We start from the raw sequence: 115343 nt of genomic DNA on the forward strand, positions 1-115343 counted from the left end.
CAATAATATTACAACGGATCTCGGAGGAACAAACGGTTCAGCCCGTACCGTGAATAAACCTTCAGGGTTTTAAAAATAATTATTTTGATGAAAATACAAAAGAAGCCGTCTCCCATAGTGGAAACGGCTTCTTTTGTATCAGTCCTTGATGATTTTTTTAGAGAGTGGATTTCCCGAATCATCATCAGCCTTTACAATATAAATTCCTTTCAGGAGTTCAGGAAGGTCAATATGGTTTCCTTTTGAACTTCTTTTTAAAAGCTTTCCGTCTATAGAATAAATTTCAATATTTTTTAATTCCTGTGAAAAGAACAGGGTGTTTTTTACAGGATTTGGGTAAATATTCAGTCCTGAATTTTTATTGGTTTCCGAAGTCGCCAGTACATTACATTCCGGATCGTAGGTATCATTCGTAATGGTCCAGTTTTTAAAATTGATCAAAGAATTTCTGGCCGTTACTGCCTGCGGACTAGAGTAGGCCAGTCCGGATGCGCCTAAGGATAGAGCATTGGGGGTAGAAATACTGTTGGCCCAGCCTTGTAATGTAGAATTATATTTAGTACATGATAAACCGGAAGAGTCCAGCATAGCATTTATTTGTGTAACGGCGTATAAATTCAAGCTTCCGAGGTCCTGATTGAAAACGGCAGCATTTTTAAACATAAACCGCATATCTGTTACGGCTGAAGTATCCCAGGTGCCAATAGGTTGGTTGAAGATAGGGTTGTCCGTAAACATACCCTGCATATTGGTTACATTTGAAGTGTCCCAGCTTCCTATCGGCTGATTAAAAAGGAATGAGTGGTAAAACATATTTTGCATACTGGCTACCATTGAAGTATTCCAGTTTCCGATGGGCTGATTAAATTTTTCAGCAAAACCAAACATAAACGACATAGAAGTAACCTGAGAAGTATCCCAGCTGGCAATGGGTTGGTCAAAAACTTTGGTTTCACTGAAGGTTCCGGACATATTCTTCACCATTGAAGTATTCCAGTTTCCGATGGGTTGATTAAATTTTTCAGCACCACCAAACATATAGCTGATATTGGTTGCGCTGGAAGTGTCCCAGGTAGCCAGAGGCTGGTTAAACATAAGCGTTGAAGAAAACATGCCGGACATATCCTTTACCCTGGAGGTATTCCAGTTTCCAATGGGTTGATTAAATAATTCGGTGTCAGCAAACATCTGGCTCATATCGGTAACCTTTGAAGTATCCCAGTTGGCAAGAGGCTGATTAAATACCTTGCTGAAAAGAAAGGTCCAGGCCATGCTGGTAACATTGGAAGTATTCCAGACTCCTATGGGCTGGTTAAACTGTTCAGTGTAAACAAACATCGATGATATGTCAGTAACATTGGAAATATCCCAGTTGCTGATAGGCTGGTTGAAAACTTTAGCAAAGTAGAAACTTTGACGCATATTGGTCACGTGAGAGACGTCCCAATCATTAATGGTTGGATTTCCTACCAATTTATAGCATCCTCCAAAAATACCAGACATATTGGTGACATTATCTAAAAAAGGAATATCTGTGGCAGTGACATCCATTTCTTCACAGTAGAAAAAAGCATTTTCCATACTGGACCATTTGGTATCTCCCCATTGGGTTACATCAATAATTTTATAATGATCACCCTTTACCATCGGGCTGGGACCATAAAAGCAGATCCTGTGAAAATTACCAATTTCCGGATTTATTTTTAAAGTATAGGTTGCATTACCGGCTGTAGGATTAAGAGGGGTTCCAAATTCAATCAAAAGGGGAGTCCCCAAAACGGTGGTTACATGAGTCAGTGTTCCGTTATGGGCAGGATAGCCAACTTCTTCCCAGTAAATGTTATAATCTGTTCCTATCCCGGGAAACAGAATTTGGGTTGCCGTACTTTGAGTAGGTAAAGAACCTGTATTGCTGGGCTTCCATACCGTGATAAACTCATTCTGCGCTTTGATATGACAACAAAGCATTAAAAAAATACTAAAAAGTAAATATTTCACTTTCATGGATTTTCGTTTTTTGTAAATGTAGAAAAAAAATAATTATTTGTAATTCTTTCTAAAAATCAACACATTCCATTTGCTATTTCAAAAATATTTCATAATTTTGCAGTCCGAAAAGTAGATTTACTGTATGTGAGTCGGTAATCTGCTGAATAATAAATGCTTCCAAACTCATTAATTATTCAAACTAAAAAAATTAAAAATGGCTAAGAAAGTCTTTAAAATGGTAAAGCTTCAGGTGAAAGGTGGCGCAGCTAACCCTTCTCCACCAGTAGGTCCAGCATTGGGTTCTGCAGGTGTGAACATCATGGAGTTTTGTAAGCAATTTAACGGGAGAACCCAAGATAAGCCAGGGCAAGTTTTACCTGTAGTAATTACAGTATACGAAGACAAATCTTTTGAATTCGTTATTAAAACTCCACCTGCAGCGATCCAGCTAATGGATGCAGCTAAAATCAAGGGAGGTTCCGGAGAACCAAACAGAAACAAAGTAGGTTCTGTATCTTGGGATCAGGTGAAGAAAATCGCTGAGGATAAAATGACTGACCTTAACTGCTTTACAATCGATTCTGCAGTTTCTATGGTTGCAGGTACTGCTAGATCTATGGGATTAAGAGTAACAGGAACTAAACCAACTTTTAACGCTTAAAACTATTAGAAATGGCAAAATTGACTAAAAAGCAAAAGGAAGCTTTAAGCAAAGTAGAAAAAGGAAGAATCTATAACCTTGAAGAAGGTTCTGCTCTTGTAAAAGAAGTAAACACTACAAAGTTTGATGCTTCTGTAGATATCGCTGTAAGATTGGGTGTAGATCCAAGAAAAGCAAACCAAATGGTAAGAGGTGTAGTATCTCTTCCTCACGGTACTGGTAAAGATGTTAAAGTTTTGGCTTTAGTAACACCGGATAAAGAAGCTGAAGCGAAAGAAGCTGGTGCTGACTATGTAGGTCTTGACGAATATTTACAAAAAATCAAAGAAGGTTGGACAGATGTTGACGTTATCGTTACTATGCCGGCTGTTATGGGTAAATTAGGTCCATTAGGTAGAGTATTAGGTCCAAGAGGTCTTATGCCAAACCCTAAATCAGGAACTGTAACTATGGAAATTGGTAAAGCAGTAACTGAAGTAAAAGCAGGTAAAATTGATTTCAAAGTTGACAAATACGGTATTATCCACGCTGGTATTGGTAAAGTATCTTTCGATGCTGCTAAAATCAAGGAAAATGCTCAGGAATTGATCCAGACTTTGATCAAAATGAAGCCTACTGCTGCTAAAGGAACTTATGTAAAGAGCATCTATTTGTCTTCTACAATGAGCCCTGGTATTGCAATTGATACTAAATCTGTTAACTAATATAAATCCTTAAGACAATGACAAAAGACCAAAAAGTTGTAGCAATACAAGAGATCAAAGATTTGCTTCAGGATGCTAAAGTAGTTTATGTAGCAGATCTAGAAGGTTTGAACGCTGCAAAGTCATCTGACTTCAGAAGACAGGCTTTCAAACAAAATATTAAAGTAAAAGTTGTAAAAAATACACTTTTACAAAAAGCAATGGAGCAGATTGACGGAGTAGATTTCTCTGAAATGTTCCCAACTTTCAAAGGAAACTCTGCATTGATGGTTGCTGAAACTGCTAATGCTCCTGCGAAACTAATCCAAGGATTCAGAAAGAAAGAAGACAAGCCGGCTTTAAAATCTGCTTACCTTCAGGAAACTTTCTACGTTGGTGACAACAATCTAGATGCATTGGCTAACATCAAGTCTAGAGAAGAAATGATCGGTGAAATCATCGGATTACTTCAGTCTCCAATTCAAAGAGTTGTTTCTGCTCTTCAAAACAAACCTGAAACAGTAGAAGCTAAAGCTGAAGAAGCTGCTGCACCTGCTGTAGAAGAAACTCCTGCTGAGGCGGCTCCAGAAGCTCCTGCTGCAGAAAGCACTGACGAAACGCCAGCTGCTGAATAATTACTCTCAAAAAATTAAATAAATAATCAACAAAAACATTACAACAATGTCAGATTTAAAAAATTTAGCTGAAACGCTAGTAAACCTAACTGTAAAAGACGTAAACGAATTAGCTACTATCCTTAAGGATGAGTACGGAATTGAGCCAGCTGCTGCTGCTGTAGTTGTTGCTGCAGGTGGTGGTGAAGCTGCTGAAGAAAAGACTGAATTCGATGTAATTCTTAAGTCTGCTGGTGCTTCTAAATTGGCTATCGTTAAATTGGTAAAAGATTTAACTGGTGCTGGTCTTAAAGAAGCTAAAGATATCGTAGATGGTGCTCCTGCTCCAATCAAACAAGGTATCTCTAAAGACGAAGCTGAAGCTCTTAAGAAGCAATTAGAAGAAGCTGGTGCTGAAGTAGAATTGAAATAATTTCAATTTACTATAAAATAAGAAGCCCGGACAGTAATGTCCGGGCTTTTTTTGTTTTCATACAGAGCTGAAAATCAAGCATATTCGATATTGGTATTCGAATATCTTTAATATAAATCATTTCATATTTAAATATAATTGTTGATTTCGTAAAATTTAACATAATAAAATATTTATTATTCATAGAATTGTTTATTTAATATTAAAATTTAATATTAGAATATTGTTTTGATTAAAAAATTACTATATTTGTACCGAAAAAAAACACACACATAATTTGAAAAGAAGTTACTTTATCTTCTATGGCTCTGCCGTAGCATATTGTATCAGTATGCTGGCTGCATTGCAGATTGGAAACATCAGTATGACCTATTCAGCAGTAAAGAAAACTACTGTGTCAGCCTGCTGTTCCGATGAAACACACTGTTTTCAAAACAGGACTGATTATTACGGTTATTCCAATGAGAGCACAATCGTAAATAATACTACGGAATCATCCGTTCCGGCCGCCAGTACACTTTCCCAGGAAACTTATATCTATAGAGAACAAAACGCAGAGAAGGCTTTTTTCTCAGTATATACCCAGGAAGCTAAACAGGTTAAATATATCAATAACGCACAAGTAGGTAATGGTTCGGATTATTTGTATGCTTTAACGTCTTCTAAATTATATCTCAGTCAGGAATACATGAAGTCATTGTATAAAGATCTTGAAATTGAGATACATCATAAGACGGGTATGCATTCTTTGGATAATACTCAAATTCTGGAAGGCTTTAATTTTATTATAGATTTTCCGGATAAATTATCTTAAACTACGGTAAGCAAGCTTACAATCTATTTATTTCAACGAAAAAAACACATTTTTTCCACTCATTGCCAGAGTGAAAAAGAACCTTCATATTTCTTTTAAAAAAACACACACAAAAAAAGACAAATATCACTAGAAATGAAAAACAGATTATTGACACTCGCAGCTTTTTCCTTGTATTTTGGAGCAAGCGCACAAGTAGGAATTAATACGAATCAGGGACAGGCAACCCTTGATGTTGTAGGATCTCCTTCAATTACAACTAGAATGGATGGGATTATCGCTCCCAGACTTACAGAAACAGAGCTGAATAAAAAAACATATGGTACAGGCCAGACTGGTGCCCTGGTATATGTAACACTGGCAGACATCGCGCCGTCAGCACAGACTGTGAACGTTACAACTCCCGGATATTACTATTTTGACGGAGCGTTGTGGCAGAAGCAGACCGGCACGGAATGGCAGGTGAAAGGAAATGCAGCAGGTGAAATAGCGACCAGCACAGAAGTTTTGGCAGCTGCACCGGTTTCCGGGAATTATCTGGGAACAAAAGGAGCTGCTGATCTTGTGGTGATCACAGCCAATAAAGTTCATGCCGTCCTTGATCAGGCAGGAGCTCTTACTGGAGGGGGAGAAGCTGCTTCCACTCTTTCATGGGGAAATACAAATACCATTAACGCTACTTCAAACAACATCGCATTGGGTAGAGGAAATACAGCAACTGCTTCAGCGGCTAATTTTCCTGCTGTTGCAATTGGATCAGCCAACATAGTAGCTGGAGGTGGAAAAGCGTTTGGGGTAGGAAACTCAACGTTGTCTACCAATAATTTTGCGATTGGAGGATTAAATAAAACAGGTAATTCCGTTGCGGTTGCATTAGGATATTCCAATGATTCTTCAAACGGAGGTTTTGCTTTCGGGGCTAATAATGTTACCAACGTGAACGGATTCGCAATGGGAAGCAATAATGAAGTAACCCAGGACCGTTCTGTAGCTATAGGAATTGGAGCAAAAGCGGCAGGTGATCAATCGGTATATGCCAATAAAGTGCATGCTTTTTTCAGTCCTGCCAATGCAACAGATACTGTGTTAGGGATTAATATGGTTCCGGCTGCTACAGCAGGAGCAGCAGGAGCAGCAATCCAGATGAAAGGTTTTGCTTCAGCAGCTAATGCTTCATGTACTGCAGCAATGGAAGGATCTATCCGTTACAATTCTACAACCAAAGTTCACGAAGGCTGTAACGGGACCAACTGGAAAGCTCTTTACTAATTAAAAAAACAACCTTAATAAAAAAACAAATAGAAAAAATGACAAGAAAATTATTCGAGAAATTAGCGTCAGTATTTCTGGTGTTAATGATGTCAGTGTCAGTATTCGCGCAGCAGGGCTACGAACCTATCCGAGGGATGGGGGTTGAAGCAAGACCTGTAAATAATTCGGGAATCTGCCTGGCATGTTACAACGGAAGTATGAATCCGGTAGTGGATGCTAATCTGGACAACAGCGTAAGCATGGGGAATTTTGCTTCCCTTTTGAGTGGAAACGGAATTTCCGTAAAGAACAAAAACACAACATATCCTGCAGGATATATCACAGGTTTTAACGTAGACCTTGGAACGAGCTTCATTACAGTAGATTTATTGAGCTCATTGAGAATCAGTACATACAAAAACGGAGTTCTTCAGGAATCAACGACCAGCAGTACTTTACTGTCTGTTCCGGCATTCGGGGGAAGTAAAAACAGAATTTTCCTGCATTTAAGAACAACAAGAGAATTTGACGAGGTAAGATTGTACCAAACCAATGTACTGTCTATATTCAGTGCAATGAATGTATATTATGCATTCGCTTTCGATCCTGCTAAAGTTCCTGTGGATACTAACGGGATCTGTGATGACATTATTGCGGGAAGCGGTGTAGACGGTAACGTATCCGGAAGCAGCAGTTTCCTTGCTCCGCTTTCATATGTTCAGAACAGAGAAAGAATAGGAGATGGAGATAAAAACTCTTACGGATCTATCGTATTGCCTGCAGGTCTTCTTGGGTCTTACTCAGTAGGAGTTTTGGATAAAAACCAGGTATATCCGGCTGGAAACAAAACTGGTTTTGTAATTTCTCCGGATGATGAAGGAAAGCTTTTAAGCGCAGAATTCCTTAAAAATATTACGGTAGAAACATATTTATATGGTAAGCTTCAGGATTCAAGAACATTATCAGATGGTGGTGGCTTGATCAACATTAAAGTTTTAGGTTTTGGTACAGGAAAACAGAAAGTAACCCTTACTTCTACTAAACCTTTTAACGAGGTTCGTTTGAAAGTAACCCAAACTTTAGGGGTGAACTTAGGATCTTTAAAAGTATATTATGCATTTGAAGAGCCAACATCTTGCGACTGTAATGATAAAATTCAGACAAGCGGTTCTGCCATTCCCGGTAACCTGGTAACAGGAACTAACTGGACATCCGGTCCCGGATTTTTAGGCCTTATCCTTGCTAAAATGGTAAACCCAGGGAATATTGTGGATAGCAATACTTCCAATTATGCAACTGCAACTATTCCTGCAGCTTCATTCTTGAGTATTTTCTCTGCATACGCTACAGTAAGCAGCAATACTTTACTTCCTGCCAATACTTATGCAGGATTTACATTAGAAAAAGCAGCGAACCTTATTGGGGTGAGTGTTCTTGAAAACATTACAGTTACCCTTTATAACAACAATACTCAGACGGATAGCTTCACAAGTACAGGAAGCTTGATCAGTGGAAACTTCTTCACTACAGATTCTAATAAGTTTTATGTAGGAGGAAAAGCGACGAAACCATTTAACCGTATGAAAATTACATTCTACAGCGGTACAGGGGTTCGTTTCCCTCAGAATTATAACATCTATAATGCATTTGCAAGCAAGGATGATGATAATGACGGTGTTCCTAACTGCTTTGATCAGTGTCCGAACGGTAACGACAGTATTGACTTAAACGGAAACGGTATTCCTGACTGTGCGGAAGGATGTACTGCGGTAAATGATAAATCGCCTACACTGGATACAGACGGAGACGGTATCATGGATGCTTGTGACCTTGATTCTGATAATGATGGAATTCCTGATGCTTTGGAAGATCTTAACCAAAACGGGAAATTTGAAGATGATGATACAGAAGGAGTATTAGGTCTTGTAGAGGTATTAGGAGACGGAATTGCAAGTTATCTTGATCTTGATTCTGATAACGACGGTATTTTAGATTTATTCGAATCAGGTATCCCGAATTCAGTAATCAGCCAGATTGATGCAGACCGTAACGGAATTATTGACAGCAACGTTGCAGTAGGAACAAACGGTATTGCTGATATATTGGAAACTTCTCCGGATTCAGGAGTATTGAAATATCCATTGAGAAATCTTGACGGAGATGACAGACCAGACTTTATCGATCTTGATTCTGACGGATCTCAGTTTGATCTTTATGCAATCGGTAAAGACAACCTTGATGATTTCGGAGCAGGATTCATCTCAAGAATTGATGATAAAGAGAAAGACGGTATTCAGGCAGTTGTAGATACAGACCTTGTAAGAAGAGGAGCACCTGGTTCTCCACTTTCACCTTACGCTGCTCTGTTGAAAAACGGACAAATGAATGCTGCTAAAGGTCTTACCGGTTCAGAAGTTGCTACGGTAGCTAACGATATCAAAGTATATCCGAACCCGGTAAAATCAGGTGAAAACCTTAATGTGAAGTCTGAAGAGAGCGGAACATATTCATTGTTCTCTGCTCAGGGTCAGATGATCAGAACAGATAAATTCTCAGGTAATGCCCAAATCAATACGGCTTCTTTACCAACGGGTATTTATATTGTGAAGATAGAAACAAAATCAACAGTGAAATCTTACAAAATCATTGTAAAATAATTTTCATATTTTCTATAAGGAAAGGCTGTCCGCAAGGGCAGCCTTTTTTATTTGAATGCAGAGTTTGGATTAAGAAGTTAGAATTTAATGATTTAAAGACGGAAGTTACTATTAGATGCTGTATAAAATGATGGCCTTTAAATTTGTTGAAGCTGTTTAAAGAAAATAATAGAATCTGGTTGTATTGATATCTTTATACTTTTATAGCTTTCCTCTCCGGGCTTCAGGCTTTCTGACGCTATTATAGTTTAATGATCTCAAAATGAAGAGGTTTTATTTGCCTGTGTGAATAGAATTTTGTACCTTTGTCCCTCTTTTGGCGCGAATAATTGTTTGTAAATCTATAAAATATTGAAAATCAGCTCTTTCATGGAAATTAATGAAAGAGGTTTCTTGTATATAGATACTGCGGCTAATCTGCCTCAAAAGTAATAAAAATATTTTGCATTACGCTGTGAAAAGATATACCAGTGTTGCAGTTAGAAGTTAGATCAAAGACTTTTTAGAATAAAGAACAAAGAATAAAGACCGATAATTGCGCCAAAATTTTCTCACTTATTCTTTTCTCTTTCTCTTTTTTCTTTTTGTCTTCTTCTGATATTTTTTAATAAATCAAAATATTTTTTAACCCTTTCTTAAAAGTTTTATGAGTAAAACAACAGCAACAACAAGGGGGAATCAGAGAATTAACTTCTCATCAGCTAAAGGAAAAATTATCACTCCTGACTTCCTGGACATCCAGTTAGAGTCTTTCAGAGATTTTTTCCAGCTTGATACCCTTCCAGAAGACAGAACAGACGAAGGTTTATACAGAACCTTCCAGGAAAACTTCCCAATTACTGATTCTAGAAATCAATTTGTATTGGAGTTTCTTGATTATCTGGTAGATTCTCCACGTTATTCAATTGACGAGTGTGTGGAAAGAGGATTGACGTATTCAGTGCCTCTTAAAGCAAGACTTAAATTGTATTGTACAGACCCTGAGCACGAGGATTTCCAGACTGTGGTTCAGGATGTATATTTAGGCCCGGTTCCTTACATGACGCCTAGTGGATCTTTCATCATCAATGGTGCAGAGAGAGTTATTGTTACGCAGCTTCACCGTTCACCTGGTGTATTCTTCGGACAGACGTACCACGCTAACGGAACCAAGCTTTACTATTCAAGAATTATCCCTTTCAAAGGATCTTGGATGGAATTTACAACTGATATCAACAGCGTAATGTACGCGTATATCGACCGTAAGAAAAAGTTACCATTAACTACCCTTTTAAGAGCCATCGGGTACGAATCTGATAAGGATATCCTTCAGATCTTCGACCTTGCTGAAGAAGTGAAAGTTTCTAAAGCTGCCCTTAAAAAAGTGGAAGGAAGAACATTGGCTGCGAGAGTATTGAACACTTGGTTCGAGGATTTCGTAGACGAAGATACAGGTGAAGTAGTTTCTATCGAAAGAAACGAAATCATCCTGGACAGAGAAACTATTCTTGAAAAAGAACATTTAGATCTTATTCTTGATGCTGGAGTGAAATCTATCCTGATTCACAAAGAAAACAGCAATGAATTCTCTATCATCCAGAATACATTACAGAAAGACCCTACCAACTCTGAAAAAGAGGCAGTAGAGTACATCTACCGTCAGTTAAGAAATGCAGATCCGCCAGATGAGGAAACAGCAAGAGGAATCATTGAAAAATTATTCTTCTCTGAGCAGAGATACTCTTTAGGTGAAGTAGGACGTTACAGACTAAACAAAAAGTTAGGTCTTAATATCCCGACTACCACTGAGGTTCTTACCAAAGAAGATATCATTGCCATCGTAAGACACTTGATTGAGCTTGTAAACTCTAAGGCTGAGGTGGATGATATTGACCACTTATCAAACAGAAGAATTAAAACTGTTGGTGAGCAATTGGCAGGACAGTTCGGGGTAGGTCTTTCAAGAATTGCAAGAACAATCAAGGAAAGAATGAACGTTAGAGATAACGAAATCTTTACTCCGCTTGACCTTGTAAATGCTAAGACATTAACATCAGTAATCAACTCGTTCTTCGGTACCAACCAGCTTTCTCAGTTCATGGACCAGACCAACCCGCTTTCAGAGATCACGCACAAGCGTAGACTTTCTGCACTAGGGCCTGGTGGTTTATCAAGAGAAAGAGCAGGTTTCGAGGTTCGTGACGTTCACCATACCCACTACGGAAGAATTTGCCCGATTGAAACTCCGGAAGGACCAAACATCGGTTTGATTTCATCTCTAGGGATTTATGCTAAGATCAACAGCTTAGGATTCATCGAAACTCCATACAGAAAAGTAGAAGACAGTAAGATCGATCTTACTGCAGACCCTATCTATCTGAATGCAGAAGACGAAGAAGATAAAGTAATTGCTCAGGCGAACGTAGAATTGAACGATAACGGTGAATTCTTAACAGACAGAATTATTGCAAGACTGGATGGTGACTACCCGGTAGTAGAGCCGTCTCAGGTTAATCTTATCGACGTTGCACCAAACCAGATCTCCGGTATCTCCGCTTCATTAATTCCATTCCTGGAGCATGATGATGCAAACCGTGCATTGATGGGATCCAACATGATGCGTCAGGCCGTTCCATTGTTGAAGCCACAGGCTCCAATCGTAGGTACAGGTCTGGAACAGCAGGTTGCCAAAGATTCAAGAATTTTGATCAATGCTGAAGGTACAGGTCTTGTAGAATATGTAGATGCTGATAAGATCACGATTAAATATGAAAGAAGCGACGACGAAGATTTAGTACAATTCGAGTCCGCTACTAAAACATACAACCTTACTAAGTTCAGAAAAACCAACCAGAGTACAACCATTACCCTAAGACCAAACGTAAGAGTAGGTGAAACGGTACAGAAAGGACAGGTACTTTGCGACGGGTATGCTACAGAAAACGGAGAATTGGCTCTTGGTAGAAACTTAGTAGTAGCGTTCATGCCTTGGAAAGGATACAACTTCGAGGATGCGATCGTAATCAACGAAAAAGTTGTACGTGAAGACTGGTTTACTTCAATCCACGTAGATGAATATTCTCTTGAAGTTCGTGATACCAAATTAGGTATGGAAGAGCTTACAGCAGATATTCCAAACGTTTCTGAAGAAGCTACCAAAGATCTTGACGAGAACGGTATGATCAGAATTGGTGCTGAAGTGAAGCCTGGAGATATTATGATCGGTAAGATCACTCCAAAAGGTGAATCTGACCCAACTCCTGAAGAAAAACTTCTTAGAGCAATCTTTGGTGACAAAGCCGGTGATGTAAAAGATGCTTCATTGAAAGCAGATTCATCACTAAGAGGTGTTGTGATCAACAAAAAATTGTTCTCAAGAAACATTAAAGATAAAAAGAAAAGAACTGAAGAAAAACTTAAACTTGAAGAAATTGAAAACACTTACAAGGCTAAGTTTGATGAGTTGAGAAATACTTTAATTGAAAAATTAAATACACTGGTAGGCGGTAAAACTTCTCAGGGAGTTACCAATGACCTTGATGAGGAAATCATCGGAAAAGGTGTGAAATTCACTCATAAATTACTGACTTCAGTTGAAGATTACGTAAACGTAAGCGGAGCAGACTGGACTGTAGATAATGATAAGAATGAATTGGTTAAACAATTAATTCACAATTACAAAATCAAGTTCAACGATATCCAGGGAGTTAAAAACCGTGAGAAATTCGCTATTTCTATCGGAGACGAACTACCGGCAGGTATCATGAAGCTGGCTAAAGTTTATATCGCTAAGAAACGTAAACTGAACGTAGGAGATAAAATGGCAGGACGTCACGGTAACAAAGGTATCGTTTCAAGAATCGTTCGTGAAGAAGATATGCCATTCCTTGAAGACGGAACACCGGTAGATATCGTATTGAATCCACTTGGGGTACCTTCCCGTATGAACATCGGTCAGATCTATGAAACAGTTCTTGGATGGGCTGGTCAGAAACTGGGAATGACGTTCGCTACGCCGATCTTCGATGGGGCAAGTCTTGATCAGATCACTGAGTACACAGAAAAAGCAGGTCTTCCTAAATTCGGTAACACTCACCTTTATGATGGAGGAACCGGGGAAAGATTTACTCAGCCGGCTACCGTAGGGGTAATCTACATGCTGAAACTGGGACACATGGTTGATGATAAGATGCACGCACGTTCTATCGGACCTTACTCACTGATTACTCAGCAGCCGTTAGGAGGTAAAGCTCAGTTCGGTGGTCAGAGATTCGGAGAGATGGAGGTTTGGGCTCTTGAGGCATTCGGAGCTTCCAACATCCTGAGAGAGATCCTTACAGTGAAGTCGGATGACGTGATTGGTAGAGCGAAAACTTATGAAGCAATTGCAAAAGGTGAATCTATGCCTGAACCAGGTATCCCGGAATCATTCAATGTATTACTTCACGAGCTACAAGGTCTTGGATTAGACGTAAGATTGGAGGAGTAGAACATTAAATTGAGAATGACATTCGGAAGTATGAACAGCGTAAAGGATTTTTTTAACAGTAGAATATTTATATTTCTTTTTATGAATATTATTCTGTTGTTTCCTTCCTTTAGGTCAATACTTAAGTTTTCCAATATCTATGTTTTAATAGCCTATTTAACTGTTTCAAATATTATTCTGTTCCTTTTTTTTAATTATAAAAAGAATATTAAAATTTTTGAATTCGCTATTTGGAAGTATTTTTTGATTTTTATTACCGTAGCTAATTATTTTATTTATCCTATGGTAGACGCAAGAAAAAAATCAGGAAAATATGGTTCAACAGCAGATGACGCAGTAATAACGGCAGTTGAAACTTTAAAAGGATCAGGAAAGCTTTATGATACAGAACTGATTACAAAAGAACCTATAAGTCCTGGTCCAGGCTGGTTATTAATGAATTCAGGATTTGTATTGTCTGATTGTTATTTTTTATTAAATCCGTTCTATTTATGCATAGTGTTATTTCTCATATCCAAATACTATAAAACCTATATAGCCAACAGCTTTATGTTCATACTGATGATGGCGTTGATATATTGGGAATTGTTTTTTAACGGACATGATATAACTGCATTTTCTTTAGGATTTTTAGCTTGTATGATTCTCATATATGAGAATTTTAGAAAAGAACAAGGAGTTTTTAAAAGTATTTTAATGGGGATTTTAATTGGGCTGATATCTACTTCCAGAGTGATATTCTTCTTTATTCCCTTCATTTATTTCTTTATGTTAAGAAAAGATAATAAAAAGAATAGTTGGATCATACTTACAGCCAGTTTAATAACTTTTATTGGTTTGAATGGGTATTTCTATTCTATTAATGATTATTTTCAGCCGGCGCATCTCATGCATCGTGCTCAGGTCATAATGGGAACTCCTTTAATGCTTATCTGTGCTTTAATCCTGATATGTACGTTATATTTTGTAATGAATAAATTACAGCAGAATAATCTGGTGGATTGGTTGAGAAATATAACGATTGCTTTTAGTGTTTTCTTTATACCCATTGGTTTAGCAGACCTGTTTAGAATAGGCTTCAAATTTACAGTATGGGAGGGGGCAAATTATTTTGTTCCGGTGTTGCCATTCGCAATACTCTACTTTATATATAGAGCTCATCATAGCAGAACAGGTTTGGAAACTGTCGGTATGAAAACTACAAATCTTTAAATCAAAATTAAAATGTCAAATAAAAATAAATCAAGTAGATTTAATAAAATAACCATCGGTTTAGCTTCACCGGAATCCATTCTTCAGGAATCCAGAGGGGAAGTTTTAAAGCCGGAAACTATTAACTACAGAACGCACAAACCTGAAAGAGACGGGTTGTTCTGTGAAAAGATCTTCGGTCCTGTAAAGGATTACGAATGTGCTTGTGGTAAATACAAGAGAATTCGTTACAAGGGGATCGTTTGTGACCGTTGTGGAGTAGAGGTTACGGAGAAAAAAGTACGTAGAGAAAGAATCGGGCATATTGGTCTTGTGGTTCCTATCGCGCACATCTGGTATTTCCGTTCTTTACCAAACAAAATCGGTTACCTTTTAGGAATTCCTTCTAAGAAATTAGACATGATCATCTACTACGAAAGATATGTGGTGATTCAGCAGGGTATTGCTAAAAAATTAGACGGTTCCGATTTCGATGCTATGGAATTCCTTACAGAAGAAGAGTACCTTGATATCATGGAAACCCTTCCTGTGGAAAACCAGTATCTTGATGATTCCGATCCAAACAAATTCATCGCCAGAATGGGTGCTGAAGCTGTGGAAGATCTTTTAAAAAGAATCGATCTTGATGCATTGTCTTTCGATTTGAGACACAAAGCTCACAACGAAGGTTCCAAGCAGAGAAGAACTGAAGCTCTTAAAAGATTGAACGTTGTAGAAGCACTAAGAGGGGCCAATACAAGAATGATCAACAGACCGGAGTGGATGATTATGCGTGTGCTTCCTGTAATACCACCAGAACTGAGACCATTGGTTCCGTTGGATGGAGGACGTTTCGCAACTTCTGACTTAAATGACCTTTACAGAAGAGTGATCATCAGAAACAACCGTCTGAAAAGACTATTGGAGATCAAAGCTCCGGAAGTAATCTTGAGAAACGAGAAGCGTATGCTTCAGGAATCAGTAGATTCATTATTTGATAATACAAGAAAATCTTCTGCGGTAAAATCTGAATCAAACAGACCATTGAAATCACTTTCAGATTCATTGAAAGGTAAGCAGGGTCGTTTCCGTCAGAACTTACTAGGGAAAAGGGTAGATTACTCTGCGCGTTCCGTAATTGTTGTAGGTCCAAACTTACAGCTTCACGAATGTGGTATTCCTAAAGATATGGCAGCAGAACTTTACAAACCGTTCATCATCAGAAAACTGATCGAGAGAGGAATTGTAAAAACTGTGAAATCTGCAAAGAGAATCATCGACAGAAAAGAGCCTGTAGTATATGATATCCTTGAAAACGTGATGAAAGGTCACCCGGTTCTATTGAACAGAGCACCTACCCTTCACAGACTGGGTATCCAGGCATTCCAGCCGAAGATGATCGAAGGTAAAGCGATTCAGCTTCACCCGTTGGTAACAACAGCATTCAACGCCGATTTCGATGGTGACCAGATGGCGGTACACTTACCGTTAGGACCAGAAGCGATCCTTGAAGCTCAGTTACTAATGCTGGGGTCTCAGAACATCCTGAACCCGGCAAACGGTTCTCCTATTACTGTACCTTCTCAGGACATGGTTCTTGGTCTTTATTTCATGACCAAAGAATTGAGCTCTACAGAAGATATGAAAGTAAAAGGTGAAGGCCTTGCATTCTATTCTCCTGAAGAAGCGGAAATTGCTTATGCTGAAGGTAGAGTATCTTTAAATGCTAAAGTAAGATGTAGACTACCGGTTAAAGAAGACGGAGAATTGGTAACAAGACTGATCGAAACTTCTGTAGGTAGAATCTTATTCAACCAGATTGTACCTAAACAGTCAGGATATATTAATGAACTTCTTACTAAGAAATCATTAAGAAACGTTATCGGTAGAATTCTTGCTGATACAGACTTCCCTACAACGGTGAAGTTCCTGGATGCAATGAAAGACTTAGGATATTCAAACGCATTCAAAGGAGGTCTTTCCTTCTCACTTGGGGATATTGTAGTTCCTGTTGAGAAGAAAAAGATGATTGCTCAGTCAATTGAAACTGTAGACGAGATTAGAGCCAACTATAACATGGGTCTTATCACCGATACAGAACGTTATAACCAGGTAATCGACGTTTGGACAAACACCAACGCTGGATTAACTGAAATGATCATGAGCAGAATGAAATCTGACCAAGGTGGATTCAACTCTGTATACATGATGCTTGATTCCGGGGCGAGGGGTTCTAAAGAACAGATCCGTCAGTTATCAGGGATGAGAGGTTTGATGGCGAAACCGCAAAAAGCTGGTTCTACCGGTGCGGAGATCATCGAAAACCCGATCCTTGCGAACTTTAAGGAAGGTCTTTCGATTCTGGAGTACTTTATCTCTACCCACGGTGCCCGTAAGGGTCTTGCGGATACCGCACTTAAGACTGCCGATGCCGGTTACCTTACAAGAAGACTGGTAGACGTTGCTCAGGACGTTATTGTTACTGAGGACGACTGTGGAACGCTTAGAGGTACTGAAGTTACTGCACTGAAGAAAAATGACGAGATCGTTGAAAAGATCTCCGAAAGAATCTTAGGTAGAGTTTCTCTTCATAACATTTACGATCCGGAATCAGACGAGCTAATCGCTGAAGCAGATCAGGTAATTAATGAAGTATTGGCGAAGAGAATTGAAGCAGCAGGATTAGAAGCTGTTGAAGTTCGTTCTCCGCTTACTTGTGAAACCAAGAAAGGAATCTGTGCGAAGTGTTACGGTAGAAACCTTGCCACTGGTAAGATGATCCACATGGGTGAAGCTGTAGGGGTTATCGGTGCACAGTCAATTGGGGAACCAGGTACTCAGCTTACGTTGAGAACCTTCCACCAGGGGGGTACTGCAGGTAACGTTTCAGAAAACCCATCTATCGTTGCAAGAAGAGACGGTATCGTTGAAATGGACGAAGTAAGAACCATTACTTCTGAAGATGAAAACGGTAAAACTGCTGAGGTAGTTGTTTCACGTTCAACGGAATTCAGATTGGTAGCGGATAACGAAACCAGAACACCATTGATGATTGCTAACGTACCTTACGGTTCCGAATTAGCAGTGAAGCCAGGTGATAAAGTGAAGAAAGGAGATATAATCTGTAAGTGGGATCCGTATAACGCGGTAATCATTGCAGAAACTGCAGGTAAGGTTGAATACGAAGACATTATCCAGGGTATCTCATTCCAGCTTGAAATTGACGAACAAACAGGATTCGAAGAGAAAGTAATCTCTGAATCCAGAAATAAGAAAGCCGTACCTACCCTGAAGGTGGTAGATTCCAAAGGAGTTGAGCAGAAAGCATACAACTTACCGGTAGGAGCCCACTTAATGGTAAACGATGGTGAAAAAATTAAGGCTGGTAAAGTCTTGATCAAGATCCCAAGAAAATCTGCAAAAGCAGGGGATATCACCGGAGGTCTTCCGAGAGTTACCGAATTATTCGAAGCAAGAAACCCTTCAAACCCAGCGGTTGTTACTGAAATCGACGGGGTAGTTTCTTACGGAAAAATCAAGAGAGGTAACCGTGAACTTATTGTGGAAGCTAAAACGGGTGAAAGAAAAATTTACCTGGTAAAACTTTCCAACCAGATCCTTGTTCAGGAGAATGACTTCGTAAGAGCTGGTTCGCCACTTTCTGACGGTTCAATCACTCCGGACGATATCTTAAGAATCAAAGGTCCAACTGCGGTTCAGGAATATCTGGTAAATGAGATTCAGGAAGTTTACCGTCTGCAAGGGGTAAAAATCGACGATAAGCACTTCGAAATCATCGTAAGACAGATGATGACGAAAGTATCTATCGTAGATGGAGGTGATACTCAGTTCCTTGAAGGTGCATTAGAGCATAAATTTGATTTCCTTGAGGAAAACAACAGAGTATTCGGTCTTAAAGTAGTAATGGAAGCTGGTGATTCTAAAGAATTCAAGCCAGGTCAGATGATTACTGCAAGAGAATTAAGAGACGAAAACTCTAAGCTGAAACGTGAAGATCAGGCTTTAGTTGAAGTAAGAGAAGCACTTCCTGCTACAGCAACGCCTGTATTGCAGGGGATTACAAGAGCAGCTCTTCAGACCAAGTCATTCATGTCTGCAGCATCATTCCAGGAAACCACTAAGGTTCTAAACGAAGCAGCGGTAGCTGGTAAGATAGACTTCCTGAGTGGTCTTAAAGAAAATGTAATTGTAGGACACAGAATCCCTGCAGGTACAGGTCTTAAAGAATACCAGAATGTAATTGTAGGTTCTAAGAAAGAATTCGAAGACCTTAACTAAAATTAATGATTTGAAATTTGAGATTTGGATTTATTTTTATATTTTCACAATCTCAAATTTTGAATTTTAAAAACATAATTTATAACAATGGACAACAATCAAAATCCACAAGACGGAAACATCAACATCGAATTGAATGAAATGGTAGCTGCTGGAGTTTATGCAAACCTAGCTCTAGTAAACCATTCTCCATCTGAATTCGTAGTAGATTTCATCCAGTTAATGCCGGGGGTACAGCAGGCTAAAGTAAGATCAAGAATCATTCTTGCTCCACTTCATGCTAAAAGAGTATTATCTGCTCTTCAACAGAACATTGCTAACTATGAGCAGCAGTTCGGAGAAATCAAGGAAGTTGAGCCTTTCGTATTAGGAGGAAACAACGTACAAGCATAAGATTTTTCTTATTATAAATAAGGATGCCTCAGTTTTTACTGAGGCATTTTTTATGGTGATTTTGCAGATAATCATGAATTCTAAACACTGTTATTGTTGATAAAATTAAGTTTAAGCATTAATTTTAGTTTAAAATATTCCTATTAATGAATCGATTGTTAAGTTTTTAATAGAGATTATTAAAGAATATTATTTTTGTGGCAGACCAATACCGCAATTTTATATATTTGCTTTAGAAAATGATATAGCAGATATGGTAAATAATCAATTCATTCTTAATAAATTTGGATTCCTGGGCGATGATTTTTTAAATGAAATGTACGCGAATGCAATTATTACTGATATAAAAGCAAAAACAGAGATTGTAAGGGAAGGACAAAAAAACAAATATGTACCCTTCCTGATTAAAGGGTCTATCAAAGTTTTTACCCTTAACGACGGCAGGGAACTCATCTATTACTACATAAAACCCAATGACAGCTGTCTGATGACCTTCGCGTCCATATTTACAGACTATACCAGCAGAGTATACGCCGTAGCGGAAGAAGAATCCGAAGTGGTCCTCATTCCGGTTTCCGTTATACAGGAATGGCTCATGAAGTTTCCGGAAATAAACAGGATATTTTACCATGAATATGACAGACGGTTCTCAGACGTCATGAATATGGTGAATGATGCTGTCTTTCACAGACTCGACAAAAGAGTTCTGAGCTATATAAGGCAGCAGATTGCTATCACCGGAAATAATCCTGTAAAGATTACACACCGTGAAATTGCCAGTAATTTAGGGACTTCCAGAGAAGTAATAAGCCGGGTGTTGAAAAAAGTTGAAAACGAAGGCGAAATCGTGCAGACCAAAGAGGGCATCAAAATCCCTGTAAATGAAAATGTTAGACCTTTCTAATATATGATGTTTTAAAGCTTTTATATTTATTATTGATAAAAACAATTTGTTCGGTGACTTTTATCACACGTTTTTGAGTTCATAACTCGATAAGTTTGTCATAACATAATTTAATTGATATTGCATATGACAAAAACTCTCTTATTTTTGTCGGTATTCGCTTCAGGTCTCGCTTCTGCACAGGAAGATCTGCTGAAGGATATTGACACACTAAAAACAACTACAGAAGTTTCTCAACCTGCATTTAAAGCCTTGCAGATTGTCACCGGACAATCCACCAAGCTTACGGCTAAAAACGAGTGGTATATCGTGGTTGCCCACCGTTTCGGAGATATAAGTACCGGATTCAAAAACTTTTTTGGCCTTGATGATGCCTCTACAAAACTGGGCGTAATCTATGGCGTAACCGATAAAGTTTCGGTAAGTCTTTCGAGAGAAACCAACCTCAAAACATTCGAAGGCGGAGTAAAGTATAAGCTGTTGTCACAAAATGAGAACGTTCCGGTGGATATTGTGGGCTACAATGTTTTGGCTTTAAATACAGATCTGGACAAAGACAATTATCCCCATCTCAGATTCAGCGACAGGCTTTCCTATCTTACCCAGGCTTTAATCTCAAGAAGATTCAATGATAAGTTTTCTTTACAGCTGACCCCTTCGTACGTTCATAAAAACCTTTACGATCCGGCAATAGAAGACAAAAATCAGTTTCTGGCAGGATTGGGCGGAAGATATAAAGTCTCCAAAAGAATCTCTGTCAACGCAGAGTATTTTGTGAATTTTGATGACCATAGTTTTTATAAAAATCCATTGTCATTAGGTGTTGATATAGAAACCGGAGGACACGTTTTCCAGCTTTTATTCACCAATTCACAGCTCAATTCGGATATCGGTTACCTGTCCAATGCAACAGGAAAGTGGGGAAAAGGTCAGATTTTCTTTGGGTTTAATCTTTATAGAGTTTTTTAAAATGAAAAAGATCGTATATATATTGTCATCAGCTGCTTTGTTAACCGCTTGTGACAGCAGGACCTATGAGGAAATTTCAGACAACACGCCCATTACAGTCCTTGTGAAATATAATTCCGAGGTGAAAACCATCGTAGACAACAACTGTATTGGCTGTCATTCTGCAACGAGTTTTAAGCCTCTCACAACCTATAATGATGTTAAAAATAATATTGACGGGATTCTGGACAGAATTCAGAGACCCAACGGAGATCTCGGAAAAATGCCTCAGGGCGGATCATTATCCCAGACACAGATCAATACCTTCATAAAATGGAAAGCCGACGGGCTAGTAGAAAATTAAAAATATTTGATATGAAAAGATTAGTATTAATAAGTGCCACACTGTTTTTCGCAGGCTTTGCTTCAGCCCAGAAATACAGTTCCAAAACAGGCAGCGTAACCTTTGAAGCATCCGTACCGCTGTTCGAAGATGTGTATGCAAAAGATGACAGCAATATTGTTGTTTTCAATGCTGACAACGGAGAAATAGCTTCCGTTTCTGCCGTGAAAAACTTTCATTTTAAAACTAAATTAATGGAAGAACATTTCAATGAAAGCTATGCAGAAACGGCAAAATATCCAAAGACTACTTTTAAAGGAAAAGTTACAAATTTCGATAAATCCAAACTTACAGGTTCACCGCAGAAGTATACCGTTCAGGGAACGTTGAACTTCCACGGAGTTGAAAAAGCAGTGAATTCTACGGCAACCCTATACGCCAAAGATGGAAAGATATTTATACAGGGAGGTTTCGTCGCCAGACCTGCAGACTATAAAGTGACCATTCCTAAAATGGTGATGAAAAAGGTCGCTGAAAATGTGAATGTTGAATATAATTATATACTCGTAAAACAATGAAAAATATAATTTTAATATTCCATCTTTTTCTGAGCTTTTTTCTCGCATCGGCACAGGAAAAAACCAGATCTGTTTTTGACATCGCCAGAAACGGAACGGTGACCGAGGTAAAAGAACTCATGAAGCAGGACCCGGATATTATCAACAAAACCAATGAGAGTGGGTTTTCTCCTCTTATCCTGGCATGCTACAGAGGCAACGTGGAAGTGGCTAAGTTTTTGATAGATAACGTAAAAGATATCAATTACAAAAGCCAGGAAGGAACTGCTTTATCAGGACTTTCTGTGAAATACAACAAAGATCTGGCAGCCTATTTATTAAGTAAGAATGCCGATCCGAATATTGCCGATGTCTCCGGATATACACCCCTCTTCTGGGCGGTAAAGTTCGGGAATAAAGAGCTTATCGAGATGCTGCTGAAACACAAAGCAGATAAATCCAAAAAAGATTCTATGGGAATGACCCCATTTGAATACGCCTTACAGACTAACAACAAAGAAATCATCAACCTCTTAAAAAATTAAAATGAAAAAAGTTTTACTAGCACTTACTTTAGCCCTGACCAATCTGGCATGGGCGCAGTTTACAACCGGAACGGTAAGTTTATCGACCGGGATGACCATCAAGCTTACCACTACTGCCAGCACAGTTACTATGACCCTTACGGGGCCGGATACGTCCTATTTAGGTGTTGGTTTTGGAGGAACTGGAACCACCGGAGGAATGGGAAGTGGAGTGGACGGATTTATTTACAACGTCAATTCTACAGCAAACACGAATCTTGATTACTCTTTTGCCGGAATTGGAGTATTTCCTAGCGTTGATACTGTACAAGACTGGACTATTACTTCAAATACTACTTCAGGAGGAACCAGAACAATTGTGGCTACCAGATCGCTTGCAGGAGGGGCAGGAGATACCGTATTTACCAATAATACGAGCTCCATCAATATTTTCTATGCGAAAGGATCTACCACCACCATTGCAAACCATGGATTCGGAACCTCTAACAGAGGCTATGCAGTTTTAAGCAGAGCGGTATTAGGAACTACTGAAGCGGCTGCAGAAAGCAAAACAATTCTTCTATACCCGAATCCGGCTAAGGAAACCGTGAGCTTTAAAAATGCAGATAAAATAAATTCTGTGGATATCTATGAATCAACAGGAAGAAAAGTGAAATCTGTAAAGCCTGATGGAGAGAATATCAATGTAAGAGACCTGAAACCGGGGATTTACTATTTTGAGATCACTTTACAGGACGGAAGTTTATCTTTTGAAAAACTGATCAAAGAATAAGTTACAGTTAATTTTTATAAATCTTCATACAATGCCTCTGATTTTCGGAGGCATTTTTTGTTTAATAAGCTGAAAAATCTCATCATGACGGTTGGTGAAGGGGCTGAACGGTTTTTATATCTTTGTTATCAACTGAACGGTTTAAAATAAATATATGGAAATCAGAAGCTTAAAAAATACCGGCGTAGAAGAACTTTTATCGGTTTTCAATGAATCTTTTTCGGACTATGTTGTTCCTTTTCATCTCACCCTGGAGCAGCTTACCTCGAAAATCGCAACAGAGAAAATAGATATGGATCTGTCTGTTGGTGCATTCCATTCCGATAAGTTGGTGAGTTTTATTCTGCGTGCGGAAAAAGAGGAAAATCATCAGCGGATTATTTATAATGCAGGAACGGGAGTTATTAAGGAATACCGGGGACAGGGATTGGTAAGAAAAATGTACGATCATATTGTTCTGTCTTTGAACGGAGAGGATGATAATGTACTTACCCTGGAAGTGATTGTAGGAAATGATGCTGCCATCAGGGCTTATGAAAATTTAGGCTTCAAAATCATTCGTAAACTTTTATGTTTTAATGGAATCATTGATCTTAAAGAAAAAGATTCGGAAATACAGGTGAAGGAAATGGAAACATTTCAATGGGAAGCGTTTCAGTCTTTCCGGGATATAGAACCGTCGTGGCAGAGCTCGATTGAAGTGCTGGAGGGAATCAGAAAAGATTGCAGAATCCTTGGTGCTTATAAAAACGGAATGCTTGTAGGATATGCCATTTATAATCCTGCCGCTAAAAAAGTGTACCAGATTGCCGTTGATAAGAATTACAGAAAGCAGGGGATCGGGACACAGCTTTTCTGCAGAATAGGGAAGGATTGTGAAGGGCAGGCTCTGTCTTTTAATAATGTAGATGAACGTTCGCAGAATACTTCAGCGTTCCTCGAAAGAACGTTAGGCCTTAAAAATTGGGTGTCACAGTTTGAGATGAAGAAAAATCTTAAATAATCCGAGGGCTGGAAGATGGATGAGGGAGGCTGGAAGTTAATGTTGGTCATTTGTTTTTACCGTAACCGTGAAATTTAATGATATGTGCTTTAGTTATGCTTTCGGGTTCAGAAACTTCCATCTTCAGGCTTCCTGACACCACTAAATTTTTAATCTGTTTTTAATATACTTTTAATCTGATAAACTTTTCAGGGAACTGTAGAGACCGTAACTTTGTCGAAAATTTTGATAATGAAGCGAGGAATACAAATTGTGCTGCTGTTTTTTTCTTTGGCAATGTATGCCCAGCAGGCAAATATAGATACGGCTCAGGTAGTTGTGGCTGGCCGTACCAATAGTGCTGAGGTACAGGCTAAACCTTATGTGATCATGATTTCTACAGATGGTTTCCGTTATGATTATGCAAAAAAATATAAGGCGGAGAATCTTCTTAAATTAGCATCGGGCGGGGTCCAGGCTGAAGGAATGATCCCAAGCTATCCCAGTATTACCTTTCCCAACCACTGGAGCTTAATTACCGGACTTTATCCGTCACATCATGGTCTTGTGGATAATTTTTTCTATGATTATAAGAGAAAAGAATCCTATTCCATGAAGGATAAAAAAAATGCTGAAGATGGAAGCTGGTATGGAGGAACACCACTTTGGGCGTTGGCTGAAAAGCAGGGAATGGTTGCTGCTTCCCTGATGTGGGTAGGTTCTGCAAGCGATGCCGGAGGAATGAGACCTTCTTATTACTATCCGTATCACGAGAAATTTAAACCTTCTGAAAAAGTAGATAAAGTAGTCAACTGGTTAAAGCTGCCTGCAGAAAAAAGGCCGCACTTTATTTCCCTGTATTTTCCGGAAGTGGATGGGAGCGGGCATCATTTCGGGCCGGATAGCCAGGAAACAGAGAATGCAGTTCACCTGATTGATAATGCCATTGGTGAGCTTGTTCAGAAAGTCAATGCTCTTGGGTTAAAAAATGTAAACTTTGTCTTCGTTTCTGATCATGGGATGATTAAAGTAGATGGCGGAAGTCCTCTGGAAGTTCCTGCCATGCTTCTGGATAAAAGCAGATTCGATATCTATAATTCCCAAACGCTTGTGAGGGTATATCTGAAAAATCCGGCTGAAGTTAAAGCTGTTTACAAAGCACTGAAAGCCACGAAAACAGATGATTATGAGGTTTATCTCGATAAAAAACTTCCCGGATATTTACATTTTGCCACTAGAGATGACCAATATCAGAGAATCGGACAGATCCTTCTGATTCCGAAAGCTCCAAAAATATTTTTAGAAAAAGGCTGGAAACCCAGTATTGGAAAGCATGGTTACAATCCAAGAATTGTCCCTGAAATGAAAGCTACATTCTATGCCTGGGGTCCTGAATTCAAGAATAATCTGGTTATCAATGAATTTTCCAATGTCAATGTGTATCCCCTGGTCGCTAAAATATTAGACTTAAAAATAGATCAGCCTATTGATGGGAAGATTAAAGTTCTGAAGAAAACGTTGAAAGAGAAATAAGGCTTGATTTTAAATATGATATAAAATTAATTCTGAAAATTGTTTAAAATAAAAGTTTCGGCGGACCAAAGGTCCGCCGAAACTTTTTATAGCCATCCACTGAATCAGAAAGCAAAAAATAGTAAGGACAGGTATTTCTCAAAGCCATTGTATTTCTTTGATAAGCGTTAGCGCCTTTGTCTGCCTTAAAATTTTATCATTTAAAAAAATCTTTGTTTTGCTTTGCGTGAAATGATAAGCAAGACAGGTTAAGCTTCAAATTTAGCAGCGAATTCCTTAGCAAAATCCTCCAGTTTAGTCGCTCTTTCAACCACAGAACCATGCTCTATAAAATCCTTCTGAACGACACCGGTTCTCATCCCTCTTCCCATTTCAACATAAAGCTCTGCCATTTCTTTCGGAAGCCCTGCCTGTACCATTCCATCCAGAGACTGTTCATCGGTAAATTCTACCCACGGTAACTCTGAATTTCCAATAGCAGAACCTAACACTTTTGCAAAATCTGCAGACGGACGTGAATCACTCACAATATAACGGATATTTTTTCCTGATGTATTTTTTACCAGTTCTTCAGCTGCCGCTTTAGCGATATCAGTTGGGTGTACCACTGGAATATTTGCATTGTCAGGGTAGTTCCCACCGAGGATTCCTGCGTTTTTAATTAATGGAACATCATTGAAGAAATTAGTGAAAAAATAACCAGCTCTCAGAAAAGTAACTGAAGTATTTTCCAACTCATTGTATAATTTTTCAATATGATGAAGTCCCTTGATCGGCCCGTTTTCAACAGGAGAATCAGCACCTACACTGCTTAGCATGACCACTCTTTTTACAGATGCTTTTTCAAGAGCTTCGGCGTAGTTTTTCCCTGCGTTAACTGTATTTTCAACAATATTACTTTCTCCCATAATAGGTGGAGTCATGGCAAATACCGCATCTGCACCTTCAAATGTTTTTACCAAAAAATGAACATCGGTAATAGAACCGATTGCCGCTTTTGCTCCCAAAGATTCAATTTCACCTTTCTTTGCTTCACTGCTGCTGATCACCGTAATATCATGACCTTCTGCAATTAACTGCTGTGCTAATGGTTTTCCTGTGTTCCCTAAAGAACCTGTTACAATAATTTTCATATTAAATGTTGTTTATTTTCTTTTACAAAGGTATATTTGTACTTACTTTTATACAAGTACTTACCCTAAAGTATGTATTATGACAGCCATTAAAGAAAGCTCTACCATTCAGCAGAACAGAAGAAACATACTGGAACAATGTCCCGTAATGTATGTGATGGAAAAAATAGGTGGTTTTTGGAAACCCATTATCCTGTTTAATCTTTCCACAGGGGAGAAGAGATACAGTGAATTGAAAAGAGCCATCCCGGAAGTCACAGAAAAAATGCTGATCCAGCACCTGAAGCAACTGGAGGCTGACGGGCTCATTATCAGAACAGCCAAACCGGTGGTTCCCCCGCATGTTACCTACGAACTGAGTGAGGCAGGCCTCAAATTAGCCCCGGTAATTGATGCAATGGCCGAATGGGCTTTCCTTGATATGAAAGGGAAGAAATGATTTTTTTATATGTTTAATGTTTAATGTTTAATGTTTAATGTTTAATGTTTAATGTTTAATGTTTAATGTTTAATGTTTAATGTTTAATGTTTTTATAATAAACACCATGATTTACATTACACAAATATTTCTTCTGCACCCTGATCTATTCAATAGAAATGGGCTTTAGCCCATTCGTTCGTATTCAAATGAACCTTATTCATTAAAAAAAGATTCAATAATTCCCTATTACAAAAATTTCATTATCCGGCCAATATATTCAATAGGAATGGGCTTTAGCCCATTCACCCAGATTAAAAATGCATTCCATTATCCAAATTTTAAATTCCCCCATTGGCTTTAGCCAAAACATAAAAAACAAGAAACAAAAAAGACTGCCCGAAGACAGCCTTTAAGTTAAAATATACGAAGTATTACAAAGATTGCATATCAATCACAAAACGGTATTTCACATCACTTTTAAGCATTCTTTCATACGCATGGTTGATGTCCTGCATTTTGATCAGTTCAATATCCGAAACAATATTATGTTTTCCGCAGAAATCCAGCAGCTCCTGTGTTTCAGCAATTCCGCCGATTAACGATCCTGCTACAGAACGGCGTTGGAAAATCATAGGGCGGGTGCTTACTTCAGCATTCTGGAATTCCCCTACGAACCCTACAAGAACCAGAGTTCCGTTCAGACTGATGGTCTGCATATAAGGATTGATATCATGTTCATAAGGAACCGTATCAATAATCAGGTCGAATTTCCCCTTCACCGTATCCATTTGTGAATCATCGGTAGAAATAATAACGTGATCTGCGCCCAGTTGTTTGGCATCTTCCGTTTTTCCCGGAGTTCTTGAAAATAAAGTCACTTCAGCTCCCAAACCTTTTGCCAGTTTGATGGCCATATGTCCTAATCCTCCTAGTCCTACAACTGCAACTTTAGAGTTCGGTCCTACGTTCCAGTGTCTCAATGGTGACCATGTGGTAATACCGGCGCAAAGAAGCGGTGCTACAGCAGCAAGATCAAGATTTTCCGGTACGCTTAAAACAAAGTGTTCATCCACAACTACTTTCTGGGAATATCCTCCGAAAGTATGACCTCCTAAATGCTTGTCTTTCCCATTGTAAGTTCCTGTAAATCCGTTCAGGCAGTATTGTTCAAGATCTTCTTTACAGCTGTCGCAGTGTCCGCATGAATCTACCATGCATCCTACGGCTGCAAGATCGCCGACTTTAAATTTCGAAACTTCACTTCCTACATGGGTAATTCTCCCCACAATCTCATGGCCCGGAACTACAGGATACAAAGATCCGCCCCAGTCGTTTCTTGCCGTATGAAGGTCAGAGTGGCATACCCCGCAATATAGAATTTCAATCTCTACGTCTTTGGGAGTAGTTGCTCTTCTTTCGATGTTCATTTCCTTCAGATCTGCCGTGGTAGACTCGGCTCCGTAGGCTTTTACTGTTAATGTGCTCATTGGTTTGGTTTATTTGATTTAAGTTAATTAAGTTTCATTTACTTATAAATTATTGTATTCCTCATCACTTACAGGCTCCAGCCATTCTATAATTCCGTTTTGAGTATTGGGATTCATAGCGATATGAGTGAATTCACGATCCGGACCTGCGCCATGCCAGTGGATGACATCAGGAAGGATATTCACCACATCTCCGGCATGTAAAACCTGTGCAGGCTTTCCTTTTTCCTGATAAAATCCTGTTCCTGAAGTTACGATTAAAATCTGGCCGCCGCCGTGAGAATGCCAGTTATTTCTGCAGCCCGGCTCAAAAATAACATTCGCGATCTGACAGTTCAGATCATCTTCGTTGGGTTTTAAAATCCGGACCCAGGCTGTTCCTCCTGAGAAATAAGCTTCCGGAGCCTTTTCTCCTTTTGGAAAAATGTTTGTATTGAATGTTTCCATAACAGTACAAAAGTCGATACTTTTAGATAAACACAACTTATACAGATTACCGAAATACTTACCAATTTTACAGACCCTGCACAAGGTCCGCCGGAAAGTGGTAATTTTGAATAAGATTAAAAAGACAGTCAATGGAAAATCAGGAAGTTGAAATTTATAATAGCGTCTCGGAATACAATAAAATGGCCAATCATGAAACCCTGCATCCTTTGGTGAGTGTAATTGATTTTTCAAAATCTGATCCTATTTGTCAGCATAAAAGAACGTTTGGTTTTTATACTGTTTTTTTGAAAGATGTGATGTGTGGAGATATGTTTTACGGAAAAAACAGTTATGATTATCAGGAAGGAACATTGGTTTTTATTGCACCTGGTCAAACGTATGGCATTTACAATAAAGGAAAGTGGATTCAGCCGGCGGGCCATGCCTTAATCTTTCACCCTGATCTGATCAAAGGAACCAATCTCGGTAAAAATATAAAAGACTACAGCTTCTTTTCCTATGATGTTCATGAAGCGCTGCATCTTTCAGAAAAAGAAAGAGAAATTGTTCTCGAATGCTTTAAAAATATCAAACTTGAGCTTGAACAGTCTATTGATAAGCACAGCAAATCATTAATTGTAAATAATATTGAGTTGTTTTTAAATTACTGTATGCGTTTCTACGACCGTCAGTTTATTACCAGAGATCATGTCAATCAGGGTGTGATCGGGAAATTTGAAAACCTGGTGGATGATTATTTTAAATCTGACAATCCCAAAAATATTGGTTTTCCTATGGTTAATTATTTTGCAGAAAAACTAAACCTCTCTGCCAATTATTTCGGAGATCTGATTAAAAAAGAACTGGGAGTTTCCGCACAGGAATTTATTCATAACAAACTGATCGATGCTGCAAAAGAACAGATCCTGAATCCGGCAAAATCCATCAGTGAAATTTCCTACAATCTTGGATTTAAGTATCCGCAGCATTTCACAAGATTATTCAAAGCTAAAGTAGGTGTTTCTCCAAGCGAATACAAAACCTTAAACTAATTATTTTAAACACAAACAACACAAATATTTTCACAAATACCACAATTTTATCTATGATGATTTGTGAAATTAGTGCAGGAAATTAGTGTCATTTGTGTTCAATAAACTTTCCATTTAAAAACACAAACAGCATAAATATTTTCACAAATACTACAATTTTTTATCCATGATGATTTGTGACATTAGTGCAGGAAATTAGTGTCATTTGTGTTCTATAAGCTTTCCATTTAAAAACACAGATAGCACAAATATTTTCACAAATACCACAATTTTATCCAAATCCATTTGTGAATATTAGTGTTAAAAATTAGTGATATTCGTGTTTAAATTTTCTCATTTCAAAAAACTGAATTAATTTTATTATACAAAATTTTCAAAGTTTTTAAAATGACAGTTTCGCAGACTGCAACCTATGTTTTTCAGACTTCCTTTGGGAAAATCATTGCATTGAAAGAGAATGGCGTCATCAAAGCCAAAAGCATCCGGTATGCCCGCTCCGAAAGATTCCGGAAACCTGTTCCAGAACCGCCTTCTCCCACAGAGTTGATTTTACCGGATAAAACACCCGTCTGTCCGCAGGTCATTAGTCCTTTGGTGGAAAAAATGATCGGGCCCACTCATATAGAAAGTTTTGATCCGGAAGAATCCACACAATATCTTTCCGTTATCCGTCCCGAAAATTTTACAGAAAATGAAAAGCTTCCCGTTGTCGTCTGGATTCATGGAGGGTCTCATGAAATAGGATGTGGAGATCTTCCCACTTCCGATCCCGGCGATTGGGTGAAAGAACAGCGGATTATAGTCGTTACCGTTTCCTACAGGCTCGGACTTTTCGGGTTTCTGGGAGGTGACAGAAACAGACCGCCCAACTTAGGCCTTTTGGATATTATAGAAGCTTTAAAGTGGATCAAAACCTACATCCGGGAATTCGGAGGTGATGCTGAAAATATTACTCTTTTCGGACAGTCTTCCGGTGGCGATGCTATTGCCCATCTGATGATTTCCGAAGGAGTGGAAGGTCTGTTTCAAAGACTAATTATTCAAAGTGCTCCTTTGGGATTACGCCATAAAAGACAGAAAATGGCTCAGGAATTTTTGTGGAAAACAGAAAGGCTGAAAGATGAGTCTGATGTTTTAAAAATGATGGATGATTACAGGAAGTTGGTACCGTCTATTTTTAAATATGGATTGAAAGCCGCAATGCCGTTTGGAATTCAGTACGGATTTCCACCTTTGTGCAGAGAAGAGGAGTCGGTAGAAAAATGGAAAGCTAATGCCGGAAAATATGATGTCCTGATTGGCTTGAATAATGATGAAACAGCGTTCTATCTCAAAACTTCAGAAGCTTTGAATACATATTTCGGAACAGGCTTAGGATTAAGAATTATGGATAAAACTGTTGAAAAAACGACTGAATTTATCTATGGAGCTCCTGCAAAGGTCTTCGCGGAAAATTACGCTCAAGCTGGAGGAAATGTTTACCTGTTCAGAATTCACTCCGGAACAAATAACAGCACGATCGGTGCGCCGCACTGCATAGATCTTCCCTTGATTTTCGGAAATGAATCTGCCTGGAAATCCTCTGAAATGTTGAAAAATATTCCCTGGACTTATATTGAAGAAAACGGAAAAAAATTAAGGGCATTGTGGGCAGAATTTGCCAGAAACGGAAGTATTTCCGATGATTCTGAAAGACCGGAAATCCTGAAACTTCAGAAAATTGTTTTGTAAATCAATCTGATTGACAAATACTTCAATAGATATTTAAATGGTGCAATAAATAGATTTGAATGCGTATTTCGTGTTTTTAATTCACCGGTTGTTGTAATAATTTATGTATATTTAATAGCTAAACTATAAAAAATACCATTATGAAAACAACATCTTCAACGCCGCTGAGAAAAATCGACAGAAAGGAGCTTAAAAGTGTAAAAGGAGCAGGACCTATCCGCGACAGGGTATGCTGTACTTCCAACGAAGACGGCTTCTGCTGCGAATGGGCAAGCGATATCTGGAACTGCAGATACATTCACTGCTAAACGATCAATATTGGTCTAAAGAACAGAAAGCATACTTGATCCATGAACATGTATGCTTTTTTATTATAATTTTCAGTATTCTATAGCCTCTTATTCAGGAATCCAAACACTTACATTTCCTGCCGGAACCGGGAAATCTCCCCATCCGTTTTCATCGATCAATATTTTTTCCTTAGATCTTTTAAGCAGGTCTGTAAAATTTTGACCTGCATAGCGTTTCCCTATTTCCATAGGTTTACTGTAAGCTTCTTTATTGCTTAAAACTACAGCACATCCGGAATGTTCTTCATCCCCTTCGCGTGTCCAGCCCAAACAGTTGGCATCCTCGAAATAATCCCTCTGCATTCCATAGGCATGATCTTTTCTTGCTTTGAGAAGTTCTTCTATACCATCTACTTTTTCAAGGAAAATTTCCTGGTCATTACCTTCCCGGTCTTTATCCACATAATGGGCACCATAAAGGTCAGGATAAAACACACATGGATAGCCGTTTTCACGAAGAAGGATCAGGGCATAAGCCATAGGTTTGAACCATGCTTCTACCGGAGCTTCAAGATCCTGCAAGGGCTGGGTATCATGGTTTTCCACAAGACTTACAGAATGCATGGGATCTGCCTGGGTAAGTGTTTCGTCAAAAATTCTTCTGAGGTCATAAGAATCGCCTTCCCTGGAAGCAGTATGAAAATTATTCTGCAGCGAACTGTCGAAAAGGCTCATACAGCCTTCTGTTACCTCAATGTATTTCTGGAGAAGATTCAGCTGTCCCGGCGCCCAATATTCTCCCACTGCGAAAATATTTTTTCCGGAATTGGAACGGAGCATCGTAAGCCATTCCTTATAAAAATCAAATGAAATATGTTTTAAGGCGTCCAGTCTTACGCCATCAAAATCTGTCAGGTTGAAGTACCATTCTGCCCAGTTGTTCAGTTCTTCACGTACAAAAGGATTACGGTGCTCGATATCGTTGTACATGAGATAATCGTAATTTCCTTTCTCATCATCGATCATCTCTTCCCAGTCATTACCGTACTCAGACTGTATTTTGAAAATGTGGGAATCCATCCCTTCCGCATAATCCACTCCGCTGAAACAGTTGAAGTTCCATTCAAAATCCGAATACTTTTTTCCTCTTCCGGGAAAGGTAAATTTCGTGTAGGATTCTATTTCAATCACATCAGAGATGATCTTTTCCCTATTATTTTCGTCTACTTTTACGGCGTTAAATTTTTCCAGCTCATCACCGCCGGCTTTATGACCCAGAACAATATCAACGATGATTTCCATCTGTTGTTTTTTTAAAGCTTTAATAGCGTTCAGATAATCATTTTTTGTCCCATATTTTGTAGGTAAGATTCCTTTCTGGTCAAACTCTCCAAGATCATACAGGTCATAGGCATCATACCCTACTGAGTAGCCTCCATTGGTCCCTTTGTAAGCCGGTGGAAACCAAACAGAGGTGATTCCTAATTCCGCAAGATGGGGCGCCTGCTTTTCTGCTTCTTTCCATAACTTTCCATCTCCTTCAGAATACCAGTGGAAAAATTGAATCATCGTTACATTCATAGGGTGTGATTTGGTAGGTTTCCTACAAGATAGTGAATTTTTTTCACCTATTGATTTTCAAACTCTTCGAACGGAATCTTTAGTTGAATTGAAACCTGCTTTTTTTCCTCTGTGTTGAGGTGGGATAGGGACAGTCCCAACAGCCGTACAGGTTTGTCGAACGGTCTGAGCTCCCAGAGTTTTTTCCCGGTATTGAAATATTGTTCGGCAGAAGTGAAATATTCTTCTTTTGTAAAGCTTCTGGTAAAAAGAGAGAAATCTTTATATTTAATTTTTAAAGTTAAAGCTCTTCCTGAAATATTATTCTTTTGCAGCCGCTGATGGAGCTCCTGACTCAGATGCTCCAGTTTTTCATTGATTGCCTGGTCATCAAAAAGATCCTCAAAAAAAGTTCTTTCCACGGCCACACTTTTCTGGATACGATGAGGTTTCACTTCAGAATTATGAATGCCCCTGACAACATTGTAATAATAGGCGCCGGATTTCCCAAAAAGCCGGACCAATTCTTCCAGGGATTTTTTCTTTAAATCTTTTCCTTTATAAATTCCTAAACTAAACATTTTGTTAGCTGTAACTTTCCCTACACCGTAAAATTTTTCGACAGGAAGTTCTTCTAAAAATCCTTCAATTCTATCCGGATGGATCGTTTTCTGGCCATTCGGTTTATTGATGTCCGAAGCTACCTTGGCCAGAAATTTATTCACGGAAATTCCAGCTGAAGCGGTCAATCCGGTCTGTTCAAATATTTTCTGACGGATTTCTTTCGCAATCTGATTGGCAGATTCTATATCTTTTTTATTTTCGGTAACATCCAGATACGCTTCATCCAGGGAAAGAGGCTCCACAAGATCTGTATATTCATGGAAAATTTCACGGATCTGTTTTGATATTTCTTTATAACGTGCAAAACGGGGCGGCACAAAAATAAGATGCGGACATTTTTCCTTTGCCGTTTTACTGGGCATCGCAGAGCGGACACCATATTTTCGGGCTTCATAACTTGCCGCAGAAACCACACCACGGTGTTCTCCGCCTACAGCAATAGGTTTCCCCTTAAGTGAAGGATCATCATGCTGTTCCACGGAAGCATAAAATGCATCCATATCAACATGAATAATTTTGCGGGTGGGAAAAGAAGAATCCATACCGCAAAGATATGGATTCCTTTATTTTGAAATAAATTATTAGCCCAGGTTTTATAGGATGGGAGATGGAGGCTGGAAGTTACTGTTGGCCAATAAATTTTAAGCAGTCACCTTGACATTTATCTGATCTGGTTTAAAAAGATAATAAAAATATACTATAGCTAAACTTTCGGGCTATAATAACTTCCCTCTTCTAACTTCCGGCTTCCTGACTACTTTATATTTTCATTCTCATCGTAACGAGCAGAGACTCAAAACCGGCTTTTTCATAAGCTTTAACTGCAGATTCATTTTCGGAATACACATCAAGCCTGATTTCTGAGATATCTTTGGATGCTGCCCAGCTGATCAGTTCATCAAGAACCGCTTTATTGATTCCTTTACCTCTGTGCTCCGGCTTTACAAACATAAAACCCAGATAGGCATAACGGTCAAAATTCGAGTAGTTATTGTCCGGTGTTTTAATCTTTGCATAACCGGAGGCTACGATTTCATTATTTTCTTCTGCAACCAGTACGAAGGCATCTTCTGATTTGATCAGTTGAAGCAGATCATAATAATGGATCTCTCCATCAATGAGCGTGCTGTTAAATGGCCTTTCCGCAGTCACAATTCCCTGTTCAAATTCTAAAAGGATCTCAATATCCTGTTCAGTAGCTTCTCTGGTGATCATTATTGTAAAAGATGATTGATGGTTTCCTGAATTTCCGGATCCTCCGGTGAAATGGCGTAGTATTTTGCAATAGAAGATTTCTGATCCACCACCATATATCTCGGAATCCAGTTCAGATCAATATAATTGTTGAAATCATTTTTCCAGCCTGATGCAAACCAGTAATTATCCTTGTCCTTCATATGGAACCGGTCCAGGCTTTTATCAAAACCTTCTTTTGATCTTTCAAGGGAAAGGAAGACAAAATCTACATTGGGATTGTTTCTTTCAAGCTCTTCAGCTTTTGGAAGGGCTTTCAAACAGTCTCTGCACCATCCGGCCCAGAAATCAATCACTAGAACTTTTCCTTTATGCTCATCAAGAATCTGCTGAATAGTAACGCTTTTTCCTTCTTCATTCTCCAGCTTCTGTACCAGGGCTTCTTTGGAAAAACCGGTTTTAAGCACTTTGGGCTGCTGCTGTGAATAGCCCAGTCCAAAAATACTTATCGTAAGAATTAATGCTAACTTTTTCATTCTTTCAATTTCATTTATACAAATCTAAACAATGAAATGCAATTGGAAACCGATTTTTTATGAATTAGGAAAAATTTATGAATTGAAAAATTCTATAAAGATCTATGAATAGTTTTTAACCAAACCTTTTACCACAGCAATCACATTCGGCATGGCTTTATTGGCGGCATTAAGAACTTCTTCATGGGAAACGGCGAGGGCAATATCCGGCCCGCCCAGATCTGTAATCACGGAGATACAGAAAACATCCATACTCATATGTCTGGCAACAATGACTTCAGGAACGGTACTCATTCCTACCATATCACCACCAATAGCTTTGATCATTCCATATTCTGCCGGAGTTTCGAAAGTAGGTCCCTGCAGGGCAACATAAACGCCCTGATGAATTTTAATATGGTTTTCAGCCGCTGCTTTTTCCGCGGTTTCAATCATTTTTTTGTTGTAAGGTTCGCTCATATCCACAAAACGCGGCCCGAACGACTCAATATTTTTACCACGAAGCGGGTGCTCAGGCATCATATTGATATGGTCTTTTAAAATAACGATATCGGCAACGCTGTACGCAGGGTTCACACCGCCGCATGCATTGGAAAGAATAAGGTTTTTAATACCCAGCAGATGGAAAACCCTGATCGGAAAAGTCACGGTTTCCATAGAGTGGCCTTCGTAGTAATGGAAACGTCCGCTCATCATCAGAACCTTTTTTCCTTCCAGGATTCCGTAAATTAATTTTCCTCCGTGTCCTGCAACGGTCGTTTGTGGAAAATTGGGAATTTCAGGATATTCTAAAACGTGAATGGCTTCTACCTCATCCTGCAGTTTTCCCAGCCCGGATCCCAGAACAATGGCAAAATCAGGAACTTCTTTGATGATATTTTTAATAAAATCGGCGGTCTGCTTAATTTTTTCTAACATAATCCAGGATGATTTCATTGAATTCTTCTTTCTTATCAATAATGACATTGATAGGCCAGTAGTAAACAATTTCTCTAAGATAGTCAAAAGTTTTCAGACGCACATAATCTTTCTCCGTGGTCAGGATCAGTTTGTATTCCCCTAATTTTTTATATTCCGCCGTGATTTTTTTGATATCATCATCGGTGAAATTATGATGGTCCCTGAATTTTAAATGCTTCACACGCTGCGAAAATTTAGCCAGATGCTCAAGAAGAGGCTTCGGATTGGCAATTCCCGTGATCAGAAGGATGTCGTAGTAGTTCAGGTTGTTGTCCGGAAGCATTTTATCTTTTCCGTACACATTTTCGTCATAACCGATGGATGAAAAGAATACTTTCTGGTTATGGGAAGGTCTTATCCTTGAAATGTAGTATCGTTTGGTTTCTTCGGTAAGCTCATCAGGACATTTGCTGACCATGATGATATCTGCTCTTTTGGAACCGTTTCTGGATTCCCGCAGATCTCCGGCCGGAAGAAGGTGGTCTTTAAAATAAGGATCATTAAAATCGGTCATCAGAATATTGAATCCCGCTTTAATGGCTCTGTGCTGTAAAGCATCGTCCAGAACCAGAACATCCAGATCCATATCTTCTATTACTTTTTTGGCTCCGGGAACTCTTTCCTCCGAAACGGCAATGACGAAACGGTTTTTGAAGCGTTCAAAAAGCTGCATGGCCTCATCGCCCACAATTTTATAATTGCTGTCGTAATTCGTTACTTCATAACCTTTTGTAAGTCTGCCGTAACCGCGTGAGAGAACCCCCGTCCTGTAATGTTTGGACAGATATTGGGCAAGATACATCACCATAGGCGATTTTCCGCTTCCGCCTACAGAAAGATTTCCGACATTGATTATCGGAGTTTTAAACTTGGTTGTCTTAAATACTCCCAGATCATACATTGTGTTTCGGATACCCGTTGCCAAATGATAACCGAGGGAAAAAGGATATAGGTACCATCTTTTCATACGTTTGCAAAAATAGGGATTTTCATAAGGATTTTATATAATATTCTCAAAGACTTTTCATTAAATTAAAGTATTTTTGTGGAGTTACTTTATTACATTGAGATACTTTATTGAATTTTCTTACAACGGAAAAAATTATTTCGGTTATCAGATACAGCCGGACGCTATTTCCGTGCAGGAAGAACTTGAAAAAGCGCTTTCCACCATTTTAAGGGAAGACATCAAAACTACGGGTGCCGGACGGACGGACACGGGTGTTCACGCCAAAAAAATATTTGCCCACTTCGATACGGAAAAAGCAGTAGATGAGGTGAATCTTCCTCATAAACTGAACAGTTTTCTGCCGCCTGATATTGCGGTCAAAAGAATATTCCAGGTGAGAGCTGATTTTCATGCCCGCTTCGATGCGACGTACAGAACCTACGAATATTATATTTCCCTCGCGAAAAATCCGTTCACCCAGGAATCTGCATGGCAGCACTGGAAAAGAAAACTGGATATTGCTCCTATGAATGAAGCCTGTAAGATTCTGTTTGAATATGAGGATTTTACAAGTTTTGCCAAATTGAAGACCGATAATAAAACCAACATCTGCAAAATGTACAAAGCAGAATGGGAGCAGAACGGAACAGAACTTAAATTTACGGTTTCAGCGAACCGTTTTCTGAGAAATATGGTCCGCGCAATTGTGGGAACGATGGTAGAAATAGGAAGCGGTAAAATAAAGCCTGAAGAGCTGAGAAAGATCATTGAGGATAAAAACCGTAATGCTGCCGGAACTTCAGCGCCGGGACATGGGTTGTATCTTGTGGATGTAGGTTATGAATTTGAATCAAAAGAAAATGGGTCTTAATCCTTAGTAAAATTTTAAATCAATAAAAACACAAATTATGCTATCAATTTTTATTCTTATCGGAGCGTACCGTTATTACGCACAACTGGCCGAAAGATTCGGGAAAACAAAATGGCACTACGGGCTTTTGGCTATTGTCGTGTATCTGGGAGCTCAGCTCGTATTCGGCTTTTCTTACGGAATTTATAAAGGAATTACAGATCCCGCTTCTGTGGATGGAGTGGATTATGCAGGTGTTTCTTTTGTGAATCTGATCAGCTGGGTTATTTCCATTGCGGTGGTTTATGGCGTTTATCAGCTTCTGGAAAAGAAATTCGTGAAAGAGCATGTCAATAAACCTTCTATTGAAATTGAAAAAATAGGGGAGAAGGATTTGTAAGATTTTATAATATAAAATTTATAACCTGAAAGTAGGTGGAGGTGCTCGAAGCCACCGGATAAGTTAGCTTCGAGAGCCTCAGCTAACTTACATCAGCTAACCTAAGAAAGCCTCAGAATAGCCATAGAAATTAAAAACTACTGCCATGACTGAAATAGAAAAACTGGGATTGGCCCTCAATCAGTTTGCCGGCCTTTCGGAAGAAGAGTTTAAACTGTCAGAAGATTTCTGGCTGCCCAGGACTTATAAAAAGGGAGAATTCTACAACCTCCGCGGGACGGTTTGTACGTATTTCGGCTTTATCATTGACGGTGTTTTCCGTTCCTATACCATTGAAGAAAAAACAGGAGAGGAGAAAAATGTTTTTCTCTATTCTGCGAACGGTTTCGTGGTTTCCTTTAAAAGTTTCATCAACCAGATGCCCTGCGATTATCATACCCAGGCTTTAACGGATGCTTCCATTATCTACATCCGCTACACCGATCTGCTTTCGCTGTATCATCAGTCGCACCGGTGGGAAAAGTTTGGACGGCTTTTGGCTCAGGAAGCATTCAATATTACGATGAGCAGGATTGAAGGATTTCTGCTGAAGTCGCCGGAAGAACGTTATCTGGACCTGATCCGGCAGCATCCCGATATTTTCAATAATGTTCCCCTGTATCATATTTCCTCTTATTTAGGGGTTCAGGGACCGTCTCTGAGCAGGATAAGAAAAAGAATTTCAGGGAAATAGTACGATTTTAACCAAGGTTAAAATTATCCTCATTTTATCTGCGGAACTTTGTCTCATAATTTAAAACAATAAATATTATGAAAACAAAAACGATCGTATTGATTCATGGATTATTTGTGAACAATACAAGCTGGAAAGAATGGAAAACTTATTTCGAAGCACAGGGGTACACGGTTCATACGCCTTCTAATCCGGGACATGAGGGAGATCCTGAACAACTGAAACTCAATATCCGTCCGGAGCTGAAAAATGTAGGCTTTGATGACACGGTAGACCACTTGGTGAAATTTATTGATACCTTACCGGAAAAACCTATTGTTATCGGGCATTCATTCGGAGGTCTGATGGTTCAGAAACTGATTGATATGGGAAAAGCCACAGCCGGAGTGAGTATTGACGGTGCGCCGCCCAAAAATGTGATAGCTCCTTTTTCTACCGTAAAAATAGTATGGCCTGTGGTGAATTTCTTTAAAGGAAACAGTCCGTATTTAGGGACAAAAGAATGGTATCACAAAGCTTTTTTCAACAATTATTCAAAAGCGGAAAGTGATCAGTTATACAAAACGGTTGCCGTTCCTGAAAGCCGTAAACTGGCAAGAGATCCGCTTTTAAAATCCTCTGCAGCGCTTGATTTAAAGAAACCTCACGAGCCTCTGCTTTTCATTGCGGGTTCCAATGATCATATTTTCCCGGCAGCTTTCTCAAGAAAAATAGCTTCAGCCTATAAGGATCAAAACAGTATCGTTGATTTTAAAGAATTTGAGGGCAGAAGTCACTTTATCTGTGGCGAAAAAGGCTGGGAAGAAGTGTCAGGATATATTCTGAACTGGCTGAAAAATCTGCCTTAAGCTATTCATATTGTAAATAATGGTTATCTGAAATTTTCTATGACGATTTGATGAACTTGTAAAGGCTGTCAAATTATAAAGTCTTATTTTTGCATAGAATTTTAATATTCTTTCTTCAATTCGTACAATGAAAAAACAAGATACCTGGGGGATTGTTAAACGGCTGTTCTTTATCGGAATGAAATTCCGTTCCTGGTTCATCCTTACCTTAATAATTTCCGTCATACTGTCCATAGTTTCTACCTACAGGCCTTATCTTACCATGGAAGTGGTGGATAATGATATCACAAAGCTGCAGGATAAAGCCTTGATGATGAAGCATATCTACATTTTGGTGGGTTTGGTTTTTGCTGAAACTATTTTAAACTTTTTTCTGGTTTATTTTTCCAACTATATTTCGCAGAACGTTATCCGTGATATCCGCGAGAGACTGTATGCAAAACTGATCTATTTCAGAACTTCATTCTTTGACAAAACACCGATCGGGCAGCTGGTAACGCGTGCGGTAGGTGATGTGGAAACTATTGCTACAGTGTATACGGACGGATTCCTGATGGTTTTCGGGGATATTCTGAGAATTATATTTGTACTGATCATGATGTTCAGTACGAACGTTCACCTGAGTTATATTACCCTTGCAATTCTGCCTTTAATGGTAATGATTACAAGGTTTTTCCAGAAAAGACTGAAAAAAGCGTTCGGGGACGAAAGAAGCTGGACGGCCAATCAGAATTCATTTGTTCAGGAAAGACTGGCGGGAATGTCTATCATCCAGGTCTTCAACAGGCAGGAATCTGAGTTTAAAAGATTCGATGATATCAACATTACGCTGAAAGAAGCTTTATTGAGAACGGTTTTCATCTTCTCCCTGTTCTTTCCGGTGGTAGAACTTATATCTTCATTATTTATAGGATTTATCCTGTTTTATGGAGGGTATATCACCATCAGTGCGGGTGTTGTGATTGCATTTATCCAGTATATATCAATGCTGATCCGTCCGTTGAGACAGATAGCCGACCGTTTCAATAATATCCAGCGAGGGATTGTAGGTGCTGAAAGGGTATTGGGTGTGATGGATGAAGACTATGCCATGCCGAATACCGGAACCGTGAAAAAAGATCACTTTGATGGTAAGATAGAATTTAAAAATGTCCATTTTGCCTACGATGAAAAGCAGGACGTACTGAAAGGAATAGACTTTAAAGTAAATCCCGGGGAAACTGTAGCGATCGTGGGAGCAACCGGTGCCGGGAAATCTACCATTATCAGCCTGATCACAAGACTTTACGACATCAATTCCGGAAAGATCGTGATTGATGATGTTGATTTAAAAGATTACGAGCTTTACAATCTGAGAAGCCACATCGGAGTAGTACTGCAGGATGTATTCCTGTTCCACGGAAGTATTTTTGAAAACCTTGCTTTTGGAGATGAAAGCATTACGCTGGAAAAAATAAAAGCGGGAGCAAGAGAAATTGAAGTAGACCAGTTTATCGAGCAGCTTCCCGGAGGTTATGATTTTGTGGTCAGCGAAAGAGGTTCTTCTATTTCCTTAGGCCAGAGACAGTTATTGTCTTTCCTGAGAGCCTATTTATCCGATCCTAAAATCCTGATTCTGGATGAAGCGACTTCCTCCATCGATCATGAGAGTGAAAAGCTGATCCAGAGAGCAACGGAAAAAATTACCAAAAACAGAACTTCTATCATTATTGCCCACAGACTTTCAACGATTGAAAAAGCTGATAAAATTATTGTCATGGAACATGGTAAAATCGTAGAAGAAGGAAAACATCTGGAGCTTCTTGATCAGAACGGTTATTACGCTACTTTGTATAAAGCTCAGCTGAGACATGAAGTAGAGCTGGAAGAAGAGCAGAAATCTTAAGCAGATCATACATATAAAAAACGGGAGCCTCATAAAATGAAGCTCCCGTTTTGTTAAGATGAATGTTTAGAATTTTAATTTCTTGTTGAGTACTTTTCCGTTTTCCAGCACAGCCGTTACCGTTAAAATGGTGTTTTTTTCATTCACCGGAAATCTGAATTCAGATGATTTGATATCTGTTCTGCTGGTAAGAAGTCTTCCCGATGCATCATAAATGTGAAGCGATGAAATTTTAACATCACTTTTTACATACACTGAATTTTCATTCTTAGTAATCACCGTAGCAATCGGCTGCACTTCATTTTTCGCAGACAATAAAGCCCTGTTTTCAATGATGACGGAATAATCTTCTACCTGGCCGTATTTCGGAGTATAGCATGCGGTAACGGCTGTCCCGTTGAATTCACCGATAACTCTCATTCTTAGCGGAGTATTTTTCACCGCTGCTGCAGGAGGTGTTACCGCCGCTGTAGCTACAGAACCGTTGCTGATATTACTTTGGTTAAGCACAAGCTCCGTAGTTTCATTGAACTGGCCGTCGTTGTTATAATCGATGTAAGCTTTTATAATATGGGCATTGCTGGTTCCCGGTGCCACAGTAAGCGTTGTAGCGGTATTGGATGCAATTGTTGTTTTAGAAACGCCTGCACAGTAATTTCCTGTAAAGTTTTCGTAGAAATTATTGGCTGCCTGTTTGTAATTGGATGAATAATTATTAATGCTGGCAAATTTCACTGAAGTTACCCCGATATTGAAGCCTCCCGGATTAGTCATTGAAGTAGGAGCACAGGCTGCAGTTAACACAGAACTGTTGTTTGGTGTAGTTGAAGAGGCCACAGGGGAATTGATTAATGATTGCCTGTATTGCAGAAGCTGTGCGGTAGCTCTGTCAGCCTGACCTTGTGTAAACAGGTTTCTGAAACAGAAGGTATAGGCCATTACATTTCTTTCACCGCCTGCATACACCACACTGGTGCAAGGGTTGATCTGACCGGTTTGACACGTATAAGGAACGGATGAATGATAAAGACTTTTCATAGGCTCGGTATCACACACAAGATCTCCCTGCAGCGTACAGTCCGTATTGGTAGGACAGGCACCCGTAGAATCGCTGTAGCCTTCATGGGTATGGCGCAAACCAAGGGCATGCCCGAATTCATGGGCCAGCGTCTGTGCATTCACCGCGGAAGCACTGGTAGACATAAAAGAATAATCATTGCTGCCGCCAGGATAGTAGGCAAAACCGTTCAGCGTTCCTGAGTTGGAAGACAGTTTTTTAACTACATAGATATTGTAATATTTGCTGGTATCCCACATGCCTAAAGCGGTAATCTCAGAGGCAGTGACAGCATTGGTCGTATTATCATTATTTACGCCTCCGCTTACATATTTTGGAAGATGGGAAGCATTGATTCTGTTAATTCCGTTAGTAGGATTGCAGCTTGGATTTACTTTGGCGAAAACAAATTTCACGGGAAGGATGGCGCTGGTTCCGGACATTCCGCTGGATGAACTTCCTGAGAATACACCATTCGTGTAATTCACCCATGCAATGATGTCTGCATCAGATTTGTTATTGGTAGTTCCAATCGCGCTTCCGTCACCTACAACATGCACTACAACAGGAATTTCATAGACCTGGTTTTTGTTGAGGGTTTTGGAAAATTTTCCGCTTTTGATCAGGTTGGATATTTCCAGATTAAAAGCATCGTCCTGAGCTTTCTGTTCCGGGTACCGTTCATAATGTTTTCGCATCAGCTCATCGGTGCCGCACTCCTGGAATTCCGTCTTCTGTGCATAAAAATTGGAGCACAGAGCTCCGGACATTAATAAGAATAGTAGTTTTTTCATAGTTTTTCATATTATATTTAGGTTGATTAAAAATAATAAAAAAACAAATGAAATGCGATTATAGGTGTTTAATTTTCAATTTTTAATTGATTTTAAATCATTTTATTTGTTAAATAGTTTGAAATATGTGTGTTTGTTTTAAAATGTAAAAATTTTTAATGTTTATTAGAATTATAGAAAATTATTTACATGAACTCATCCAATTAAGATGGACTAATCAACTTGAAACTGACTGACTCATCTTTTTAAAACTGCAGAAAACGAAATTCTGAACCGTTCCGAATGGAGTGGTGTGGTCCCGGGTAAAACATTCTATCTTTCTGAAATCAGATTCAAATGTTCCGGATAATGAGGCCTCATCATATTGCTGAATATCCAGTCCGCTGCATTTTTTCGGGCCGTCCTTTGAAAAAGTTCCCAGAATCATAAATTTTGTGACACTTTTTGCTGCTGTTTCTTTATATTTTAAAATCTGCTCAGGAGTAGTCAGAAAATGAAAAGCCGCCCTGTCATGCCAGATATCATAAGTTTCCGAAGGTTCAAAAGCCGTAATATCCGAAATAATCCACTTTATTTTCCCGGCTTTTTCACCTAATCTTTTTTGTGCTTTTTCCAGAGCCTTGGCAGAAATATCAAGAACGGTAATGTGTTCATAGCCTTCCTCAATAAGAAAATCAACAAGATGGCTGTCTCCACCGCCGATATCAATAATCCGGGCATCCTTTCCCAGTCCGGAAGCGTGAATAAGCTCCAGCGATGTTTCCGGTTTCGCCTGGGTCCAGCTTACCTCGTCTGGATTTTTGGTTTCATATACCGTTTCCCAGTGTTTTTTATCCTGATCATTCATTTTTACTTGTTGTTTAATTCTTCAAATGTATTGATTATCGGTTAATTTTTTCTAATGGTTTTAGGGTAGATATCTGGTTGAAAATTTTGATTTTCCTGCGTCTTAAAAACAAAATATCTGAAAATATTTGAATTCTTTGTGCTGTTTCAACAAAATTTCCCTTGAATGGCTATAATAAACGATAGTAAAACAGTGTATCAGAGAACTTTATGCAATTCTTTAAAAGACAGATCATTTTAGTTGCTTTTTTCAGAATTCATGGGCTTTTCAGCAATGTTTTGTACCCATTTATTTACATCCGGAGTTATTTAATTTTTACTAAAAAATGTAAAATCTGTATAAAATCATTAAATTGAATAAAAAAATAGTATTTACATGGTGATTATATTGAAAAATTCACTAATTTTATTAAAAGTTTTGATCAGGCCCCGGATCATAAAGGGGGCGATGGTGTAAAGTTGATTTTTTTATAAACTAAAATTCCAAAATAGAAATGAGCAATATACAAGATGAATTTGAAGTCTTTAAAGACGAGCTGAAGAAATTGAATATCGATGTGCAGAAAGTGGTAAAAGTAGGAAACGGAAGTATGGATTTTCACGAGGTTTTTTATAAGTCACCCAGATACGAAGATGTGAAAAGTGTGTATGTCCAGCGTCATAATCTGGATAGCATGATTGAGAAATTCAAAAAGGCTTACCACTAAAAATAAAACGGGGCGCCGCAGAGAATCTGCGGCGCCCCGTTTTTTATACATATTCATTAATCTTTATCCAGTGTGGACGTTTCTTTCGTGTCCTTCATTCTGGCATAGACGATCAGTGAAAACAGGATGCAGCCTGTGATGTACCAGTAGAAATAACTTTCCGTTCCCGCCTGCTTGAACCAAAGCGCTACATATTCTGCAGTTCCCCCGAAAATAGCCACCGTAAGCGCATAAGGAAGACCCACGCCCAGAGCTCTGATCTCAGAAGGGAAAAGTTCCGCTTTTACAACCGCATTGATGGAAGTATAACCGCTCACAATGATCAGGGCTGCCATAATCAGAAAGAAGGCTGTCCACATTGAAGTGGTGGTACTTAAGGCCGTAAGAAGGGGAACTGTGAATAAAGTTCCCATAATTCCAAAGCCTAAAAGCAATGGTCTTCTTCCGACCCTGTCTGATAATGCCCCAAAAACAGGCTGCAGACAGGCAAAAATAAATAATGAAATGAATGATATCAGGGTAGACTGTTCTTTGGACAGATGCACAGTATTCACCAGGAATTTCTGCATATAAGTGGTGTAGGTATAAAAAGCTAGAGTTCCACCCAGCGTCAGTCCGATTACTGTAAGAAGAGCTTTAGGATGCTTCAGAAGTTCCGTAACGGTTCCTTTTTTCTTTTCGCTAAGCTCTTTTTTATTTTCAAATGCTTCAGTTTCGTGAAGATTGGCTCTTAAATATAAAGCGATCACGGAAAGCAGTGCTCCGATGACAAAAGGAATTCTCCAGCCCCATTCTTCAAGCTGGGCTTCCGTTAAAAGAAGTTTCTGCAGAATCAGCTGTATTCCCAATGCAATCAGCTGACCTCCGATCAGGGTTACATACTGAAAGCTCGAATAAAATCCTCTTTTATCCTCAGATGCCATCTCGCTGAGGTACGTTGCAGAAACACCATACTCACCTCCAACGCTCAGTCCCTGTAATAATCTGGCAATGAGCAGCAGGGCAGGAGCTAAAATTCCGATTGTTTTATAAGTAGGGGTCAGGGCAATCAGCAGAGATCCGAATGACATCAGCAGTACAGAAAGCGTCATCGCTTTTTTTCTCCCGATCTTATCTGCAATACTTCCGAAGATCCAGCCCCCGATAGGCCGCATCAGAAAGCCCACGGCAAATATTCCCGCAGTGTTCATCAGCTGCGCGTTCAGATCAGAATCCGGGAAAAATGAGTTGGAAAAATAAATGGCAAAAGCAGCATAGGCATACCAGTCGTACCATTCTACGAGGTTTCCTACCGAACCGCCTACGATCGCTTTGATCCTTTGAGCAGTTGTAATTTGAGTAGTATTCATATGGGTAATATATTAAATTTTTTAAAGTACGATTTGAAAAGACAGTAAAAATTCACCTTTTCTGTCAAAAACTTTTTGAGATGCCGTGTCATAGAGCGGTCTGCTGCTGTACTGAGCGACAATTCTTGCATTCTGGCCATACAGATAAAGATTGGCGCCGATATCATAATAGCTTCCGTTTTGGTTAAGCGCTTTCATATCTTTAAGCGCGTAATTGAAAAAAGGCTGGACCTTCAAAATCTTGCTGAATTTGGGAAGAACAAAACCCATCTGCGAAAACCATATATTTCCCGTTCCCATCAAAACCCTGTTGTTTCCGGCTCCTTCCAGTGCTCTTTGTCCTGTAAACAGAGGATCTGAGGTTCCCGGATTCAAAAGGCCGCTGATCCGCAGATAATCCGGACCATAGTTGTAACGGTAAAAAACGGAATATAAGGTCAGTCCCATCTCTTTGTTTTTATTTCCCAAAGGAAGCTCTGTATACACATCCGCTCCGAAAATACTGACATCATGAGATTCAAAATTGTTTTCAGTGGGCTGGCTTTGGGTAGCATCTTTATTGGTGTAAAAGCCTGCTCCCAGATTCAGAACTTTTTTGGCCGCTAAATTATTCCCCGGTAAAAATGAAGTTACCGTCGTTTCTTTATTGAAAAACTGATAGAAAGCATAGCCGGAGTAAGAAAGTTTTCCGCTTTGGTTATTGTCAACGGCTGGTCCTCCTACCGCAGGTTTCAGACTGGTGGCAAAAGGTTTGTTCACGCTGAAGCGGTAATTGATCCGATCCAGTTCCCCATGAACAAAAATTCCCAATTGTCTCGCAAACTGATCGGCCATTTCTATGGTTGGAAAATTAAAAACCGGAATATCACCTGCAAGCATTTTGGTGGTGCTCGCGTTGGTAAGCCTGCTGACACCATTCCAGGAGTGAAGCCCTGCCCCTAAATAAAGGTTGTTCTTATTAGGTTTTCCGGTCTGAAAATCATTTCTGGGAATAATGGCGAGTTCATTATAGGCATCATGGAAAAAGAATGGAGATTTTTTTCCTGCTCCGTTGTTTCCTGTTCCCGTTCCGCCTCCGGAATTAAAACTCTGGTTATTGATTCCCATCTGTAAAAAAACAGAATAAAAAGGAGTCACCTGGCTTTGGATAATCAGCCTCATTCTTCTGATCCCGGCATCATACGTCTGGTTCTGCGGAACTCCATTGACCGCTGTTCCCGGATTATTATCAATACTGCGGAGCCATATCTGGCTGGAAATACCAAATTTCAGCCATTTGTCTCCCTTATCATTAAGGTTTATCCTGAGTTCTCCAATATCTAATGGATTTTTTTCAGAAGACACTTTTACAGTATCTTTTTTTATACTGATGCTATCCTGGCCATATACACACTGCATAGCTGTTACACTGAAAATAAGGAGTAGCTTTTTCATTGGCGCTTTTATTTGCACCTAAACAAGAAATAAATTCTGAAGAAATTTTGAAGTTTACACAGAATTGATAATTTTAGTATTATCTTTTTGAAATACAGGGTTTTATTTTGTGAAATTAATTCTGATTGTATGCAGATTGTTCTCAAATTGATAGATGATTTCTGCCTCATAAATCTCCAAAATTTTCTTCACGAGTGCCAAACCGATCCCGATGGAGTTCTGATTGGGGTTTCCACGCTTAAATCTTTTGAATAAATCTTCAGCTGGAATAGTGGGCGGATTTCCGGTGTTTGAAATCTGAAAATAGCTTTCTGTAAGGATCACGGAGATCTTTCCGTTTTCTATATTGTGTCTTTTGGAATTATTGATGAGGTTATTGATCACAATGGTGGCCAGATTGGTATCCAGATTAAGAAAAACATTTTCCTGAATATCTTTTGTTACCGTAAGATTCTGAATCTCAAAAATATCCTCAAAATACTGAAGTCTTTCATGCAGGAGTTCTGAAAAATTGATAAGATGAGAATCACTTTTTTCAAAATGTTCCAGTTTTGCCAGAAGAATAAGAGACTGATTGATAGAGGAAAGCCTGTCCAGTTCATCATTCATCAGAGAAAGAGTAATAAGTTGATTCTCTGAAAGCTCACTGTCCATCAGAAGTTCTATTTTCCCTTTTATAGAAGCCAGCGGCGTCTGTAATTCGTGAGAAGTGTTCTCAGAAAGCTCTTCCAGCAAATTGTAATCCTTTTTGGAGCTTTCAGTCATTTTCAACAGGAATTTGTTGAGTGATTGAAATTCTTCAGTTTCCGTCGCCATAAGATCAATGGAATTCTTGTCCCGGAGGCTGAACTTCTTGATCTCATCAATCGCGTGGTAAAAAGGTTCCAGGATCTTTTTAGAAACCAGGATACTCACAATAATGGTGAGAATAATAAGGAAAACCATGATCCATGCAATCACCATGATGATGCTCATCAGAAAGCTGTCTTCAATAATTGTAATATACCTTACGCTGGTAATGGCATATCTTTTCTGGTGAATGAGTGGGTACGTAGTTACCGTAATTTTATTGATATAAGACTGAATGCTTTTGTTCCAGATGTATTTTTCTTCAATAATTTTCTCCTTGATCTCTTTAGAATCCGAAGGAAGGATCTTCACCTGGGTCTGCCTGTGATGGAATTTTAAGTAATCGTAATCCGGATCTTTTTCCAGTTTATGGGTGACATAAGTATTCAGGTCCTCAAGTTTGAGAATGGCGGAACGCATCGTGGCTCTTTCAAAAGCAAAATACAGGATCCCAAAACCTGTGATGAGAACAAAAAATACCAATACGGTAAATGCCCGGGCAAAACGAAAGCTTAAATTCATTTGTCAATCCATTTATAGCCCAATCCGTAAACGGTCTGCAGATAATCTTTTCCACCCGCATCGATCACTTTTTTCCGTAAGTTTTTTAGATGCTGGTAGACGAAGTCCACATTGTCAATGCTGTAAGTGTAATCACCCCAAAGGTGGCTTGCGATGGCCTGCTTGGAAAGCATTCTGTTCTGATTGTTGATAAAATAGATCAGCAGGTTCAGTTCTTTTTTGGTCAGATTCAGCGGTCGGTCGTTGATCTTACATTCTTTGGATTCCAGATCGATCCGGATTTCGTTGAAGCTTAAAATACGGTTGGTTTCCGGAGTTTTTCTTCTGAGAACAGCTTTTATCCGGGAGTGAAGTTCCGGTAACGAAAACGGTTTTGTGATATAATCATCGGCGCCGTCGTCCAGTCCTGTCAGTTTTGTATCCAATGAATTTTTGGCAGAAACAATAATCACACTTGATCCGGGAGCATCATTTTTTATGTGTTTCAGGATGTCCAGACCGTTTCCATCAGGAAGCATCAGGTCCAGAAGAATACAGTCATATTCAAAAAGCTCGATCTTTTCCAGTGCTTCTTTTGCATCAGCAGCAACTTCACAGACGTAATCTTCTTTCTTAAGATAATCTGTGATGTTTGAGGCGAGATCCTTATGGTCTTCTATGATCAGAATTTTCATACAAAAGTATTAGTCCGGAATTATTCGGGGTTTAAAGATATAAAAAAACCGTTCAGAAAATCAAGAACGGTATTTTTGGATGTTTTATTTAAAACAGGATTCATAAATTTCTAATCATTTTCACAGGTTCAGTTTTGTTTTATTTCCCCGGTCATCTGTTCCATAAAAGATATTGTTTTCAATAAACAGTCCTTTTGTTTTCCCGCTTCTGAACTTTTTCCCATGTTTAATATCTATTTTGATCACTTTTCCATTGTAGCCCGGTGTAATATCCTCTACAACCGAATGCCCGATCACTATTTTGTCAGCATCATAATAATTCAGAATGCCTTCAAGCTGCTGCTGGCTGGTTTCTTCCACATCAAGGCCGTTCAACTTGAATAATAATTTGTATTTCCATTCAAAGTTCAGCCTGCGGTCCCAATACGGACTGTCTGTAGAGCTTAAAATAATTTTTTCCCTGTCGTTCATTACCTTTTCTCCATGGCCATAATATTTTCTGGAAATCATATTCATTTCATGGATGGAATATTTTCCTTCTGCATGCATTTGGTTTAATCCTCCATGAACAAAGATATTCCTGCCGATTTTTTCAATGACATTTTTTGAACGGAGCCATTTTCCTAATTCAGATTTTTCGGAATACAAATATTTCAGTCCAGTTTCCCAGCCGTTCTGTTTACTCACTCTTTTAGCCGCTTCGATATATTTAAAATCATTGTAAGAAACATCGCCGTAAAGATTCAGAATTTCGTGGTTTCCCAGGATAAAATGGACCTTTCCGCCATGTTGCAAAGCCTGGTCTTCCAGATGATAAATCAGCCAGAGCACCTGAGTAACCTGGTTTCCTCTGTCAACAAAATCTCCGTTAAGAACAAGGTGGCCATTGTCAAAGATCCATTCACCATTACGGTCAATAACCTTATTCGCAAGGAGAAAACTGTAGAATGCGGTGAAATTTCCTTCAATATCGGAGATCGCCATAAGCTTTTGCGGCATATCGTACTGCTCATTTTCCAATGGATATTCATTTTTCAGGGAAACTTTGAATTCCGGAAATTCTTTACAGTCCGTTTCAACCGGGATCAGTTCTGTACGGTCAAAATTTTTCTCCTGGAATATATTGCCCTTTTTGACGGTAAACATTTGATCATTAAAAATATAAGGACCGTCCGTACCGTCAAAAGATGTTTCCACAGGCTGGTTGATCCTGAATCCAAAAGGTTTGTCCTTTTTCCAGAGACCGTTGATGCCCGACCAGTAGAAATTGTAAATTCCCTTTTTACTGTCTATATCATCGTAGCCAAAATACAGCGTACTCAGAATAAAGTAGGAAGCAATCACAATGACTGTCCACTTTAAGAATTTTTTTATTCTCATGTTTTATAAAGGATCGGGTTGATATTCGATAAGATCTCCCGGCTGGCAGTCCAGTGCTTTGCAGACCGCTTCCAGAGTGGAAACCTTCACAGCTTTTGCTTTTCCGTTTTTTAAGATGGATAAATTGGCCTGGGTGATCCCTATTTTTTCGGCAAGTTCCTGTGACTGCATTTTGCGTTTGGCAAGCATCACATCAATATTGAAAATAATAGGCATGGCTTAAATGGTTAAATCAGTTTGTTCCTTTAAATCATTTCCCTGTACACATATTTCCTTAATGATAAGCAAAGTAACGCCAATCCCAATGCTGAGAAAAGGCGGGGTGAAATCAAAATGGGTACTATCAAGGGCGAGATCAATGAGTAAGGTAATGAAGCCCAAAAGAATTAATCCATAACTTAATATTTTAAAGTCTTTAATCACTCTGGAGCTGAAAATATGCTCTGTGGAAAAACCGTTGATAATTTTTGAAGCGCAAACCAGAGAAAAAGATAAAGAAATAATATTCAGAAGTGCGAGCAACACGCCTTCTTTGGAATCATTCATCGTCAGGACCATATTGGAAAAAGGGTAATGAACCTGAAGCGTGTTATACGTTTTTTCATTAATGGTGTCAATCCTTTCCGAGATATTTGAACCGGATATTCCTGCAAAGGCATGTGAAAACGCAAGACTGCAGATCCAGATCGAAGAAATACAAAAGATACCGGCAAAAATGGACAAAGGAACCTTGATCCAGGATACCAGTGAATGTTTTCCAATTATTTTCATAACACAATATTTATTTTCTGTAAATATATAATTATTTATTGTATTACGATAAAAATTGGTTTAATTTATCAGAATCTGTACCCAATCGAAAGTCCGCTTCTGAAGCCTGCCCACGGCCCGTCCACTTTCACTTTTGCGCCGTTGGCATTGGTTTCTACGGTATAATCTACAAAAGGGAGGTCCAGATTTTCAATTTCTTTTTTCAGCTGTGCCTGCATGTCCGGAGTCAGTGTAAAATTGCTGGTCATGGTGAAATCTCCTTTTCCGCTTCCGTAATGGGCACCTGCAATCCAGAAATCAAGGACCAGATTCTGGCTTCGGGTAAGGAAAAACTGTACCCCAACCATCAGGCCGCCGCTGTTGCCGCTGGTATTTCCCTGGCCTTTAAGTGGGATCTGGTATGTGTTTCCGTCAATTGCATCATAATCGTAGTAAAAATCAAAGCTGTTGGAAGAAACATCGGAATACCGGTAATAAGGAGCGAAATAAAATCCTTTTCCATACCCTTTCCCGATATAAAAACGGGGCTCAATGGTGAAATTAGTAGCTTTTACCTTCAGGTTCTGGAATCTTTTTTCATCTTCTTCCTTCAGAAAAGAATTGATAAAAGGGACTTTTCCCTGGGGCATGGTTCCAAAGCCTATATTCAAAGAAAACCATTGGGTGATCGCTCTTTCATAGGACAGGTTGATGTTTCTGAATGCATAGGCGGTCACGTTGGTCTTGATGATATTCATTTTATCGGCGGGAACAGCCTGGACTTCCTGCGCATCTGTCTGTGAGAACAGGAAACAAGGAATTAAGATGAGTAACTTTTTCATGACTCTATATTTTGTGGTGTAAAAAAGTATCAGCAAAAAACGGGCAAATCATTAATGAAATTTCAATATGATTTGATTTTTAACTTAAAAATAATGATTTGTTTAATATTTTACTATAATCTCGCGCAGGTGGAGCGGATTGTGCCGATTGTTGTTTAGCCGTTTTTGAAACATTAAGAAGAATGAAGAAGGTAAGAGTAGTTAATGGAAAATCTGAAGATTTTTTTAAGCACTATCCTTAAAGCAAGGCTCATCTTAATATTCTTAAAAACTTAATGAGCCTTAATGGTTTATCAACGTTTCAAAGTTTTTCTGAGAAAATTTTTCATTGATATTGTATTTAGTTCTCGCGGATTTCACTGATAACACAGATGATTGATTCAATAGGTTTTTATCGCAAAGACAGACAAAGGTTTTAATAAATGGTATTTCTTTTTAGGATAAACAAAGGCGTTTCACTTATCAAAGTAATACAATGTAAGGACTTGTGACAGATTCAAAATTTAAAGGTTTGGTTTCACGTGGATGGAGCGGATTGTGCAGATTGTTGTTTAGCTGTTTTTGAAACATTAAGAAGAATGAAGCAGGTAAGAGTAGTTAAGGGAAAATCTGAAGATTTTTTTAAGCTTTGTGCTTAAAGCAGGGATCGTCTTTATGTTCTTAAAAACTTAATGATTCTTAATGGTTTATCAACGTTTCAAAGTTTTTCTGAGAAAATTTTTCATTGATATTTTATTTAGTTCTCGCGGATTTCACTGATAACACAGATGATTGATTCAATAGGTTTTTATCGCAAAGACAGACAAAGGTTTTAATGAATGGTATTTCTTTTTAGGATAAACAAAGGCGTTTCACTTATCAAAGTAATACAATGTAAGGACTTGTGACAGATTCAAAATTTAAGATTATAATCTCGTGCGGATGGAGCGGATTGTGCAGATTGTTGTTTAGCTGTTTTTGAAACATTAAGAAGAATGAAGAAGGTAAGAGTAGTTAAGGGAAAATCTGAAGATTTTTTAAGCTTTGTGCTTAAAGCAGGGCTTATCTTAATATTCTTAAAAACTTAATGATCCTTAATGGTTTATCAATGGTTCAAAGTTTTCCTGAGAAAATTTTTAATTGATATTTTATTTAGTTCCCTCTGATTTTCCAGAGCAGTTATGTAATACATGATGAATATAGGATGTCTTATTTTCAAACCATCCATTTCTGACATGAAAAAAACGATATGTTCTTTAATGTTTCTTTGCAGTGTTTTTGTGTTTTCACAGCAAGCTATTAAAAATGATACCATTACGCAGCCGGATACCAAAGAGATTCAGGAAGTAATCATTAAATCTCAACGTAAGAAACAGTTTGCAGACAAATCCGTTTATACCTTCGATAAAGAAGCCCTGGAAAAAGCGCGCTATGCCAAAGACCTGCTGCAGACCCTTCCCGAATTGCAGCTGGATCCTGTTTCAAATACCATCATAAGCACGAAAGGCGGAACTTCTCTTTTCCTGATCAATGGGGTAGAAGCCACAGATCTTCAGATCCGGAGTGTGCCTCCAGGTGAAGTGGTAAAAGTGGAGTATTACGATATTCCCCCGGCCAGATGGGCTTCAAGAGCAGATATGGTGGTGAATATTATTACAAGATCTACTGAAACGGGCTATGTTTTCGGGGTGGATCTCATGTCCGGATTAACGACAGGTTTCGTCAATGGATCTGCATATGCCAATTTTACCAAAGGGAAAAACAATTTCGGACTGGAATATTCCCTTAATCTCCGCGATTATGACAACCGGAAAGTCCGCAGTACTTACGATTACAGATTAAACGGGGAGCATTACCGTTCGGAAGAAAACAGGAAAGATCATTTTGGATATACTTCCCAGAACATCGCCTTGCGCTACACCCGCCTGGTTCCTGATGACTATGCTTTTCAGGCTAAATTTACCACAGATATTTTCAGCAGGTTTTCAAAAGGGACGGGTGAAAGTATTTTTACCAAAGACAGTTTTGCAGAAGAGCATGAAATGTTTAAAAATAACGGTTCCAGCTACGTTATTCCTAAGCTGGATCTCTATTATTCTAAAAAGGCAGGAACTAAGGATGAGCTGAGTTTGAATGTTGTAGGTTCCCACTATAAGACCAATACAACCGAAACTGCCAGAGAATGGATTATTCCTTCCGGAGTTCCGGTGTATAATAATGAAATGATCCTGAAAACGCAGCAAACTAATTTCGTCGGTGAACTTGCGCATACGCATGATTTTGCTGCGGGTAAACTTTCTTCAGGCTACCGGATTTCAAGCACAGCGATTTCGAATGACTTGAATAATCTGGCTGGATATTCACAGTATAAAGTGAATTATCTGGAGCAGTATTTTTATTCGGAATTCTCAGGAAAAGCGGATAAATTCAGCTATAGAATTGGTGCGGGACTGACGAATATTCACAATAAAAGTGCTGAAAATACTTTTGATGAATGGTCATTTACCCCTAAAATAATTTTGGGCTACCAGCTTAAAAATAACCAGAGTCTGAGGCTGACGAGCAGTTATAGTCCTTCAAGCCCATGGAGCAGTGCGCTCAGCAGTAATGTGGTTCAGCTGGCTCCGAATATTGTCCAAAAGGGAAATCCTTTCCTGAAATCGCAGCAGATTTTTTCCAATAATTTAATTTATTCCTTCAACAATAAGCATTTTGATTTTAATGCTGCCCTTTTTTACAGGTATACAGACAGGGTGATCAATCAGTATTATATTCTGGATAATACATTCGGAGGCTATGCCCTTACGTATGAGAATGGGAAAGATGCCCAACGGTACGGCCTGCAGGTGACAGGTGCGTACAAACCATTCGGAAACAGTATACTGGTTTTGAAAGCTGTGCTCACACCCACCTCAGAAACCCTAAAAACAAGTAAAGGCGCACTGATCAAGAATGATTATCTCGCGAATAATTTTGTAGTGTCTTCGGAATATAAGTCGTTCAGTGTGCAGTATATGTTCAATATGCCTGTTTATACTCTGAACGGGGCTTTCCTGAATACCAATGAAAACCAGAATCATTTCTTTGCCAGCTACAAACTGAAGAGCTGGAGCTTTACTGCAGGCATGTACTGGATCGGCATGCCTTCGGAATACAAAACGAAAAGTCTTCCGGAAAGCCTGGTCGATTATAATACACACACCAGAATCATGAACAACAAATCCATGTTTGTACTTGGAGTAAGTTTTGATTTCTCTAAAGGGAAGAAAACTGAAATCCAAAGAAAGCTGAATAATGAAACGGCTCCGGCGGCTACTTTTTAAATGATAAATCTGCAATTTCTTTAGCATGATTTTTTTACCGCAATGATAAACAAGGAGATTTTGAAATGGTTTTATTTTAAGGTAAACAAAGGCGTTTCACTTATCAAAGTAATACAATGTGAGGACTTTGGAACAGATATGAAATTAAATGATCTCACGCGGATGGAGCGGATTGGGCAGATTATTTATTTTTTTGAAACATTAAGAAGGGTGAAGAAGGTAAGAGTAGTTAAGGGAAATAAGCATTATACTTAAAGCAAAGCTATTCTTAATGGTCTTAAAAACTTCATTTTTCTTAATGGTTTAAATTAATGATTCAAAGTTTTCGTGAGAAAATTTCAAAGATATTCATTTAGTTCCCGCGGATTTCACTGATAACACAGATGATTGATTCAATATGTTTTTATCACAAAGTTGTCTGAAAAGGGCTTTTGATTTTAAGGACAAAGGTTTTCGTCAACAAGTTGACTCTTATGAAGCTTGAATAGTAATGAAATTTATTGGGTTGCACTTTAAAGAATCTGCATGATCTGCAAAATCTGCGCGAATTTTTACTATAAATTTCCAGTTAGCTTAATCAAATCAATCAAAGATTGATTCCTCTTTGCTTACTCAAATATGGAAGTTTCAATTTTTTCTTTGCGTTAAAGAAATCTTCATAAGGAAAGTCAGATCCTCAGCTTGCAATTCAATACATCTTTTTAATAAAATAACCGCCCGGTATTCCCGGGCGGCTATTCTGTGCGTTATCTATAAATTTTTTAGTTACTCATGATGGTACGGTAAGCGTGAATATCTTCAATAGTTACCACACACATCTCTTTTTGAATGGCAAACTCCACGATTTCCGGAAGTCTGGCCATAGAGCCGTCTTCATTGGTCAGTTCGCAGAGTACGGCATCATCACCCAGATTGGCCATTTTCACAAGATCCACACTGCCTTCCGTATGGCCGCGTCTTTCGAAAACGCCTCCTTTTTTAGCAATCAGCGGGAAAACATGTCCGGGACTTGCAATATGAGCAGCTTCTGCATGTTCTGACACGGCTGTTCTGATGGTCGTGACACGGTCTTTCGCAGAAACTCCGGATTCTACACCCTCTTTGGCTTCTATTGAAATCGTAAATGCGGTTTGATTTTTTGAATTGTTGGTTTCCACCATGGGACGCAGATTGAGATGTTTGCTTTTCTCTTCCGAAATGCACAGACAAACGATTCCGCTGCATTCGCGGATCAGAAGTGCCATGTCTTTTTCTGTAATAGTGGATGCGGGAAAGATGATATCGCCTTCGTTTTCGCGGTTTTCATCATCTACTAAAAGAATTCCTTTTCCCTGTTGTAGTTTTAGAAGTGCTTGTTCTACACGTTCTGTGGAGGTCGCTCCAAATTGTTCTAATAATTTTTCCATGTTATTTTACTTTTAAAAGTTAAAATAGTCTTCGGTACATGGAAATGAAATACGGCACAATAAGCCCGTAAGGAATCTTACTGACCGTTTCATTTTCTTCTCCCATCCAGACTTTAACTGTCGGTTTTGGAATTTCACCAAATCAGTCCCTTCAGAAGAAAGGAGTCGCGGACTGTAACCGCCGGTAGGGAATTTCACCCTGCCCCGAAGAAAACTTACACTAAGTTTTACTGTATGTTCTGATTTAAAATTTTATTTCATTGATTATAGTTTAACGCACAGGCAGCAAATTTCGGGAAGTTTTTTGAATTGGGGAAGGGATTTTTGAGAGGATTTATCAATGAAAAAAGATTATCAGGGATGATGATGTATCTGTTATCCTGTATTTTGGACAGATTTTTTAAATTCTGCGGCAGTCATCCCTGTTCCCTGTTTAAAAAAGCGTGAAAAGTAAGCAGGATCTTCAAACCCCAGTTCATATCCGGCTTCTTTAATACTCAAACTGTTAACAGCCAGAAGACGCTTGGCTTCAAGCAAAAGACGTTCTTTGATAACCTGAGATGCAGACTTGTTCAGAAACTGTTTCACCAGGCTGTTCAGCTGCCGTGGAGTAATCCGTAGCTGTTCTGCATAATCCTGAACTTCATGATGAGTAGTGTACTGCTCATTCAACAGCCGTTTAAAATGCAGAAGATGCTGATGCTGTGTGCCTGTCTGGATTTCCTGCTCCTGAAAATGCTGTTTCCGGATACGGAGAATTTCCATCAGAATGATTTTTACGTAGGCAGAAATCAGAGATGAGGTTCCTGAAAGATTGTTTTTGTATTCCTGCAAAGCAAGATCTACCAGGGTTTTTAATTTATCCCATTCAGCTTCGTTGACAGGAATTACCGGATGGGTCTGAAAATGATCGAAAAGAAAGTAAGAGTACAACCTTGAATCTGTTCCATTGTCATTATTAAAGAAATCATCTTCAAACTGTATGGCAAAGCCGTGCCCGCCTTTTTTCCTGATCAGCTGATGAACCTGTTCCGGAGCAGTCAGAAATATCACAGGTCCTGAAAAAGGATAAGCTTCGAAATCAATATGATGAACACCTGAGCTGTCCTGCAATAAGAATATTTCATAATAAGTGTGCCGGTGAGGGAACTGGCGGTCGAAAATCCTGAAGCGGTCATCAAAATCTGCAATAATGATGTTTCTGCTGTGTTCTTCAAATTTTGAAAAACTCTTATTCAGCGGGTAAGTGGGAATTTTTGATTTCATGTCGAAATGTACAAGAGATGATACAATTTATCCATTTTACGGGATTTATTTCCGGTATAATTTTACATAAAAATAAGAACAATGACAAAAATTAACCGAAGAAAATGGATCAAGCAAAATACGTATGCGGCTTTAGCTCTTACCATTCCGGGATCCTTTACAGCTTCATTATACAAAAATCAGGAAATGAATACAATACATCCTATTTGTGCTACCTGCGGCGTTCAATATGAATCTGCAACTCAGAAACATTGTCCGGTTTGCGAAGATTCAAGACAATATGTGAATGCAGATGGTCAGCAATGGACTTCGCTGGCTGCCATCAATACAACGCATAAAAATATTATAGAAAAAGTAGCCCCGAACATGTATGCTATTTATACAAGTCCACGTTTTGGAATCGGGCAGCACGCTCATCTGGTGATAAGCCCCGGCGGGAATATATTGTGGGACTGCATTGCAAATCTGGATGCAACGACTATTGATATTGTCAAAAAACTAGGAGGTATAAAAGCGATTGCGATCTCTCATCCTCATTATTATTCAACGATGATGGAATGGAGTAAAGCTTTTGGTGATGTGCCTATCTACATTCATCATTCGGATGAAAAATGGGTACAGCGTAAAGGAGAGGCTGTTGAGTTTTGGACAGGTAGAGAAAAAGAGCTCTGGGACGGGATGAAGCTGGTATTGTGTGCAGGACATTTTGATGGTGCTGCCGTTTTGTATAATCCTGATCATGGCGGGCAGCTGCTTACAGGAGATATGCCGCTGGTAAGTTCGGACCGGAAAACAGTGACTTTTATGTACAGTTATCCCAATTATATTCCTTTGCCGCCGGAAGCTATTCAGTACGCAAAAGAATCTCTGGATCCTTTGAGGTACGATTCTGTGTTTGGTGCTTTTGGAACCTATATCCTTGGAAATGGTAAAAAAGCCGTTGATTTTTCAATAAGCCGATATCTGGAACAGATCAAATAATATGTATGCTCATAAAATATTAAAACCGCTCATCATGAGCGGTTTTAATATATCAATTATAGATCGGAATTTTTATGTTCTCAGTATTTTCTCCATCTTTTTTCCTTTCGCCAATTCATCAATAAGTTTGTCCAGATACCGGATATTTCTCATCAGTTCCTCTTCAATATCTTCCACACGATATCCGCAGATGACGCCTTTGATGAGTGAAACATTGGGATTGATGCGAGGAGCCTGCTCAAAAAATGTTTTAAAATCTGTTCTGTTTTCTAAAATTTCTTCCAGACTTTTTTCATCATATCCCGTTAACCAGAATATAATTTCATGAACTTCGGATTTGGTACGGCCTTTCTTTTCGGCTTTCTGAATGTAATGCGGATACACGCTGGCAAAAGCCATGGCATAGACTCTGGTGTTATTCATAGAAATTAATTTGAAGACGAGTTCAGTTCCTGAAGAATATTTTCAAGAATCCGGTTGAATTCTTCTGGATTTTCAAGCATAGGGTAGTGGCCTGTACCTGCAATTTCAGTATAATTATAATCTTTTAAATACTTTCTGTTATTCTCAATGTTAGTCGGAGAATTATCAGAATTGATGGCTCTTACCGGAACCGTCACTTTGGATGCAGCCTCTCTGAAATCTGTTTTATACAAAGGTTCCAGCAGGTCAATGGCTGTTTCCGAGGTATTTTGAAGGAATTCGTTCTGGATTTTTTGTCTTACATCGGCCGGTGTTTTTTCTGCAAAAAGATATTGGGGAAGAATATTTTCAACTGCATTTTTAAAATCACTGCGGTAATGCACGAACAGAAATTCTTCCACCTGTTCTTCTGTATAGGTTTCATCCAGATCTTTTACCGTGTCTATCAGAATAAGTGCTTTCAGATTGGAAATTTTTAAAGCAGCCTCCAATACATATGCTCCTGACATAGAATGGCCTACAAGAATAATTTCTTTGGAATCAATCTGAGAGGCTACTGCTTTGATATCATCTGCATATAATTCACTGGTCCATTTTTTTCTGGAAGTGTCAGACTGGCCGTGTCCTGCAAGATCCATCTGTACAATCTGATAGCGGTCTTTGAAATATTCCAACTGGTGATTCCACCATTCTGCATTGCCGAGCCATCCGTGTACAAACAGCAGGGCAGTATTTCCGTGGCCGTTTTGTTGATAATGTATTTTCTGTCCGTCTGAGGACTGTGTGTATTTTTCCATGTTTATTATTTCTGTGGTTTGGTTTATTTATTTTCCGGTTCGTAGATCAGCTGAACGACTCCTGATCTGAATACATTTGTGGTGATAAGCTTCAGTTTCAGCCTTTCTTTAAGATCTTCAAACAAAGGTTTTCCGCTGCCCAAAGCAACGGGATGAACTGAAATCCGGTATACATCAATAAGATCGAGCGTAATAAAGGTTTTAATAAGACCTGCTCCGCCGTACAGCCAGATGTCTTTTCCCGGTTGTTCTTTTATTTCACTTATTTTTCCAGCAATACCGGAACTGATAAATACGGCTCCGGGATCTTTTCTGGGCTGTCCTGAAAAAACATATTTATTTTTTGAGTGAATGGTTTTCCAGAATTCTGTTTCTTCCGGGGCTGCATGGTCTTCCGGCTGATAAGTTCCCCAGGCATCATAGCTTACCCTTCCGTACAGAATAGTGTCGATGCTGTCCAGAAATCCTGTGAAATTCATATCGCCATCCATGATGCACCAGTCGGTTTCTCCATTGGGACCTTCGATAAACCCGTCTAAAGTGACAGCCAGATCCAGAATTATTTTCCTCATAAATTGTAGAATAACATGGTTTAGTATCTGTAAAAATACAGAAAAACGTTCTGAAGACAGAACGTTTTATACTGATAAAATTTACCATTTCCATATTTGGGGTTCGTCTTTCCAGATCAGCAGCCTGAATTCCTCATAATGATTTCCGCTGCCTATGGTATGGGTATCTCTGAGCCCTTTGTTTAATTTTAATTTGTGTAAAATACCTGAATGTGCGGCGGCCCAAAGTGTTTCCCCATCCTCCGAAAGGGTCATTCCGGAAATGGTGGATCCTAAAAAGTATCTCCAGAGCTTATTCCCGTTTTTGTCAAAAGCCTTGATATATCCGTAAGCATCGCCCAAAATGTAATAATCTTGTGCAGCTGTGCCTGCGTACACTCTCATTTCTTCATCAATAATGGTATAGTCATCACTTTCTGTATACGCTTCGATATCCGCACCTACGAACTGATCAGAATTGATTCCTATAGTGATCCCGTTGTAGAAATGACAGGAATTGGTGATGAGCTGGCTGTCATCTTTAGCGAACAGGCAAAAATGCGGGTATGAGGACTGTGCGCCGATCGAGCCTAAAGTATTTCCTTCCGGATCTAAAATCCTGTGATCATAGCTTTGATCTCCCACTACAATGTAGGAATTATCATTGGAAAGGGCAGCGTTTTCCATATCAATGTCCGGGGTCCAGTCTTCCTCATTATCTTCATTGAGGGGATGAATCAGCTTTTCTTCTTTTTGGGAGATCAGATAGATTCCGAATGAAGTGACGAGAAGAACTTTGCTTCCATCATTGAAAGGGATCAGTTCTGTAATTCCTAATTCTACTGTTTGGTTCAATTCAAATTCATTGATGAGTTTTCCTTCCCAGCCTTGATACGTTGATATTTTACCGGGAGTTGCTATGGCAAAAACATTATTCTGTCTGGATTTTCCAACGGCCTGAATATTTTCGTCAAGTGGAGTCACCTGATCATGATCCAGCAGATACGCCTGTCTTTTTTCATAAGAAGTTCCGGTCATGAAAACAATCTTCTGATCTGAAATAAACTGAAGCTGCTCAATACTTTGAGATCTGTTTTCAAAAAGCGGGATCATAGGCGTATGGGCCGGTGGAAAAAATACCCTGAAGTTTTCCACATCTCCGTTCTGGTTGGCTGCTTTCAACAGATTAAAAACGCCTTCAGCAAGATGAGCTCTTTTATCCTCAGGTTCTTTACCTTTCCAGTTTTCCCAGCCGTTTTTTTCACCGAAATCTACCATTTCATTAATTTCTGTAGCATACTGTTCCCCTTTTGAGAACCATTCTTCCTGGATTTTAGTGTTTTGCATATTGTTAAATAGTTTAATGTATTATTTGAAATTCACCCGTTCCTCATGATAGCCGCTGATTTTACTGCTGCTTCCTTTTAAGAGCTTAGGATTGACTGTTCCCGTTTTCTCTGCCGTGAACTCAAAACTCATGATGCTCAATCTTTCGCCGGGTTTGGAGAAATTTTCTTTTTTTACGGTATAGCTTCCGGCCGGACCAATCTTTATGGTATCTGCAGCCTGTTCTACAAAGGTTTCTATATTATTTTCTTCTTTGGTATGAACTTTAACACTTCTGGAGAGATACAGAACGTTGACATCCTGAAGACCTGACCATTGTATGGAATAATCCTGGTTCAGGGGAGCTTCTTCTTTATAGATGATATTCCTGGAACTGCTGTGTTTTAATGAAGGAATATTGCCGAGAAAGAATTTTTTCCCGTTAGCCAGCTGAATCTGAAGTTCATAACTGCCGTTTTTCGGAGGAACATCTTCGGTGCGGTAATCGTAGTTTTTACTGTAATAAAGCTGCTGCATAATCCGGTATTCTGCTTTTTTACCATTGACGGATATCTTCACGGAGTCGTTTCCGAATTCCTTTCCTTTTTTATCATACAGGATCACAGAAACAGTATTGTCATTCTCATCTGTTAAACTTTGGAATACTTCAATTTCAGCTTTGATATCTGAAATATCTTTGATTTGAGATGCAGGCGCCGGTTCTGAACAGGAATTGATCAGAAACGATATACAGCATAGCAGGAGACAAAGCTTTGTTTTTACATAGCCGTGGGTTTTCATAATGTGATGTTTGGTGTGACGGAAACCGTTTCCGGAGTGTTAAATTACAAAAAGAAACAGAATGGGATATCTGAGAGCGGGCTAATTTGTAAAAAAAGTAAAATGTATTGATGTAAAATGACTGGATAGTACATTTTTAAATTATGGTATTTTCTTGGGTTTAATAATCGCAAGGCTAGACCAAGTTTTTTAATAAAATGCTCTTTAATAAGGATAAACAAAGGCATTTCATTTAAAAAAGTAAAACAAGGAGTATTTTAACGGGTTAATACAGTCAAAAATGATAATAATCTTTGAAATTTTTTCTTTCAAGGATTTTCCAGTTGCTGTTCATAAAATCCACAGAAGCGCCAGTGCTTTTTTTACTGTCAATGCTGAGTTCATAGAAATCACAGCCCCAGTCTTTATTCATCATCGTGTAATGAGGCCTGACAAGATATTTGAAGTCATAAATCTTTTTAACAGGTTCGTTTTTGATGCTTACAAACACGGTATCCGTCAGCAGAATATCATTTTTCAAGGAATAATTTCTCAGATGCCTTAAAGAATCGGAAATGGTTTCAGGGATTTTATCGCTGTACTCTTTAATGATCTGATCGCCTCTTTTTATTTTGATATGAATAGAATCTGCCTCTTTTGGAAAATATCCGAAGAAAGAAATATTAAACCCGTCAATTTGGGTTTTAGCAGAACATTCTTTTTCGATTTTGGCCAGCCTTTCTTTATCGCTTTCGCAGGAAAGTAAGAATACACCCAATAAAACAAAAAACATCGGCTTCATCAGTTTTTGAAATATTTTTCGTCGATATTTCCTTCAAATTCATTAGAAATTACATTTTTCAAACGGTATCTGAAGAGGGTTTTGATATTTCCGTTTAGCCTTGGCTGAAAAACAGTTATTATCTGTTCCGGCTTTAGTATAATGTATTGAATTCCAGTGCCGCATGTGTATCTTCTGTAATCATAGATCTTAACCCAGTTGTTGTCTTTGTCCAGAGCTTCCAGTTCCAGGGGGATGTGATTTCCAAATCCAATTATAATATCTTTATTTTCTTTATTATAAATGGTAACGGGAAATCCGTCATAATAAGTTGTTACATTGGGAATTTCTCTGGTGGGTTTTTGACCAGCATCTATTCTGTCCAATTCAGCTTCAAATTCTTCTTCTGTTATTTTTGTATAATCAGTTAAAGTGTAGCTCAATGGTGTTGTCTGGTTAATATCTACAAAGATTCTGACATTTTCGTAATCATCCTTGTACCGTCTATTCATGATATCCGTAGGGCGTTCATAATTATTTTTGAGAATTGGGTTATACCCGTAATCATCGGTATAATTTAATTCTATCAAAGGTTGTGCTTTTCCCAGGTATTGTACCGTTGAAAGGTAAAACAACAAAATATCATCTGTCTTCTCAAGCTTTTGAAGCTTAATGTTTTTGTCAGAAATTATATACGATGGTTTAATTTCCGACTGTCCTCTGCAAACAAAAGAAAAGGCAATAAATAATACGTAAAATATTTTCATGAATTAATGCAAGGATTTTTATGGTAAAAGTTTCTTCGAATAATTATATACCGATTTATTATACCTCGGCAAATGAGCAGACAATGCTTGAAGAACCAAAGATAAAGCCTCCTTATCACAATCCATAGAAGAAAGTGACAGTGCGAGAAAAGCATTGACGGCATCATCCAGTTCATCGGAATAATTTTCTTTTTCTTCCCTGAGAATCTGAATGCTTTCATGTATTTTCCCGTTATTCCGCAAAGTGCTGGCCAGCTGTATTCTTGCTCTTCTCCTTCGTAATCCTGTAAGTCCTGACTCTAAAGCTGATCTGTAAAGCGGTTCTGCACTTTTTTCAAAACCTGTTGAATCATAGGCGCAGGCTTTTTCAAAATTTGAGATGGCAGGTTGATTATCCGAAATCTTACTTGTGTGTACCTTTATTTTCTCAATAAACGCATCATTGGAAAGTGTTCCCAATTGATCCCAGATTATTTTTAATTCATTTTCCCAAATTTCGAAATCAGTCATTTTTTATTTTGTTTAGCATTTTCAACAGGCCGATAGTTTTCTGCTAAGCCTCAGATTTCACTTCCGAATCTTTGAAGACATTCCAGAAATTATAATCCGTCATAGGAGCATCTGTGATCCCTACATTTCTTCCCATAGTAACAATCTGCCCTCTGTGATAAGCTCCGTGAACCACAACATGCTGGATGTATTCATATTTGGAAAAATCACACTGGAACCATGGAGATTCAACCTTCACATTTTGGGCTAGATCTTCTTCAGACAGGCCTTCCACATATTCCATTAACTTCCTTGAATTGTCTTTTATGCCGTTAAAAATTTCATCTTTGCTCACGGCAGCTGAGATTCGTCCAAAATCAAAATCACTATTTTCTCCAATATAACTCCACCAGTATTCCTGGGTCTGCCAGATATGGTGCAGAGTCGTTAAGATCGTCGGGAAACTGGAAATAACCTCCTGATTAAGCTGTTCATCGGACTTTGTAGAAAGCCAGTCGATATACTTACTCACAACCCAATGGTTGTACTGAACAGTGTGCGTGATTAATGTTTTTAAATTCATGATAATATTTTGTTTTTATGAGTTTGGTGTTATAAAAATAAGTAAAATACTGATTGAATTTTGAATTTTGAATGGTGAATGGTGAATTTTGCTTCGCAAGTGAAATGTAAATTTAAGAGTCAAGAATCAAGAGCCAAGAACCAAGAGGCAAGATGTTAGATTTCAGACTGATATTAAGAATATTATTTGACTATCCTGCCACTCAAGTCCTTCAAGCCCCGGAAATACGCATCCCGAAACGCTCCAACTCTCCAACACTCTAACCCTACGACTCTCAACCCCGCATCCCGTATCAGGTAAGTTTTGCTAACTGAGTCTGAAATTCATCTGCAGCTATAGTTCCCATCGCCCATTGATACTGAAGTAATTCGTATTGTTCATTTTTTGTCAATGGCTTCTGATGAATCGTTTCTATGATCTGATCCTCATCCGGTAATGCTTCCAAAATATCAGTTTTTTGCTGGAATGCTTTAAAATATCTGATTCCGAATTTTCTCTGGGAAACAGCATTGAAGTGAATCTTGTCAGGATTAGCCGTTAAGCCTTTAGCAGATACAAAATAACAGTGATGATGATCTTTTGCAAATTGGATCAGTGCTGCATTCACTTCATGATGTTCATTAAAATACTGACAGTAGATACCGTCCTGTAAAAAATCTCCTAATCCTCCAATGATGACCGGAAGGTCCGGAGCATTCAATTCTTCCCTCAAAGTTTTTATAATGATAGCGAGCTTTTCTTTATAAGTCAGATGCTTTTTTCCGTTGCTGTCACTTTCTCCCTGATGCCACAGAATTCCACTCAAAACGCTGATTTTTTGTGCAGCTTTTGCCTGTAGGACGGCATTTTGAAATAATGGACCTTCCACCGACCAGTCATCCAGACTTGTACCGCCATCCGCACACGGAATTAATGCAATATCATCTTTCTGATTAAGGAATAAACGCCATGAAGAAGCAAAACTAGCCGCCAGACTGATCCCGGAAGTGGAACGGTCATCATTAACCGGTTCTGTCATCATCTGCCATCTTCCGTTTCTCAGCATTTTAATCTTTTCGTCATAAATAGGAGGGACTTGGTTAAGAAACCCGCGACCTGCCATATTGGATTGGCCGATCATTAAAAATGAGTGTATCATTGTACGTATTGATTATTCTGTTCTTTATTTTTTTAGTGCTTTGCAGACTTTGTTGAAGGTCACCCATACCATTTCGTCTGTCAGAACAAAAGGTAATCCGTTGATATTTCTTCCCTGCTGATGAAAGCGCAATAAGTTGTGTAGGGGAGCAAAAGCAATGGACCAGAAAATTTCAAATGGCAATTCATCAATTTCTCCACGCTGCACTGCATTGGAGATAAAATGTAAAAGATTGTTTTTGAATTCGCTCATAAACGTTCCCGGCTTTTCATTAAACATTTTAATAAACAGCTGGCTGTAATGAGAATTGTTAATCTGTTCAAAGAAGGGCAGCACCAGAGGATTTTTGAGGGCATATTGGTATCTGTTCGTCCATTGTACACGCATTCCTTCTTCGAAAGCAGAAGCCGGATCGAACCCCTCATTGATTTCAGCTTCCATTTTGTTTCCTTCTTCAATAACCAGTTTCAGGATGAGATCATCTTTATCTTTATAATACACATAAGGCGTCCCTACAGAGATATTACAGGCTTTCGCCAGTTTATTGATCGTAAAGCCATCCAATCCATCTTTTACAATGATTTCAATAGCTTTCTCTTTTATATTGTTTTCTTTGTTAAGATCCCGGTTTCGCATATTTCTTATTATCAATTGATTATAATTAAATGAATGTTCATTTCATTATAAATGCAAATGTATATTATTTTCAGATCACTACAAAAAATAGGATTCAGATTATTTTTTAGGATAGCCGGGAATGTTAAGGCCAAGAATAATATTGTGCTTTGTTATCTGAATATTACCTTTAGTCAAAGGATTTACAATACCGCTTCCGCCACGGTTTTCCTGAGGATATTTTTTGAAATAGGGAATAAGAAGTTGATCATCTTCAAAATTAATTTCATCAGTGTAATATTCATTGGCAACATCAGGTTCTTTTACGGAGAGGTGAATGTGTGCAGGAAGTGTTTGATCAGGATAAGGTGCGGGCCGTATTGTTTTAATCGTATATTTTCCTGCCGCATCTGTTTTTACCCATCCGCGGATATGCCCGTGACGTTCTGCCCGTTTATCCATTCCTTTTTTTGGGGAATAATAACCGTTATTGTCGGTTTGCCAGTAATAGATAATAACATTGGGTGCAGGTGTTTTTCCGTTACGTTGAAATACAGTTCCTGAGACGATTAATTTCTGACCTTTTTCATTCCAGCCGGGGCTTGTATCTTCGGAACGAATTTCTTTGGGCATTCCCACGTACATGATTTCACAGCCGTCGCAGCCACCGCCGACCATTTTGGTATTTACTTCTTTTTCGGAGGTCTGTCCGTTGCAGCTTACGAATCCTAAACAAGGAATCAGCATTATGATGTATACAATCAATGTTTTCATAGTTTAAAACTTTTTGCAAAGTTTATCACATAAATCATTGATTTTCAAATTGAATATGCTAAGATGAGTTTATTTTGAGGTAAGATGAAGGTTTTCCAGTTTTGATCTGAAATCTTTTGCATAGTTGCGGCTAACTCTCAGGACTGTATCGTCTGAAAGTGTAATATCATAATCCCCATTTTGTCGGGATTGGTAAGAAATGATGTGATGAATATTCACCATATGAGATTTGTGAATCCGGACAAACTGATCACTGTTTAATTGTGTTTCCAATGATTTTAAAGTGTCATTGTGAAGATATTTTTTGGATCGGTGATGAATATTGATGTAGGGCGGATTTGCAGAAAAATATAAAACATCACAGACTTCTATGATTATTTTTTTATGATTCACGTCCGATACCACCATCGAAGTTATGGTATTCTGTTTTGTCGTTTCTTCAGAAACCGGTAGATAAGTCTGTATTTTATTCTTTGAAATGCTAAATATGATAAAAGACAAACTGTAGATAAGTACGGTTTTAATCAGGTAAGCTGTTATTCCGAAGCTAAAAGTCTGTTCATAAGGAAAAATGTGATCATACATGGTTTTTGAAAGCAACCATATGAAAAAAGGGTAGGCTATCAAATGTACGACAATAGCTGAACTAACGATCAAAAAGCCAGAGGAAAGCTTTTTTGTTTTTTGAATCAGATAAAACTGAACACACAGCAATGGTGCAAACAGAAGCCAGAAAGAACTAAAAAGAAGTGATTCTGAGAAATAAAAAGAACTGCTTTGTAGTCGGGTAAATACATAATCTAAATAAATGTTCACCATCATCAATACAGCAAGACCGCAGGCCAGAAAGAAAAACAGTTTCCGCCAGTCTTTAACAAAATAATATAGCTGCTGAATGGTCATTTTGATATCTGGTTATCAGATGGTTGTGTTCTGTAAATTTATTGATTTTTTACTTCATACTAGCTGTACTTTAAGAAGAATAATCTTCGCGAACATACAATTTAGTTTTTTTAAGCCCAAAATTATTAACCTTAATCGTCTGGTTATTTAATTCCCAGGTAGGAAGATGATGGTAAAGCTTATCTGTTAATTTTTCAATTCCGGGTGTGAGATTACTGTCAAGCTCATAATTTTTTTTATCGGTAATAATTTCCAGACCGGTTTGCCTCGTATGATCTAAAACAGGTATGCTGTAAGAATATACTGAAGCAATTTCTTCCCATTTTACAAATTCAGTTGAATTTTTTTGTTTAATGTAAAAGCCATTATCCGCAAATTGAAATATTCCGTCATCTTCAAGTAAATGATCCATTTCTTTTTCAACCGATTCATAATTATCTGTATCATTTTGGAAATAGATTTTTGCTATTGAAAAAACGATAGCAATAAAGCAGAGAAAAATAATCAGATAAGATATTTCTGTACTATCAAAAACAGGATAGTTAAAGAAAATAATAACTAAAATAGTGATACTTATTAAGATTATTTTTTTCATGGTTAGTTTTATTAAGGATAGTCAACTAAAACCTTGAGAATTAATATAAAGCCTCCCCATTTAAATCCGTGGTCAGCACTTCACTCATATAATCAAAGAAAGGGCGCATGGCCAGTAAAGTTAACACGGCTTCTTTTTGGAAACCTGGCGCGAAAACTTCCTTATCTGTGAATTTGCGCATTACGACAAATTGTTTCTTCCGGATTAAATCAATGGCAGGATGGTCTTTATCAAAACCTCTGGGCGCTGTTTTTACGCCATCTCCTTTGAGCTCTTCAAAGTATTTTACAAAGGTGGGGTCAGAAGTAATTTTATCAATTTCTGTTGTATTAAGTTCAAATTCTTTACGGATACGAAGTAAATCTTTGGCATCAGGTGCCCAGAATCCGCCGCCTACAAAACTGTTACCGGGTTCCAGATGAATATAATATCCTCCTCTCAGCATCGGTTTTGAGCGGGAATAGCCAACCCCGAAATTGTTTTTATACGGCGTAGGGTCCTTGGAAAAGCGGACATCCCTGTAGATCCTGAAAATATGGATGCCTTTTAACTGATCATATTCCTGAAGTTCGTTATAAATCTGGGTGAAAAAAACTTTGTTGTCTTTTACAATGGAATCAAATTCCGGTTTGTGCTGGGTAAACCATTCACGGGTGTTGTTTTTTTGTAGCTGGGTAAGGAATTCAAAGGCTTTTTTCATGATGGGATAGGAGAGTTGATTAAAAGTGGATGTTTATTTTTTCAAGTTTTTGCTGGTGGGAGTCTCGCTCGTCCCTGATTGGTATTTTCAAAATTAGAAATATTTATATCAATACAGAATATCAGCATCCAAATTTATAAGAAATATAGCTTCAGAAAAAGTATCTGCGATTAATTCAGTTGCCGCACCGCTATTTTTAAAAACTCCTTTTTTCCCTTTTACAAATCCAATATGATGTGAATTGATCAAATAGTCTGCAAATACAATGAAGCTCTTATCATTTTCGTTATGATATTCTTCCAGAATTCTTGCCAGCGGCCACATGGAAAACATATTTTTTGTCCAGTCCTAATCTGCAAAACCGTCCATTTTTAAATAAAATTCTTTACAATCATCAGGAAACTGAAAATCAATAATTTCTTCAGTTGTTTTAATGGATTCTGTAGTTGCAGGCGGGCTAAGTTTTATATTTTCACTTGTCCACTGATTGATGATTGTGTTAATACAAATAGAAGGCATTTTACGAACTTTATTTTGTTCTTTTCAAATCCATTTCTGAATATAACTTATACTGTATATTTCCTGTGTTGTTATATACTTTATCATACAAAACTTTTGCTTCTTGGTATTTTCCTAATTCATCATAAAGTAATCCTAACATATAAGTAGCTTCCATTTGATCGGGTTCATTTCTGAGAATTTCTTTGTACATCTTTTCAGCTTCTTCAGTTTTGTTATTGGCAAAATACCAATTTGCCATTTCCTGATAATCAATTAAAAGTTTCGTATCATTAAATTTCTTTTTTAAAGAATCAATAGTTATTTCTTTATAATCATTTCTGAACTTGTCCATCCCTATTTTTTTTAAATCAGTCATGTGCATAAAGAAAGGCTCACAATTATTTATTAACCTGACCATAAAATCTTTCATAAAATCATCTTTATTTTTATAGCCAATAGTTTTATGATAGTTTTCAAGATCTTTCTTAAGTTTTGACATTACTTCAGAAGAACAAGTATTAAATGTTTCATCAGTGTAATTTGTTTTTCCAGATAAACAATTACAAAATTCTGTATCAAGTTTTTGTAAAAAATCCTGAGCTCCAATTTTAAAAGATATTGAAATGGAGAACAAAACTCCCAAAATTATTATTTTCTTATTGAATAATCCCATAACGTGTTTTCAGATGATTGATGTACTATTTTAAGGTTATCCGCTAATTAAATTTTGACAGTAATTCATCTTCACTGTCAGGTGTATCGTACGCATCTGCTTCTGTTATATGACCGTCCTGGCTGCTTATCCTGGTTAACTGCTTTCCCTGTCTGAAAACAAACTGAAGTCCGTGTTCCTGCTCCCAGTCACATTCGCAGACAATTTGAACGTAAATATTTTCATCTCTTCTCTGTCGCCTGGAGACATAAATTTCAGTCGGCTGGACAAAATTCCAGATCTCCTGAGGATTTTTAATCTTCCATAAAGGTTCATCATCTTCGTCATATCCTACAGCTTCTAAAAAGTCCATGCAGTTTTTGTAAGCAAGCTCAGAGATTGAGTTTCTGTCATCAACGGTAAGTTTCAGGAAATTTTCCAGCGCCTGATCAGCTTCTTCAATAAAAGCAGTATCGTGCTCAGGTTCAAAGTCCATGAATGTGATAGTTAGCTTTTCATTATCCATGAACGGAATTTCAATCTCAGTACTTTTCCACCAATCGGAAAAGCTTTCATCCTGTTTCAAAGATCCAATTGTTTTTGAAATAATTTCTTTACTCATATATTAATTGTGTTTGGTATTAAGCTTTGATTGTGCTCTTTTTTGCTTTGAAGATATTTTAATGTTCAAATTTCTCTTCAACATTCGCTAAAATCTCACAGTCACAATATCCTCCGTTTTCAGCGAGCCAACTTAAAACATGTTCCATATTCAGGATTTTATTTTTCTTCAAAAACGCTGCTGTTAATGTATTGGTATCATCACAGTCCATTTTTCCCAATTGATGATCAAGATCGTCAAACAATTTTTCAAAAACGTTTCTGTCCATGGGAAGGCTGTTTTCAAATTCTTCGTCCTGCTTTTTTCTCAGTTCATTCCGGAGCTGCTTTCTGCGTTCTTTTTCGCTTGGGTTCATATTAATTATTGTGTATTGTCCGTTATTAGTTTATTGTTTTTAAATAATAACAACTCTGTTTGGTTTAAGGTTTTATAATTAAAATTAATTTCCTTCCAAATACCAATTAATTTTTCTTTTGCCACATTATTGTTTGAAACAATTACAATGTGTTTTTCAAATTTCCATTCAGGTTTTATACTCAGATCGCATTCGTTATTTATTCTTCTTAGACCGGTTAATATTGATAATCGATCAACGTCATCAGTATTTACATAATTCCGGCGAAGAATATTTGTTTTAATTTTTTCAATTAGTGATTTTGTATAAGCGATATCTTCTTTTTCTTCTTCTCCTTGATCAAATAAACTCATTAGATAATTGTGATCTCGTATACTTTCTTTGCTTTCGTCTGTTTCGGAAAGTTGACAGATTTCTTCACTGAACCATTCTGCAGATCCCATAACCCTGTACTCATCTTTAAGTTTATCGTAGATGACTGGCCTGCAACCAATCAAATGACCTCTCTCATCATCAGTATCATATGTTTTATGTTTCCAAAAGAATATGATCATGTCTTTTGTATCAAAATATTGACGAACTTCAAAGTCGGGGCCTATTTCTTTTTCAATGAGTTTTTGAACGTAATCTAAATCAACCATGGTCTACCTTTAATTTCAAAATTAGATGGTATTGAAATTTTATACAATATAATATTTTACTGAATAAAAACCGCCCTTAAAAAAGAGCGGTTTAGTGTTATTGCAAAATTTTACATGCTTAATAATTCTACTGTTTCACATGATAGGGCTTAAACAGTTTTATTGGAGTTCTGTTTATTTGAGTGATTTTCTTACTCCATACCAAGCGATATAGTTCTTTAAGATCAGATTTGTCCCTAACTGTTAAAGTTGATTTATCACCGTAATTCATAATACTGAAGGGATCATCGTTTTTTCCGAAAGCTTCACTTCTCCATTCTTTCTCTTCAATTTGCGCAAAAAAATGCCTAAGTCCAAAAATGTGACCCATTTCATGAATAATTGTCTCTACCTGTTCTTTATAGGATTGAGTAAATAATTTAGGGTATATAACCAAAGTGTCCTGACCTTGCTTCGGGAAAAAGGCAGATGCTAAAACGCAACTGCTTCCATTACACCTGTCGGGTAAAACTGTAATTTCAAAGTCCCAAAGATCATCATTCTCAGAAAACTTCACAGGACAGGCATCTTCCCATGATAAAATTGCATCACTAAAGAGTTTTCTTATTCCTTCTTTAGCCAGCTCAGGTTTTGCAAAAAAAGTATCCATTGATTTGTCAAACCTCCAGTTTAAAGTGACGTTTTCCTCCCAAAGAGGAATGAAACCTTCTGAGGCATTAACAAAAATTTCTGTAAGACTTTTTTTGTAAGCCTTGTGATCAGTAATGCATAATGTATGATTTCCGTAAATGTGCAATCTGTCTTCAGATGGTAAGAAGTTTTGGGTTTGAAGCTCAAAAGGGTTAGAGCTGATTTCTAAATTGTCCATGATATGTAATTGGTTTTTAGTTTTACAATAATATTGCAGGCTGCTTTTATTGTAAAAGTAAAATATGTTTTGTACCGGGTCAATTACCCATTTGTGTAATTTTTATTCCGGAAAAATTTGGCGTAAAAAAACCGCCATTAAGAACTGGCGGTTTTGTATTATTTGAAATTACTGAGTTGTTTTGAATGAATTGGACAGGAGCAGGATGCTCGCGTCAGCGGGGTTCATCTTATTTGACATAATTTTTTATCGTCTGATTTGCTTATCGTAATATTTTTGTGTCTTATTATACCATAGTGAAAATCCAGCAACCATCAATCCACACCCTATCAATAATAATATGAGTATAGGGATGAATGTATATACCTTAATATTTTCGTGATTTTTCTTCAGATTATTCTCGGTGTGAAAGGCTTTGTCACCCAATAGTAAATTATCCAATTCAAATTCTTTCAGTTTTTCATAATCTCGTTCAAAATCCTCTTTGTTATTTATTTTGGAATACTCCGGTTCAGTTATTTTTAAGGTATTTTCTATGCCATAATTGATTTTTATTTTTATTCGAAGCATTTCAATTTTCTCGTCCAGAATTATTCTTTTCGAATCATTCTGAGATTTTTCCAAAAGAATTTTTGAATGATTTATATTACTGTTTACAATGCTGTTCTCAAAGGATTGTTGATTATTTACGAAAATATAAATAGCTAGTGCGAAAATGGCCAATCCAAAGATGGATATGAATTTGTACAGATTGTCAGTGGGGATGTCCGGAGTCTTAAACATGATGGTTAGTTGTATTAAATAAACGAAGTTTTGAGAGTATATTTATAAAGAATGATTCTATTGCACAAAGTACGGAGGCTTTATGAAACTGGAAAGATATTTATTCATTCTCTTTAAAATAGTTTGGGAGCTGAAACTCCAGATGCATTGGTATAGGCCTTTGTTTTAGATATTTGATCTTCATTAGTTGCCATTTGCAGAAAGTACACTTTCGCTAATATCTGCCACTTGTATGCTTTTAATGGCTGAGCTGGTGAGAGACGTTGTACTTCCGCCGATGATGTATAATTTATTGTTGTATACTTCCGCTGCGGCGTGTCTTCTGGGAATCATATTGGATGATAACTGATGTAATTTATGGGTTGTTGTATCAAAATAGGCCAGAAAAGATTGATTATTAAAACCGCCTACAATAAAAATCTTATGACCGGATACAGCTAATGCGTGTCCGGATATACCAACAGGCATTGTGTACTTATCGATCCAACGATTAGTGTTGAGGTCGTAAACATTGATCAGACGGGAAGGGGTCCCGTTAAAACCACCAATGACATAAAGTTTATCATTAACAATTTTGCCTTTTGCTTCTCTGGCTGTGGGCATATTGGGTAACGGATTCCAGGTATCTGAAGCGATATCATAGTATTGGAATTTATTAGAAAATACGGTGGTTGCAGCACCATTTAATCCGCTGCCCCCAAATACATATATTCTGCCATTATGGATTGCTGAACCTGAATTTCCTGTATAGGAACGATTAACAGTCCCTTTCGTTATTGTATTGCTGGCAAGGTCTACAATTTCAAGATGGCTGTTTCCCCAACCGTTAAAAATATAAATTTTATTATCGTAAGTCTCCGAATTAGCAAATCTTTTGGGAAGCAGCGTAGAATTGAAAATACTCCAGCTGTTATTGGTCATATTATATTTTTCAACATATTTTGCATCACTAGCTTTTTCCTGATACCCATTGCTTACATAGATATCATCATTCACGATGACACTGGCTGTGGCACCTCTGCCTGCAGACATATTGGCAAGATTTTTAAAATGAAGTGTTTGTGCATGAATTGACAATGAGCTCAAAAGTAAAAGGAATAATAATTTTGTTTTCAATGATGTTAAGATTTAGTGTTTGGTTTTATTTCTGTTAAGAATTCGATAAATTTAAGCATTGTGCAAATATTAAATATATATAAAATGTATTAATCCTATATACTTCTATTGAAGTTACATAGCCTTGTGTTATCCTGTTTCTCATCAATCACAACGTGCAGGAGTCTCAAACACCTATATTTGTCATAAAACAACTTTTACTTTCGTTAAAAACATCTGTGTTTCTCATAAAATAAACTGTACGGAAGTCTTCTGCAGATTGCGGGAAACCAATGGAGGGCTCGGGTAGGGGGAAACAATAATGGTTGTAACTAAATACGGTAGCTTAACCTAATGATATTACTTCGCTTTCCTTTCAAGAATAAGATACGCTGCATCCAGCATTTTAGTCAGGTGAATATAGGGACTTACAATATTTCTTTCCGGGAGATTGTCATACATTCCGAGTGATAAATAAACCATCCCGGACATAAAATAATCAAATTCCTGTATGCTGTATTCTTTGAATGCTTTTTTAAAGACCAGCAGAGGGTTTTGGTATTCCTTCTCAGAAAGTAAGCCGAGAACCAGCGGAGAGATATTTTCCGACTGAGTATTGGCGGTCCATTTGTTTTTCTTTAGGGTGATGAGATAGCCTGCACGGATAAACGACTGCATAGACTGGCGAAAGTGAAAGATGACGGACGGATCTTCCCTGATCCAGCTATTTCTTTTTACAGCATAATTCATAATGCTGTTTAATCTTTTTTTAGAGGCAGCCAGGTCATTGAACTGAAAATAGGTCTCCATCAGCTGTTCTGGGGAGTATTTCTTATCAACGGCCGAAAACGGGCATTGGAAGTCTGTTCTGGTTTTTTTCATGAGTTTGTATTTTTTTGGTGGTGAAAATAATGTGTTCTTTTTTTACAGTATTTTTTTAAACCATTAAGATCTTTTAAGTGATTAAGAACCATTAAGATCATAGCTGAAGCTATGGATGAAGCTGGCTGATTACTCCATCTTTGATGGAGCTTAACTTATCTTATTATCTTCATTTTCCTTAATGGTTTAATTTTTTGTCATGTTTTTTATTGGCTGTAAAGGAGGAAGTCCCGACCATGAGCCTGAACTTCCTGCCCAAACAAACCAAAAATAATATGAAAGAATTTGTGTTTTTCTGAAAGCCCTAAGGCCGCAATGGATTGTACACCCCATTGTAACATGTCATGATACTGTATGTGGTAAAGCAGGCTTAGAAAAGATGATTGTAGAAAAGCAGAACGGCATGAAAATAAAAACGGCATGAGACTCTACAATATCTGTAATAGGGGTACTGGTATACCTTGAGACAGATAAGAGAGCCCACGCCTAGGTCGTGAGCTTCATTACTTATCTTCTTGTCTCTTAAAAATTACCAGTTTTTCTATTACAAGATTCTAAGCAATAGCTTCTATATTTCGTTGAAGTATCGCAAAATTACTCTAATGAGTAATCTTTTCCAAATATAAGAAATTTTCATTTTGTTACAAGAACTTGTAACAAAATTTGTGAAAAAAATTACGCCCTTTGTATAAAGGACTAATAAATGGAGGTTTTACAAGATGACATATTAAAAAGATTTGGAGAACATGTCAAAGATTTAAGACTTAAATCTGGGCTTACACAAGATGATGTCGTTCTAAATAGTTCCAAAATTACTAAAGGTACAGTAAGCGATATAGAAAATGGAAAAAGAAACTTTGCATTTACTACATTAATTGATTTGGCTAGAGGTCTAAATGTATCGCCTAAAGATTTATTGGACTTTAAAATTGATGAGAAGTCCTAGATTTGTCCTTAACTAGAATATAATAATAAAACAAGCTCCGAAGTCTTCAGACTTCGGAGCTTGTTTTTAAATGGGTTGTTTTATTTTATTGGGTCAAAGTCGTAAGACTTTACATATCAATTTAAAGGCTATCATTAAAGTCTTTAGCTAATTTTACCAGATCTAAGCTGGAATATTTTAAATTATTTTTTATTGGATAAGACGAATAAACTAAATTTATAAAATCCGTCCATTTTAATGAATATGTAAAGTCAATAAATCTATCTGCAATTTTTTTTACTTTTTCATCAATTAAAACTTTTGATTTATCAACCAAAGAAAACTTATCTGTAATTCCTTCGTATGAATTTTTGTAGCTTTCCACTTGAAAAATCATCGGATTTTTTCTCATCAAATCTATTATATCATTAACATACGGGCCATAATGATTATAAATCCATTTAATGTTTGTGTATTGTTCTCCATTTTCAATTGTATATCTCCAATCAATTAAGTAAATTAGTTTTACTAATCTCGGTTTTGACAACTCTACTAAATTTGGATAATGTAATAGAATGTATCTTATAAGATTTTCTAAATTTTTCATACTCCCAAAATGTTTTCTGTTATTACTATACCATTATTTTTTTCAATAAACATTATTAGTGGTTGCTTCACACCATTTAATTTATCCACTATAAACTCCTTCGAAAAAGTTGTGGGTTCTAAGCTTTCAAATACTAATACAGCTCGAGGATTTCCATCATAACCATTAATTCTATAAATAAAAAAATTTCTTGATTTCATTTTCATATTATCTACTACTTCGCGAGGAATTGGATGAATATTGTTCATTGCTGAATAATAATTATTTCCTCCTCTTTGTGTACAATCAGGTAGATTTTCTATGAAAAATTCACCCTCTCTCCAGCCTTTTCCAATAAATCCTTCATCAATTGGATATTCTGACCTTCCTATTTCCATTAATATTGGATCTACTGATGTTCTTCCAATAAGTTTAAATTTATCATTGTAAACTTTATATACGCTAATTCTTTCTTTATGTGTAAACTCTAAATTCTTTACTAATAAACGTAAATAAGAATTAAATAAGTCATTAGTTTCATTTACAACCTCATTAAGATTAGATTCTAAATCATTTATTTTATTACTTTTTGACAAATTATCTTCTTCAAGTTTTTGTACTTCTGTCCCATGAATTACCGCAATAAATCCAAATATCAATGATAAAATAACAATTAAGTAATAAAAAATACGTCCTAATTCGAATTTTTCAACTCCAAATATTTTTATAGTATAATCATTTAAATTCGAGATATCTACTACAGATAATAATACAACGCAAATGCCAGATATTATTATGGCTTTATCAAATAAATAATCTATACTATTCTTTAAAAAATTTCTCATATTTTCATCATTAAGTAATATATAAAAATAACAAAAAAACCACAAAAGTAGAGTAGTTATTTAATTGTCTCAACGTCACGCTACTACATTGTTCATGTTATTCTATCATCCATTGGAGTTAGCTAATTCAATGCTCTTCGCCCCGTTACCACAAGGTAACGAAGACTATACTACAATATTACCGTTTCGGATATAATTCTCTTTTAAAAAACTTTATATGATTCCCAATATCATTTATAATTTCTAATAGTGGTTTAATAGCATCTTTTGAAAAAACGACTTTTTTCTTATGTTTTATTGTATCAGTATTTTCTATCCAAATATAATCTGAAAAGTCTTTATTAAGAATATCTTCACTAGGATTATCAATATGAAAATTCTCAACATTTGTCCAGCCAAGTTCTTTAAATGCTAGCTTTAAAAGAGGATTTGAAAAATTGTATTTTGCATCCTTTTTTATTTCAGATTCTAATGTTGATAATGTTATATAATCTCTAGGTGTAGAACTTTTTATTTCCCCAACAATTTTATAGAGTGGTTTACCTTCGGTATCTGATATCTTACCAATTTCACCAGCCGAAATAGCATTTAAAATAATATTAAAGACTCCTGATTCTGATTTGTCAATTTCAATTTCACTGCTTGATAGATTTTTATCTTTTTGATTATAACCATAAATATTATTTGTTTTAGGGTTTATCATCAAAATTTCTTTTGGATTAATATCAAAAATTTCAGGAAGTAATTTCGACCAAATCTCCATAAATTCTTTACTCTTTTCATTTGCTTTTAGTTGCAGAAAACTATTAAGCTTATGTGAATTTTCATTAGCTAATTCGTTTTTCCCTGAAACTCTATAAATTATTTCACCTTTTTTTAATTTGTAATCTATAAAGTCATTGATTGGAATTGTCACATCATTGTTTTTTTCAATAAGGATATAATAAAATTTTCTTGCACTTATCTGGAATTGTTGAAGATCAATTTTGATTGTACATTTAGTTATTGAATCAAATTTTTGTGTGACTATATTAAGATCTATCTTAGAAAATATATCTATATCGACTTGATTTAGTCCAATATCATTAATTTGTTTAGTTGTAGAATCTTCATCAAAGCCAATTAAAATAATTCCACCATTGTTATTTGCAAAAGATAAGATATCTTTGGAGAAATTTCTTAAAAATATATCTGTCTCGTCGGTTACTCCGAAGTGATTTAGCTTTAGTTTATAATCAATAAAACTATTTTCTTTATTGAAAATCCCATAGTTTTTTATATTATCAATGATTTTTGTTACTTCTGATTTTAATAATTCTAAATTCATATGTAGAAGGCTTCAATTTTTCCAAACTTTCAAGCTAAATTAAAATACTAGTAAAATATTTCCTTACGGGAAACCATAATTCAACAAAAAAACCGCCCCACAAAAGCAGAACGGTTAGTATATTAAATAGTCTCAGCGACACGCTGTTACATCATTCCCGGCATTCCACCTCCCATTGGCATAGCAGGTTCAGCGCTCTTCACTTCAGTGATCACACATTCAGTAGTAAGAAGCATTCCGGAAACAGAAGCTGCATTTTCAAGGGCAACTCTTGTTACTTTCGTAGGGTCAATGATTCCTGCTTCAAGCATGTTCACATACTCGTCAGTTTTAGCATTGTATCCGAAGTCTCCTGTACCTTCTGCAACTTTCGCTACGATTACAGAACCTTCACCACCTGCGTTGGCAACGATTTGTCTCAATGGCTCTTCGATCGCTCTTTTCACGATTTTGATCCCTGTAGTTTCGTCAGAATTGATTCCTGTAAGGTTTTCCAAAGCTGAGATTGCTCTTACTAAAGCAACACCACCTCCTGCAACGATACCTTCTTCAACAGCTGCTCTTGTAGCGTGAAGGGCATCATCTACTCTGTCTTTTTTCTCCTTCATTTCAACTTCAGAAGCTGCACCTACGTAAAGTACGGCAACACCACCAGCTAATTTAGCTAATCTCTCCTGTAGTTTTTCTCTGTCGTAGTCAGAAGTAGTCGTTTCCATCTGAGCTTTGATCTGAGCTACTCTTCCTTTGATTTTAGCTTCATCACCACCACCGTTTACGATCGTCGTGTTATCTTTATCAATAGTTACTTTCTCAGCAGTTCCAAGCATATCCAGAGAGATGTTTTCCATAGTGAAACCCTGCTCTTCAGAAATAACCTGTCCACCTGTTAAGATCGCGATATCTTCCAGCATTGCTTTTCTTCTGTCTCCGAATCCCGGAGCTTTAACCGCAGCAATTTTAAGAGAACCTCTTAATTTGTTTACCACTAAAGTTGCTAAAGCTTCACCTTCCACTTCTTCAGAAATAATCAATAGAGATTTTCCTCCCTGTGCAATCGGCTCAAGAACCGGAAGCAATTCTTTCATAGAAGAAATTTTCTTCTCTACTAAAAGGATATAAGGGTTTTCTACTTCAGCTACCATTTTCTCAGGGTTCGTCACGAAGTAAGGAGACTGGTATCCTCTGTCGAACTGCATACCTTCTACAACGTCTACCGTTGTATCGATACCTTTAGCTTCTTCTACAGTGATTACGCCTTCTTTACCTACTTTCCCGAAAGCTTCAGCGATAAGAGATCCGATAGTTTCGTCGTTGTTTGCAGAAACGGAAGCTACCTGCTTCACCATTTCTGTAGAATCTCCAACTGTTTTGGATTGAGATTTAAGGTTTTCAACCACAGCAGTTACTGCTTTGTCGATACCTCTCTTCAGATCCATTGGGTTAGCACCTGCAGCTACGTTCTTAAGACCTTCTCTTACGATAGCCTGTGCCAATACAGTAGCGGTAGTAGTACCATCTCCTGCGATATCATTGGTTTTGGACGCAACTTCTTTTACCATTTGCGCACCCATATTTTCTACTCTGTCTTCAAGTTCGATTTCTTTTGCTACAGAAACACCGTCCTTAGTTACATGAGGAGCTCCGAAAGATTTCTCAATCACTACGTTTCTACCTTTTGGTCCCAACGTTACTTTTACTGCATTAGCCAATGCATCAACCCCTCTCTTTAAAGCGTCTCTTGATTCAATATCGAATTTTATTTCTTTTGCCATTTTTTTGCTGTATTATTGTATGATGTACAATGTAAAATGTACTTTTTTATTTTAAATAATTTGATTAAACGTTGCTTAAAATACGTTGTACTTTGTACACCGTACTTTTTACAAATCTTACCCGATTACTCCAAGTAGATCTCCTTCCTTAACGATTAAGAAATCTTTTCCGTCTAATTTTAATTCAGAACCTGAATATTTACCATAAAGAACTTTGTCACCTACCTGAACAGTTGTAGGCTCATCTTTTTTACCTGGACCTACTGCCACTACAGTGCCTTCCTGCGGCTTTTCCTTCGCAGTGTCCGGAATAATAATACCTGAAGCTGTTTTAGTTTCTGCAGCGATAGGCTCGATAAGAACTCTGTCTGCTAATGGTTTAAAGTTTACTGACATAATATATTTATTTTTTAATTATTTCTTACATATAATTCTCTAAATGTATGCCATCAGATGCTGGTGGCTGAAATGGCAGAGTTTTATTTTTGAGTGTGAAAATTTGGCAGAAAAATGAAAAAAGTAAAGCCGGAAGATTCCGGCTTTTGTATTTAACTCTAATAATTCGGTGAATTAAGGGCAGTGTTGTCCCGGCCCGATCCATAAAGTACATTTTCCCTGATCGTCGCGTTCGCAGCAAACCAGTCTTGCCGCACCTCCGATGATGGATTTCTGCGCGGCTCTGCTTAATGATTTAGCATTTTTCATAGTTAATATTTTGTTGATTGTACGTTCCTGAACATTTATTGTCAATCAGGATTTTTGACGGTTCGGTGGGTAAGTGTTACTCAAAGATAAAAATAATTCTGTATATATAATACACACTGCGTAGATTTATTTTAACTGTTTGTGTTTTGATAATCAATTCCTTAATACTGACTTATCGTAAAGGTGTCATTATTTAACCATTGAAATTGAGTGCTGCAAAAGAAAAAAGTTTACCGTTACAGTAAACTTCAGTGTTTTTTTATTTAATGGTTTCCAGTGTCATTTTTCTGCCGCCGAGGTCCATATCCTGTTTAAGTATTTTCCGGGTTTCGGGATCAATATAGTAGGTGACGAATGTTGTTTTATCTCTGATATCATCTGTTGTTTTTACGGCCCAGACTTTTTTCCCGTCGTAATCGGTTTTCTTTACTTCCAGGATATAGGCTTTTATCAGTCCCTGTTTTGCATCCGGGTTATAATCGAAAATAGAAAGATCGGCGGTATAATTTTCTTTAAGCGGAGAAAAGCGGATCATCATGGGATAACTGCTGCTGTCGAAATAATTCGCTGCCGGAATATCTATACTGTGCTTTTCCTGAGATTTTTTGTCGAGATAATATCCGGTTACTTTCGTTTTACCCGATTTGAGCACCATATCCCTCATCATATTGAAAGAAGAATGATAAACCGGTTCGAAACTGGCGGTTTTTACGATGGTAGAATCCGTCCACTTGGCATCAGGAGCCTGTTTTAGCTTTACGGTGGTTCTGATCAGGAGATCCGTTTTGTTTAAATTTTTAAGCTCGGTGATGATGCTTCCTATTTCAATTTTTGTTCCTGCGTTGTCAGCATACCAGACCGCTTCTGAGGTTTCATCTTTGATCAGTTTTGTATCAATACTGCTGTGGGCTGGGGTAAGCAGTTTCTGTGAAAACAAATGACTGCTGCTTATTAATAAAAGGAAAAGAAATGTTCTCATGATTTTTTTTAATAATAAGTGTTCTTCATTTTCAGAAAGTTACAACAATATTATTCTCTTTTGGGTTCGGGAGAAATACTTTCCTGCTCCATTGAAAAGATCACGCTGGTGATCTTCCATTCATTTTTAATTTTCACCAGTCCCCAGGATTCTTTGCCCCATAAACCTTTCTTTCCGCCTGCCCAGAAACTGAAGTCAAAGGTTACTGAAGCTACGCTGCCATCAGTATCAATATTCACATTGGAAAATTTTTCTTCTTTTACAGATCCTTTGGTTGTGCTTCTGAACCAGGATTTATAATCGGCTAATTTATGATCCAAAGACTTCGGGTCTTTCTCAATTCTTTTCTGCTGGGTTTTATCTTTATAAACGCCGACCCATGTTACCGGTCCGTCATAAAATAAGCGGTAAAGGCTGGTGCTGTCTTTGGCTTTTAAGCTGGACATAAAAGTATCCAGTACCTTACGGAGTTCAGCCTGATCTTTTTCGGTCCCTGATTGAGTTTGCGAATACGTCAGATTAAATCCTAAAAGAAAGATACTGAGCGTTAGAAGTATATTTTTCATGATTTTCTATTGAGTTTGGATGAAACCAAATTACAAAAAATGCAGAAAGAGAACGGAAAAATATTGAGTATTAATGTTTTAAAATAATATTTGAAGTGTTTTACAGCATTTCAGTCTTGGATTTATCAGCTAAATGATTCTTTGAAGCCTGATTGATCTTCGAAATCACAGCCCCGGAAATCGCGATACTGATAAAGTTGGTCACCGATCTCGCCTCATTCATAAAACGGTCCACACTGTAAAGAAGGGCAATATCTGTCAGTGGAATCTTTCCAAATCGGTTTAACGTAAAAATAAGGGCCAGAAATCCTGAGCCGGGAACGCCCGATGCCGTTTTTGAAGTAATGGTAATGATCGCAAAAAGCCACAGATAATCACTAATGCTCAGTGAAATATTGTAAAACTGAATCAGAAAGCAGCTCGTCACAGCAATGTAGATACACGCTCCGGAAAGATTGAAATTATAGCCCAAAGGAATCACAAACCCCAGAATTTTTCTGCTGTAGCCTTCAGATTCCATTTTTTCAAAAATCAGCGGGAATGCCGTTTTGGAGGAGGACGTGGTGATAACGAGGATAATTTCTTCCTTTAAATTCAGCAAAAATTTCCACAGCTGAATTTTGAATAGGTAAGAAACAATTCCGAGGATTCCGAAGATAAAAACAATATCAGCCAGATAAACCGTTGCGACCACTTTACTGAGCGGCAGCAGGGTATTGATCCCGTACACCCCGATTCCGTAGGCGATATTACAGAAAATAATAACGGGAAGAATAATGTAGAGGTATTTGATGACGGTGTAAAACACTTTTAAACCTCTTTCTAATAGATTGAGAAATTTTTTTCTTCCAGGAGAAAGATTCATGAAAATTCCGGCTGCTATAGAAATAATCAGAAAGATCCCGTGCCTGTTGAGGTATAAAAGGCCGGACAAGCTTGCATCATCAATTTCAAAGGTTTTGGGAAGAGATTTACTGATCTTCGCGGTATCAATTCCAGTATCTGCACCCGGTTTTACAGCAAACCCGAATATAAATCCTAAAATTATAGCCACCGAACTGATGATCAGAAAATACAGAATAGTTTTCCAGACAATGCTGCTTGCATTCCTGATCCCCGAAAGCTGGCAGATTCCGTACATGATCGCCATAAAGATAATCGGAAGGATGAGCATTTCCAGAACCATAAAGAAATACCGGCTTACAATTCCCAGCTGCATGCTTGCCTCAGGCGCATAATAGCCCGTGAGCACGCCTCCGAGAATGGCAGCAAATACATATAAGGTAAGATTCTTTAAATATCTTCCTGTGAATGTTTTTTTGGTTTCAAAAAGGTTCATCTGAATATACTTCTACTTTCCGTACAAAGATCTGTTGTTTTTTTTACATCTGGAAAATAATAATCGGGTAGGGATGACGGAAGAGGGAAGATGGAGGTTCCTGAAGCGGAAAATACAACTTCCAGACGGTTTCTACTGATTTTTAAATCCTGTTTATTAATCTTTAAATCTTCCCATTAATTTTAAAGCTACGTCCAATAAAAACTTCCATCCTCCCTCTTCCAGCTTTCCTCCCTTTAACAAATCCAGGTTAAATAACACCCAGAATCAATGCCGCGATCAGCATGACAATCGACGAGCCAAGTGCCCATTTCAACGTGTATTTCAAATGATCTGAAAACTCCACACCAGCCAGCGATACCAATAAATAAGTAGACGGAACCAAAGGACTCAGAAGATGTGAACCCTGCCCGATAAGGCTCGCTCTTCCAAGGATTTCAGGAGAAATACCCAGCTGATGGCCTGTAGCGACAATAATCGGGAGTATTCCAAAATAATAAGCATCATTCGAAAGGAAAAAAGTTAACGGAATACTGAAAGCAGCCGTCACAATATTCAGATAGCCGCCCCAGCTTTTCGGAACAATTTCTATCATACTGTTTCCCATCGCCTGCATAATGCCGGAGCCGTTAAGGATTCCTGTGAAAATTCCCGCACCGAAAATCATACCCGCTACCGATAAAGCATTCCCCGCATGTTTGGAAATAATTTTCTGCTGGTCTTTTAATTTCGGATAATTGATGATGGATGCAATACAGAAAGCAATCATAAAGGCAATTCCCAAAGGAACCACATCCAGGATCATCACTACCAGAAGAGTGATGGTAAGAGCCAGGTTAATCAGGATCAACTTGGGACGTCTAAGCTTAAGATCTACCTCTCCGATAATATCATTCGTGTTATAATTGGTGAATTTACCGTGTTTTGCAATTCTTATTTTTTCCCTTCTTCCTAAAATATAGGCTACGAATATCACCCACAGAATACCGATGGCCATAATCGGGATCATAGGCACAAAAATCTCTGTGTGTCCCAGTTTCAGGGAACTCATAACTCTTGCTGTGGGACCGCCCCAAGGGAGAATATTCATGATTTGTCCTGCCAGCATAATGATACAGGTAAGAATCAACGGGTTCATACCCTGTTTTTTATAAAGCGGAAGCATCGCAGCCACCACAATTAAATATGTGGAAGAACCATCGCCGTCCAATGAAACCAATGCCGTGAGAACCGCGGTTCCTATCGTTGTTTTTATGGGATTGTCTCCCACTGCTTTTAAAATTATATTCACCAAAGGCTCGAAAAGGCCAGTGTCTATCATTAAACTGAAATAAAGGATGGCAAAGATCAGCATCACGCCTGTGAGCGCTATTTCTTTGACCCCGTTTTTCATCATTTCTCCCAGTTCAGGACCAAAACCCGCAAAAAGGGCTACGGTTACTGGTACGATGACCAAAGCCGTAAGCGGAGTCATTTTTTTGTTCATGATCAGGACCATGAAGATCAGGATCATGAGAAATCCAAGGAATGTAAGCATAGATGATTTGATTTATAGTTATTTATTTTTGTTTTTCTTTCTCCAGTCGAAACTGTTTCTGTAGCCGATGTAGCCGTAATTACTCGTTGATCCGGTCTCCAGCTGATTGATGAAAGCGACTTCAATCGCGGAGTTTTTTCTTACTTTTATTCCCAATCCGACGGTTAAACGGTTGCTGTCAAACGGGTCTTCCTTTACTACATTCATCCTTAATTCATTTTTCAGAATGCCGTACAGCTTTTCTTTTTCGCCCTTTCTGTTAAAAGGAATTCTCAACGAAATCAGATATCGGAGCCTGACGATGAACTCATCCGGATTGCTGATAAAACGCTCTTCCACACGGAAACGGTGCGAGACGGAAGTTCTTCCGATATTGCCGCCCAAAGTCACCTGCTGGAAGGGTCTTTTCTCATACCTTTCTTTTTTCGTATTGTCAGATTTATAGGAATCCAGGACCAGAAACATGAATCCGGCGGCAGGCTTTACCTCATTGGCTATTTCATAATCCACATATGCGGAAACCAGGAAAAGCCTGGTATCATATACCAGATCGAAAGAACGGTACTGCGAAAGGGCGGTCAGTGTGCTTTTGTCAGTCAGCTTTGCAGACATCAGATACTGAAACCACATATTGTAATTGTCCCGGCTTTGAGCATCCGTTTTGCCGATCATTCCCAGCAGTAAAATGATTATTAATTTGAATTTAATTTTCATGTAACGTTTAATTAATATCCCGATGTTTCAAATATATTTATAAGAACCAGCCGCGGATTTATTTTTCAATCAATGACAGTTTTTATCAGTGAACTGCAGGATCGCCTGAAAAAGATGGTATATTTGAAAGATTGAAAATTGGATTGATCAGATGTTTTTAATTATAAATATTGTATTTATATTATTGGTTTTCAGGATTTTGTTTAATCCTAAAGTTTTGAAAAGGCTGATGGAATATCATTGGGGGCTTCTGCTGAAGTTTCAGCATATTTTCTTCTTTTTGGTCTTCGCGATCATCACTTTTTTTACCGAAAACTACTTTTTGGATGTTCCGGAACTCATCTGGAGTGTTTTATCCGTCATTATTTTTAATGTCGGGATTTACAGTCTTGTTTATTTTTATCTGGTCCCGGAATTCTATCTTTCCAATAAATATCCCGAGTTTATTCTCTATGCGCTGATCAGTTTTCTGGTCTCAAGTCTTTTCCGCATTTTGCTGGAACCGGCCGTTTTTAACATGAATTTTAATGAAACCCTTTCCAATACGAAATTCCTGTACAATGTGTATACAACGCAGGGAATTGTGATATTGGTCGCTTCATTTTTAGGCATTACAAAAGATAAATTTCTTATCGAGCAGGATTTTAAAGATCTGGGTGAAGAAAAAGACCAGCTCTACTTAGACTTGCTTAAATCTAAAATGAATCCCCATTTTCTGCTGAACACGCTTAATAATATCTATTCCAAAAGTTTTCAGCCTTCCGAAAATACTTCAGAATCCATATTGCAGCTCAGTAAACTGCTTCAGTATGTCATTTATGATACCAATAAGGAAAGAATCACGATGGCTCAGGAATTTTCTTCCATACAATCCCTGATCGGGCTCTATCAGCTGAAATATAACAATGTGCTGAACATTACGTTTGATATTCAGGATGAAGAAACCCTGGAGCTGATCGATATTCCGCCATCTGTGTGCCTCACTTTATTTGAAAACGCATTGAAGCATTCCGCAGCTGGGATAGAACCGGAGAGTTATATCAATGTCGTTTATAAAATACAGGATCAGGAACTTTTGTTTGAAATCGAAAATTCTGTAGCAAAGAAAAAAAATCTTGCCGGGAGTATGAATGACAGCGGTCTTGGAAATAAAGCGGTGATCAATATTCTGGAGAAAAATTATGCAGGAAAATATACTTTTATTTCAGAACCTGCGGAACAGAACAATTATCTGACTATTTTAAAAATTAAACTGTAATGGCTAACCTCACGATTGTAAGTGTAGATGATGAATACCCGGCGCTCCAGCTGATCCAGAAGTATTGCGGGCAGATGGAAGATGTAGATCTGGTGAAAGTTTTTCAGGACCCGGAACAGGCATTGGAATTCCTTAAAGAGAACAGGGTAGACCTTGTGATTCTTGATATCAATATGCCTTATATCAACGGAATTGAACTTTTACATCAGCTTCCTTACAAACCGCTGTGCATATTTCTCACTCTGGAAACCCAATATGCCGTAAAAGCGTTTGAGTTAGATGTAGTCCATTATCTTGTGAAGCCTGTAGATTTTGAAACGTTCCGGAAAGCCGTTAACAAAGCAAAAGATTTTCTGCAGTTCAAAAACTCAACGGAGCATAAAAAGAAAGAAGACTTTATCATGTTCAAATCCAATTACGTGATGCAGAAAGTCCTTCTGCAAGATGTTCGTTGGGTACAGGGTTTCGGAGAGTATATTATTCTGGTGACCCATCTGAAAAAGTATATGATCCTTGAGCGGATGTCCAATTTTGAAGAGAAATTTCAAAACCTGGGATTTATCAGAATTCATAAATCATATATTGTTCTGTCGTCTCACATCAGCTCTTATGATACGGCTCATGTATATCTTAAAGACGGGGAGAAGCTTCCGCTGGGAAGAACGTATAAGAATTCTTTAAAGGCTTATCTGAATTGATTTTTCCTAGTTAAAATCTCCCGCAGATCACACGGATTGCACAGATTTTTCTTTGAGGCAATATTTTAGAAATTCAATGGGGTGGGCTTTAGCCCGCCTTAGGTGTAATATTCATGCAGATTGTTCATATTCTATTCGTAATACATAAAAAATTCAATAGGGGTGGGCTTTAGCCCACCTGCCATTTAATACCATCCGCCCAATCATTAATCTGTTGCATAATAATAAAAAAGGTTGTCTCTAAATGAAACAACCTTTTTAGTTTTATGATTTCTTTCCTGCAGCCTGCATCGGATTTACTTTTCCGTTGGCTCCTCCTCTTACGGCGCCGCCACCCTGCTTCTGTTTGAATAATTGGAATTTTGAAGTTTCACCGCCAGCGCCACTACTGCTCCACAGATTATTGGAAGTGTCGATGTCCGCAGTTTCACGCATCGGATCCAGCTGTATTGATTTGATCTTTTTGTCAAAATAATAAGTCTTGGAAATCTTCTTTTCATTCTGTCTCCATATCTGTGCAGATGACTTGTCGTACAGTTTAGATCCGTCTTCAAAGGTGAATTCCAGGATGATCGGCATTACCAGTCCGCCTTTGTTCACAAAATCAATCTGGTAGCCTGTCAGATTTTTGAATTTCTCCTTATCCTTGGCGTCCAGTGGAATACCGGCTTCTGTTTTTATGGTGTAATCTTTATTGGCATCCAGTTTTTCCTGACCTCTGTCATATCGGTAATAGAAATCCTGAAGATCCTTGTCCTTATCTACAGAGAAGGTGATATTCTTATCCTCTTTGTTTCTGATTTTTGAAAGATCTTCAAATTCATTCTGAATTGGTTTTTCCACTTTGTACTGAATGTCTTTGGCTTCCCTTGGAGGCGTATTAAGATCCGGAACTGCTACAGTTACCTTATCGATGGCAATATCTACAGGATCTGTTCCGTAGAACCAGCCTCTCCAGAACCAGTCAAGGTCTTCACCGCTCGCATCTTCCATGGTACGGAAGAAATCTGCAGGTTCAGGATGTTTAAAAGCCCATCTTTTGGCATAAGTTTTAAAAGCTTTGTCGAAAAGTTCCCTTCCCATAATTGTTTCACGAAGAATATTAAGTCCTGTAGCCGGCTTGGAATAAGCGTTCGGGCCAAACTGTACAATATTCTCAGAATTACTCATAATAGGTTCCAGCTGATCTTTTGGCAGCTTCATATAATCAACAATAGTCCATGCCGGACCTCTTTTGGAAGGAAATTTATTGTCCCATTTTTCTTCCGTAAGATATTCCGTGAAGGTATTCAGGCCTTCATCCATCCAGCTCCACTGTCTTTCATCAGAATTGACGATCATCGGGAAGAAATTGTGCCCCACTTCATGAATAACAACCCCGATCATCCCGTTTTTGATCCCTTCAGAATAAGTTCCGTCCTTTTCCGTTCTTCCGAAATTGAAACAGATCATCGGGTATTCCATTCCGTTGGCTGCTTCTACAGACTGTGCTACCGGATACGGATAGGGAATCGTGAATTCAGAATAAGTTTTAATCGTATGGGCAACTGCTTTTGTTGAATATTTTCTGTAAAGATTATAAGCTTCTTTCGGATAGAAACTCATCGCCATTACTTTATTGTTATTTTCAGGAATGGTCACGCGCATTCCGTCCCAGACAAATTTTCGGGATGAGGTCCATGCAAAATCTCTTACGTCATTGGCTTCAAAATTCCATGTTTTTCTTTGCTTGGAATGATTTTTCTCTGCTTTCTTGGCTTCATCCAGCGTTACGATTTCAATAGGTTCAGCAGCGCTTTCGGCTTTTCTGTATCTGGCCATCTGGTCAGAAGTTAAAACCTGCTCATAGTTTTTACACTCTCCGGTTCCGCCTACAATATGATCCGCCGGGACATTCATTGAAACTTTAAAGTTCCCGAATACCAGGGCAAATTCACCACGTCCTGTAAACTGGTGGTTCTGCCATCCGTGGAAATCACTGTATACGCACATTCTAGGATACCATTGTGTCATCGTGTACAGGTCATTGCCGTCTTCGGCGAAATTTTCATAGCCGCCGCGTCCGCCCATTTTGATCCTGTTGGGAATATTGTAGTTCCAGTCTATTTTAAAGACCAGTTTTTCTCCTTTCTTTAATACTTTTGGCAGATCAATACGCATCATCGTCTTGTTCACCGTATATTTCAAAGCGTTTCCGGCTGCATCCGTCACTTTTTCAAGATTCACACCGTAGCCGTTGTCCTTTTCCGGAAGCTCAGTTACCTGAAGCTGCTGATCACTGGTAGCGGCAGGAAGCGTGGAAGGAAACTGGAAGCCTGCATTTTTTACTGTAGACTGCTCATTTTCGTCCAGCTGAAGCCAGATATAGTCCAGATCATCCGGAGAATTGTTGTAGTAGGTGATGGTTTCTGAACCTTTAAGATTTCTTTTATCCTCATCAAGGTAAGCGGTAATATCATAATCCGCTTTGTTCTGCCAATATCCGTGGCCCGGAGCTCCCGAAGCCGTTCTGAAGATATTGGGAGTCGGGAGAATAGTTCCCAGCTGCTCGAATCTGTTTCCGTGGTTACTTCCAGGGTTGTTCTGGATATTTTGTGCGGTGAAACCTGTATAGGCAAATACAGAAAATGAAAATAGGAATGCTTTTAGTTTCATTACCGAATTGATTTAATAATTATCAAAGATAATAATAAGTAGTTGAAAAATTGAAAATGTTTCAAAGTTAAAACGGAAGTCTTTCCAAAGTCATTTTTAAAGCCAGTGCAAATACCCCTGAAGAAACAAACAGAACCCAGTCTTTTTTATTCACTTTAAAAACACTCAGTAAGATAAATAAAAGGATAAGGATAGCCGATACAATAACGATCTGTCCAAGTTCCAGCCCGATATTAAATCCTAATAACGGAATGGCTATGCTCTGGCTTTTTGCGATCATCACTCTTGCGGTATTGGCGAAACCCATGCCGTGAATCAATCCGAAGATCAGAGCGAGATAATAATTGGCCCGCATCAGAGTCTGCTTTTTATTCTTCATCAAGATATTATCCAGAGAAGTAATGACAATCGTCAGCGGAATTAAAAACTCCACCCACGCCGAAGGAACCCGGAACACATCAAGAATGCTCAGCGCAAGCGTGATGGAATGCCCAATGGTGAAAGCCGTCACCAGTACCAGAATTTTTTTCCAGTCAGTGTAAGAATATACTGCGATCAGGGCCAGAACAAACAACTGATGATCCAGCGCATCCAGAGAAATAATATGTTCCCAGCCAAGGTTTAAATAAAAGAGAAAATCCTGCATCATAACGTAAAAATATAATGCGTACGAAAATAATGATTAATTTCGAACAAATTTTAAATGTCAGAACTTATGAAGAATTTATGGCTGTTTCTGCTTCCTGTATTTTTTTTATTCTCTTTTTCAAAAGCGAAGCATCCTTATCATGTAGGTTCTGTGGAAATCAATTATAATTCGAAATCAAAATCTTTTGAGATTACTGGCCGGTTCTTTCTGGATGATCTTGAAAACGGACTGGGGAAGAAATATGGAAGCTCTTTCCACTTTAATGATGAAAAGTATAAAGCTAAGCTGAATGAAGCTCTGGAAAAATACTGTGCAGACTATTTTAAATTAAAAGCGGACGGAAGGTTTTTAAAAGTAAATTATGTAGGCTATGAAGAAGACAGTGAATCCGTGAATGTTTTCCTGGAGTCTGAAGCCGTACCTGTACCCAAAAAACTTGAAGCAGCTGTAAGTTTTCTTTATAATCTTTTTGATGACCAGATTAATATTGTTCATATGATTGTAAACGAAAACCGGAAAAGCGAAAAGCTTACCTATCCCAACCGCTATCTCTATCACCAGTTTTAATACAATTCTATCTCCGGCTATGCTAAATAATAAGCCAGATTATGGATAAATATTAAATCACTAATTATTGATTAATAATTTAATTTTGTATCCATTTTAATACTTGTTTTAATAAATAAATCTCAATACAATTGTTTTTATATTGTGTATTTATCAAGTGTAAAGAATTTTTAATTAATTAATTTTGAATATATTTGATTTTTATTTAAAAATAGTTATATTTGATAAGCTTTGTTTGAGATCTGTTAATTTGTAATTAACGGTTAATTAAAAGATAATTTTTATTAAAAATCAAAGCAGCGTCATTTTGAATCAGGAAGTATCACTACTTATATATTACGGGTAGAAAAAATATACATCAGTTCTATGAGAATAGAAAACTGAGATCAGCGAAATGAGGTATCGATTCTAACAACACAAATCATTGAAACACTTACGTTCCCGGTAAGTGTTTTTTTTATTGATGATCGAGCTGGATCAGGGCATTGACACCCTTGGCGTGAGCAAGAAGATCAGGAAAAAAATCATTATAGCACTCCTGCAGAAAGGGTTTGTTATTTAGGAAAGCCTCAAAAACCGGAATATCAGGCTCCAGATATTTGGCTTTATTCAAAACATTCCGCATGCTGAATTTAATGCCCCAGTCCTCACGGTAATTATACAGCCAGTCGTCTTCCTCCATTTTGACCAGCATTTTTCTGAAATTTTCCGGAAGCCATTCTTTGTGCTCGTTCAGAACCCTGTAAACCCGCAGCGAATGTGCTTTCCATTCAGCTAAAGAATGAAGGCTAAGGTCCGTGGCTACAAAATAATCCATAGAAACATCTACAAAAGCCCCTGCATACAGCCTGACCAACGGAGCAAATACTTTTTTCGCCTCGTGGATGGCCGGATGGGAATCTGTGAATGTATCCACCGCCCTGTGCATTGTAATGCCGTCCTGAATATCTTTCGGAAAAGAATAGCGGTCCTTGTTCCGGATGAAATCTTCAAGAAACTGTCCTACGATCTGTCCGTCCGAAAAGGTGAGAAAAGAATGGGCTAAATAATTCATAAACGAATATAGAAATTTTTAAATAATAACCTGCCATCTGCGAAAGTCTCTACCCAAACTCCATTCCCGGTTTCCGAATATTTAAAATCAATCGTATTTAAAACCAGTTTCTCCGGAGAAATGAGGCTTAGGTGAAGCTCATCATCATTGACAAAGCTTTGGAATTGAACAGGATGAGAGAAATGATTACGGATCTGAAGGTCTTTATAACCATAAACCACCGTACAATCCGAACCCAAAGGCGTAAAACGTTCCTCCTCTTTGTAAATATCAATGGAATGCGGATACCTTTCAATGATCTTCAGTCCGGCCTGCAGCGCAGCGTAATACATGATGGATGAAAACTGGCAGATTCCGCCACCGGCTCCGCTGGAAATATTATTTTTTATCAGATTTCTGCCTTCTCTGAAATTGTTCTTTTCAGTAGGTTTTCCGATTAATTTCCAGAAAGAAAATACTTCACCAGGATAGATCACCAGCTGATGAACCTTATCACTCACCACTTTTAAATTGTGAATTTTATTTTCGTTGAATTCTCCTTTTTTGATGATTTGTTTAAGCTGAATGCTGTGCCCGCCGATGGGTTCAGAAGCATATTGATTTGAATAAAAATGTCCGGATTTTTGCTCATCAAGATACCGCTGCATTAATCTGATCTGCAGTTTTAAAGGATCGGGGAGTAGTTTTTTTAATAGCCGTTTCATTGCTTTTCCAGTACTAAAATGTGATAGGAAGCCCATTTTTTCAGAAAACTCCGGCAAAGCAGAATATCCAGAGGCAGGAAAAACTTTCTAAAGCTTTTTGGAATTCTGTGAACAGGGAACAGCAAAACACCCGTTGTGCTTCTGATGCTCCACTGATCGGCTGTTAAATCTGAGATCTCCGAAGACGTAAAGCTATTGCCCGCATGCCAGTCTTCCTGAGGCGAGACCGTTTTTCTTCTGGTTTTTGTAGGATAGTCGAAAATTAAAACTCCTGTATTATTTAATTTTTCAGAACATTCGGTGAGGAACTTTTGTGTTTCCTCTTTCGTTTGGTGCATAATGACGTGAAAACAGAAGATACAGTCGAATTCCGTATCAAAAGGAATCTTTGAAATTTCTCCGGCTGCCGTCATTTTCCCCGGATGTTTTTTCGCGGCAATAGCCAGCATTTTTTCACTGAAATCCGTTCCGTGCGTGGCAAACTCCAGCAGCCGTCCCGTTCCGCATCCCAGATCCAGGACTTTCGAATATTTTTTATCCCTGAAAAAAGAACTTAGAAATACCTTCTCCTGCTGATCAATATATTTTCCATAGGAATTTTCGAAACGGTTTTCGTCGTAAGTTTCCGCAAGATGATCATAGTATTCATGGATTCTGTTTTTCATGGATTCAGGTTTCTTTACATAAAAATAAACAATCCTGCGGGTTCTTTCAACAAGTATTCCACTTTCTTTGAAATTTTAACCCCGACTCCGCAACTCAAACCTCAAACCTCGAATCCCGTACCTCGAAACCCGCATCGCGTCACTCCCCGTTTTCCTTCCTGTACTCAGAAGGAGTCATCCCCGTCATCTTTTTAAAAATTGTATTAAAAGCCGTCTTGGAATTGAATCCGGATTCAAAGGCGATTCCCACGATAGAAAGTTTTTTGTAAGATTCGCCGGTAAGCATTTTTTTGGCGTGATCTATCCTGTATTTATTCACAAAGTAGAAGAAATTTTCATTGAAGCCGTTGTTAAGAAGATAAGAAAGCTGATGAGCATTGATCTGAACCATATCCGAAAGCTTAAGCAGATTGAGATCACCGTCCAGATGAGGTTTTTCTGTTTCCATTAAAGCATTCAGCCTTGATTTTAGACCATCAAGTTCATGATCGGGGATCAGTTTTTTTCTTTCCGTTTCTTCTTCTTCGCTTTCCAGTTCAATAGATAACAATTCATCACGCTGCTTTTTGTTAACCGGATAGATCTCTTTTTGACGGAGAACATAATAAACCGTACTGTAAACAATAAATAAAAACAGCAGATCCATCACCACATGCTGGTGCATTTTATAGACAAATGCGTTATACAGCTCGTAGCCGACCGTAATAATTATGGTCACAAAAAGGAGAAAGCTCAGTTTGATCAGCCATTGCAGGTCTATATTTTCCGTATTCGAGGAAATGGTTTCAATCCTTTTCTGATGTTTCCTGATTTTAAAATAAATAAGCGCGATATAGGGCAGATTATGCGCCACATCGATGAGCAGCACCGCATTGTAAATAACCGGATGTCCTTCTGAATTGAATAACAGGATCCAGTAGATCACCGGAATAATAAAGCAGACCAGATCTCTCTTTTTAAAGCGATAAGCCGGATTGATGAAAAATACTACGCTGAAAAACAGAAGGATAGGTGTGAGGATTTGAATCACATACACCAACGAGGCAAACAGGGGATCCGGAGAAATTCCGCAGAACTTTAAAACATCCAGCACCCAATAGCTGGACCACAGCAGCAGAAACAGGCCGAAAAATAAATTTGCTCTTCTGTTAACCCTCATCGGATTGATCAGTACTGTGAACGAAAGCAATGTTAAGCCTCCGTAAAGCAGAACAAGAATAAACTTTTGAATATTTTCAAGCTGCATGCCGTAGGGTTTTAAAAGATCCTTTCGTGGAAATCCTCTATTTTGCTCACTTCCTCAATCTTGATCCCGAATTTTCTCTTCGGAATTTTATTAAGGTTGGAAACAAATATTTTTTCATAGCCTAATTTTTCTGCTTCAGTAATTCTCTGTTCTACCTGCGCAATAGGACGGATTTCTCCGCTCAGTCCAATTTCTCCCGCAAAACAGAAATGTTCGGAAATGGCAATATCTTCATTGGAAGACAGGATAGAAGCTACAACGGCAAGATCCAGTGCCGGATCATCCGTTTTAATCCCTCCGGTGATATTTAAAAAGACATCTTTCGCGCCCAGCTGAAAACCTGCACGCTTTTCCAGAACGGCCAGAAGCATATTCAGCCTTTTGGCATCAAATCCGGTAGAACTTCTCTGTGGAGTACCATAAACTGCTGTACTTACCAAAGCCTGGATTTCAAGCAGCATCGGCCGGTTTCCTTCCAGCGTTACCGCCACTGAATTTCCGGAAAGCTCTTCAAATTTCTTAGTGATCAGGATTTCAGACGGATTTTTGATTTCCTTTAATCCCTGGGAAACCATTTCATAGATTCCGATTTCAGCCGTAGATCCGAAACGGTTTTTATTGGCTCTTAGCAGCCTGAACAGGTGGTTTCTGTCACCATCAAAGTTTAAAACCACATCTACCATATGTTCCAGAACCTTAGGTCCGGCGATCTGGCCGTCTTTGGTGATATGGCCCACGAGAAAGACAGGTGTATTATTTTCTTTCGCGTATTTGATGATCTCATTGGAACATTCTCTAATTTGAGAAACTGTTCCCGGCGAACTTTCAATTAACTGAGATTGTAAAGTCTGGATAGAATCGATGATCATAAAATCCGGTTCCAGTTTTTTCGCTTCGTGAAGGATTTTTTCCAGTGAGGTTTCTGTAAACAGGAAACAGTTCGGATTCTGAACATCCGTCAGACGGTCGGCTCTCATTTTAATCTGCGAAGCACTTTCTTCCCCGGAAACATAAAAGATTTTTTTCTTCATCTTCAAAGCCAGCTGCAGCAAAAGGGTAGATTTTCCGATTCCCGGTTCGCCGCCGATCAGCGTTACGGATCCAAGCACAATACCGCCGCCCAGAACACGGTTCAGTTCTTCGGAAGGCGTTTTAATTCTAGGTTCTTCACTGGTCTCAACTTCAATAATGTTGATCACATGCTGTTTGGTTTTTGAAAAAGGCGGGGTTTTAGATGAGGTTTTCTCAACCACTTCCTCCACAAGGGTGTTCCATTCTCCGCAGTTTTTACACTGACCCATCCATTGGGAATACTGGGTTCCGCAGTTTTGACAGAAATATGCTGTTTTCAGTTTTGCCATACTGCGAAGTTAAAAAAAATGAATCTCCTTTCGGAATTTTAATTAATTTTCAGAGATGAAAAATTTAATATTAAAAAGTATACTGATCCTTGGGATTATGACCTTTTTAAATGCAGGAATAGTAGGTGAGACAGTAAAGTGGATAGGGCTTCCTCCTTCCAGTCATACACTGCACGGTTTTGCCATATTTATCGGGTGTCTGATTATCAGTCTGGTAAGTTTAATCACTATTTTGATTTTTAAGAATAGTTATACGGCCATCTGGAAAGTGGCTGTGTTATTTGAAATCCTTTATCTGCTCATGTTGTTGTGGTCTAAAACGAATCCGTTCACTTATTTTAGCACCCGAAAAGATAATGATCTTATGGACCTTTTCCTGTATGTAAATTCAATAGGTATTTTTCTGCTGATATGTATTTTTGATTTAATTTATTCTAAAATAACGGCATCTGAAATTAAAAACTAACATACATCAAGAGCCAGTCTGTTTTTATCATTTATCTTTACTCAAATTAAAAAAATAAATATCAAAATATAGTACAATGAAAAAAGTCGTTTTATCTTTCGTATTCACGCTGTTAAGCGTTTTTGGTTTTGCACAGACGGAATGGGCTGCGGATCCTATGCACTCATCGGTCAACTTTAACATCAAGCACATGGGGATTAATTTTGTGCAGGGACGTTTTGATGCCTTTAAAGGAAAAGTAAGCACGCAGGGTGCTAATCTGGATAATGCCGTTTTTGATTTTTCAGTGGATGTAAACTCCATCAATACAGGAGTAGACATGAGAGACAAACATCTGAAAAGCCCTGATTTCTTCGATACGGATAAATATCCGGCGATCACCTTTCACAGTACTTCTATCACAAAAGATAAGAACAATAATTATACTTTGAAAGGAAGCCTGAAAATTAAAGAAACGGTAAAAGATATCACTGTTCCGGTAACATTCGGAGGGGTAACTAAAAACCAGCAGGGAAAAGAAGTAATGGGATTCCAGGCAAAATTTACGGTTAACCGTTTAGATTACGGAATCAAATATGATCCTACAGGAGCAGGAGTGGCTAAGGATGCAGAAGTAAGTTTATTCTTCGAACTGGTAAAACAGTAATTTATAAATAATTTGTTTAAAAAAGGTTTCCTAATCACTTGGGAAACCTTTTTTATTGTTCTTTTAAATAAAACTTTATTTTTTTGGTTCACGCAGATTGAGCGGATTATGCAGATTAATTATTACGCGAACATCTGCGCCATCTGAGAAATCTGCGGGAGATTATATTAAAAATTTTAAGAATTAATTTTACCCGAAGAAACCGTGAAAATACCAAAGTCATCTATCAGCATATTGTCCTTTTGAACGCCGCTGTACTTCATCACTTTATCCAGTTCCTTCTGCGAACGTCTCCTCATGATCCAGTCTTTGTTCTGGTGGTTATTCAAAACATAAGCTATCATTTTCAGTTGCGGATGCCATGGTTGACCCGTGTACACCACAAAAGAATTTCTTTCTGAAACAGAAGCGGCTCCTTTCACCGCTCTGGACGCCATTTCATTGTCCCCAAACAGTTCAAGAATTCCTGAAATAATGGTGATATTCGGTTCGAAATTGAGTTTTTTATAGGTTTCAGGATCAAAACAATCGAAATTGGTAAACCGGATGTTCTGATAATTTTTATCCTTAATTACCTGTTCCCCGATTTCGATATTGGCTTTCACAAATTCATTGATCACAATCTCAGCTTCAGGATATTTTTCTTTGATATCAAATAAATAATTTCCCGTTCCGCCTGCAATATCAAGGATTTTAACAGCTCTGCCTTCCTGTTTAAGCTGAAGTATGTTTTGTTCAAGAAGCTGGATCAGATGCTCTTTACGGATGCGGATTCCTTTCCAGCCAATGGCGTTGAGGTAGTTTTTATCCATCATTTTCCCAAAACCTAACTTCCCTTTCGGCTGGTTCTGGTACACATAATGCAGGGAAGCTCCGGAATCAAAGCCGTATTTCAGGCCGATAGCCATACCGTTACTTATTTTCCCTATATTTTTAAGCGAAAATTTCTGAAACTTAAAATTCAGGTTATTGCCCACATTATTCTGAAGGTCTTCATATTCTTTCACAGAAAACCGGTCAGGATGGAGATTGGCTGTTTTATGTGTTCTTTTGAAACATTTTCCTGCAAAATCCGCTACTTTATCATATACTTTTTCCTTTCCGGTATCAAAAAGAATTCCATGGAAAAAGCCGGGAAGTACTTCATATCTTTTCAGGTCAGTATCCAGTTTATCGTAAAAGATTTTCTGGTCTTTGTTGAAAACCACATGATCTTTTTCTGCGGCAAGAATCAGGGTAGGCGTATCAATAGCTCCGGCATCCTCTACCAGACGTTTTCCTGCTTTGGCAAGGTCAATGAGAAGTTCAGCATCTATGGATCTTGTAATAAGAGGGTCGGTATCGTAAGCTTTCTGCTGCTCCGGATCGTGGGTCAGCATTTTGGACTTTACATAGCTTTTAATAATCAGCCCTTTTTTCAGTTTTGCTCCAAGTGCAATCATTTCACCGGCGAACGGAACAATCAGATTAATTCTGAAAGCAGGCGCCAGAAGAGCCATTCCTGCAATATCCGGTGCGAAATCATGAGCCCAGGCTGAAGCGACAACCCCTCCGATACTGTTCGCCAGGACAAAAATATCTGAGATTTTTACTTCATACTTTGATCTCAAAAATTGAGAAAAAGAATCGAGATCACGGACATAATCCATGAAAACGGATGATGTTTTGGTCTCCGTATGCCCATGACCACGAAGGTCGAAAGCAAAAATATTGTAGCCTGAAAATTGTGGCGATTGGGCAATATCATTCAGTCTTTCCGAGTGTTCGTGTCCTCGGTGGATGATAATAATGCTTTTTTGCAGGGGCTGGTAATTCCATTCGCGGTAGAAAATACTGCTGCCGTCGAAACTCTTAAAATGTCCGCTGTTCATAGTTCAATTTTTTTCAAAAAATCCTCCAGATAAGGATGAATCACTGCATTCCTGTGAATGCCTTTCATGGTTTTTACGGCTTCATCTATAGGTAAAGATAGAGTATTTTTCATTACCAGAATGCCGATTATGGTGCTTCTTGTAAAGCCCATGGTGCAGTGGATGAAAATTTTCCCGTCGGCAGGAAGTTTTTTATAGTTTTCAGTAATTTCTGCAACCAGTTTTTGGGTTTCACTGATGTTAAAAGTTCCGATATCCAAAAAGGGGAAAGAGTGATAGGAAGTTTTGTTTTTCAGCTCGTTATTTTCCTCTATTTCTGCAGAAAGGTCATAGACAAAAGTATGGTTGCTGGGTTTGAAATAAGGTAAATCTTTACGGCCTGGTCTTGAAGAAATATAAATCCGGGGTGCAATTTCCAGCGGTTTTCTGTTCTTTCTTAAAAATCTCCAGAAAATATGGGAGATAAGTAGGTAAGGCGCGTAAAATACTTTTCTCAAAAATGAAATATTTCCTTCTTTATCTTTTAATAAGTAAACATTATTTCTCTGGTAATGATAACCGATAATCACAGACATGAGTGCAGGCCACAGCAATAAAAGCCAGAAAGGATGATAGAACTGGTTCATCAACAATGCTGCCGAAAAGAAAATCCATCCCAGCAGAAAATAAAAATTTGCAACATGGAAATTCCTGTAATGAAAATTATTTTTGCGGTAAGGAAAAACGATAAAACTGATGTGCGCCAGAACGGCTCCTGAAAGAATATCGATGCAATGATGCTGATAGGTTGTCAGCGTGGAAATTCCCAGGAAAAGTAACCAGAACATTAAAAAGATCCGGATTTTTTTTAATCTGCTGAAAACCGTCCAGAAAATAAAAGCATAAGCAATATGAAGCGATGGAGACTGATTAAAAGGCGAATCAAATATTTTCAAAAAATGATAGGAATAGTGAAATACTGTGTCCTCAGTTTCAGGTTTTGATAGAGAAAATTTAAGGGGAAATGCAATAAAACACAGGCTTGCCACAACAGTGACGAAAAGCATTCTCTTCGTTAAAACTTTAAGCTGCTCTTTCTCTGTGCAGAAAAAAAATACCGAGCAGAAAAAAATACCGCTCGTCATATAGAAAAGAATGGTCCACGGCAGGAACGGAATGTATTTCTCAAAATCAAAGACAAAGGAAGGGACCTTTTCCAGAGTCGAAGTATACCATGCCGCAGAATTGTAAACAATCATGAATACAACCGCGCAGAGAATACATGCGTAGATTTTTTGCTTTATGGCCGGTCGTCTTTCATCCATCGGGCTTTCCTGTACATGATTATATTTAATAAGAAAGAAGGGAGTATGGATAGCGACTTCATCATCCATTTCATCTTGGTTGGGAAAATAACCAGCTTTTCCTTGTTTTCAATAGCTGCTGAAATAATGACTACAGCCGTCTGAACATCGGTTAAAAATGGTTTTTTGTCCAGATTATTGTGATTCAGCTGTCTTAATTTTTCTGTATCCACATACCCGGGAGCAATGGTCGTAACAGAGATTCTAAACGGTTTCAGCGCCCGGCGGTAAGCATCTGCCATCTGGATGACAGACCGTTTTGTTTTGGTATAAAGACTGGAATTTTCATAGTCCATGATTCCCGAAACTGACGCTATGACTGCAATATTTCCTTTTTTCTGTCCTTTCATGGCCTTCCGGGCAGCTTCAAAACAGTTGGCTGTTCCCAAAATATTGGTACTGAGCATTTCTTCAGCTTCTTCATAGGAAATTTTCCCGGCTACATCTTCTGCGTAGCTTCCCGCACAGTTGATGAACAGATCCAGATTTCTATCACCAGCCAGAAACGACTGCAGCGCAGCATTAACAGAATGTAGATCACAAACATCAGCCTGGAATATCTTTAAATTTTCAAAGCTGTTTTCAATCACTTTCCCAGGATTTCTTCCGCAGATTCCCACAACATCACCTTTTTCAAGATAATGCCGGGCCAACGCATACCCGATACCGGAAGTTCCGCCTGCTATAAAAACATTCATGTGATAGCTGTGATTTGCAATTGATGTAAAAATAGATTTTAAAACTGAAAGTAGAGCCGTTTAGAGCATCAAAAGGAGCAAAATTTTTTATCTTTTGAACCGTTAAGATTCTGCTTAAGGCTTTAAGAATATGAAGCTGAGCGTTGCTTTAAGATGTATAGCTTAAGAAATCTTTAGATTTTTCTTAATTATTCTTACTTTCTTCATTGGTCTTAATGGTTAAAAACAGTCATAAAAGACGCAAAAGTTTTTCATATGAATGGTATCTACACCTATTCACAAACCTCTGTGAAAATCTGGGAAATCTGCGGTTAAAATAAACCAAAGACAATCGATTACAATACTATGAGGAAAATATTCAATAGGAACGGGCTTTAGCCCGTTTGCCGAAAACAAGAACAAAATCCATTGGCTTCAGCCAAAACATATTTTATAAAATCACCCACGAATAGATTTCATGGTCTGATCAAAACCATACTGCCACTGCATTTCCATATCTTCTGCAAAACGTTCGTAGGCTTCCGGAAAAGAAAAATCAATCTCAAATTTCTTCCAATTGATTCCTTTTTTAAGATAATGTCCTTTCAGATCTTCTTTAATATGAGTTGTATCAATCTGAAAATCAACCGGGAATTGTTCAATCTCTTCAAGCCTTGCATTCCCACTGAAGCCCAGTACAGACCTGACGAGGGCTTCTTCAACCGGATTGTATGACTGTTTTTTTTCAATAATAATTTCATCTGCAAGATGATGGGCCAGCTCAGCAGGAATAAGATCAATTGCTCCGCCTGCAAAATATTTTCCCTGAAGAAAAACAGGTTCCACATAAAACATATCCGAGACGGAAATCCGGGTACTTTCCAGCAGGGAAATATCTGTTTTAATACTGATATGTTCTTCCACCGCACTGTTTTTCATGTTTTTGGAGGAAATTATAACCTGTTCCGGATTGATTTTTTCTGAAGTTTTTGGATCTGTAAAAATCACTTTCCGGTACAGTTTTCTGCCGTTTCTTTTCGGGCCTGCTTCTTTGGGATCAAAAAGAATTTCAGAACCAATGATGACCGTTGGAATTTCTTGTGAAAACTGAACATTTTTCAATGATGGAAAAACTCCGGTTAAGTCTTGTGGCATTTCGACAAGATATCTGCTGAAAACATCTTCTGCAAAAGGCGCATTCCTTTGATCAAATAATTTCTTTAAGGTGAAAAGACCAATGCCTGACAATTTTTTATGCCGGGTTAAAACTGTTCCCGATACAAAGCGGAAATATTCTTCTGATTTCAAATATTCTTTCCGGGAAATATGATCTGGAAAAGCGTTGATGACCGTTGCGGCAAACGCTCCTCCGCATGAAGCTATCAGGACATCGGGTTTCATGTTCAGTTCTTCCAGAGCGGCCAGCATTCCAAGGTAGATCATCAGCCGGGTTCCGCCTCCTGAAAATACAACTGCTCTTTTAAATTTTTCGCTCATGATCTTAGATTTTTACAAGAAGGGAAAATATCCAGAAGAATAGGGGAGCATTGAAGATCAGGCTGTCCATTCTGTCCAGAAGACCGCCGTGTCCTGGAAGAAGGGTTCCGGTATCTTTTATATGGGCTTTTCTTTTTAAATAAGACATAAAAACATCACCACAAAATCCGGACACGCCAAGAAGAATTCCCAAAATGGTATTGACTAAAATATCAGTTTCCAGTAAAAAGAAACCTAAAATATTACTCAATAATACTGTAAGGAAAACGCCACCGATAAATCCTTCCAAGGTCTTATTGGGGCTTATCTGAGGGGTGATTTTATGTTTTCCGAAAAACTTGCCCATCAGGTATTGAAAAACATCATTCAGTTCAGTGACGACCACAATGAAGATGATGGAATTCAGCCCGGAAGCGGTTTCGCGGATAAATGACAGATGAGGAAAGGCAAAAAGACAGACTAATAAAGCTATAATAAATCCATAAAGCTGTTTCACTGATGTTTTTAACAAAATAAAATAGAGTAATACAAGGACTGACAAAGCAGAGCTGTACAAAAAGTAATTTTCAATATTGAAAAAATACAGCAGGAAAAATTGTGCGGTTCCTACAAATAACGAAGGAATCAGACGATTAGAATTAATCCTGAATAATCTTAAAAACTCAAAAAAGCACTGAAAACCGATCCATGAAACAAAAACCTTCATGGTCAGCGGATGGGAGATTCCGGCAGCAAAAACAATGATAATGTAGATCCAAGTTTTTACCCGCAGCGGGACATCTGCAAATTTATTTTCTTCAGGCTTCATTCAGAGATTTCTTTAAGCGGATATAAGTGCTGATAGCTAACAGTAGAATGATTGTACCGAAAATATATTTCGAGATTCCTGAAATATCTGCCCCGAAAAATACTGCCAGACCATAGATTCCTAACACCAGGGCGCGGTCGCTTTTACCCATCGGACCATCGTAGCGGCGTTCTTTTCCTAAAGCTTTCCCTATCAGGCCTGCAAATTCATTGATGATGCTTAGTATAATGAAAACAATAATCAGGTATAAACTTTCCGGCTGGAATTTAAGCAGCGGAAAAAAGATAATCACATCGGAAACAATATCCCCGACTTCATTTAAAATTTCGCCCAATCTGCTGGTCTGGTTGAATTTTCGGGCCATCATTCCATCCAGAGCATTTAAAGCCATTCTAAGCAAAAGTCCGACCGGAAGGCTCAGGAAAAACCACTTTGAAACATCTGCATTCCAGAATAATACTCCAATGATAACAGACAGCAAAACAGAACTTACTGTAATTTGATTGGCCGAGACGTTATTCCTGTGCAGAAATAATAAAACCGGGGTAAGCAGCTGCTGAAACCAGGGCTTTAGTTTATATACCGAGATCATGGTGGTTATCGCTTTTTGTGATTGTTTATATCAAATATAGATAATTTTTTTAATCAGAATTTATAATTGGCAGGGAAGGGTTTTTCCAATTTCAAAATGTAAAAAATTGCTTTGTATCTCTTTTTCCCATAACTTTGCACAAACCTAATCTAATGAGTAAAAAGAATACAAAGTACATCTTTGTGACAGGAGGTGTAACTTCATCTTTGGGAAAAGGAATCGTGTCTGCTTCTCTGGGACTTTTGTTAAAATCACGCGGTTTTAACGTAACGATCCAAAAACTGGATCCTTATATCAACATCGACCCGGGAACACTGAATCCATATGAACACGGAGAATGCTATGTAACCGAAGATGGTGCAGAAACGGATCTGGATTTAGGTCACTACGAGCGTTATCTGGATGCTCCTACTTCCCAAAACAACAACGTTACGACAGGAAAAATTTACCAAACTGTTATCGAAAAAGAAAGAAAAGGAGATTTCTTAGGCAAGACGGTTCAGGTAATTCCTCATATCACCAACGAGATCAAACGCAGAATCAAAATGCTTTCCAAGCAGAACTACGATATCATCATTACTGAGATCGGAGGAACTGTAGGAGATATTGAATCTCTTCCATACATTGAAACGGTACGCCAGCTGAAATGGGAATTGGGTGAGAAAAATTCTATGGTGATTCACCTTACGCTGCTGCCTTACCTGGCTTCAAGCGGCGAATTGAAAACAAAACCTTCCCAGCATTCCGTGCGTCAGTTGATGGAAAGCGGAATTATGGCGGATGTTTTGGTGTGCAGAACAGAACACAATATTCCAAAAGATCAGCGAGCGAAATTAGCTCAATTCTGTAATGTTTCTCTGGATAACGTCATTGAATGTAAAGATCTGGAAACAATCTATGAAGTTCCAATGTATCTTCAGAAGCAGAATTTTGATGATGTAGTTTTAAAAGAACTGGATCTTAAAAATGATAAAGAAGCGGATCTGAAAGACTGGAAAACCTTCCTTAAAAAATTCAAAAATCCTAAAAGAACGGTAGAAATTGCCTTAGTAGGAAAATATATTTCTCTGCAGGATTCTTATATTTCTATTGCTGAAGCTTTCAAACATGCCGGTGCAAGTCTTGAAACTGAAGTAAAAGTAAGATGGGTATACAGTGGAGACATCACCGCTGAAAATATTAAAGAGACTTTAGGTGGTGTAGACGGAATCCTTATTGCTCCAGGTTTTGGCGATAGAGGAATTGAAGGAAAAGTTCTTACGGCCCAATATGCAAGAGAAAATAAAGTTCCGATGCTGGGAATTTGTCTGGGAATGCAGATTATGACCATTGAATTTGCAAGAAACGTTCTTGGTCACTCAAAAGCCAACTCAATGGAATTTGATACCTCTACACCGGATCCTGTAATTTCTATTATGGAAGAGCAGAAAAATGTGGTAGATAAAGGAGGAACTATGCGTCTTGGAGCATGGAAATGTTCATTGAAGAATGGTTCTAAACTATATGATATCTACGGCGCTAAAAATATTTCTGAAAGACACCGTCACCGTTATGAATTCAACAGTGATTATCTTCAGGAATTTGAAAAGAACGGCTTCCTTGCAACGGGTATCAACCCTGAAACAGGTCTTGTAGAAGCTCTTGAGCTTCCTGACCACCCGTTCTATGTAGGTGTGCAGTATCACCCTGAATATAAAAGTACAGTAGCAACGCCGCATCCTCTTTTCAGAGCTTTTGTGAAGGCTTGCGAAAAGAAATAAGGTAATAATATACCATAAACGTCTTATCATAAACTCAGGCTGATTATTCTCAGCTTGAGTTTATTATATAGTAACATGGTAATGCATAGAGATTTTGATAAAAAAACAGTATTTTTGTCAGCTCAAAAAGCAGTCTATCTTAATGCTTGATAAAATTTAAAATTTTAATATAAAATAAAATGCAACAAAACAAAGGAATCGATAAAAGTCAAATGATCAGTTTTGCGGTTTTGTGTTTGGTTCTTTTCGGATTCATGTTCTATTTCCAGAACAAGCAGGCGAAAGAGGAGCAGGAAAAAGCTCAGCAACAGAAGACCGAGCAGGTGAAAAATTCTGTAAAACAGACTCAGGCTAGTAATATCAATCCAAATGTCACTCCGGGTGCTATTCAGACAGCCAGTTTGAACAACAAAGAACTGAATGTTGAATTCTCCAGTTTGGGAGGGCAGGTTTCCAAAGTACAGCTTTCGGAATATAAAGCATACAATCATAAAACAGATAATGCTGATCTTCCGCTTTATCTGATCGACAAAAAGAACTCCAACTACGGTTTTCAGTTTAAGGATAAAACCGGAAAAGTCATTAATACCAAAGACCTGGTTTTTGCACCGGCTGTTAATGGGAATACCGTAACAATGACGGCTAACTATAACAGTGCCGTTATTCAGTTTGTCTATACATTACTTCCAAAATATACCCTTGATTTTAAAGTAAGAACGCAGGGATTATCTGCCGTTACTGCTGATAACAAAGCGGACTTTATCTGGGATTACAGTGTAAGAAACCTGGAAAAGGGTAGAGCACAGGAACAGTCTCACTCGGAATTCTCATACGCTTTCAATAATTATAAAGATTATGATTATGATGGAAGAACGGATATGAGTGAGGAAAAAGAAACGCTTAACTGGATTGGGGTAAAACAGCAGTTTTTCTCTTCTGTAATTGAAGCTAAAAACGGTTTCACACAGAGCAAAGGAAATCAGGAAGCGATTGAAGAAGGTGAGTATCTGAAGAAACTTAATTTTGAAGGGTTCGTACAGATGACGGGAAGCGAGCTTAATCAGGATTTTACCTGGTATTTTATGCCGCTTGACTTACCTCTGTTAAAATCATATGATAAAAACTTTGACGAAATTCTTCCGTTAGGATGGTCTTTCATTGGATGGATGAACCGTGGATTCTTCATGCCGATGTATAATATCATTGCAGAATGGGGACTTACAGCAGGTTGGGTAATTTTCTTAATGACCATTATCGTAAAACTGATCCTGTCACCAATCATGTACAAGCAGCATAAGCTGAGTGCCATGATGAAAGTGATCCGTCCTGAAATTGATGAGGTGAATGCAAAGCTTAAAGATGCAGACCCAATGAAGAAGCAGCAGGCTACGATGGAAATCTACCGTAAGGCGGGTGTTAATCAGATGGCGGGATGTCTTCCGGCGCTGGTTCAGATTCCTATTTTCTACGCCCTCTTCCGTTTCTTTCCGAATTTCATTGATCTGAGAGGAAAAGGATTCTGGTTTGCAAAAGATCTGACGGCTTATGATGATTTGATTAAACTTCCGTTTAAAATTCCATTCCTTGGAGATCACTTAAGTGTTTTTGCATTGGCTTGTACGATCGTGATCTTAATTTATACTGTAATGACTTCAGGTAACATGCAGCAGCCTCAGCAGGAAGGAATGCCGAACATGAAAGTTCTGATGTATATCTTCCCGATTACATTCCTGTTCTTCCTGAATACATCAGCATCCGGTCTTTCATGGTACTACTTTGTATCCAATGCGATCAACATTCTGATTATCCTGGTCATTAAATACGTGATACTGGATGAAAAGAAAATCCATGCACAGATTCAGGCGAATAAAGAAAAGCCGAAAGCTGAAGGTAAGTTCCAGAAGAGAATGAGAGAGATGATGGAGAAAGCTCAGGAGCAGCAAAAAGTGCAGGAGAACCAAAAGAAAAAGAAATAAGATTTCTGAAAATCTATAATAAAAAAGAGAAGCAAATTTGCTTCTCTTTTGTTTTTTAATCACAAGGCTTTGGAACAGGTTGATTCATGTGCGGGCACGGTGTATCGCAAGGACAAATTTGTCCACCCATAATCTGCTTTAACTGATTTTTGCTAATTAATTTAGCGTTTTTGATTTTTGTAAGATTTTTCATAGTGTAATATTAAGATTGTTTTCAGTTCTCTTGAAAATTTAAGAAAACTCTTTATTTGGTTGTCTTCCAAATATAAATAAAATATCTGTTCCAATTTTTTTAAATTGAATTTTATCGAAATATTTTCTGTGTTTTATTCTGTTTCTTCCCAATAGAACTGGCTGGAATTCCGGCTGCAGTAAAGAGCAAAAACAGATCACTTATAATGAAAAAGAGAAGCAGATCTGCTTCTCTTTTTTAGTTTTATATCATCGGATTCATTAATCAATAAAGTTTTAATCATATTTCAGTCTGAATGACTGTCTGTGATGTTTTGTGGGACCGAATTTAATTAAAGCTTCCTGATGGGCTTTTGTGGCATATCCGAAATTAGTGTTCCAGCTGTATTCAGGATGATCCTCATGGAGTTCTATCATTAATTTATCCCTGTAGTTTTTAGCCAGAATAGAAGCTGCTGCGATAGACAAAACCTTTGAATCACCTTTAATGATGCATTGGTGGGGAATGTAATTATAAGGATGGAATTTGTTTCCGTCTACCAGAATCAGTTCCGGTATTATCGTTAACTGGTCCAAAGCCCGGTGCATGGCATGAATACTCGCATTAAGGATATTGTGCTCATCAATGAATGAAGGGGGAAGCTCTGCGATAGCATAATTTTTTACATTGTCTTTGATATAGCTGTCCAGTTCCATTCTTGTCTTGAATGTTAATTTCTTGGAGTCATTCACCAGATTTTGCTCAAAACTGTCATCCAGAATGACAGCTGCGGCTACTACAGGCCCGCTCAGGCATCCTCTTCCTACTTCATCACATCCCGCTTCGATGTAAAGGTCTGTCCATTTGTGCATTAGATCCATGAATATTATTTGTATAGATTGGTAAAATTAGTAAAAAATACAAATTGATTGAAAATGCAGTTTATCCTGTGGTAATGGTACTTTTGTAGATTTAATTCACATATATTGTGAAATATTTGTAATATTGATAAAACATATTTTGGTGTCTTATTTCAGTATTTTTTATTTTTTAACTAATACTTTTTATTAATATAGTCATATTGTTTCGTTTTATTATTGAATTTAAAATTATTTAACGTAAAATTTTGTATTTTTAAGAAAGTTTCACATATTTGCAAATCATTAAAAAATTATAATCAATTAAACATGAAGAAATTAACAACTAGTGTTTTAGCGATAGTGCTTACCGCTTCCTTTGGATTGGTCAGTGCGCAAAATACGCAAGATGATACTTTACAGGTTAATGACATCCGGGAGATTGTTGTTACAGGTGCACTTGGTCTTAAAAAAAGACAGGATGCGGTTACATCTTCTAATCAGGTAGTAAATGCTGCTGAAATTACTCAGGCAAATAACCCGAACCCTGTTCTGGCACTTACCGGGAAAGTTTCCGGACTTCAGATCAACACGACTAATACCTCTGTGAATTCTACGGCAAGAGTAGTTTTAAGAGGTCCGAGATCGGTTTCAGGAAACAACCAGGCATTGGTGGTTATTGATGGTGTGATCTCTTCGCTGGCAATTTATCAGAATTTACCACCTGAAATTATTGAAAACGTTAACGTTATCAAGGGTATGCAGGGAGCAGCTCTGTATGGTGAAAAAGGGAGTAACGGTGTTTTGATTGTAACAACCAAAAGAGGATCAAAATCTGAAAAGTTACAGTTTTCATTAACGAACTCTGTAGATTTTTCTTCTGTTTATAAACTTCCTTATTTCCAGGAACTGTATGGACAAGGATGGCCTGGAGATGCTTTTGATACCACTGAATATGGCGGAACAACCTGGACTCCTTATGAGAACTCTGCATGGGGCCCGGCTTATAACTCAGTATTGGGAGGACAAAGTTTATATGTGGGGCTTCCACAGGCGAACAATCAGTTTCTTAGAGAAACATTCTCTCCTAAAAAGGATCACGTAGCTAATTTCTTTAAAACAGGTGTTTTATTCCAGAACGGTATTTCTGTTTCTGCGGGAGGATCTGATTCTTATGTGTTTTTATCTGCCAACAGAACGCAGAATGATTTCGTTGTAGAAAATGACCAGCTTAAAAGAAATAACTTTATTCTAAAAGCAGGAAAGAAATTAGGGAACTTCAGAATTGATGGTAACGTTAACTACTTAGATTTAAGTACTTCAGAAACTTCTGCAGGATTATATGATCAGTTGTTACAAACGCCTACGAACGTTGATATCAGAAAGTTCAGATACTCACTTCCGGATGCCAGTCACTCAATTTATATTACGAATCCTTATTGGACTATCGATAATGAGAGATATAACAATAAGAGCAGAACTTTTACAGGATTAATTAATCTTGAGTACAATTTAAATAAGAATATCTCCTTTACATATGCAGGATCAGTAACATCCATATCTTCCATTGCAGAAAGTTACCTGAATGCATTTGCTTATGACAGGATTTATCAGGGTACAGGGACGT

General features: G+C 38.0%; 113 protein-coding genes and 1 riboswitch (2 of these 114 cut by a window edge). Of the genes, 41 read left to right on the forward strand and 72 right to left on the reverse strand.

All coding sequences use genetic code 11. The annotated features are described in order from the left end of the window. Positions 1-73: the end of a hypothetical protein gene (locus JET18_RS01035; RefSeq protein WP_202088551.1), read on the forward strand. Its footprint begins 596 nt before the window's first position; the window shows 73 of its 669 coding nt (coding positions 597-669); its start codon lies off the left edge, out of view; it ends in the stop codon at positions 71-73. Between the two features lie 65 nt (positions 74-138). On the opposite strand, the gene JET18_RS01040 is transcribed toward JET18_RS01035, so the two are convergent. Further along, positions 139-2004 (reverse strand): BspA family leucine-rich repeat surface protein, encoded by a 1866-nt coding sequence (locus JET18_RS01040; RefSeq protein WP_202088552.1) that lies wholly within the window; start codon positions 2002-2004, stop codon positions 139-141. A gap of 199 nt (positions 2005-2203) precedes the next feature. Here JET18_RS01040 and rplK point away from each other — a divergent pair, with 199 nt between their 5' ends. The 19 genes from rplK to JET18_RS01135 all read left to right on the forward strand — a co-directional run bounded on the left by rplK (position 2204) and on the right by JET18_RS01135 (position 26037). Continuing rightward, positions 2204-2650, forward strand: a complete 447-nt coding sequence (gene rplK, locus JET18_RS01045; RefSeq protein WP_034723381.1) for a 50S ribosomal protein L11 — start codon at positions 2204-2206, stop codon at positions 2648-2650. A gap of 11 nt (positions 2651-2661) precedes the next feature. Beyond that, a complete protein-coding gene (rplA, locus tag JET18_RS01050; protein ID WP_040997412.1) occupies positions 2662-3354 on the forward strand; it encodes a 50S ribosomal protein L1 in 693 nt (230 codons plus the stop codon). A 17-nt stretch (positions 3355-3371) separates the two neighbouring features. Further along, positions 3372-3968 carry a 50S ribosomal protein L10 gene (gene rplJ / locus JET18_RS01055; RefSeq protein WP_202088553.1) on the forward strand — a complete coding sequence of 199 codons (597 nt, stop codon included), beginning with the start codon at positions 3372-3374 and terminating at the stop codon, positions 3966-3968. Between the two features lie 46 nt (positions 3969-4014). Then, complete coding sequence (gene rplL, locus JET18_RS01060; RefSeq protein WP_202088554.1) at positions 4015-4380, forward strand: 50S ribosomal protein L7/L12; 366 nt, start codon at positions 4015-4017, stop codon at positions 4378-4380. A gap of 277 nt (positions 4381-4657) precedes the next feature. Next, positions 4658-5194 carry a hypothetical protein gene (locus JET18_RS01065; RefSeq protein ID WP_202088555.1) on the forward strand — a complete coding sequence of 179 codons (537 nt, stop codon included), beginning with the start codon at positions 4658-4660 and terminating at the stop codon, positions 5192-5194. 135 nt (positions 5195-5329) lie between these two features. Beyond that, the gene (locus JET18_RS01070) at positions 5330-6463 is read left to right on the forward strand and encodes a hypothetical protein (RefSeq protein WP_202088565.1); all 1134 of its coding nucleotides are present in this window, start codon (positions 5330-5332) and stop codon (positions 6461-6463) included. Between the two features lie 38 nt (positions 6464-6501). Further along, positions 6502-9102, forward strand: a complete 2601-nt coding sequence (locus JET18_RS01075; protein WP_202088572.1) for a T9SS type A sorting domain-containing protein — start codon at positions 6502-6504, stop codon at positions 9100-9102. Between the two features lie 646 nt (positions 9103-9748). After that, positions 9749-13570, forward strand: coding sequence for a DNA-directed RNA polymerase subunit beta (gene rpoB / locus JET18_RS01080; protein WP_202088575.1), 3822 nt, complete (start codon positions 9749-9751; stop codon positions 13568-13570). Positions 13571-13852: 282 nt separating this feature from the next. Continuing rightward, the gene (locus JET18_RS01085) at positions 13853-14782 is read left to right on the forward strand and encodes a hypothetical protein (protein ID WP_202088577.1); all 930 of its coding nucleotides are present in this window, start codon (positions 13853-13855) and stop codon (positions 14780-14782) included. 12 nt (positions 14783-14794) lie between these two features. Further along, positions 14795-19060, forward strand: a complete 4266-nt coding sequence (gene rpoC / locus JET18_RS01090; RefSeq protein WP_202088580.1) for a DNA-directed RNA polymerase subunit beta' — start codon at positions 14795-14797, stop codon at positions 19058-19060. An 87-nt stretch (positions 19061-19147) separates the two neighbouring features. Then, positions 19148-19453 (forward strand): DUF3467 domain-containing protein, encoded by a 306-nt coding sequence (locus tag JET18_RS01095; protein WP_034723398.1) that lies wholly within the window; start codon positions 19148-19150, stop codon positions 19451-19453. Between the two features lie 253 nt (positions 19454-19706). Further along, positions 19707-20357 carry a Crp/Fnr family transcriptional regulator gene (locus JET18_RS01100; protein ID WP_202088582.1) on the forward strand — a complete coding sequence of 217 codons (651 nt, stop codon included), beginning with the start codon at positions 19707-19709 and terminating at the stop codon, positions 20355-20357. 126 nt (positions 20358-20483) lie between these two features. After that, positions 20484-21326: a DUF5777 family beta-barrel protein gene (locus JET18_RS01105; RefSeq protein ID WP_202088584.1), complete on the forward strand. Its 843-nt coding sequence runs from the start codon at positions 20484-20486 to the stop codon at positions 21324-21326. A 1-nt stretch (position 21327) separates the two neighbouring features. Then, positions 21328-21669: a lipoprotein gene (locus JET18_RS01110; RefSeq protein WP_228728464.1), complete on the forward strand. Its 342-nt coding sequence runs from the start codon at positions 21328-21330 to the stop codon at positions 21667-21669. 11 nt (positions 21670-21680) lie between these two features. Beyond that, positions 21681-22226 (forward strand): YceI family protein, encoded by a 546-nt coding sequence (locus tag JET18_RS01115; RefSeq protein WP_202088588.1) that lies wholly within the window; start codon positions 21681-21683, stop codon positions 22224-22226. After that, positions 22223-22750: an ankyrin repeat domain-containing protein gene (locus tag JET18_RS01120; protein ID WP_202088590.1), complete on the forward strand. Its 528-nt coding sequence runs from the start codon at positions 22223-22225 to the stop codon at positions 22748-22750. The genes JET18_RS01115 and JET18_RS01120 overlap by 4 nt, the downstream gene beginning before the upstream one ends. Before the next feature lies 1 nt (position 22751). Next, positions 22752-23522, forward strand: a complete 771-nt coding sequence (locus tag JET18_RS01125; RefSeq protein WP_202088592.1) for a T9SS type A sorting domain-containing protein — start codon at positions 22752-22754, stop codon at positions 23520-23522. 154 nt (positions 23523-23676) lie between these two features. Continuing rightward, complete coding sequence (locus JET18_RS01130) at positions 23677-24525, forward strand: GNAT family N-acetyltransferase (RefSeq protein ID WP_202088594.1); 849 nt, start codon at positions 23677-23679, stop codon at positions 24523-24525. Positions 24526-24756: 231 nt separating this feature from the next. Further along, entirely contained in the window at positions 24757-26037 is a 1281-nt protein-coding gene (locus JET18_RS01135) for an alkaline phosphatase family protein (RefSeq protein WP_202088597.1), read from the forward strand. A gap of 248 nt (positions 26038-26285) precedes the next feature. On the opposite strand, the gene JET18_RS01140 is transcribed toward JET18_RS01135, so the two are convergent. Beyond that, on the reverse strand, positions 26286-27170 hold the full coding sequence (locus tag JET18_RS01140; RefSeq protein ID WP_202088599.1) for an NAD(P)H-binding protein: 885 nt from the start codon (positions 27168-27170) through the stop codon (positions 26286-26288). Positions 27171-27249: 79 nt separating this feature from the next. Between JET18_RS01140 and JET18_RS01145 the strand changes: the two genes are divergently transcribed. Further along, positions 27250-27609, forward strand: a complete 360-nt coding sequence (locus JET18_RS01145; RefSeq protein ID WP_202088601.1) for a winged helix-turn-helix transcriptional regulator — start codon at positions 27250-27252, stop codon at positions 27607-27609. Between the two features lie 413 nt (positions 27610-28022). On the opposite strand, the gene JET18_RS01150 is transcribed toward JET18_RS01145, so the two are convergent. Both JET18_RS01150 and JET18_RS01155 read right to left on the reverse strand, forming a co-directional pair. Then, positions 28023-29078 carry an NAD(P)-dependent alcohol dehydrogenase gene (locus JET18_RS01150; RefSeq protein WP_202088603.1) on the reverse strand — a complete coding sequence of 352 codons (1056 nt, stop codon included), beginning with the start codon at positions 29076-29078 and terminating at the stop codon, positions 28023-28025. A gap of 42 nt (positions 29079-29120) precedes the next feature. Beyond that, positions 29121-29525, reverse strand: a complete 405-nt coding sequence (locus tag JET18_RS01155; protein WP_202088605.1) for a cupin domain-containing protein — start codon at positions 29523-29525, stop codon at positions 29121-29123. A gap of 131 nt (positions 29526-29656) precedes the next feature. Here JET18_RS01155 and JET18_RS01160 point away from each other — a divergent pair, with 131 nt between their 5' ends. The 3 genes from JET18_RS01160 to JET18_RS01170 all read left to right on the forward strand — a co-directional run bounded on the left by JET18_RS01160 (position 29657) and on the right by JET18_RS01170 (position 32598). Then, entirely contained in the window at positions 29657-30559 is a 903-nt protein-coding gene (locus tag JET18_RS01160; RefSeq protein ID WP_202088607.1) for a helix-turn-helix domain-containing protein, read from the forward strand. Between the two features lie 387 nt (positions 30560-30946). Then, positions 30947-32290 (forward strand): carboxylesterase family protein, encoded by a 1344-nt coding sequence (locus tag JET18_RS01165; RefSeq protein ID WP_202088609.1) that lies wholly within the window; start codon positions 30947-30949, stop codon positions 32288-32290. Between the two features lie 140 nt (positions 32291-32430). Next, complete coding sequence (locus JET18_RS01170) at positions 32431-32598, forward strand: hypothetical protein (RefSeq protein WP_202088611.1); 168 nt, start codon at positions 32431-32433, stop codon at positions 32596-32598. 90 nt (positions 32599-32688) lie between these two features. On the opposite strand, the gene JET18_RS01175 is transcribed toward JET18_RS01170, so the two are convergent. The 6 genes from JET18_RS01175 to lpxK all read right to left on the reverse strand — a co-directional run bounded on the left by JET18_RS01175 (position 32689) and on the right by lpxK (position 38421). Beyond that, a complete protein-coding gene (locus JET18_RS01175) occupies positions 32689-34161 on the reverse strand; it encodes an alpha-amylase (RefSeq protein ID WP_202088613.1) in 1473 nt (490 codons plus the stop codon). Between the two features lie 47 nt (positions 34162-34208). Beyond that, positions 34209-35306, reverse strand: coding sequence for a DNA polymerase IV (dinB, locus tag JET18_RS01180; RefSeq protein WP_202088621.1), 1098 nt, complete (start codon positions 35304-35306; stop codon positions 34209-34211). Between the two features lie 217 nt (positions 35307-35523). Continuing rightward, on the reverse strand, positions 35524-35979 hold the full coding sequence (locus JET18_RS01185) for a GNAT family N-acetyltransferase (protein WP_202088623.1): 456 nt from the start codon (positions 35977-35979) through the stop codon (positions 35524-35526). Next, positions 35979-36494: a TlpA family protein disulfide reductase gene (locus JET18_RS01190; RefSeq protein ID WP_202088625.1), complete on the reverse strand. Its 516-nt coding sequence runs from the start codon at positions 36492-36494 to the stop codon at positions 35979-35981. Before JET18_RS01190 ends, JET18_RS01185 begins: the two co-directional genes overlap by 1 nt. Before the next feature lie 102 nt (positions 36495-36596). Then, entirely contained in the window at positions 36597-37412 is an 816-nt protein-coding gene (locus JET18_RS01195) for a purine-nucleoside phosphorylase (protein WP_202088627.1), read from the reverse strand. Then, the gene (gene lpxK, locus JET18_RS01200; protein WP_202088629.1) at positions 37396-38421 is read right to left on the reverse strand and encodes a tetraacyldisaccharide 4'-kinase; all 1026 of its coding nucleotides are present in this window, start codon (positions 38419-38421) and stop codon (positions 37396-37398) included. Before lpxK ends, JET18_RS01195 begins: the two co-directional genes overlap by 17 nt. A 97-nt stretch (positions 38422-38518) precedes the next feature. Between lpxK and truA the strand changes: the two genes are divergently transcribed. The 5 genes from truA (at position 38519) to JET18_RS01225 (ending at position 43119) form a co-directional block, all read left to right on the forward strand. After that, on the forward strand, positions 38519-39274 hold the full coding sequence (gene truA, locus JET18_RS01205; protein ID WP_202088630.1) for a tRNA pseudouridine(38-40) synthase TruA: 756 nt from the start codon (positions 38519-38521) through the stop codon (positions 39272-39274). Positions 39275-39311: 37 nt separating this feature from the next. Beyond that, entirely contained in the window at positions 39312-39653 is a 342-nt protein-coding gene (locus JET18_RS01210; protein ID WP_202088632.1) for a hypothetical protein, read from the forward strand. Positions 39654-39798: 145 nt separating this feature from the next. After that, the gene (locus JET18_RS01215) at positions 39799-40386 is read left to right on the forward strand and encodes a Crp/Fnr family transcriptional regulator (protein WP_202088635.1); all 588 of its coding nucleotides are present in this window, start codon (positions 39799-39801) and stop codon (positions 40384-40386) included. Positions 40387-40463: 77 nt separating this feature from the next. After that, positions 40464-41234, forward strand: coding sequence for an alpha/beta hydrolase (locus JET18_RS01220; protein ID WP_202088636.1), 771 nt, complete (start codon positions 40464-40466; stop codon positions 41232-41234). A 127-nt stretch (positions 41235-41361) separates the two neighbouring features. Further along, a complete protein-coding gene (locus JET18_RS01225; protein ID WP_202088638.1) occupies positions 41362-43119 on the forward strand; it encodes an ABC transporter ATP-binding protein in 1758 nt (585 codons plus the stop codon). Between the two features lie 66 nt (positions 43120-43185). Here JET18_RS01225 and JET18_RS01230 read toward each other — a convergent pair whose 3' ends face one another. Together JET18_RS01230 and JET18_RS01235 are read right to left on the reverse strand one after the other, a co-directional pair. Beyond that, complete coding sequence (locus JET18_RS01230; RefSeq protein ID WP_202088640.1) at positions 43186-44970, reverse strand: GEVED domain-containing protein; 1785 nt, start codon at positions 44968-44970, stop codon at positions 43186-43188. A gap of 217 nt (positions 44971-45187) precedes the next feature. After that, positions 45188-45817 carry a class I SAM-dependent methyltransferase gene (locus JET18_RS01235; RefSeq protein WP_202088642.1) on the reverse strand — a complete coding sequence of 210 codons (630 nt, stop codon included), beginning with the start codon at positions 45815-45817 and terminating at the stop codon, positions 45188-45190. Positions 45818-46310: 493 nt separating this feature from the next. On the opposite strand from JET18_RS01235, the gene JET18_RS01240 reads away from it, so the two are divergent. Next, a complete protein-coding gene (locus tag JET18_RS01240) occupies positions 46311-46523 on the forward strand; it encodes a hypothetical protein (RefSeq protein ID WP_202088644.1) in 213 nt (70 codons plus the stop codon). A 56-nt stretch (positions 46524-46579) separates the two neighbouring features. On the opposite strand, the gene JET18_RS01245 is transcribed toward JET18_RS01240, so the two are convergent. From JET18_RS01245 to JET18_RS01280, 8 genes are all read right to left on the reverse strand, one after another. Then, positions 46580-47872, reverse strand: a complete 1293-nt coding sequence (locus tag JET18_RS01245; RefSeq protein ID WP_202088646.1) for an MFS transporter — start codon at positions 47870-47872, stop codon at positions 46580-46582. 21 nt (positions 47873-47893) lie between these two features. Beyond that, positions 47894-49306, reverse strand: a complete 1413-nt coding sequence (locus JET18_RS01250; protein ID WP_202088648.1) for a porin — start codon at positions 49304-49306, stop codon at positions 47894-47896. 102 nt (positions 49307-49408) lie between these two features. Beyond that, positions 49409-50677: a sensor histidine kinase gene (locus JET18_RS01255; RefSeq protein ID WP_202088650.1), complete on the reverse strand. Its 1269-nt coding sequence runs from the start codon at positions 50675-50677 to the stop codon at positions 49409-49411. After that, positions 50674-51351, reverse strand: coding sequence for a response regulator transcription factor (locus tag JET18_RS01260; protein ID WP_202088652.1), 678 nt, complete (start codon positions 51349-51351; stop codon positions 50674-50676). The genes JET18_RS01255 and JET18_RS01260 overlap by 4 nt, the downstream gene beginning before the upstream one ends. A 120-nt stretch (positions 51352-51471) precedes the next feature. Continuing rightward, entirely contained in the window at positions 51472-52731 is a 1260-nt protein-coding gene (locus JET18_RS01265; protein ID WP_202088653.1) for a metallophosphoesterase, read from the reverse strand. Positions 52732-52734: 3 nt separating this feature from the next. Then, on the reverse strand, positions 52735-52947 hold the full coding sequence (locus JET18_RS01270; protein WP_202088655.1) for a helix-turn-helix domain-containing protein: 213 nt from the start codon (positions 52945-52947) through the stop codon (positions 52735-52737). A 3-nt stretch (positions 52948-52950) separates the two neighbouring features. After that, positions 52951-53502: a DUF2975 domain-containing protein gene (locus JET18_RS01275; RefSeq protein ID WP_202088657.1), complete on the reverse strand. Its 552-nt coding sequence runs from the start codon at positions 53500-53502 to the stop codon at positions 52951-52953. 68 nt (positions 53503-53570) lie between these two features. Beyond that, positions 53571-54323, reverse strand: a complete 753-nt coding sequence (locus tag JET18_RS01280) for a DUF3575 domain-containing protein (RefSeq protein WP_202088659.1) — start codon at positions 54321-54323, stop codon at positions 53571-53573. Between the two features lie 1214 nt (positions 54324-55537). On the opposite strand from JET18_RS01280, the gene JET18_RS01285 reads away from it, so the two are divergent. Continuing rightward, positions 55538-57625, forward strand: coding sequence for a TonB-dependent receptor plug domain-containing protein (locus JET18_RS01285; protein WP_202088661.1), 2088 nt, complete (start codon positions 55538-55540; stop codon positions 57623-57625). Positions 57626-58386: 761 nt separating this feature from the next. Here the strand turns inward: JET18_RS01285 and ribB are convergent. Next, positions 58387-59031 (reverse strand): 3,4-dihydroxy-2-butanone-4-phosphate synthase, encoded by a 645-nt coding sequence (gene ribB / locus JET18_RS01290; RefSeq protein ID WP_202088663.1) that lies wholly within the window; start codon positions 59029-59031, stop codon positions 58387-58389. A gap of 90 nt (positions 59032-59121) precedes the next feature. Next, positions 59122-59247: riboswitch (FMN riboswitch) on the reverse strand. 159 nt (positions 59248-59406) lie between these two features. Continuing rightward, positions 59407-60297 (reverse strand): helix-turn-helix domain-containing protein, encoded by an 891-nt coding sequence (locus tag JET18_RS01295; protein ID WP_202088665.1) that lies wholly within the window; start codon positions 60295-60297, stop codon positions 59407-59409. An 81-nt stretch (positions 60298-60378) separates the two neighbouring features. Here JET18_RS01295 and JET18_RS01300 point away from each other — a divergent pair, with 81 nt between their 5' ends. Then, positions 60379-61278, forward strand: coding sequence for an MBL fold metallo-hydrolase (locus JET18_RS01300; protein ID WP_202088667.1), 900 nt, complete (start codon positions 60379-60381; stop codon positions 61276-61278). 72 nt (positions 61279-61350) lie between these two features. On the opposite strand, the gene JET18_RS01305 is transcribed toward JET18_RS01300, so the two are convergent. From JET18_RS01305 to JET18_RS01425, 25 genes are all read right to left on the reverse strand, one after another. Beyond that, entirely contained in the window at positions 61351-61701 is a 351-nt protein-coding gene (locus JET18_RS01305) for a DUF2200 domain-containing protein (protein ID WP_202088669.1), read from the reverse strand. 5 nt (positions 61702-61706) lie between these two features. After that, positions 61707-62498 (reverse strand): alpha/beta fold hydrolase, encoded by a 792-nt coding sequence (locus tag JET18_RS01310; RefSeq protein ID WP_202088671.1) that lies wholly within the window; start codon positions 62496-62498, stop codon positions 61707-61709. A 23-nt stretch (positions 62499-62521) separates the two neighbouring features. Continuing rightward, complete coding sequence (locus JET18_RS01315) at positions 62522-63070, reverse strand: dihydrofolate reductase family protein (protein ID WP_202088673.1); 549 nt, start codon at positions 63068-63070, stop codon at positions 62522-62524. An 81-nt stretch (positions 63071-63151) separates the two neighbouring features. Continuing rightward, positions 63152-64396 carry a hypothetical protein gene (locus JET18_RS01320; RefSeq protein ID WP_202088675.1) on the reverse strand — a complete coding sequence of 415 codons (1245 nt, stop codon included), beginning with the start codon at positions 64394-64396 and terminating at the stop codon, positions 63152-63154. Between the two features lie 21 nt (positions 64397-64417). After that, positions 64418-65176, reverse strand: coding sequence for a hypothetical protein (locus JET18_RS01325; protein WP_202088676.1), 759 nt, complete (start codon positions 65174-65176; stop codon positions 64418-64420). Between the two features lie 274 nt (positions 65177-65450). After that, positions 65451-65957, reverse strand: coding sequence for a hypothetical protein (locus JET18_RS01330; RefSeq protein WP_202088678.1), 507 nt, complete (start codon positions 65955-65957; stop codon positions 65451-65453). Beyond that, positions 65957-66703, reverse strand: a complete 747-nt coding sequence (locus JET18_RS01335; RefSeq protein ID WP_202088680.1) for a hypothetical protein — start codon at positions 66701-66703, stop codon at positions 65957-65959. The genes JET18_RS01330 and JET18_RS01335 overlap by 1 nt, the downstream gene beginning before the upstream one ends. An 18-nt stretch (positions 66704-66721) precedes the next feature. Beyond that, positions 66722-67213: a tetratricopeptide repeat protein gene (locus JET18_RS01340; protein WP_202088682.1), complete on the reverse strand. Its 492-nt coding sequence runs from the start codon at positions 67211-67213 to the stop codon at positions 66722-66724. Positions 67214-67256: 43 nt separating this feature from the next. Beyond that, positions 67257-67775 (reverse strand): DinB family protein, encoded by a 519-nt coding sequence (locus JET18_RS01345; RefSeq protein ID WP_202088684.1) that lies wholly within the window; start codon positions 67773-67775, stop codon positions 67257-67259. A 292-nt stretch (positions 67776-68067) separates the two neighbouring features. Continuing rightward, positions 68068-68913, reverse strand: coding sequence for a sialate O-acetylesterase (locus tag JET18_RS01350; RefSeq protein WP_202088686.1), 846 nt, complete (start codon positions 68911-68913; stop codon positions 68068-68070). Between the two features lie 24 nt (positions 68914-68937). Next, positions 68938-69549: a TetR/AcrR family transcriptional regulator gene (locus JET18_RS01355; RefSeq protein WP_202088688.1), complete on the reverse strand. Its 612-nt coding sequence runs from the start codon at positions 69547-69549 to the stop codon at positions 68938-68940. 99 nt (positions 69550-69648) lie between these two features. Continuing rightward, complete coding sequence (locus tag JET18_RS01360; protein ID WP_202088690.1) at positions 69649-70302, reverse strand: dioxygenase family protein; 654 nt, start codon at positions 70300-70302, stop codon at positions 69649-69651. Positions 70303-70371: 69 nt separating this feature from the next. Further along, positions 70372-71205 carry a LytR/AlgR family response regulator transcription factor gene (locus JET18_RS01365; RefSeq protein WP_202088692.1) on the reverse strand — a complete coding sequence of 278 codons (834 nt, stop codon included), beginning with the start codon at positions 71203-71205 and terminating at the stop codon, positions 70372-70374. Positions 71206-71275: 70 nt separating this feature from the next. Then, positions 71276-71800, reverse strand: a complete 525-nt coding sequence (locus JET18_RS01370) for a hypothetical protein (RefSeq protein WP_202088694.1) — start codon at positions 71798-71800, stop codon at positions 71276-71278. 40 nt (positions 71801-71840) lie between these two features. After that, on the reverse strand, positions 71841-72500 hold the full coding sequence (locus JET18_RS01375; RefSeq protein WP_202088696.1) for a DUF2461 domain-containing protein: 660 nt from the start codon (positions 72498-72500) through the stop codon (positions 71841-71843). A 108-nt stretch (positions 72501-72608) separates the two neighbouring features. Continuing rightward, the gene (locus JET18_RS01380) at positions 72609-72833 is read right to left on the reverse strand and encodes a hypothetical protein (protein WP_202088698.1); all 225 of its coding nucleotides are present in this window, start codon (positions 72831-72833) and stop codon (positions 72609-72611) included. 15 nt (positions 72834-72848) lie between these two features. After that, complete coding sequence (locus JET18_RS01385; RefSeq protein WP_202088700.1) at positions 72849-73019, reverse strand: SMI1/KNR4 family protein; 171 nt, start codon at positions 73017-73019, stop codon at positions 72849-72851. Between the two features lie 10 nt (positions 73020-73029). Next, positions 73030-73674, reverse strand: a complete 645-nt coding sequence (locus JET18_RS01390; RefSeq protein WP_202088702.1) for a tetratricopeptide repeat protein — start codon at positions 73672-73674, stop codon at positions 73030-73032. Between the two features lie 43 nt (positions 73675-73717). Beyond that, positions 73718-74275 (reverse strand): DUF6985 domain-containing protein, encoded by a 558-nt coding sequence (locus tag JET18_RS01395; protein WP_202088704.1) that lies wholly within the window; start codon positions 74273-74275, stop codon positions 73718-73720. Between the two features lie 58 nt (positions 74276-74333). Continuing rightward, positions 74334-74630 (reverse strand): DUF2695 domain-containing protein, encoded by a 297-nt coding sequence (locus JET18_RS01400; protein ID WP_202088706.1) that lies wholly within the window; start codon positions 74628-74630, stop codon positions 74334-74336. 5 nt (positions 74631-74635) lie between these two features. Further along, positions 74636-75271, reverse strand: a complete 636-nt coding sequence (locus JET18_RS01405; RefSeq protein WP_202088708.1) for a hypothetical protein — start codon at positions 75269-75271, stop codon at positions 74636-74638. A gap of 127 nt (positions 75272-75398) precedes the next feature. Further along, complete coding sequence (locus JET18_RS01410; protein WP_202088716.1) at positions 75399-76139, reverse strand: matrixin family metalloprotease; 741 nt, start codon at positions 76137-76139, stop codon at positions 75399-75401. A gap of 246 nt (positions 76140-76385) precedes the next feature. Further along, positions 76386-76922 (reverse strand): hypothetical protein, encoded by a 537-nt coding sequence (locus JET18_RS01415; RefSeq protein WP_202088717.1) that lies wholly within the window; start codon positions 76920-76922, stop codon positions 76386-76388. 183 nt (positions 76923-77105) lie between these two features. Continuing rightward, a complete protein-coding gene (locus tag JET18_RS01420; RefSeq protein WP_202088719.1) occupies positions 77106-78038 on the reverse strand; it encodes a Kelch repeat-containing protein in 933 nt (310 codons plus the stop codon). Between the two features lie 339 nt (positions 78039-78377). Then, on the reverse strand, positions 78378-78899 hold the full coding sequence (locus tag JET18_RS01425; RefSeq protein WP_202088721.1) for a hypothetical protein: 522 nt from the start codon (positions 78897-78899) through the stop codon (positions 78378-78380). Between the two features lie 703 nt (positions 78900-79602). Here JET18_RS01425 and JET18_RS01430 point away from each other — a divergent pair. Beyond that, a complete protein-coding gene (locus JET18_RS01430) occupies positions 79603-79845 on the forward strand; it encodes a helix-turn-helix domain-containing protein (protein ID WP_202088723.1) in 243 nt (80 codons plus the stop codon). A gap of 121 nt (positions 79846-79966) precedes the next feature. On the opposite strand, the gene JET18_RS01435 is transcribed toward JET18_RS01430, so the two are convergent. The 11 genes from JET18_RS01435 to JET18_RS01480 form a co-directional block, all read right to left on the reverse strand. After that, positions 79967-80431 carry a Panacea domain-containing protein gene (locus JET18_RS01435; RefSeq protein ID WP_202088725.1) on the reverse strand — a complete coding sequence of 155 codons (465 nt, stop codon included), beginning with the start codon at positions 80429-80431 and terminating at the stop codon, positions 79967-79969. Then, on the reverse strand, positions 80428-81255 hold the full coding sequence (locus JET18_RS01440) for a hypothetical protein (protein WP_202088727.1): 828 nt from the start codon (positions 81253-81255) through the stop codon (positions 80428-80430). The genes JET18_RS01435 and JET18_RS01440 overlap by 4 nt, the downstream gene beginning before the upstream one ends. Before the next feature lie 178 nt (positions 81256-81433). Beyond that, positions 81434-82582, reverse strand: a complete 1149-nt coding sequence (locus tag JET18_RS01445) for an ATP-binding protein (protein ID WP_202088729.1) — start codon at positions 82580-82582, stop codon at positions 81434-81436. Positions 82583-82728: 146 nt separating this feature from the next. Continuing rightward, positions 82729-84354 carry a chaperonin GroEL gene (gene groL, locus JET18_RS01450; RefSeq protein WP_202088731.1) on the reverse strand — a complete coding sequence of 542 codons (1626 nt, stop codon included), beginning with the start codon at positions 84352-84354 and terminating at the stop codon, positions 82729-82731. Positions 84355-84471: 117 nt separating this feature from the next. Further along, the gene (locus tag JET18_RS01455; RefSeq protein WP_034723531.1) at positions 84472-84750 is read right to left on the reverse strand and encodes a co-chaperone GroES; all 279 of its coding nucleotides are present in this window, start codon (positions 84748-84750) and stop codon (positions 84472-84474) included. A 174-nt stretch (positions 84751-84924) separates the two neighbouring features. After that, positions 84925-85059 carry a hypothetical protein gene (locus JET18_RS21930; RefSeq protein ID WP_262896552.1) on the reverse strand — a complete coding sequence of 45 codons (135 nt, stop codon included), beginning with the start codon at positions 85057-85059 and terminating at the stop codon, positions 84925-84927. A gap of 259 nt (positions 85060-85318) precedes the next feature. Continuing rightward, positions 85319-86038 (reverse strand): DUF3108 domain-containing protein, encoded by a 720-nt coding sequence (locus tag JET18_RS01460; RefSeq protein ID WP_202088733.1) that lies wholly within the window; start codon positions 86036-86038, stop codon positions 85319-85321. A gap of 50 nt (positions 86039-86088) precedes the next feature. Beyond that, on the reverse strand, positions 86089-86604 hold the full coding sequence (locus JET18_RS01465) for a nuclear transport factor 2 family protein (RefSeq protein ID WP_202088735.1): 516 nt from the start codon (positions 86602-86604) through the stop codon (positions 86089-86091). 100 nt (positions 86605-86704) lie between these two features. Further along, entirely contained in the window at positions 86705-87943 is a 1239-nt protein-coding gene (locus tag JET18_RS01470; RefSeq protein ID WP_202088737.1) for a cation:dicarboxylate symporter family transporter, read from the reverse strand. A gap of 250 nt (positions 87944-88193) precedes the next feature. Next, the gene (locus JET18_RS01475) at positions 88194-89480 is read right to left on the reverse strand and encodes a CitMHS family transporter (protein ID WP_202088739.1); all 1287 of its coding nucleotides are present in this window, start codon (positions 89478-89480) and stop codon (positions 88194-88196) included. Positions 89481-89498: 18 nt separating this feature from the next. Then, the gene (locus JET18_RS01480; RefSeq protein ID WP_202088741.1) at positions 89499-90194 is read right to left on the reverse strand and encodes a DUF2490 domain-containing protein; all 696 of its coding nucleotides are present in this window, start codon (positions 90192-90194) and stop codon (positions 89499-89501) included. A 151-nt stretch (positions 90195-90345) separates the two neighbouring features. Between JET18_RS01480 and JET18_RS01485 the strand changes: the two genes are divergently transcribed. Continuing rightward, positions 90346-91452 carry a sensor histidine kinase gene (locus tag JET18_RS01485; protein ID WP_228728465.1) on the forward strand — a complete coding sequence of 369 codons (1107 nt, stop codon included), beginning with the start codon at positions 90346-90348 and terminating at the stop codon, positions 91450-91452. After that, a complete protein-coding gene (locus JET18_RS01490; protein ID WP_202088743.1) occupies positions 91452-92150 on the forward strand; it encodes a LytR/AlgR family response regulator transcription factor in 699 nt (232 codons plus the stop codon). The genes JET18_RS01485 and JET18_RS01490 overlap by 1 nt, the downstream gene beginning before the upstream one ends. A 264-nt stretch (positions 92151-92414) precedes the next feature. On the opposite strand, the gene JET18_RS01495 is transcribed toward JET18_RS01490, so the two are convergent. Further along, positions 92415-94805: a M1 family metallopeptidase gene (locus JET18_RS01495; RefSeq protein ID WP_202088744.1), complete on the reverse strand. Its 2391-nt coding sequence runs from the start codon at positions 94803-94805 to the stop codon at positions 92415-92417. A 67-nt stretch (positions 94806-94872) separates the two neighbouring features. Next, positions 94873-95451 (reverse strand): HupE/UreJ family protein, encoded by a 579-nt coding sequence (locus JET18_RS01500; protein WP_202090664.1) that lies wholly within the window; start codon positions 95449-95451, stop codon positions 94873-94875. Between the two features lie 69 nt (positions 95452-95520). Between JET18_RS01500 and JET18_RS01505 the strand changes: the two genes are divergently transcribed. After that, positions 95521-96021 carry a DUF6702 family protein gene (locus JET18_RS01505; RefSeq protein WP_202088747.1) on the forward strand — a complete coding sequence of 167 codons (501 nt, stop codon included), beginning with the start codon at positions 95521-95523 and terminating at the stop codon, positions 96019-96021. Positions 96022-96478: 457 nt separating this feature from the next. Here the strand turns inward: JET18_RS01505 and JET18_RS01510 are convergent, their stop codons facing one another. The 5 genes from JET18_RS01510 to radA form a co-directional block, all read right to left on the reverse strand. Then, complete coding sequence (locus JET18_RS01510; protein WP_202088749.1) at positions 96479-97075, reverse strand: acyl carrier protein phosphodiesterase; 597 nt, start codon at positions 97073-97075, stop codon at positions 96479-96481. Then, positions 97072-97779 (reverse strand): VanW family protein, encoded by a 708-nt coding sequence (locus tag JET18_RS01515; RefSeq protein WP_202088751.1) that lies wholly within the window; start codon positions 97777-97779, stop codon positions 97072-97074. The genes JET18_RS01510 and JET18_RS01515 overlap by 4 nt, the downstream gene beginning before the upstream one ends. Further along, on the reverse strand, positions 97776-98444 hold the full coding sequence (locus JET18_RS01520; RefSeq protein ID WP_202088752.1) for a class I SAM-dependent DNA methyltransferase: 669 nt from the start codon (positions 98442-98444) through the stop codon (positions 97776-97778). Before JET18_RS01520 ends, JET18_RS01515 begins: the two co-directional genes overlap by 4 nt. Before the next feature lie 139 nt (positions 98445-98583). Next, entirely contained in the window at positions 98584-99690 is a 1107-nt protein-coding gene (locus JET18_RS01525; RefSeq protein WP_202088754.1) for an AraC family transcriptional regulator, read from the reverse strand. Between the two features lie 11 nt (positions 99691-99701). Beyond that, entirely contained in the window at positions 99702-101051 is a 1350-nt protein-coding gene (radA, locus tag JET18_RS01530; RefSeq protein WP_202088756.1) for a DNA repair protein RadA, read from the reverse strand. Positions 101052-101106: 55 nt separating this feature from the next. Between radA and JET18_RS01535 the strand changes: the two genes are divergently transcribed. Beyond that, positions 101107-101517 (forward strand): hypothetical protein, encoded by a 411-nt coding sequence (locus JET18_RS01535; RefSeq protein ID WP_202088758.1) that lies wholly within the window; start codon positions 101107-101109, stop codon positions 101515-101517. A gap of 76 nt (positions 101518-101593) precedes the next feature. Next, positions 101594-102163, forward strand: coding sequence for a YceI family protein (locus tag JET18_RS01540; protein ID WP_202088760.1), 570 nt, complete (start codon positions 101594-101596; stop codon positions 102161-102163). Between the two features lie 176 nt (positions 102164-102339). Here the strand turns inward: JET18_RS01540 and JET18_RS01545 are convergent, their stop codons facing one another. The 6 genes from JET18_RS01545 to JET18_RS01570 form a co-directional block, all read right to left on the reverse strand. Then, positions 102340-104034 (reverse strand): bifunctional alpha/beta hydrolase/class I SAM-dependent methyltransferase, encoded by a 1695-nt coding sequence (locus JET18_RS01545; RefSeq protein WP_202088762.1) that lies wholly within the window; start codon positions 104032-104034, stop codon positions 102340-102342. Further along, positions 104031-105407, reverse strand: a complete 1377-nt coding sequence (locus JET18_RS01550; RefSeq protein ID WP_202088764.1) for a phosphatase PAP2/dual specificity phosphatase family protein — start codon at positions 105405-105407, stop codon at positions 104031-104033. Before JET18_RS01550 ends, JET18_RS01545 begins: the two co-directional genes overlap by 4 nt. Further along, positions 105314-106075 carry an SDR family NAD(P)-dependent oxidoreductase gene (locus tag JET18_RS01555; RefSeq protein ID WP_202088766.1) on the reverse strand — a complete coding sequence of 254 codons (762 nt, stop codon included), beginning with the start codon at positions 106073-106075 and terminating at the stop codon, positions 105314-105316. Before JET18_RS01555 ends, JET18_RS01550 begins: the two co-directional genes overlap by 94 nt. Positions 106076-106513: 438 nt before the next feature. After that, the gene (locus JET18_RS01560) at positions 106514-107551 is read right to left on the reverse strand and encodes a patatin-like phospholipase family protein (RefSeq protein ID WP_202088768.1); all 1038 of its coding nucleotides are present in this window, start codon (positions 107549-107551) and stop codon (positions 106514-106516) included. Between the two features lie 4 nt (positions 107552-107555). Beyond that, positions 107556-108359 (reverse strand): phosphatidate cytidylyltransferase, encoded by an 804-nt coding sequence (locus JET18_RS01565; RefSeq protein WP_202088770.1) that lies wholly within the window; start codon positions 108357-108359, stop codon positions 107556-107558. Continuing rightward, positions 108349-108951 (reverse strand): CDP-alcohol phosphatidyltransferase family protein, encoded by a 603-nt coding sequence (locus JET18_RS01570; protein WP_202088772.1) that lies wholly within the window; start codon positions 108949-108951, stop codon positions 108349-108351. The genes JET18_RS01565 and JET18_RS01570 overlap by 11 nt, the downstream gene beginning before the upstream one ends. Positions 108952-109103: 152 nt before the next feature. On the opposite strand from JET18_RS01570, the gene JET18_RS01575 reads away from it, so the two are divergent. Both JET18_RS01575 and yidC read left to right on the forward strand, forming a co-directional pair. Then, positions 109104-110711, forward strand: a complete 1608-nt coding sequence (locus JET18_RS01575) for a CTP synthase (protein ID WP_202088774.1) — start codon at positions 109104-109106, stop codon at positions 110709-110711. Between the two features lie 179 nt (positions 110712-110890). After that, positions 110891-112687, forward strand: coding sequence for a membrane protein insertase YidC (gene yidC, locus JET18_RS01580; protein ID WP_202088776.1), 1797 nt, complete (start codon positions 110891-110893; stop codon positions 112685-112687). 468 nt (positions 112688-113155) lie between these two features. On the opposite strand, the gene JET18_RS01585 is transcribed toward yidC, so the two are convergent. Next, complete coding sequence (locus JET18_RS01585; RefSeq protein ID WP_202088778.1) at positions 113156-113740, reverse strand: ribonuclease HII; 585 nt, start codon at positions 113738-113740, stop codon at positions 113156-113158. A gap of 306 nt (positions 113741-114046) precedes the next feature. Here JET18_RS01585 and JET18_RS01590 point away from each other — a divergent pair, with 306 nt between their 5' ends. Next, positions 114047-115343, forward strand: partial view of a SusC/RagA family TonB-linked outer membrane protein gene (locus JET18_RS01590; protein ID WP_202088785.1) — the 5' portion only. Its footprint extends 1709 nt past the window's final position; 1297 of the gene's 3006 nt are visible here — the first part of the coding sequence; the start codon lies at positions 114047-114049; the stop codon falls past the right edge of the window.

It is taken from the genome of Chryseobacterium endalhagicum (assembly GCF_016745235.1).
In the GTDB taxonomy this organism is placed as follows: Bacteria; Bacteroidota; Bacteroidia; order Flavobacteriales; family Weeksellaceae; genus Chryseobacterium; species Chryseobacterium endalhagicum.

Excerpts from the sequence above, each read along its gene's own strand:
- JET18_RS01040 (WP_202088552.1), bottom strand. The coding sequence starts at position 2,004 with ATGAAAGTGAAATATTTACTTTTTAGTATTTTTTTAATGCTTTGTTGT.
- rplK (WP_034723381.1), top strand. The coding sequence starts at position 2,204 with ATGGCTAAGAAAGTCTTTAAAATGGTAAAGCTTCAGGTGAAAGGTGGC.
- rplA (WP_040997412.1), top strand. The coding sequence starts at position 2,662 with ATGGCAAAATTGACTAAAAAGCAAAAGGAAGCTTTAAGCAAAGTAGAA.
- rplJ (WP_202088553.1), top strand. The coding sequence starts at position 3,372 with ATGACAAAAGACCAAAAAGTTGTAGCAATACAAGAGATCAAAGATTTG.
- rplL (WP_202088554.1), top strand. The coding sequence starts at position 4,015 with ATGTCAGATTTAAAAAATTTAGCTGAAACGCTAGTAAACCTAACTGTA.
- JET18_RS01070 (WP_202088565.1), top strand. The coding sequence starts at position 5,330 with ATGAAAAACAGATTATTGACACTCGCAGCTTTTTCCTTGTATTTTGGA.
- JET18_RS01075 (WP_202088572.1), top strand. The coding sequence starts at position 6,502 with ATGACAAGAAAATTATTCGAGAAATTAGCGTCAGTATTTCTGGTGTTA.
- rpoB (WP_202088575.1), top strand. The coding sequence starts at position 9,749 with ATGAGTAAAACAACAGCAACAACAAGGGGGAATCAGAGAATTAACTTC.
- JET18_RS01085 (WP_202088577.1), top strand. The coding sequence starts at position 13,853 with ATGGTAGACGCAAGAAAAAAATCAGGAAAATATGGTTCAACAGCAGAT.
- rpoC (WP_202088580.1), top strand. The coding sequence starts at position 14,795 with ATGTCAAATAAAAATAAATCAAGTAGATTTAATAAAATAACCATCGGT.
- JET18_RS01095 (WP_034723398.1), top strand. The coding sequence starts at position 19,148 with ATGGACAACAATCAAAATCCACAAGACGGAAACATCAACATCGAATTG.
- JET18_RS01100 (WP_202088582.1), top strand. The coding sequence starts at position 19,707 with ATGGTAAATAATCAATTCATTCTTAATAAATTTGGATTCCTGGGCGAT.
- JET18_RS01105 (WP_202088584.1), top strand. The coding sequence starts at position 20,484 with ATGACAAAAACTCTCTTATTTTTGTCGGTATTCGCTTCAGGTCTCGCT.
- JET18_RS01110 (WP_228728464.1), top strand. The coding sequence starts at position 21,328 with ATGAAAAAGATCGTATATATATTGTCATCAGCTGCTTTGTTAACCGCT.
- JET18_RS01115 (WP_202088588.1), top strand. The coding sequence starts at position 21,681 with ATGAAAAGATTAGTATTAATAAGTGCCACACTGTTTTTCGCAGGCTTT.
- JET18_RS01120 (WP_202088590.1), top strand. The coding sequence starts at position 22,223 with ATGAAAAATATAATTTTAATATTCCATCTTTTTCTGAGCTTTTTTCTC.
- JET18_RS01125 (WP_202088592.1), top strand. The coding sequence starts at position 22,752 with ATGAAAAAAGTTTTACTAGCACTTACTTTAGCCCTGACCAATCTGGCA.
- JET18_RS01130 (WP_202088594.1), top strand. The coding sequence starts at position 23,677 with ATGGAAATCAGAAGCTTAAAAAATACCGGCGTAGAAGAACTTTTATCG.
- JET18_RS01135 (WP_202088597.1), top strand. The coding sequence starts at position 24,757 with ATGAAGCGAGGAATACAAATTGTGCTGCTGTTTTTTTCTTTGGCAATG.
- JET18_RS01140 (WP_202088599.1), bottom strand. The coding sequence starts at position 27,170 with ATGAAAATTATTGTAACAGGTTCTTTAGGGAACACAGGAAAACCATTA.
- JET18_RS01145 (WP_202088601.1), top strand. The coding sequence starts at position 27,250 with ATGACAGCCATTAAAGAAAGCTCTACCATTCAGCAGAACAGAAGAAAC.
- JET18_RS01150 (WP_202088603.1), bottom strand. The coding sequence starts at position 29,078 with ATGAGCACATTAACAGTAAAAGCCTACGGAGCCGAGTCTACCACGGCA.
- JET18_RS01155 (WP_202088605.1), bottom strand. The coding sequence starts at position 29,525 with ATGGAAACATTCAATACAAACATTTTTCCAAAAGGAGAAAAGGCTCCG.
- JET18_RS01160 (WP_202088607.1), top strand. The coding sequence starts at position 29,657 with ATGGAAAATCAGGAAGTTGAAATTTATAATAGCGTCTCGGAATACAAT.
- JET18_RS01165 (WP_202088609.1), top strand. The coding sequence starts at position 30,947 with ATGACAGTTTCGCAGACTGCAACCTATGTTTTTCAGACTTCCTTTGGG.
- JET18_RS01170 (WP_202088611.1), top strand. The coding sequence starts at position 32,431 with ATGAAAACAACATCTTCAACGCCGCTGAGAAAAATCGACAGAAAGGAG.
- JET18_RS01175 (WP_202088613.1), bottom strand. The coding sequence starts at position 34,161 with ATGAATGTAACGATGATTCAATTTTTCCACTGGTATTCTGAAGGAGAT.
- dinB (WP_202088621.1), bottom strand. The coding sequence starts at position 35,306 with ATGGATTCTTCTTTTCCCACCCGCAAAATTATTCATGTTGATATGGAT.
- JET18_RS01185 (WP_202088623.1), bottom strand. The coding sequence starts at position 35,979 with ATGATCACCAGAGAAGCTACTGAACAGGATATTGAGATCCTTTTAGAA.
- JET18_RS01190 (WP_202088625.1), bottom strand. The coding sequence starts at position 36,494 with ATGAAAAAGTTAGCATTAATTCTTACGATAAGTATTTTTGGACTGGGC.
- JET18_RS01195 (WP_202088627.1), bottom strand. The coding sequence starts at position 37,412 with ATGTTAGAAAAAATTAAGCAGACCGCCGATTTTATTAAAAATATCATC.
- lpxK (WP_202088629.1), bottom strand. The coding sequence starts at position 38,421 with ATGAAAAGATGGTACCTATATCCTTTTTCCCTCGGTTATCATTTGGCA.
- JET18_RS01210 (WP_202088632.1), top strand. The coding sequence starts at position 39,312 with ATGCTATCAATTTTTATTCTTATCGGAGCGTACCGTTATTACGCACAA.
- JET18_RS01215 (WP_202088635.1), top strand. The coding sequence starts at position 39,799 with ATGACTGAAATAGAAAAACTGGGATTGGCCCTCAATCAGTTTGCCGGC.
- JET18_RS01220 (WP_202088636.1), top strand. The coding sequence starts at position 40,464 with ATGAAAACAAAAACGATCGTATTGATTCATGGATTATTTGTGAACAAT.
- JET18_RS01225 (WP_202088638.1), top strand. The coding sequence starts at position 41,362 with ATGAAAAAACAAGATACCTGGGGGATTGTTAAACGGCTGTTCTTTATC.
- JET18_RS01230 (WP_202088640.1), bottom strand. The coding sequence starts at position 44,970 with ATGAAAAAACTACTATTCTTATTAATGTCCGGAGCTCTGTGCTCCAAT.
- JET18_RS01235 (WP_202088642.1), bottom strand. The coding sequence starts at position 45,817 with ATGAATGATCAGGATAAAAAACACTGGGAAACGGTATATGAAACCAAA.
- JET18_RS01240 (WP_202088644.1), top strand. The coding sequence starts at position 46,311 with ATGAGCAATATACAAGATGAATTTGAAGTCTTTAAAGACGAGCTGAAG.
- JET18_RS01245 (WP_202088646.1), bottom strand. The coding sequence starts at position 47,872 with ATGAATACTACTCAAATTACAACTGCTCAAAGGATCAAAGCGATCGTA.
- JET18_RS01250 (WP_202088648.1), bottom strand. The coding sequence starts at position 49,306 with ATGAAAAAGCTACTCCTTATTTTCAGTGTAACAGCTATGCAGTGTGTA.
- JET18_RS01255 (WP_202088650.1), bottom strand. The coding sequence starts at position 50,677 with ATGAATTTAAGCTTTCGTTTTGCCCGGGCATTTACCGTATTGGTATTT.
- JET18_RS01260 (WP_202088652.1), bottom strand. The coding sequence starts at position 51,351 with ATGAAAATTCTGATCATAGAAGACCATAAGGATCTCGCCTCAAACATC.
- JET18_RS01265 (WP_202088653.1), bottom strand. The coding sequence starts at position 52,731 with ATGAGAATAAAAAAATTCTTAAAGTGGACAGTCATTGTGATTGCTTCC.
- JET18_RS01270 (WP_202088655.1), bottom strand. The coding sequence starts at position 52,947 with ATGCCTATTATTTTCAATATTGATGTGATGCTTGCCAAACGCAAAATG.
- JET18_RS01275 (WP_202088657.1), bottom strand. The coding sequence starts at position 53,502 with ATGAAAATAATTGGAAAACATTCACTGGTATCCTGGATCAAGGTTCCT.
- JET18_RS01280 (WP_202088659.1), bottom strand. The coding sequence starts at position 54,323 with ATGAAAAAGTTACTCATCTTAATTCCTTGTTTCCTGTTCTCACAGACA.
- JET18_RS01285 (WP_202088661.1), top strand. The coding sequence starts at position 55,538 with ATGAAAAAAACGATATGTTCTTTAATGTTTCTTTGCAGTGTTTTTGTG.
- ribB (WP_202088663.1), bottom strand. The coding sequence starts at position 59,031 with ATGGAAAAATTATTAGAACAATTTGGAGCGACCTCCACAGAACGTGTA.
- JET18_RS01295 (WP_202088665.1), bottom strand. The coding sequence starts at position 60,297 with ATGAAATCAAAAATTCCCACTTACCCGCTGAATAAGAGTTTTTCAAAA.
- JET18_RS01300 (WP_202088667.1), top strand. The coding sequence starts at position 60,379 with ATGACAAAAATTAACCGAAGAAAATGGATCAAGCAAAATACGTATGCG.
- JET18_RS01305 (WP_202088669.1), bottom strand. The coding sequence starts at position 61,701 with ATGAATAACACCAGAGTCTATGCCATGGCTTTTGCCAGCGTGTATCCG.
- JET18_RS01310 (WP_202088671.1), bottom strand. The coding sequence starts at position 62,498 with ATGGAAAAATACACACAGTCCTCAGACGGACAGAAAATACATTATCAA.
- JET18_RS01315 (WP_202088673.1), bottom strand. The coding sequence starts at position 63,070 with ATGAGGAAAATAATTCTGGATCTGGCTGTCACTTTAGACGGGTTTATC.
- JET18_RS01320 (WP_202088675.1), bottom strand. The coding sequence starts at position 64,396 with ATGCAAAACACTAAAATCCAGGAAGAATGGTTCTCAAAAGGGGAACAG.
- JET18_RS01325 (WP_202088676.1), bottom strand. The coding sequence starts at position 65,176 with ATGAAAACCCACGGCTATGTAAAAACAAAGCTTTGTCTCCTGCTATGC.
- JET18_RS01330 (WP_202088678.1), bottom strand. The coding sequence starts at position 65,957 with ATGAAGCCGATGTTTTTTGTTTTATTGGGTGTATTCTTACTTTCCTGC.
- JET18_RS01335 (WP_202088680.1), bottom strand. The coding sequence starts at position 66,703 with ATGAAAATATTTTACGTATTATTTATTGCCTTTTCTTTTGTTTGCAGA.
- JET18_RS01340 (WP_202088682.1), bottom strand. The coding sequence starts at position 67,213 with ATGACTGATTTCGAAATTTGGGAAAATGAATTAAAAATAATCTGGGAT.
- JET18_RS01345 (WP_202088684.1), bottom strand. The coding sequence starts at position 67,775 with ATGAATTTAAAAACATTAATCACGCACACTGTTCAGTACAACCATTGG.
- JET18_RS01350 (WP_202088686.1), bottom strand. The coding sequence starts at position 68,913 with ATGATACACTCATTTTTAATGATCGGCCAATCCAATATGGCAGGTCGC.
- JET18_RS01355 (WP_202088688.1), bottom strand. The coding sequence starts at position 69,549 with ATGCGAAACCGGGATCTTAACAAAGAAAACAATATAAAAGAGAAAGCT.
- JET18_RS01360 (WP_202088690.1), bottom strand. The coding sequence starts at position 70,302 with ATGAAAACATTGATTGTATACATCATAATGCTGATTCCTTGTTTAGGA.
- JET18_RS01365 (WP_202088692.1), bottom strand. The coding sequence starts at position 71,205 with ATGACCATTCAGCAGCTATATTATTTTGTTAAAGACTGGCGGAAACTG.
- JET18_RS01370 (WP_202088694.1), bottom strand. The coding sequence starts at position 71,800 with ATGAAAAAAATAATCTTAATAAGTATCACTATTTTAGTTATTATTTTC.
- JET18_RS01375 (WP_202088696.1), bottom strand. The coding sequence starts at position 72,500 with ATGAAAAAAGCCTTTGAATTCCTTACCCAGCTACAAAAAAACAACACC.
- JET18_RS01380 (WP_202088698.1), bottom strand. The coding sequence starts at position 72,833 with ATGTTTTCCATGTGGCCGCTGGCAAGAATTCTGGAAGAATATCATAAC.
- JET18_RS01385 (WP_202088700.1), bottom strand. The coding sequence starts at position 73,019 with ATGCCTTCTATTTGTATTAACACAATCATCAATCAGTGGACAAGTGAA.
- JET18_RS01390 (WP_202088702.1), bottom strand. The coding sequence starts at position 73,674 with ATGGGATTATTCAATAAGAAAATAATAATTTTGGGAGTTTTGTTCTCC.
- JET18_RS01395 (WP_202088704.1), bottom strand. The coding sequence starts at position 74,275 with ATGAGTAAAGAAATTATTTCAAAAACAATTGGATCTTTGAAACAGGAT.
- JET18_RS01400 (WP_202088706.1), bottom strand. The coding sequence starts at position 74,630 with ATGAACCCAAGCGAAAAAGAACGCAGAAAGCAGCTCCGGAATGAACTG.
- JET18_RS01405 (WP_202088708.1), bottom strand. The coding sequence starts at position 75,271 with ATGGTTGATTTAGATTACGTTCAAAAACTCATTGAAAAAGAAATAGGC.
- JET18_RS01410 (WP_202088716.1), bottom strand. The coding sequence starts at position 76,139 with ATGGACAATTTAGAAATCAGCTCTAACCCTTTTGAGCTTCAAACCCAA.
- JET18_RS01415 (WP_202088717.1), bottom strand. The coding sequence starts at position 76,922 with ATGTTTAAGACTCCGGACATCCCCACTGACAATCTGTACAAATTCATA.
- JET18_RS01425 (WP_202088721.1), bottom strand. The coding sequence starts at position 78,899 with ATGAAAAAAACCAGAACAGACTTCCAATGCCCGTTTTCGGCCGTTGAT.
- JET18_RS01430 (WP_202088723.1), top strand. The coding sequence starts at position 79,603 with ATGGAGGTTTTACAAGATGACATATTAAAAAGATTTGGAGAACATGTC.
- JET18_RS01435 (WP_202088725.1), bottom strand. The coding sequence starts at position 80,431 with ATGAAAAATTTAGAAAATCTTATAAGATACATTCTATTACATTATCCA.
- JET18_RS01440 (WP_202088727.1), bottom strand. The coding sequence starts at position 81,255 with ATGAGAAATTTTTTAAAGAATAGTATAGATTATTTATTTGATAAAGCC.
- JET18_RS01445 (WP_202088729.1), bottom strand. The coding sequence starts at position 82,582 with ATGAATTTAGAATTATTAAAATCAGAAGTAACAAAAATCATTGATAAT.
- groL (WP_202088731.1), bottom strand. The coding sequence starts at position 84,354 with ATGGCAAAAGAAATAAAATTCGATATTGAATCAAGAGACGCTTTAAAG.
- JET18_RS01455 (WP_034723531.1), bottom strand. The coding sequence starts at position 84,750 with ATGTCAGTAAACTTTAAACCATTAGCAGACAGAGTTCTTATCGAGCCT.
- JET18_RS21930 (WP_262896552.1), bottom strand. The coding sequence starts at position 85,059 with ATGAAAAATGCTAAATCATTAAGCAGAGCCGCGCAGAAATCCATCATC.
- JET18_RS01460 (WP_202088733.1), bottom strand. The coding sequence starts at position 86,038 with ATGAGAACATTTCTTTTCCTTTTATTAATAAGCAGCAGTCATTTGTTT.
- JET18_RS01465 (WP_202088735.1), bottom strand. The coding sequence starts at position 86,604 with ATGAAAAATATACTTCTAACGCTCAGTATCTTTCTTTTAGGATTTAAT.
- JET18_RS01470 (WP_202088737.1), bottom strand. The coding sequence starts at position 87,943 with ATGAACCTTTTTGAAACCAAAAAAACATTCACAGGAAGATATTTAAAG.
- JET18_RS01475 (WP_202088739.1), bottom strand. The coding sequence starts at position 89,480 with ATGCTTACATTCCTTGGATTTCTCATGATCCTGATCTTCATGGTCCTG.
- JET18_RS01480 (WP_202088741.1), bottom strand. The coding sequence starts at position 90,194 with ATGAAAATTAAATTCAAATTAATAATCATTTTACTGCTGGGAATGATC.
- JET18_RS01485 (WP_228728465.1), top strand. The coding sequence starts at position 90,346 with ATGTTTTTAATTATAAATATTGTATTTATATTATTGGTTTTCAGGATT.
- JET18_RS01490 (WP_202088743.1), top strand. The coding sequence starts at position 91,452 with ATGGCTAACCTCACGATTGTAAGTGTAGATGATGAATACCCGGCGCTC.
- JET18_RS01495 (WP_202088744.1), bottom strand. The coding sequence starts at position 94,805 with ATGAAACTAAAAGCATTCCTATTTTCATTTTCTGTATTTGCCTATACA.
- JET18_RS01500 (WP_202090664.1), bottom strand. The coding sequence starts at position 95,451 with ATGCAGGATTTTCTCTTTTATTTAAACCTTGGCTGGGAACATATTATT.
- JET18_RS01505 (WP_202088747.1), top strand. The coding sequence starts at position 95,521 with ATGAAGAATTTATGGCTGTTTCTGCTTCCTGTATTTTTTTTATTCTCT.
- JET18_RS01510 (WP_202088749.1), bottom strand. The coding sequence starts at position 97,075 with ATGAATTATTTAGCCCATTCTTTTCTCACCTTTTCGGACGGACAGATC.
- JET18_RS01515 (WP_202088751.1), bottom strand. The coding sequence starts at position 97,779 with ATGAAACGGCTATTAAAAAAACTACTCCCCGATCCTTTAAAACTGCAG.
- JET18_RS01520 (WP_202088752.1), bottom strand. The coding sequence starts at position 98,444 with ATGAAAAACAGAATCCATGAATACTATGATCATCTTGCGGAAACTTAC.
- JET18_RS01525 (WP_202088754.1), bottom strand. The coding sequence starts at position 99,690 with ATGCAGCTTGAAAATATTCAAAAGTTTATTCTTGTTCTGCTTTACGGA.
- radA (WP_202088756.1), bottom strand. The coding sequence starts at position 101,051 with ATGGCAAAACTGAAAACAGCATATTTCTGTCAAAACTGCGGAACCCAG.
- JET18_RS01535 (WP_202088758.1), top strand. The coding sequence starts at position 101,107 with ATGAAAAATTTAATATTAAAAAGTATACTGATCCTTGGGATTATGACC.
- JET18_RS01540 (WP_202088760.1), top strand. The coding sequence starts at position 101,594 with ATGAAAAAAGTCGTTTTATCTTTCGTATTCACGCTGTTAAGCGTTTTT.
- JET18_RS01545 (WP_202088762.1), bottom strand. The coding sequence starts at position 104,034 with ATGAACAGCGGACATTTTAAGAGTTTCGACGGCAGCAGTATTTTCTAC.
- JET18_RS01550 (WP_202088764.1), bottom strand. The coding sequence starts at position 105,407 with ATGGATGATGAAGTCGCTATCCATACTCCCTTCTTTCTTATTAAATAT.
- JET18_RS01555 (WP_202088766.1), bottom strand. The coding sequence starts at position 106,075 with ATGAATGTTTTTATAGCAGGCGGAACTTCCGGTATCGGGTATGCGTTG.
- JET18_RS01560 (WP_202088768.1), bottom strand. The coding sequence starts at position 107,551 with ATGAGCGAAAAATTTAAAAGAGCAGTTGTATTTTCAGGAGGCGGAACC.
- JET18_RS01565 (WP_202088770.1), bottom strand. The coding sequence starts at position 108,359 with ATGAAGCCTGAAGAAAATAAATTTGCAGATGTCCCGCTGCGGGTAAAA.
- JET18_RS01570 (WP_202088772.1), bottom strand. The coding sequence starts at position 108,951 with ATGATCTCGGTATATAAACTAAAGCCCTGGTTTCAGCAGCTGCTTACC.
- JET18_RS01575 (WP_202088774.1), top strand. The coding sequence starts at position 109,104 with ATGAGTAAAAAGAATACAAAGTACATCTTTGTGACAGGAGGTGTAACT.
- yidC (WP_202088776.1), top strand. The coding sequence starts at position 110,891 with ATGCAACAAAACAAAGGAATCGATAAAAGTCAAATGATCAGTTTTGCG.
- JET18_RS01585 (WP_202088778.1), bottom strand. The coding sequence starts at position 113,740 with ATGGATCTAATGCACAAATGGACAGACCTTTACATCGAAGCGGGATGT.